Annotated in this window: 110 protein-coding genes, 4 tRNA genes and 1 other RNA gene (1 of these 115 cut by a window edge); 71 read left to right on the top strand and 44 right to left on the bottom strand. The window is 65.2% G+C overall.

Annotation, left to right across the window (positions count from 1 at the left end; translation table 11 throughout):
- Positions 1–484, top strand: partial view of a T6SS immunity protein Tdi1 domain-containing protein gene (locus LRX77_RS10450; RefSeq protein WP_231830903.1) — the 3' portion only. 53 nt of this gene lie to the left of the window's left edge; the window shows 484 of its 537 coding nt (coding positions 54–537); the start codon falls outside the window, past its left edge; the stop codon is at positions 482–484.
- Positions 478–1,077: a DUF4241 domain-containing protein gene (locus LRX77_RS00565; protein ID WP_231830902.1), complete on the top strand. Its 600-nt coding sequence runs from the start codon at positions 478–480 to the stop codon at positions 1,075–1,077. The genes LRX77_RS10450 and LRX77_RS00565 overlap by 7 nt, the downstream gene beginning before the upstream one ends.
- A 58-nt stretch (positions 1,078–1,135) precedes the next feature.
- Here LRX77_RS00565 and LRX77_RS00560 read toward each other — a convergent pair whose 3' ends face one another.
- The 8 genes from LRX77_RS00560 to LRX77_RS00525 all read right to left on the bottom strand — a co-directional run bounded on the left by LRX77_RS00560 (position 1,136) and on the right by LRX77_RS00525 (position 11,541).
- Positions 1,136–1,684 (bottom strand): PadR family transcriptional regulator, encoded by a 549-nt coding sequence (locus LRX77_RS00560; RefSeq protein WP_231830901.1) that lies wholly within the window; start codon positions 1,682–1,684, stop codon positions 1,136–1,138.
- 123 nt (positions 1,685–1,807) lie between these two features.
- Positions 1,808–3,049 (bottom strand): beta-ketoacyl-[acyl-carrier-protein] synthase family protein, encoded by a 1,242-nt coding sequence (locus LRX77_RS00555; RefSeq protein ID WP_231830900.1) that lies wholly within the window; start codon positions 3,047–3,049, stop codon positions 1,808–1,810.
- A gap of 135 nt (positions 3,050–3,184) precedes the next feature.
- Entirely contained in the window at positions 3,185–3,433 is a 249-nt protein-coding gene (locus LRX77_RS00550) for an acyl carrier protein (protein ID WP_231830899.1), read from the bottom strand.
- A gap of 68 nt (positions 3,434–3,501) precedes the next feature.
- Positions 3,502–4,539 carry a beta-ketoacyl-ACP synthase III gene (locus LRX77_RS00545; RefSeq protein WP_231830898.1) on the bottom strand — a complete coding sequence of 346 codons (1,038 nt, stop codon included), beginning with the start codon at positions 4,537–4,539 and terminating at the stop codon, positions 3,502–3,504.
- A 50-nt stretch (positions 4,540–4,589) separates the two neighbouring features.
- The gene (locus tag LRX77_RS00540; protein ID WP_231831492.1) at positions 4,590–5,528 is read right to left on the bottom strand and encodes an ACP S-malonyltransferase; all 939 of its coding nucleotides are present in this window, start codon (positions 5,526–5,528) and stop codon (positions 4,590–4,592) included.
- 96 nt (positions 5,529–5,624) lie between these two features.
- On the bottom strand, positions 5,625–6,890 hold the full coding sequence (locus LRX77_RS00535; protein WP_231830897.1) for a PucR family transcriptional regulator: 1,266 nt from the start codon (positions 6,888–6,890) through the stop codon (positions 5,625–5,627).
- Entirely contained in the window at positions 6,883–9,609 is a 2,727-nt protein-coding gene (gene aceE / locus LRX77_RS00530) for a pyruvate dehydrogenase (acetyl-transferring), homodimeric type (RefSeq protein ID WP_231830896.1), read from the bottom strand. The genes LRX77_RS00535 and aceE overlap by 8 nt, the downstream gene beginning before the upstream one ends.
- A 324-nt stretch (positions 9,610–9,933) precedes the next feature.
- Entirely contained in the window at positions 9,934–11,541 is a 1,608-nt protein-coding gene (locus tag LRX77_RS00525) for an APC family permease (RefSeq protein WP_442961571.1), read from the bottom strand.
- A gap of 142 nt (positions 11,542–11,683) precedes the next feature.
- On the opposite strand from LRX77_RS00525, the gene LRX77_RS00520 reads away from it, so the two are divergent.
- The 5 genes from LRX77_RS00520 to LRX77_RS00500 all read left to right on the top strand — a co-directional run bounded on the left by LRX77_RS00520 (position 11,684) and on the right by LRX77_RS00500 (position 14,589).
- Positions 11,684–12,532 (top strand): siderophore-interacting protein, encoded by an 849-nt coding sequence (locus tag LRX77_RS00520; RefSeq protein ID WP_231830894.1) that lies wholly within the window; start codon positions 11,684–11,686, stop codon positions 12,530–12,532.
- On the top strand, positions 12,532–13,071 hold the full coding sequence (locus LRX77_RS00515; RefSeq protein ID WP_231830893.1) for an ECF transporter S component: 540 nt from the start codon (positions 12,532–12,534) through the stop codon (positions 13,069–13,071). The genes LRX77_RS00520 and LRX77_RS00515 overlap by 1 nt, the downstream gene beginning before the upstream one ends.
- Before the next feature lie 10 nt (positions 13,072–13,081).
- Complete coding sequence (locus LRX77_RS00510; protein ID WP_231830892.1) at positions 13,082–13,555, top strand: redoxin domain-containing protein; 474 nt, start codon at positions 13,082–13,084, stop codon at positions 13,553–13,555.
- Positions 13,556–13,717: 162 nt separating this feature from the next.
- A tRNA-Val gene (locus LRX77_RS00505) sits at positions 13,718–13,794 on the top strand.
- 168 nt (positions 13,795–13,962) lie between these two features.
- Positions 13,963–14,589, top strand: coding sequence for a GyrI-like domain-containing protein (locus tag LRX77_RS00500; protein WP_231830891.1), 627 nt, complete (start codon positions 13,963–13,965; stop codon positions 14,587–14,589).
- A 359-nt stretch (positions 14,590–14,948) separates the two neighbouring features.
- Here the strand turns inward: LRX77_RS00500 and LRX77_RS00495 are convergent, their stop codons facing one another.
- A complete protein-coding gene (locus tag LRX77_RS00495) occupies positions 14,949–15,971 on the bottom strand; it encodes a zinc-binding alcohol dehydrogenase family protein (protein ID WP_231830890.1) in 1,023 nt (340 codons plus the stop codon).
- Positions 15,972–16,041: 70 nt separating this feature from the next.
- On the opposite strand from LRX77_RS00495, the gene LRX77_RS00490 reads away from it, so the two are divergent.
- Positions 16,042–16,380, top strand: coding sequence for a winged helix-turn-helix transcriptional regulator (locus tag LRX77_RS00490; RefSeq protein ID WP_231830889.1), 339 nt, complete (start codon positions 16,042–16,044; stop codon positions 16,378–16,380).
- Positions 16,381–16,409: 29 nt separating this feature from the next.
- Here LRX77_RS00490 and LRX77_RS00485 read toward each other — a convergent pair whose 3' ends face one another.
- From LRX77_RS00485 to LRX77_RS00465, 5 genes are all read right to left on the bottom strand, one after another.
- Positions 16,410–18,149 carry a PH domain-containing protein gene (locus tag LRX77_RS00485; protein WP_231830888.1) on the bottom strand — a complete coding sequence of 580 codons (1,740 nt, stop codon included), beginning with the start codon at positions 18,147–18,149 and terminating at the stop codon, positions 16,410–16,412.
- A complete protein-coding gene (locus tag LRX77_RS00480; protein WP_231830887.1) occupies positions 18,146–18,664 on the bottom strand; it encodes a PH domain-containing protein in 519 nt (172 codons plus the stop codon). The genes LRX77_RS00485 and LRX77_RS00480 overlap by 4 nt, the downstream gene beginning before the upstream one ends.
- Positions 18,665–18,794: 130 nt before the next feature.
- Positions 18,795–20,336 carry a polysaccharide deacetylase family protein gene (locus LRX77_RS00475; RefSeq protein WP_231830886.1) on the bottom strand — a complete coding sequence of 514 codons (1,542 nt, stop codon included), beginning with the start codon at positions 20,334–20,336 and terminating at the stop codon, positions 18,795–18,797.
- Positions 20,333–21,394 (bottom strand): GDP-mannose 4,6-dehydratase, encoded by a 1,062-nt coding sequence (locus LRX77_RS00470; RefSeq protein WP_231830885.1) that lies wholly within the window; start codon positions 21,392–21,394, stop codon positions 20,333–20,335. Before LRX77_RS00470 ends, LRX77_RS00475 begins: the two co-directional genes overlap by 4 nt.
- Before the next feature lie 117 nt (positions 21,395–21,511).
- Complete coding sequence (locus tag LRX77_RS00465) at positions 21,512–22,885, bottom strand: nucleotide sugar dehydrogenase (RefSeq protein ID WP_231830884.1); 1,374 nt, start codon at positions 22,883–22,885, stop codon at positions 21,512–21,514.
- Between the two features lie 381 nt (positions 22,886–23,266).
- On the opposite strand from LRX77_RS00465, the gene LRX77_RS00460 reads away from it, so the two are divergent.
- The gene (locus LRX77_RS00460; protein WP_231830883.1) at positions 23,267–24,583 is read left to right on the top strand and encodes a glycosyltransferase; all 1,317 of its coding nucleotides are present in this window, start codon (positions 23,267–23,269) and stop codon (positions 24,581–24,583) included.
- Here the strand turns inward: LRX77_RS00460 and LRX77_RS10445 are convergent.
- From LRX77_RS10445 to LRX77_RS00425, 7 genes are all read right to left on the bottom strand, one after another.
- Entirely contained in the window at positions 24,558–27,533 is a 2,976-nt protein-coding gene (locus LRX77_RS10445) for a LuxR C-terminal-related transcriptional regulator (RefSeq protein WP_231830882.1), read from the bottom strand. The two genes, LRX77_RS00460 and LRX77_RS10445, sit on opposite strands and share 26 nt — an antisense overlap.
- Before the next feature lie 214 nt (positions 27,534–27,747).
- Positions 27,748–28,203: an acyl-CoA thioesterase gene (locus LRX77_RS00450; RefSeq protein WP_231830881.1), complete on the bottom strand. Its 456-nt coding sequence runs from the start codon at positions 28,201–28,203 to the stop codon at positions 27,748–27,750.
- Positions 28,200–28,958 (bottom strand): amino acid ABC transporter ATP-binding protein, encoded by a 759-nt coding sequence (locus LRX77_RS00445; RefSeq protein ID WP_231830880.1) that lies wholly within the window; start codon positions 28,956–28,958, stop codon positions 28,200–28,202. The genes LRX77_RS00450 and LRX77_RS00445 overlap by 4 nt, the downstream gene beginning before the upstream one ends.
- Entirely contained in the window at positions 28,955–29,758 is an 804-nt protein-coding gene (locus tag LRX77_RS00440) for an amino acid ABC transporter permease (RefSeq protein ID WP_231830879.1), read from the bottom strand. Before LRX77_RS00440 ends, LRX77_RS00445 begins: the two co-directional genes overlap by 4 nt.
- Positions 29,759–29,862: 104 nt before the next feature.
- The gene (locus LRX77_RS00435) at positions 29,863–30,642 is read right to left on the bottom strand and encodes an ABC transporter substrate-binding protein (protein WP_231830878.1); all 780 of its coding nucleotides are present in this window, start codon (positions 30,640–30,642) and stop codon (positions 29,863–29,865) included.
- A 155-nt stretch (positions 30,643–30,797) separates the two neighbouring features.
- Complete coding sequence (locus tag LRX77_RS00430; protein ID WP_231830877.1) at positions 30,798–31,541, bottom strand: ParA family protein; 744 nt, start codon at positions 31,539–31,541, stop codon at positions 30,798–30,800.
- Between the two features lie 40 nt (positions 31,542–31,581).
- Entirely contained in the window at positions 31,582–33,264 is a 1,683-nt protein-coding gene (locus tag LRX77_RS00425; RefSeq protein ID WP_231830876.1) for a glycosyltransferase, read from the bottom strand.
- Between the two features lie 207 nt (positions 33,265–33,471).
- Between LRX77_RS00425 and LRX77_RS00420 the strand changes: the two genes are divergently transcribed.
- The 5 genes from LRX77_RS00420 to rnpB all read left to right on the top strand — a co-directional run bounded on the left by LRX77_RS00420 (position 33,472) and on the right by rnpB (position 37,340).
- Positions 33,472–34,008, top strand: coding sequence for an ECF transporter S component (locus LRX77_RS00420; protein ID WP_231830875.1), 537 nt, complete (start codon positions 33,472–33,474; stop codon positions 34,006–34,008).
- A 123-nt stretch (positions 34,009–34,131) separates the two neighbouring features.
- Positions 34,132–35,043: an FKBP-type peptidyl-prolyl cis-trans isomerase gene (locus LRX77_RS00415; protein ID WP_231830874.1), complete on the top strand. Its 912-nt coding sequence runs from the start codon at positions 34,132–34,134 to the stop codon at positions 35,041–35,043.
- A gap of 56 nt (positions 35,044–35,099) precedes the next feature.
- A complete protein-coding gene (locus tag LRX77_RS00410; protein WP_231830873.1) occupies positions 35,100–36,041 on the top strand; it encodes a hypothetical protein in 942 nt (313 codons plus the stop codon).
- 46 nt (positions 36,042–36,087) lie between these two features.
- A complete protein-coding gene (locus LRX77_RS00405) occupies positions 36,088–36,897 on the top strand; it encodes a Nif3-like dinuclear metal center hexameric protein (RefSeq protein ID WP_231830872.1) in 810 nt (269 codons plus the stop codon).
- Between the two features lie 59 nt (positions 36,898–36,956).
- Positions 36,957–37,340, top strand: an RNA gene (gene rnpB / locus LRX77_RS00400) — RNase P RNA component class A.
- A gap of 56 nt (positions 37,341–37,396) precedes the next feature.
- Here the strand turns inward: rnpB and LRX77_RS00395 are convergent.
- Positions 37,397–38,218: an ROK family protein gene (locus tag LRX77_RS00395; protein ID WP_231830871.1), complete on the bottom strand. Its 822-nt coding sequence runs from the start codon at positions 38,216–38,218 to the stop codon at positions 37,397–37,399.
- Between the two features lie 2 nt (positions 38,219–38,220).
- On the bottom strand, positions 38,221–39,102 hold the full coding sequence (map, locus tag LRX77_RS00390) for a type I methionyl aminopeptidase (RefSeq protein ID WP_231830870.1): 882 nt from the start codon (positions 39,100–39,102) through the stop codon (positions 38,221–38,223).
- Between the two features lie 53 nt (positions 39,103–39,155).
- Between map and LRX77_RS00385 the strand changes: the two genes are divergently transcribed.
- The 3 genes from LRX77_RS00385 (at position 39,156) to LRX77_RS00375 (ending at position 43,805) form a co-directional block, all read left to right on the top strand.
- Positions 39,156–39,341, top strand: a complete 186-nt coding sequence (locus LRX77_RS00385; protein ID WP_231830869.1) for an SPOR domain-containing protein — start codon at positions 39,156–39,158, stop codon at positions 39,339–39,341.
- Between the two features lie 137 nt (positions 39,342–39,478).
- Positions 39,479–40,816 (top strand): type I glutamate--ammonia ligase, encoded by a 1,338-nt coding sequence (gene glnA / locus LRX77_RS00380; protein ID WP_231830868.1) that lies wholly within the window; start codon positions 39,479–39,481, stop codon positions 40,814–40,816.
- A 16-nt stretch (positions 40,817–40,832) separates the two neighbouring features.
- The gene (locus LRX77_RS00375; RefSeq protein ID WP_231830867.1) at positions 40,833–43,805 is read left to right on the top strand and encodes a bifunctional [glutamine synthetase] adenylyltransferase/[glutamine synthetase]-adenylyl-L-tyrosine phosphorylase; all 2,973 of its coding nucleotides are present in this window, start codon (positions 40,833–40,835) and stop codon (positions 43,803–43,805) included.
- Positions 43,806–43,957: 152 nt separating this feature from the next.
- Here LRX77_RS00375 and glnA (LRX77_RS00370) read toward each other — a convergent pair whose 3' ends face one another.
- Complete coding sequence (gene glnA, locus LRX77_RS00370; protein WP_231830866.1) at positions 43,958–45,382, bottom strand: type I glutamate--ammonia ligase; 1,425 nt, start codon at positions 45,380–45,382, stop codon at positions 43,958–43,960.
- Positions 45,383–45,524: 142 nt separating this feature from the next.
- Between glnA (LRX77_RS00370) and LRX77_RS00365 the strand changes: the two genes are divergently transcribed.
- The gene (locus tag LRX77_RS00365) at positions 45,525–45,944 is read left to right on the top strand and encodes an RDD family protein (RefSeq protein WP_231830865.1); all 420 of its coding nucleotides are present in this window, start codon (positions 45,525–45,527) and stop codon (positions 45,942–45,944) included.
- Here the strand turns inward: LRX77_RS00365 and LRX77_RS00360 are convergent.
- On the bottom strand, positions 45,935–46,642 hold the full coding sequence (locus LRX77_RS00360) for a DUF4191 domain-containing protein (RefSeq protein ID WP_231830864.1): 708 nt from the start codon (positions 46,640–46,642) through the stop codon (positions 45,935–45,937). The two genes, LRX77_RS00365 and LRX77_RS00360, sit on opposite strands and share 10 nt — an antisense overlap.
- Before the next feature lie 243 nt (positions 46,643–46,885).
- Between LRX77_RS00360 and LRX77_RS00355 the strand changes: the two genes are divergently transcribed.
- Positions 46,886–47,905, top strand: coding sequence for a hypothetical protein (locus tag LRX77_RS00355; RefSeq protein WP_231830863.1), 1,020 nt, complete (start codon positions 46,886–46,888; stop codon positions 47,903–47,905).
- Between the two features lie 42 nt (positions 47,906–47,947).
- Here LRX77_RS00355 and sucB read toward each other — a convergent pair whose 3' ends face one another.
- Together sucB and lpdA are read right to left on the bottom strand one after the other, a co-directional pair.
- Positions 47,948–49,723, bottom strand: a complete 1,776-nt coding sequence (sucB, locus tag LRX77_RS00350) for a 2-oxoglutarate dehydrogenase, E2 component, dihydrolipoamide succinyltransferase (RefSeq protein ID WP_231830862.1) — start codon at positions 49,721–49,723, stop codon at positions 47,948–47,950.
- 35 nt (positions 49,724–49,758) lie between these two features.
- Positions 49,759–51,132 (bottom strand): dihydrolipoyl dehydrogenase, encoded by a 1,374-nt coding sequence (gene lpdA, locus LRX77_RS00345; protein ID WP_231830861.1) that lies wholly within the window; start codon positions 51,130–51,132, stop codon positions 49,759–49,761.
- Positions 51,133–51,360: 228 nt separating this feature from the next.
- Here lpdA and LRX77_RS00340 point away from each other — a divergent pair, with 228 nt between their 5' ends.
- Positions 51,361–52,308: a proteasome assembly chaperone family protein gene (locus LRX77_RS00340; RefSeq protein WP_231830860.1), complete on the top strand. Its 948-nt coding sequence runs from the start codon at positions 51,361–51,363 to the stop codon at positions 52,306–52,308.
- Between the two features lie 55 nt (positions 52,309–52,363).
- Here LRX77_RS00340 and LRX77_RS00335 read toward each other — a convergent pair whose 3' ends face one another.
- Positions 52,364–53,233 (bottom strand): SDR family NAD(P)-dependent oxidoreductase, encoded by an 870-nt coding sequence (locus LRX77_RS00335; RefSeq protein ID WP_231830859.1) that lies wholly within the window; start codon positions 53,231–53,233, stop codon positions 52,364–52,366.
- 221 nt (positions 53,234–53,454) lie between these two features.
- Here LRX77_RS00335 and LRX77_RS00330 point away from each other — a divergent pair, with 221 nt between their 5' ends.
- Positions 53,455–54,828, top strand: coding sequence for an RNA polymerase sigma factor (locus LRX77_RS00330; protein WP_231830858.1), 1,374 nt, complete (start codon positions 53,455–53,457; stop codon positions 54,826–54,828).
- A gap of 4 nt (positions 54,829–54,832) precedes the next feature.
- Complete coding sequence (locus tag LRX77_RS00325) at positions 54,833–56,923, top strand: DNA gyrase/topoisomerase IV subunit B (protein ID WP_231830857.1); 2,091 nt, start codon at positions 54,833–54,835, stop codon at positions 56,921–56,923.
- A gap of 11 nt (positions 56,924–56,934) precedes the next feature.
- On the opposite strand, the gene LRX77_RS00320 is transcribed toward LRX77_RS00325, so the two are convergent.
- A complete protein-coding gene (locus LRX77_RS00320) occupies positions 56,935–59,436 on the bottom strand; it encodes a DNA gyrase/topoisomerase IV subunit A (protein WP_231830856.1) in 2,502 nt (833 codons plus the stop codon).
- Between the two features lie 68 nt (positions 59,437–59,504).
- Here LRX77_RS00320 and LRX77_RS00315 point away from each other — a divergent pair, with 68 nt between their 5' ends.
- The gene (locus LRX77_RS00315) at positions 59,505–60,653 is read left to right on the top strand and encodes an alkaline phosphatase family protein (RefSeq protein ID WP_231830855.1); all 1,149 of its coding nucleotides are present in this window, start codon (positions 59,505–59,507) and stop codon (positions 60,651–60,653) included.
- Positions 60,654–60,657: 4 nt separating this feature from the next.
- Here the strand turns inward: LRX77_RS00315 and sepH are convergent, their stop codons facing one another.
- Positions 60,658–61,860, bottom strand: coding sequence for a septation protein SepH (gene sepH / locus LRX77_RS00310; RefSeq protein WP_231830854.1), 1,203 nt, complete (start codon positions 61,858–61,860; stop codon positions 60,658–60,660).
- A gap of 146 nt (positions 61,861–62,006) precedes the next feature.
- Between sepH and LRX77_RS00305 the strand changes: the two genes are divergently transcribed.
- The gene (locus LRX77_RS00305) at positions 62,007–62,297 is read left to right on the top strand and encodes a DUF4193 family protein (protein WP_231830853.1); all 291 of its coding nucleotides are present in this window, start codon (positions 62,007–62,009) and stop codon (positions 62,295–62,297) included.
- Here LRX77_RS00305 and LRX77_RS00300 read toward each other — a convergent pair.
- Entirely contained in the window at positions 62,252–62,725 is a 474-nt protein-coding gene (locus LRX77_RS00300; RefSeq protein WP_231830852.1) for a DUF3093 domain-containing protein, read from the bottom strand. The two genes, LRX77_RS00305 and LRX77_RS00300, sit on opposite strands and share 46 nt — an antisense overlap.
- A 58-nt stretch (positions 62,726–62,783) precedes the next feature.
- Here LRX77_RS00300 and dut point away from each other — a divergent pair, with 58 nt between their 5' ends.
- From dut to dxs, 5 genes are all read left to right on the top strand, one after another.
- Entirely contained in the window at positions 62,784–63,212 is a 429-nt protein-coding gene (gene dut / locus LRX77_RS00295) for a dUTP diphosphatase (protein ID WP_231830851.1), read from the top strand.
- Positions 63,213–63,265: 53 nt separating this feature from the next.
- Positions 63,266–63,997, top strand: coding sequence for a DUF3710 domain-containing protein (locus tag LRX77_RS00290; protein ID WP_231830850.1), 732 nt, complete (start codon positions 63,266–63,268; stop codon positions 63,995–63,997).
- Positions 63,990–64,709 carry a DUF3159 domain-containing protein gene (locus tag LRX77_RS00285; protein ID WP_231830849.1) on the top strand — a complete coding sequence of 240 codons (720 nt, stop codon included), beginning with the start codon at positions 63,990–63,992 and terminating at the stop codon, positions 64,707–64,709. Before LRX77_RS00290 ends, LRX77_RS00285 begins: the two co-directional genes overlap by 8 nt.
- Before the next feature lie 90 nt (positions 64,710–64,799).
- A complete protein-coding gene (gene acnA / locus LRX77_RS00280) occupies positions 64,800–67,484 on the top strand; it encodes an aconitate hydratase AcnA (protein ID WP_231830848.1) in 2,685 nt (894 codons plus the stop codon).
- Positions 67,485–67,648: 164 nt separating this feature from the next.
- On the top strand, positions 67,649–69,691 hold the full coding sequence (dxs, locus tag LRX77_RS00275) for a 1-deoxy-D-xylulose-5-phosphate synthase (protein ID WP_231830847.1): 2,043 nt from the start codon (positions 67,649–67,651) through the stop codon (positions 69,689–69,691).
- A gap of 25 nt (positions 69,692–69,716) precedes the next feature.
- Here the strand turns inward: dxs and LRX77_RS00270 are convergent, their stop codons facing one another.
- Together LRX77_RS00270 and LRX77_RS00265 are read right to left on the bottom strand one after the other, a co-directional pair.
- On the bottom strand, positions 69,717–70,937 hold the full coding sequence (locus tag LRX77_RS00270) for an HRDC domain-containing protein (RefSeq protein WP_231830846.1): 1,221 nt from the start codon (positions 70,935–70,937) through the stop codon (positions 69,717–69,719).
- Positions 70,934–71,557 carry a DUF3000 family protein gene (locus tag LRX77_RS00265; RefSeq protein ID WP_231830845.1) on the bottom strand — a complete coding sequence of 208 codons (624 nt, stop codon included), beginning with the start codon at positions 71,555–71,557 and terminating at the stop codon, positions 70,934–70,936. The genes LRX77_RS00270 and LRX77_RS00265 overlap by 4 nt, the downstream gene beginning before the upstream one ends.
- A gap of 63 nt (positions 71,558–71,620) precedes the next feature.
- Here LRX77_RS00265 and LRX77_RS00260 point away from each other — a divergent pair, with 63 nt between their 5' ends.
- Positions 71,621–72,985: an alpha/beta hydrolase family protein gene (locus LRX77_RS00260; protein ID WP_231830844.1), complete on the top strand. Its 1,365-nt coding sequence runs from the start codon at positions 71,621–71,623 to the stop codon at positions 72,983–72,985.
- A gap of 12 nt (positions 72,986–72,997) precedes the next feature.
- On the opposite strand, the gene LRX77_RS00255 is transcribed toward LRX77_RS00260, so the two are convergent.
- Complete coding sequence (locus tag LRX77_RS00255; protein ID WP_231830843.1) at positions 72,998–73,495, bottom strand: SufE family protein; 498 nt, start codon at positions 73,493–73,495, stop codon at positions 72,998–73,000.
- Between the two features lie 87 nt (positions 73,496–73,582).
- Positions 73,583–74,491 carry a sulfurtransferase gene (locus LRX77_RS00250; RefSeq protein ID WP_231830842.1) on the bottom strand — a complete coding sequence of 303 codons (909 nt, stop codon included), beginning with the start codon at positions 74,489–74,491 and terminating at the stop codon, positions 73,583–73,585.
- Positions 74,492–74,737: 246 nt separating this feature from the next.
- Here LRX77_RS00250 and zapE point away from each other — a divergent pair, with 246 nt between their 5' ends.
- From zapE to LRX77_RS00225, 5 genes are all read left to right on the top strand, one after another.
- Positions 74,738–75,778, top strand: coding sequence for a cell division protein ZapE (gene zapE / locus LRX77_RS00245; RefSeq protein WP_231830841.1), 1,041 nt, complete (start codon positions 74,738–74,740; stop codon positions 75,776–75,778).
- A gap of 174 nt (positions 75,779–75,952) precedes the next feature.
- Positions 75,953–77,170: an ammonium transporter gene (locus tag LRX77_RS00240; protein WP_231830840.1), complete on the top strand. Its 1,218-nt coding sequence runs from the start codon at positions 75,953–75,955 to the stop codon at positions 77,168–77,170.
- A gap of 350 nt (positions 77,171–77,520) precedes the next feature.
- Positions 77,521–77,593 (top strand) — tRNA-Gly (locus tag LRX77_RS00235).
- Positions 77,594–77,692: 99 nt separating this feature from the next.
- A tRNA-Cys gene (locus LRX77_RS00230) sits at positions 77,693–77,766 on the top strand.
- Between the two features lie 56 nt (positions 77,767–77,822).
- Positions 77,823–77,899: transfer RNA gene (locus LRX77_RS00225), tRNA-Val, on the top strand.
- 129 nt (positions 77,900–78,028) lie between these two features.
- Here LRX77_RS00225 and LRX77_RS00220 read toward each other — a convergent pair.
- The 5 genes from LRX77_RS00220 to LRX77_RS00200 all read right to left on the bottom strand — a co-directional run bounded on the left by LRX77_RS00220 (position 78,029) and on the right by LRX77_RS00200 (position 81,834).
- Positions 78,029–79,018 (bottom strand): tyrosine-type recombinase/integrase, encoded by a 990-nt coding sequence (locus LRX77_RS00220; protein ID WP_231830839.1) that lies wholly within the window; start codon positions 79,016–79,018, stop codon positions 78,029–78,031.
- A gap of 428 nt (positions 79,019–79,446) precedes the next feature.
- Positions 79,447–80,403 (bottom strand): hypothetical protein, encoded by a 957-nt coding sequence (locus LRX77_RS00215; protein ID WP_231830838.1) that lies wholly within the window; start codon positions 80,401–80,403, stop codon positions 79,447–79,449.
- Entirely contained in the window at positions 80,396–81,052 is a 657-nt protein-coding gene (locus LRX77_RS00210) for a DUF6932 family protein (protein WP_442961570.1), read from the bottom strand. Before LRX77_RS00210 ends, LRX77_RS00215 begins: the two co-directional genes overlap by 8 nt.
- 13 nt (positions 81,053–81,065) lie before the next feature.
- A complete protein-coding gene (locus tag LRX77_RS00205; RefSeq protein ID WP_231830836.1) occupies positions 81,066–81,437 on the bottom strand; it encodes an ImmA/IrrE family metallo-endopeptidase in 372 nt (123 codons plus the stop codon).
- A gap of 13 nt (positions 81,438–81,450) precedes the next feature.
- On the bottom strand, positions 81,451–81,834 hold the full coding sequence (locus tag LRX77_RS00200; RefSeq protein ID WP_231830835.1) for a helix-turn-helix domain-containing protein: 384 nt from the start codon (positions 81,832–81,834) through the stop codon (positions 81,451–81,453).
- A gap of 94 nt (positions 81,835–81,928) precedes the next feature.
- Here LRX77_RS00200 and LRX77_RS10560 point away from each other — a divergent pair, with 94 nt between their 5' ends.
- A complete protein-coding gene (locus LRX77_RS10560; RefSeq protein ID WP_442961569.1) occupies positions 81,929–82,249 on the top strand; it encodes a helix-turn-helix domain-containing protein in 321 nt (106 codons plus the stop codon).
- Between the two features lie 60 nt (positions 82,250–82,309).
- Here the strand turns inward: LRX77_RS10560 and LRX77_RS00195 are convergent, their stop codons facing one another.
- Positions 82,310–82,834, bottom strand: a complete 525-nt coding sequence (locus LRX77_RS00195) for a hypothetical protein (protein ID WP_231830834.1) — start codon at positions 82,832–82,834, stop codon at positions 82,310–82,312.
- Between the two features lie 577 nt (positions 82,835–83,411).
- Here LRX77_RS00195 and LRX77_RS00190 point away from each other — a divergent pair.
- The 35 genes from LRX77_RS00190 (at position 83,412) to LRX77_RS00020 (ending at position 111,008) form a co-directional block, all read left to right on the top strand.
- Complete coding sequence (locus LRX77_RS00190) at positions 83,412–84,131, top strand: hypothetical protein (RefSeq protein WP_231830833.1); 720 nt, start codon at positions 83,412–83,414, stop codon at positions 84,129–84,131.
- Positions 84,132–84,151: 20 nt separating this feature from the next.
- The gene (locus tag LRX77_RS00185; protein ID WP_231830832.1) at positions 84,152–84,367 is read left to right on the top strand and encodes a helix-turn-helix domain-containing protein; all 216 of its coding nucleotides are present in this window, start codon (positions 84,152–84,154) and stop codon (positions 84,365–84,367) included.
- Between the two features lie 29 nt (positions 84,368–84,396).
- A complete protein-coding gene (locus LRX77_RS00180; RefSeq protein WP_231830831.1) occupies positions 84,397–84,699 on the top strand; it encodes a hypothetical protein in 303 nt (100 codons plus the stop codon).
- Entirely contained in the window at positions 84,696–85,019 is a 324-nt protein-coding gene (locus LRX77_RS00175) for a hypothetical protein (RefSeq protein WP_231830830.1), read from the top strand. The genes LRX77_RS00180 and LRX77_RS00175 overlap by 4 nt, the downstream gene beginning before the upstream one ends.
- A 171-nt stretch (positions 85,020–85,190) precedes the next feature.
- Positions 85,191–86,549 carry a ParB/RepB/Spo0J family partition protein gene (locus LRX77_RS00170; RefSeq protein WP_231830829.1) on the top strand — a complete coding sequence of 453 codons (1,359 nt, stop codon included), beginning with the start codon at positions 85,191–85,193 and terminating at the stop codon, positions 86,547–86,549.
- A 214-nt stretch (positions 86,550–86,763) separates the two neighbouring features.
- Positions 86,764–87,045 (top strand): hypothetical protein, encoded by a 282-nt coding sequence (locus LRX77_RS00165; protein ID WP_231830828.1) that lies wholly within the window; start codon positions 86,764–86,766, stop codon positions 87,043–87,045.
- Complete coding sequence (locus LRX77_RS00160; protein ID WP_231830827.1) at positions 87,038–87,439, top strand: hypothetical protein; 402 nt, start codon at positions 87,038–87,040, stop codon at positions 87,437–87,439. The genes LRX77_RS00165 and LRX77_RS00160 overlap by 8 nt, the downstream gene beginning before the upstream one ends.
- 289 nt (positions 87,440–87,728) lie before the next feature.
- On the top strand, positions 87,729–88,094 hold the full coding sequence (locus tag LRX77_RS00155; RefSeq protein WP_231830826.1) for a hypothetical protein: 366 nt from the start codon (positions 87,729–87,731) through the stop codon (positions 88,092–88,094).
- A 348-nt stretch (positions 88,095–88,442) separates the two neighbouring features.
- Positions 88,443–89,195, top strand: a complete 753-nt coding sequence (locus tag LRX77_RS00150) for a hypothetical protein (RefSeq protein WP_231830825.1) — start codon at positions 88,443–88,445, stop codon at positions 89,193–89,195.
- 310 nt (positions 89,196–89,505) lie between these two features.
- Entirely contained in the window at positions 89,506–89,763 is a 258-nt protein-coding gene (locus LRX77_RS00145) for a hypothetical protein (protein WP_231830824.1), read from the top strand.
- Positions 89,764–89,873: 110 nt separating this feature from the next.
- Positions 89,874–90,338, top strand: coding sequence for a hypothetical protein (locus LRX77_RS00140; protein WP_231830823.1), 465 nt, complete (start codon positions 89,874–89,876; stop codon positions 90,336–90,338).
- 179 nt (positions 90,339–90,517) lie between these two features.
- Positions 90,518–91,234 (top strand): DUF7340 domain-containing protein, encoded by a 717-nt coding sequence (locus LRX77_RS00135; protein WP_231830822.1) that lies wholly within the window; start codon positions 90,518–90,520, stop codon positions 91,232–91,234.
- 514 nt (positions 91,235–91,748) lie between these two features.
- The gene (locus LRX77_RS00130; protein WP_331716118.1) at positions 91,749–92,219 is read left to right on the top strand and encodes an AAA family ATPase; all 471 of its coding nucleotides are present in this window, start codon (positions 91,749–91,751) and stop codon (positions 92,217–92,219) included.
- A 111-nt stretch (positions 92,220–92,330) separates the two neighbouring features.
- Positions 92,331–92,753, top strand: a complete 423-nt coding sequence (locus LRX77_RS00125) for a phage terminase small subunit (protein WP_231830820.1) — start codon at positions 92,331–92,333, stop codon at positions 92,751–92,753.
- The gene (locus LRX77_RS00120; RefSeq protein ID WP_231830819.1) at positions 92,732–94,447 is read left to right on the top strand and encodes a hypothetical protein; all 1,716 of its coding nucleotides are present in this window, start codon (positions 92,732–92,734) and stop codon (positions 94,445–94,447) included. Before LRX77_RS00125 ends, LRX77_RS00120 begins: the two co-directional genes overlap by 22 nt.
- Before the next feature lie 15 nt (positions 94,448–94,462).
- On the top strand, positions 94,463–95,740 hold the full coding sequence (locus tag LRX77_RS00115; protein ID WP_231830818.1) for a phage portal protein: 1,278 nt from the start codon (positions 94,463–94,465) through the stop codon (positions 95,738–95,740).
- The gene (locus tag LRX77_RS00110; RefSeq protein WP_231830817.1) at positions 95,740–96,669 is read left to right on the top strand and encodes a VG15 protein; all 930 of its coding nucleotides are present in this window, start codon (positions 95,740–95,742) and stop codon (positions 96,667–96,669) included. The genes LRX77_RS00115 and LRX77_RS00110 overlap by 1 nt, the downstream gene beginning before the upstream one ends.
- Positions 96,670–96,691: 22 nt before the next feature.
- Positions 96,692–97,210 carry a hypothetical protein gene (locus tag LRX77_RS00105; RefSeq protein WP_231830816.1) on the top strand — a complete coding sequence of 173 codons (519 nt, stop codon included), beginning with the start codon at positions 96,692–96,694 and terminating at the stop codon, positions 97,208–97,210.
- A 12-nt stretch (positions 97,211–97,222) separates the two neighbouring features.
- Positions 97,223–98,146 (top strand): phage major capsid protein, encoded by a 924-nt coding sequence (locus tag LRX77_RS00100; protein WP_231830815.1) that lies wholly within the window; start codon positions 97,223–97,225, stop codon positions 98,144–98,146.
- A gap of 93 nt (positions 98,147–98,239) precedes the next feature.
- A complete protein-coding gene (locus LRX77_RS00095; RefSeq protein WP_231830814.1) occupies positions 98,240–98,719 on the top strand; it encodes a Gp19/Gp15/Gp42 family protein in 480 nt (159 codons plus the stop codon).
- The gene (locus tag LRX77_RS00090) at positions 98,716–99,051 is read left to right on the top strand and encodes a hypothetical protein (protein ID WP_231830813.1); all 336 of its coding nucleotides are present in this window, start codon (positions 98,716–98,718) and stop codon (positions 99,049–99,051) included. The genes LRX77_RS00095 and LRX77_RS00090 overlap by 4 nt, the downstream gene beginning before the upstream one ends.
- Before the next feature lie 2 nt (positions 99,052–99,053).
- Positions 99,054–99,362: a DUF5403 family protein gene (locus LRX77_RS00085; protein ID WP_231830812.1), complete on the top strand. Its 309-nt coding sequence runs from the start codon at positions 99,054–99,056 to the stop codon at positions 99,360–99,362.
- Entirely contained in the window at positions 99,359–99,763 is a 405-nt protein-coding gene (locus LRX77_RS00080; RefSeq protein WP_231830811.1) for a hypothetical protein, read from the top strand. The genes LRX77_RS00085 and LRX77_RS00080 overlap by 4 nt, the downstream gene beginning before the upstream one ends.
- Positions 99,764–99,806: 43 nt before the next feature.
- A complete protein-coding gene (locus LRX77_RS00075) occupies positions 99,807–100,646 on the top strand; it encodes an Ig-like domain-containing protein (protein ID WP_231830810.1) in 840 nt (279 codons plus the stop codon).
- Positions 100,647–100,762: 116 nt separating this feature from the next.
- Entirely contained in the window at positions 100,763–101,137 is a 375-nt protein-coding gene (locus LRX77_RS00070) for a hypothetical protein (RefSeq protein ID WP_231830809.1), read from the top strand.
- A 38-nt stretch (positions 101,138–101,175) separates the two neighbouring features.
- The gene (locus LRX77_RS00065; RefSeq protein WP_231830808.1) at positions 101,176–101,529 is read left to right on the top strand and encodes a hypothetical protein; all 354 of its coding nucleotides are present in this window, start codon (positions 101,176–101,178) and stop codon (positions 101,527–101,529) included.
- A gap of 25 nt (positions 101,530–101,554) precedes the next feature.
- Positions 101,555–104,245, top strand: coding sequence for a phage tail protein (locus LRX77_RS00060; RefSeq protein WP_231830807.1), 2,691 nt, complete (start codon positions 101,555–101,557; stop codon positions 104,243–104,245).
- Positions 104,245–105,015, top strand: coding sequence for a hypothetical protein (locus LRX77_RS00055; RefSeq protein ID WP_231830806.1), 771 nt, complete (start codon positions 104,245–104,247; stop codon positions 105,013–105,015). The genes LRX77_RS00060 and LRX77_RS00055 overlap by 1 nt, the downstream gene beginning before the upstream one ends.
- A 9-nt stretch (positions 105,016–105,024) precedes the next feature.
- Entirely contained in the window at positions 105,025–106,152 is a 1,128-nt protein-coding gene (locus LRX77_RS00050; protein ID WP_231830805.1) for a hypothetical protein, read from the top strand.
- A gap of 53 nt (positions 106,153–106,205) precedes the next feature.
- A complete protein-coding gene (locus LRX77_RS00045; protein WP_231830804.1) occupies positions 106,206–106,727 on the top strand; it encodes a hypothetical protein in 522 nt (173 codons plus the stop codon).
- A 5-nt stretch (positions 106,728–106,732) separates the two neighbouring features.
- Positions 106,733–107,164, top strand: coding sequence for a DUF2746 domain-containing protein (locus LRX77_RS00040; protein WP_231830803.1), 432 nt, complete (start codon positions 106,733–106,735; stop codon positions 107,162–107,164).
- A 61-nt stretch (positions 107,165–107,225) separates the two neighbouring features.
- The gene (locus LRX77_RS00035) at positions 107,226–108,575 is read left to right on the top strand and encodes a LysM peptidoglycan-binding domain-containing protein (protein ID WP_231830802.1); all 1,350 of its coding nucleotides are present in this window, start codon (positions 107,226–107,228) and stop codon (positions 108,573–108,575) included.
- A 109-nt stretch (positions 108,576–108,684) separates the two neighbouring features.
- Entirely contained in the window at positions 108,685–109,104 is a 420-nt protein-coding gene (locus LRX77_RS00030) for a hypothetical protein (protein WP_231830801.1), read from the top strand.
- Entirely contained in the window at positions 109,104–109,454 is a 351-nt protein-coding gene (locus LRX77_RS00025; RefSeq protein ID WP_231830800.1) for a hypothetical protein, read from the top strand. Before LRX77_RS00030 ends, LRX77_RS00025 begins: the two co-directional genes overlap by 1 nt.
- Before the next feature lie 3 nt (positions 109,455–109,457).
- A complete protein-coding gene (locus LRX77_RS00020) occupies positions 109,458–111,008 on the top strand; it encodes a hypothetical protein (protein ID WP_231830799.1) in 1,551 nt (516 codons plus the stop codon).
- On the opposite strand, the gene LRX77_RS00015 is transcribed toward LRX77_RS00020, so the two are convergent.
- The 3 genes from LRX77_RS00015 to LRX77_RS00005 form a co-directional block, all read right to left on the bottom strand.
- Entirely contained in the window at positions 111,005–112,219 is a 1,215-nt protein-coding gene (locus tag LRX77_RS00015) for a glycosyltransferase family 2 protein (protein ID WP_231830798.1), read from the bottom strand. The two genes, LRX77_RS00020 and LRX77_RS00015, sit on opposite strands and share 4 nt — an antisense overlap.
- A gap of 190 nt (positions 112,220–112,409) precedes the next feature.
- Positions 112,410–112,745: a hypothetical protein gene (locus LRX77_RS00010; protein ID WP_231830797.1), complete on the bottom strand. Its 336-nt coding sequence runs from the start codon at positions 112,743–112,745 to the stop codon at positions 112,410–112,412.
- A 29-nt stretch (positions 112,746–112,774) separates the two neighbouring features.
- Positions 112,775–113,452 (bottom strand): SOS response-associated peptidase, encoded by a 678-nt coding sequence (locus tag LRX77_RS00005; RefSeq protein ID WP_231830796.1) that lies wholly within the window; start codon positions 113,450–113,452, stop codon positions 112,775–112,777.
- Positions 113,453–113,635 lie beyond the last annotated feature (183 nt).

The raw sequence follows: 113,635 nt of genomic DNA, 5'->3' as shown, positions 1-113,635 counted from the left end.
GCAGTGGTGGGAAGGCTATGGGCAAGGTGTCGCCTTTGACGGGTTTCTGCGACTGATCGACCCGTTGGACGGGTGGGGCGAGCTGGTCGCCCAGACCGCGCAGACCCTGGGAGATGTGATCCCTGTCGCAACCACTGGCATGGGCGACGTCCTCGCCTGGCAACTCGAGGCCGATGGGCGCGGGCATCTGTTGGTCATTGACTACAGGCATGGTGAGATCCGCACCCTGACCGCTAAGGATGTTGACTACTTTACAAAGGGACTTCGTGACGAGCCTTCTTGGGCAGTTTCGGAAGAGCAGTTGGGGTGGTCGCCGTTTCCTGAGGCGGCGGAGCGGTTGGGTGTTCCGGGGGTTGACGAGTGCTTCGGGTATGTGCCGATTCTCGCGGCCGGCGGGCCTGAAGACGTCTCGCATCTGGAGCGCCTCGATATGCGCACGCATCTGCTGATCATCGCCCAGTTCGCGGGGCCTGCGAAATGGTGAGAAGCCCTGCTGCTGTGGTGACACGTGTGCTCGGTGAGGGGTTCGCCGGTGACGGCCGGCTGGCTGCCGGGCACGGCACTCGCATGGTCGCGGGCCGGTTCGCTGTGCCTGCCGGGCAGGGGCTGTGTGTCTGTGACGTGCTTGCAGATGTGCATGCGCCCGAGGTCGAGGCAGATCTCGCTGCGGGCGACTATGTCGTGCACGTGGTCGGCGGCAGCGTGCCAGCCGTGGCCGTGGCCGTGCATGAGAACGCCACCATCGACGAGTTGGTCTGGGAAGACGCGTTGACCAGTGAGAAGGTGCCGGTTGGTGTATCAGTGGATGCTGGCGTGATCGGGTTCGGCACTGTAGCCGCGGTTCGTGCGCTGCAGGCCGATACCGACCTGGTGGAGGCCGTGATCGATTCTTCGACCACGGATGACTTCGGCACGCTCGTGACGACCACGCCGCACGGCCATGTCGTCAGCCTCACCGCTGGATATGGTGACGGCGTGTACCCGCTGTTCGTCGGCCGAGACTCCACAGGTACAGCCACAGCCGTGGCCGTCGACTTCGGCACCGCACGCACCATCGGCAACATCCTCTACCGCTGAGCACCAGAACCCGCCACCACCGGCGACCCCACAGCAGAACGCACCACACAGCGTGCGCTCAGACGCGCTTGGGCGGCCGACCGCGCCGCGGGCGCTCCTGATCGATCGGGAACGCCGTGGGCGTGCGTGCCGCCTGCTGAATGACCTGACGCAGCCAGTTCGTCTCAGCATTGAGCATGCTGTGATACCCCAACCAGACCATGCTGGTGATCGGCTCTGGCAGGCCATCAAGCGGTGCGGTCGAACGCTGCAGGCAGGCCGCGAGATGACGTTCTGCGACGGCCCGGCCGTCGACCGAGGGCAGCGAGAGGGCGAGCGACACTTTGCGAATGGTGTCGATCGCCGAGGCCCCGTCATCCACCGATTCGAGCCATCGGGCGAAGGCCTCACGACCGGCATCGGTGGGCTCGTAGAGCACCCGGCCGTTCTGAGGCGCACCGAACTGCTGCACGAGGTGGTCTCGGCCGAGACGGTCGAGAGTCGAGTAGATCTGCCCGGCGTTGACATCCATCAGGCCCGCCGTGCGCCGCAGCAGCTCACTGCGCAGCTGCGTGCCGTAACAGGGCGACTCAGCAAGGATGCCGAGGATGCCGAAGCGTACGACCATGTCTCCTCCTCATCCAGCAGTCAATGATACCGGGTGAGTGCGGCGTTCCTGCTGTGACACAGGCTGTCAGTACACAGACCGGCGACGGCGCACGGCCGCCCGGTGCTCACTCCATGTGGGCGATCAGACGCTGCGCACGCCGACGACGGCATTGTGCCCGCCGAATCCGAACGAGTTCGAGATCGCGAACAGCTGGCCTTCGTCGGGGAGCTGATGAGGTGCGCCCGTCGGTGCGAAGAACGGCGTCTCGGGATCCTGCTCGTCGAGGTTGATGAGCGGGGGAGTGACCCGATCCTGCACCGCCTTGATGGTGAACACCGTCTCGAGTGCTCCGGTGCCGCCGAGCAGGTGCCCGGTGTTGCCCTTCGTCGCGGCAACGGGAATGCTGTCGAGCGCATCGCCCAGCACGGCGTGCAGAGCCTTGTACTCGGCAGGATCGCCGACCGGTGTCGAGGTCGCGTGCAGGTTGATGTGGCTGACGCCCTCGGGAGTCTCGCCCGAGTGCTCGAGAGTCGCCCGAACGGCGCGAGCCGCGCCCAGCCCCTCGGGGTCGGGCGAAGTGATGTGGTACGAATCGGCGGTGACGGCACCACCGGTGATCTCGGCGTAGATATGCGCACCTCGAGCCAGGGCATGCTCTTCGCTCTCGAGAACGAGCACCGCGGCACCCTCGCCCATGACGAAGCCGTTGCGGTTCACGTCGAGCGGCCGCGAGGCATGCTGCGGGTCGTCGTTGCTCTTGCTCAGCGCGCGCATCGATGCGAACGCGGCGAGCGGCAGGGGATGGATCGTCGACTCGGTGCCACCGGCGATGACCACGTCTGCGTAGCCCTGCTGCAGGTGGTCATAGGCGTTGACGATCGACTCGACCGACGATGCGCACGCCGAGAGCACGGTGCGGGCGAAGGCCTGAGCCTGGAACTCCAGCGAGATGGCCGCGGCTGAGGCGTTGGCCATCAGCATCGGCACGGTCAGCGGCATCACGCGGCGAGGGCCGCGCTCCCGCAGCGCGTCATAGGAATCGAACAGCGTCCACACGCCGCCGATGCCGGTGGCGAAGTCGACGCCCAAGCGGGTCGGATCGACCTCGGGTGCGCCGGCGTCCTGCCAGGCCTCCCGCGCTGCGACGATCGCGAGCTGCGTCGACGGATCGTTGCGCTTGACCTCGACAGGGGTGAGCACCTCTGAAGGGCGCACCTTGGCCTGACCGGCGAAGCGCACCGGCAGGTCGAACTTCTCGACCCAGGGCTGGTCGATGGTCGAGACTCCGGATTCACCGTTGAGCAGCGCCTGCCAGGTCGAGGCGACGTCTCCGCCGAGCGGATTGGTCGTGCCCATGCCTGTGACGACGATCTTCTTGTTCATGGTCTCTCCGTGTCTCAGATGTCTGTGGGGAATGCTGGCGGCGGGCGCGGCGACGCGTCTGGGTGCGGATGCGCGTCGCCGGCGCCGCGAGTGGGCGGCCGTTGCACCTGTGGTGACGGCCGGCGTCAGCCGAGCCTACTTGCTGGCGTTGACGATGAAGGTGACGGCGTCGCCGACGGTCTTCAGGTTCTCGATCTCTTCGTCCGGAATCTTCACGTCGAACTTGTCTTCGGCGTTCACGACGATGGTGGTCAGCGAGATCGAGTCGATGTCGAGGTCGTCGGTGAACGACTTGCCCATCTCGACGTTCTCAGCGGGAACGCCGGTCTCCTCGTTGATCAGCTCGGCCAGGCCCTTGAGAACCTCATCCTGAGTGTGTGCCATTTTCTTCTCCTTCTGTGTGTGACGGCCGCCCGGTCGGGCGGCCTGTCTGCGAATGTCGCCTGTTGAAGCTAGGGGAGTGCCACGACCTGTGCGCCGTAGACGAGCCCCGCACCGAAGCCGATCTCAAGGGCGAGGTCGCCGCTCTTCACCTCACCGGCGTCGATCAGCGCACGTGTCGCGATCGGGATCGACGCCGCCGAGGTGTTGCCGCTGTGGGCGATGTCGCGCGCGATGACCACACGCTCGGGCAGCTTCAGCTGTTTGGCGAACTCATCGATGATACGCATGTTCGCCTGGTGCGGAATGAACACGTCGATGTCGTCGGGGGTGAGCCCGGCGGCCTCGATCGCCTGGCGGGCGATCTTCGCCATGTCCCAGACCGCCCAGCGAAAGACTGTGCGCCCCTCTTGGCGCAGGGTCGGCCAGCGGTTGATCTGATCGCCGTCGTGCTCGCCGAAGCCGGTCGCCTCGCCGTATGCGGCACCGTCGCGGTACTCGAGCAGCGAGTTGGTCATGTGGATGGTCTTCCAGTGCGAGCCGTCTGAGCCCCACACCGTCGGCGAGATGCCCGGAGTCTCGCTGGGACCGACCACCGCAGCGCCGGCGCCGTCGCCGAGCAGGAAAGAGATTGAGCGGTCGGTCGGATCGATGATGTCGCTGAGCTTCTCAGCACCGACCACCAGCACGTTGTGCGCGAGGCCGCTGCGAACCAGCGCGTCGGCCTGCCCGATGCCGTAGCAGTAGCCGGCGCAGGCGGCCGAGATGTCATAGGCGGCTGCCGGGGTCGAGCCGATCTGCTCGGCGAGCCAGGCGGCCAGTGACGGTGTCTGATACGGATGCGTCACGGTGGCGACGATGACCGCATCGATGTCGGTCGGGTCGATGCCGGCATGCTCGATGGCCTGCTTCGAGGCGGCGAGCGTGAGATCGCTCAGGCTGATCTCATCAGAGGCGCGGCGACGGTCGATGATGCCAGTGCGCTGGCGGATCCACTCGTCCGACGACTCGATGGCCTCGACGAGATCGTCGTTCGTGACGACCTGGTCGCCGCGAGCTGCTCCGATGCCGCGGATGCGAGCGTACTTGGCCCCTTCAGCGGTGCGCATGACTGTGCTCAATGCCGTGTTCCTCACTTCGTGTTCTGCAGTTGCGGTGATCAGTCGTCGAGGTGGTCGGCGATGAGGTCGGCTGCTGGAGCCAGATCGTCGGGAGTCACGATCGCCTTGGTCGGCAGACCGCGCAGCTCGCGCTTCGCCAGCCCCACGAGGGTGCCCCCGGGCAGCAGCTCGACCATCGCCGTCACGCCGTTCTCGACGAAAGAGGCCTGATCGGCGTCCCAGTGCACGGGCGAGGCGACCTGGCTGATCAGCAGGTCGAGGTAGCGCTGCCCGTCGGGCACGATGGTGCCGTCGGCGTTGGTCCAGAGCGGCCCGGCGGGGTCGCTGGTGCCGAAGGTGTCGCGCACGCTCAGCAGGTGCTCACGCGCTGACTGCATGTAGGCGGTGTGGAAGGCTCCGGCGACCGAGAGCGGAATCACCCGGGTGCGGGCCGGCGGCTCTTCGACGAGCTGCGCCACGGCATCCACCGACCCAGCGGCCACCAGCTGAGCCGCGCTGTTGAAGTTCGCGGCGGTCAGCCCGAGCGCATCGAGGCGAGCGAGCACCTCGGTGCGATCGCCGCCGATCACGGCCGCCATCGTGGTCGGGGTCGCGGCTGCAGCCTGCGCCATCGCCTGGCTGCGCTCTCGCACGAGACGAGCGGCGGTCTCTGCTGTGAACACTCCAGCCAGCGCCGCAGCGGTGATCTCGCCGACGGAGTGCCCGGCGTAGCCGAACGGTGCGGAATCGACCCCGCGCGCGGCGAGTTCGGCGGTGAGCGCCTGCGCGCTGATCAGACCGGCCGCCACGATGAGCGGCTGTGCGATCGCGGTGTCGCGAATGGCATCGGCGTCAGAGACGGTTCCAGCTTCGATGAGATCGATGCCGGTCGCCGACGAGAGCTGTTCGGCCAGTTCGCGAAGTTCGGGACGTTCGAGCCACGGCGTCAGAAAGCCGGGCTTCTGTGAGCCCTGTCCAGGGCAGGCGAGAAGAATCATCATTTCCATCATCGTCGACGCATACCCCAGTGCCGTGTGGAGACTCCGCACGAAAAGGTTTGAATCACTTTAGTGGAACTGCATAAAGGGCGGCACTCACTCATGCGCATCGTTAATCGCACCGAGAATCAATGCGGTCTGCAGAATGAGCGCATCGCGCGGTTCGGTCGGATCCCACCCCACGACCTCGGCGATGCGGCGCAGTCGATAGCGCACGGTGTTCGGATGCACGTAGAGTGCCCGAGCCGTGCCTTCGAGCGACCGGCCGTTCTCGAGGTAGGCGCGCAGCGTGCCGAGCAGATCGGTGGTCTGCTGTGCCAGCGGCACATAGGCACGCTGAATCAGCGTGACGCGCGCCAGAGGGTCTCCGGCCAACGCGCGTTCGGGCAGCACGTCGTCGGCGAGCGTCGGTCGTGGAGCTGACTGCCAGCCGGCAACGGCGGTGAAACCGGCCTGAGCCGCCTGCGCCGAGGTACTCGCCTCGAGAACTGTCGGCACCGGGGGGCCGATCATGATCGGGCCTTCGCCGAAGTGCGGCATCAGGCCGCTGACGACCCGTTGCACCGAGAACGCCGCCAGACGTTCTGCACTGTCTTCATGCTCGGATTCGGCAAGCACCAGCACCAGTCGATCGGCCTGCACGCCCACGAGCAGTTCGGCGCCCAGCTGACGGGCTTGACGTCGCAGCTGGTCGAGATCGGGAACCCCGTGCGCCGAGGCGATCACGGCGCTCACCTCGCCGACGGCCTGCCAGCCGAGTGCGGCCACGCGGCTCGGCAGCTCGTCGGCCGACTCGCCGTTCAGCACCGAGTCGACCACCAGCGCCTCAAGGCGGTCGTCCCACTGACCGCGCGCCTCTGCCGCCTTGGCATAGACGTCGGCAGCCGCGAAAGCGACGTCTCGCGAGTAGGTGAGAAAGGCGAGCCGCAGCTCGGGGTCGTCAGAGGTGAACTGCTCTTGCACGACCGAGATCACGACCTGCACCAGTTGCAGCGTCTGTTGCAGTGAGACTGACCGAATCAGCTCTCTCGGGGCGTTGCCGAAGATGTCGGCTGCAACCCACGCATCCGCATGAGGATGCGAAGACGGGTCGACCGTCGCCGAGGCGCTCTCGGCGGCCCCGGTGTCGCTCGGGCGGCCTCGACCGGCGAACCAGTTGATGAACGACTGGATGCCCGACTGGGCGACCAGACCGATCGCCGAGCGCCGGGCGGGCGGCAGAGCGGCGTACCACGGCAGGGTCTCGTCGAGGCGCTGCAGAGTGGCCGTCGCCATCTCGCCGCTCACCGAGCGCAGTCGGGCCAGGGTCTGTGCACGATCACCGGCCCGACTGCCACCGCCTGAGACGGTGTGATCATTCATGCGCTGATTCAGCCTCGATCTCAGGTGACGGGATGCTCAGCAGATCGTAGCGCGTGATCGCCTCCGCGGCCACCTGCCGGCTGACGACGCCCTGCTCGGAGAGCTGCTGGAGCATGCGCACCACGATCGACTCCGCGTCGATCTTGAAGTAGCGGCGCGCTGCGGCGCGGGTGTCGCTGAAGCCGAAGTCGTCAGCGCCCAGCGTGGCGAAGGGCTGGTCGACGAATTGGCGGATCTGATCAGGCACGGCCTTGGTGAAGTCGGTGACCGCGACGATCGGTCCGGCGACGTCATGCAGCTTCTGCGTGAGGTAGGGCGTCTGCTTCGGCTGCTCGGGGTGCAGGAAGTTGTGCTCTTCGGCGGCGACACCGTCACGACGCAGCTCGTTCCAGCTGGTCACCGACCACACGTCGACGTTGATGTTCCAGTCGTCGGCGAGCATCCGCTGTGCCTGCAGCGCCCACGGCACAGCGACTCCGGAGGCCAGGATCTGCCCTTGAGCCGCACCGCGCGATGCCGGAGAGACGCGATGGATGCCCTTGATGATGCCCTCGACGTCGACGTCGTCCGGTTCTGCCGGCTGATGAATCGGCTCGTTGTACACCGTCAGGTAGTAGATGACGTCCGGGTTCGGGTGTGTGCCGCCGTACATGCGCTCGAGTCCGCTCTCGACGATGTGCGCGATCTCGTACGAGTACGCCGGGTCGTATGCGACAACCGCCGGGTTGGTCGACGCCAGCAGCGGCGAATGCCCGTCGGCGTGCTGCAGCCCCTCGCCGGTCAGCGTGGTGCGCCCGGCCGTCGCGCCGAGCAGGAAGCCGCGGGCGCGCTGATCCGCTGCGGCCCAGAGCACGTCGCCCGTGCGCTGGAAGCCGAACATCGAGTAGAAGAGGTAGACCGGCACCATGATCTCGCCATGCGTCGAGTACGAGCTGCCGAGCGCGGTGAACGCCGAAGCGGCGCCGTCCTCGTTGATGCCCACGTGGTAGATGAGTCCCTGCGGGCTCTCTTTGTAGGCCAGCAGCAGCTCACGGTCGACCGAGATGTAGTGCTGGCCGTGCGGGTTGTAGATCTTCTTCGACGGGAAGAACGAGTCGAGTCCGAAGGTGCGCGCCTCGTCGGGGACGATCGGCACGAACCGCTTCTCCCAGCCCTTCTGCGCGAGCAGATCTTTGAGCAGGCGCACGAAGGCCATCGTGGTGGCGACCTTCTGCTTGCCCGACCCCTTCTTCACCGACGCGTAGGCCTTCTGCGGGGGCAGGTCGATGTAGGTGGGGGCGTTCTGGCGATCGGGGATGTAGCCGCCCAGCTCGGCGCGACGCTCACGCATGTACTGAATCTCGGGCGCGTCGTTGCCGGGGTGGTAGTACGGCGGTGCCCAGTGGTTCTGTGCCTCGATCTGCTCGTCGCTGATCGGAATGCGCATGTGATCGCGGAAGGTCTTCAGATCGTCGACGGTGAGCTTCTTCATCTGGTGGGTGGCGTTGCGCCCCTCGAACGAGGGGCCGAGCCCGTAGCCCTTGATGGTGTGCGCGAGGATCACCGTGGGCGATCCCTTGTGCTCCATCGCTGCCTTGTAGGCGGCGTAGACCTTGCGGTAGTCGTGGCCGCCGCGCTGCAGCGCCCAGATCTGGTCGTCGGTGTAGTCCTTGACCAGTTCGAGGGCACGGGGATCTCTGGCGAAGAAGTTCTCGCGGACGTAGGCGCCGTCTTCGGTCTTGTACGTCTGGAAGTCGCCGTCGGGGGTGTCGTTCATCAGGCGGACGAGCGCGCCCTCGGAGTCGCGGGAGAGAAGCTCGTCCCACTCGCGGCTCCAGACGACCTTGATGACGTTCCAGCCGGCACCGCGGAAGAACGACTCCAGCTCCTGGATGATCTTCGTGTTGCCGCGAACCGGGCCGTCGAGACGCTGCAGGTTGCAGTTGATCACGAAGGTGAGATTGTCGAGCTGGTCGTTGGCCGCCACCTGCAGCAAGCCGCGAGCCTGCGGCTCGTCCATCTCGCCGTCACCCAGGAATGCCCAGACATGCTGCTGAGAGGTGTCTTTGATGCCGTGGTTGTGCAGGTATCGGTTGACCTGCGCCTGGTAGATGGCGTTCATCGGCCCGATGCCCATCGACACGGTGGGGAACTGCCAGTAGTTGTCCAAGTGGCGGGGGTGCGGGTAGGAGGGGAGTCCACCGGGCACGGAGTGCTCCTGGCGGAAGCCGTCCAGCTCCTCACCGCTCAGACGCCCCTCGAGGAACGAACGAGCGTAGATGCCCGGGGAGGCATGCCCCTGGAAGTAGACCTGGTCGCCGCCACCCGGGTGGTTGGGGCCGCGGAAGAAGTGGTTGAACCCGACCTCGTAGAGCGCCGCGGAGGACGCATAGGTCGAGATGTGCCCGCCGACCTCGATACCGGGGCGCTGCGCGCGGTGCACGAGCACGGCAGCATTCCAGCGGATCCAGCGACGGTACTTGCGCTCCAGCTCTTCGTCACCGGGGAAGGACGGCTCGTTCTCCGGAGCAATCGTGTTGATGTAGTCGGTGGTGGGGATCATCGGCACGTTCAGCTGAAGATCTTTCGAACGCTTGATCAGACTCATCATGATCTCGCGCGCGCGGCCACGACCACGAGCCACCACCAGTTCGTCCAGTGACTGCTGCCATTCGCTCGTCTCTCCTGCGTCGCTGTCGACGTAGTCGGGCTCGTACGGATCCTGGCTGTTGACCGCCATCAGTTCCTCACCTTCGTTTGGTTGTTGACCACAGATCAGTGTAAGGGAAGCAACAAGCAACCCAGTGGATTTACCGAGCGACCGAATACGATCTGGATCGCTTCGGGAGTGCACGGCTCGCGCCGACGGGAACGCCACAGCAGGTGCCGGAGCGTGTCGAACAGCGCGCCACCACTCCACTGTGGAAAGACCCTCTCAGTGTACGGGGTGAAGGTGGCTTCCCTGACACGGTGTACGATGCCGTGTTCATGCACCTGCTCGCTGTGGGCGTGCCGTGCCAGTGCTTGCCGTCGCGTCAACGCCTACCGGCACGAACCGATCAGGTCAGCGACGCGGTGCGCCTTCCGGAGCAGACGCTCTGGCGAGGCGCACCGTCCGTGTGACCTCAGAGAACCCGTTCTCCAACAGCTGCTCGGCAGTGAGCCCGTCATGGTTCACACGCCGATGACCTCGTGCGATCAGGTATCCGATGGTGTGTGCGGCCAGCAGGACACCCAGCGTTCCGAGCGTGAGTGATTCCACAGCGAGACGGGAGACGCCCCACTGCTCGCCAAAGTCGTACGGCAGCCCCAACATCTGTTCGAGCACCCCGGGTGCCAGCGCCACGAACGAGCCGATGATGATCCAGAAGAGCGTGATGACGGTTGCTCCCACGGCACCCCACCGACCGCCGGGTACGACGTAGGGGCGTTCGATATCTGGGAACCGACGACGCAGCCGCAACACCGACGGCAGAATGAGTAGGTAGCTCAGAAGCAGTGTGGTGGTCGCGACTGAGAGCACGACGGAGAACGCAGAGTTTGACGAGCTGGTCGCCACCCACGTCGCCACCAGAGTGAACGCCGTCGAGATGACGCCTGAGAGCATGTTCACTCTCAACGGTGTGCCCAGCGCCGTGTTGAAACGCCCGAAATACTGGGGAAAGGCACCGTCCGCCCCAGAGACGGCCTGCACACGGTCGGAGGCGATCATCCACGCGCTGCCCTGCGTGAGCACGATGTACAGCAGGGCGACGGCCGAGCCCCAGAGCAGCACCGGCTGAGCTGGTCCGTACACGGTGAAGGCCTCGCCCAGTGCGTCGAGAATGCCTGAATCGCCACTCAGCGTTTCAGCCGGCAGCACCGCCAGAAGAGCCAGAATCGGCAGCAGGTGGCACACGGCCGAGGTCAGGCCAGCCGCACCGATGGCCCTCGGCACATCGCGTTTCGGGTTGCGCATCTCTTCGGCTGCGCCGTTGGCGGCCTCGAAACCCAACAGAGCGAACAACAGCACCGGGGCGATGGTCAAGAAGCCGCCAGCCGTCGGTCGCAGAAGTGACGCATCCATCGGCTGCACGCCGTGCTGCAGCGCATAGAGCGCAGCAGTGACGACCAGCACAGCCAGCAGACCGACCTTCACGATGGCGCCGATGTTGATCAGGATCTTGCCGAATCGAATGCTGATGATCGCGATGCCGATCGCCAGCCAGACGAACGAGAGTTTGAACAGGATGTCGGGCAGGCTGCCGGCTGGCAGCGGCGCTATGTGTGCGTTCCACGTGGCAGCCGCGATGAATGCGAGCGAACCGCCGAGCCAGATCGGGTTCGTGACCCAGTAGAGCAGAGAGGCGAGCCCACCGGCATAGCGTCCGAAGGCCAAGCGCACCCACACGTAGGGCCCACCCTCTTGACGGAAGGTGCTGCCGGCCTCGCTGATGAGGAGGCCGTAGGGAAACAGAAATGTGACCGCAAGAATGACCACCCACGTGAGTGATTCAAGCCCACCGCCGGTAGCGATCTCGGCAATGGTGTCGATGCCGAGGGTTGCGGCGATCGTGAGCAGCACCATGTCGAGGCGCCCCAAGTGACGACGCAGCCCGTGTGACGGCCCGGTACCGAGTTTCGAATCAACCGTGCTGAGCCTGCCAGTATCGAGTTGAGGCGACGAAATCACGCAGGGCCTTTCGACAGGAGAGTGGGGATTGCCCTGCGACGACGCCGAGCCGCTACATTGTATCGCCGGGCGCGGACGACCTCCGGGGTTCCGCTTTGCTCAGCAATGTCAGATGATTGCTGCCATGGCCAGATACAGCACGATGAGAAAACCCACTCGGCAGCAGCTGCTGCGTCTCGAAGTCGTTCGCACCGAGCAGATCTCGGCACACTGGATGCGTGTGACGCTCGGCGGCGGGCAGAGCGCGCTCTTCGAGCCGATGAGATTCGACCAATGGTTCCGTCTGTTCATACCGGCCGCTGCGACCGACGATGCGCGTGAGGCGCTCGACCGAGTGCCAGCCAACGCCAACAAGACCATGGGGTATCTCAAGTTCTTCGCGACGATTCCGCAGAGTGTGCGGCCCATCATGCGCAATTACTCCGTGCGTGCGTTCCGCCCCGCAGATTCGCGGACCGGCCGCACCGCAGAGATCGATGTCGACTTCGTACTGCACGGCTCAGCCGAAGACGGCACCGCAGGCCCCGCCAGCACGTGGGCGCAGACCTGCCAGCCCGGCGACCCCGTCGCACTGATCGACGAGGGCATCGTCTTCACCCCCGAGCAGGGCACCGACCGTGTGCTGCTCGTCAGCGACGAGACCGGACTGCCAGCGGTATCGAGCATCTGCGAGTCACTGCCGGACGATGCCGTCGGCACACTCATCGCCGAAGTCCCCACCGCAGATGACGCTCTCGAATTCGCACACCCGGCCGGCCTGACCGTGCACTGGGTCGTGCGTGAGACATCCGACGACCCACACGCCAAACCAGGCACACTGGCGCTCGCCGCTCTGCGCGAGATCGAGGTGCCAGCACCACCCGTACACGCGTTCATCGTGGGGGAGCAGGCGCTGCCCACCTCCGCACGCCGTCACCTCGTCGAAGCGGGAGTGCCCAAAGAGCACATCAGCTTCGTCGGCTATTGGCGCATGCCCGCGAAGCAGAAGTGATGAAGCGCGTCTCGACGACCTACCTGCTCATCTGTGCGGCGATCGGCGTGGCCGGGGCATTGATCCTGCTTCCGGCGAACTGGGTCTCAACCGTTTTGTTCGCCGCGGCCCCGGTGACTGGTATGGCTTTGGCCGGCGTCTGGCTGCTGCCTTCGGTCATCGCGCTGCGTCTGATGCGGCGGCCCGCGGCAGGAGTGCTCACCGGGCTCGTCTCCGGAATCGCACTCATTCCGACCTCTGGCTACGGGTTCGCCAGTGTCGCGACCAACGTCTGGTGGGCGTTCTTCGCCGAGATCGGCTTTCTCATCTTGGCCTACCGCCGTTGGCACACGTGGCAGCACTATGTGGGAGCTGCCCTCGTCGGCGTGCTCTACCCGGTACTCGCGGCCGAGGTCTATCACCTGTGGACTCTACCGGTGAGTCTGCAGATCGTGTTCTTCGCGCTCTGTCTTGCGAGCAGCCTCGCCGGCACCTGGCTCGGCATCAGCGTCGCAGACCGGCTGGCCCGTGCCGGTGTTGCCCGAGCGGTGCGGCGCTAGGCTTGGGCGCGTGACTGACGACTGCGCCCCTGAGACACCCGATGCCCCGCACCTCGCGGCGCTGCCGGATTTCGACCTGCTGAATCAGCATGGGGAGTCTGTGCGTCGGTCTGATCTGCTCGGTGCGCCTGCGTTCGTGGTGTTCTACCCGCATGCGTTCACGCCAGTGTGCGCTGGAGAGCTCGATCAGCTCACGGGAGCGTCGCTGGCCTTGGGCATCCGCATCGTGGCCGTCAGCACTGACCCGCAGCCGACCCTTGCCGCCTGGCAGGCCCAACGGCCGCGACCCTTCGACCTTTTGGCTGACTATTGGCCGCACGGAGAGTTCGCACAGGCTTGCGAAGCCTTCGACGATCTCTCAGGCGCGGCGCGGCGCGCGGCGCTTGCGGTGGATGCTGAAGGCGCTGTTCGCGCGCGCATCGAGACCGCCTCGGGGCAAGCGCGGCCGCTGACGTGGTACGAGGAGTGGGCGCGGCAGCTATGAACCGGGTGTGGGGTGGATAACCACGGATCGCTCGACACCCCCGCGGATCGCTTAAGAACGGCTGACTTTGAGCGAACAGCGTCTATTTCGAGCAATCGGTGGTGGCCACCGGTGCGAATCCAGCCCTCATGCGGGGCGACTTCGGCTACAGTTGGGTGTCGCGGGCCTATAGCTCAGTTGGTTAGAGCACCTCGTTTACACCGAGGGGGTCGGGGGTTCGAGTCCCTCTGGGCCCACCATTTCAGACGTAGTCTGAACCCCTATCATGGGTGTTCTCCCCGCACGTTGGGCGAGCGCGGCGACTCGAAGCGATGGCGATTCTGCGAGGTGGAAGCTTGTTTTCTCGTCTTCGCTGCTTCTGCTGCAGACTGAGAGAGCATGGATTGCGGCGCGAGTAGGGGAGCAGCATGACTGAGAAGATCGACTTCAAGAAGACCCTCGACAGCTACCAGGCCAAGCGCGGCCAGTTCAGAGTCATCCAGATACCCGTGATGCGGTATCTCATGATCGACGGGCACGGCGACCCCAACACCTCGCGGGCATACGCACAGGCCTTGCGGGCGCTGTACCCTGTAGCCTACAAGCTGAAGTTCGCCAGCAAACGCGAACTCAGCCGCGACTACGTGGTGCCGCCGTTGGAGGGCTTGTGGTGGGCGGAGGACATGGATGCGTTCACCACGGCCAGAGACAAATCGCAGTGGGACTGGACGCTGATGCTCATGGTTCCCGACTGGATCGACGAGGCGATGTTCGCCGCGGCCGTTGAGACCGTCAAAGCCAAAGGGCCGGTCGATCGTCTGGAAGAGGTACGGATCGAGACGCTCGCCGAGGGGCTGTGCGTCCAGACGCTGCACGTCGGTTCTTTCGATGATGAAGCAGCCGTGCTGGAAGAGCTCCATCATGAGTTCGTTCCCAGTCAGGGGCTCAGCCTGAGCGGAAAGCACCACGAGATTTACCTCAGCGACTTCCGCAAGGTCGCCCCTGACAGACTCCGCACCATCCTCCGCCAACCCGTCACCCGAGCCTCGGTGTAGAACGCGAAAGAGCTGCCACGCGTCTTGCAGTCGAGGTTTAACGAGCTGAGCGAATCGATTTATGCCTTTCACGCAGACACTCGACGACGCCGGGCGCGGCCCACACGGCCAAGGCCACTTCGCCTCGCGGTAAGCCGACCACATGACGCCCACAGTTCGTACGGTGCTGGCGGGTCTGCGCTTGCTCGCAGAGCACTCACCCGGGCCGCTGTCCCACCGGACTCCTGGTATCGCGAGTACTCGCTGTGACGATACGCGAGATCTAGGCAGAGGTGTCCAGCAAGTCCGTCTCGGACTGATTCGTCTGGCCCCATACACGCTGAGTTTGCCTGTCCAATAACGTACTCAGTCAGTGCCCCTCAACCCTCGACTTCGTCGCCCCACCCGCTGACGACCACCTTGCCCATCACATGACCGGCCTCGACGATCTCGTGCGCCTCGCGCAGCGTGGATGCTGAGATGGGGGAGAGCCTGACGGCCGCAGTTGACTTGATGAGGCCGCGATCGACCAGATCGGCGACCCGCTCGAGGATGCGATGCTGGCGAATCATGTCTGGCGCACGGCGCATGGCGCGGGTGAACATGAACTCCCAGTGCCAGGCGATGCTCCTGCTCTTGAGTGGCGACACCTCTCGAGGCCCGTCGTCGACCGCCACGATGTGTCCGAAGGAGCGGACGAGCTTCGCGTAGGTCTCCATCTGCCCCTGCGAATGTGCGGTGAACAGCCAGTGGACACCTTCAGGAGCGATGGCAGTGACCTGGTCGATCAGGTTCTGATGATGGTTCACGATGTGCTCGGCGCCGAGCTCGCGCACCCACTCGGCACGCTCGTCGTCTGAAGCCGTCGCGATCACCTGAACGTCGGGCAGCAGCGCCTCGGCCAGCTGCACCATGATCGATCCGACACCGCCCGTCGCACCGACGATCAGCAACGAGCCCGCCGACTGCGCCGTCAGACCGAAGTGGTCGAAGAGCGTCTCCCATGCCGTGAGTGCCGTGAGCGGGAGGGCTGCGGCGTCTTCGGGTGACAGCCTCTTCGGGGCGTGCCCGACGATGCGCTCGTCGACCACCTGCAGACGCTGGTTGCTGCCGGGACGATCGATGCTTCCGGCATAGAAGACGTGGTCACCCGTTGAGAAGAGCGTCGTTTCCGCCCCCACTGCGCGAACGGTGCCGACGGCGTCGAACCCGAGCACTCTGAAAACCTCTGCAGGGGCGCCCGCACGCAGCTTCACATCGACCGGGTTCACCGATACGGCATCCACCGCGATCAGCAGATCATGCGGGCCGGGCTCGGGCACGCCGACCTCACGTTCGGTCAGCGCCTCTGGGTCGGTGACGGGCAGGTTTTTCTCGTAGCCGATGGCTGTCGTCGTAATCATGGGATCATACTGACGCAAACGCAGTGGTTACCGTCAAGGTCATCAGGTATCTTTGAGATACCATGGATTCATGACCGTCACTGAGCTCCAATGCGCACGCAACGACGTCTATGCAACGATGTGCCCCTGTCGAGACATGCTCGATCTGCTCGCGAACAAGTGGAGCGCGTTGGCGATCGGCGCCCTCGAAGACGGCGCGCTGCGCAACGGCGAGCTCAAACGTCGCCTTGAGGGCATCAGCCCGAAGGTGCTGTCGCAGACACTCAAGCGACTCGAAGCGCACGGCCTGGTCACACGCACGGTCTACGCTGAGGTTCCCTCCCGCGTCGAGTACGCGCTGACCGAGCTCGGGCAGAGCGCGGCGGTACCTTTGAAACACCTGCGCGACTGGGTGGAAGGCAACGCCTGATCGGTCTGCTCGTCGTGCTGCTCACCGAGTCAGCGGCTCAGCGCTTCGTCGCCGGCGGCTGCACGCAGGATCTCGGCAGCCTGACGTTCACTGCAGTCGCGCACACGGTAGGCGTGCTCGCCGGCCGCGGTGCTGAAGGTGACCGTGGCAACTCCGGCACGTCGCTGCAGCCAGGACTGATCGACGGCGACGCCGCAGACACCTCGCAGCTGCAGCAGGTGCACCTTGCGCAGCACGAAGCCGTGCCGCACACAGATCGTCGGTCTCTCGAGGGTTCTTCCAGATGCTCCGCGAGCGTCAACGACGATCAGCCGGTGTCCGAGCTGGCGGTAGTCACCGATCGCAACGCCGATGTGCAGCACCGCGAGAGCCGCAGGCGCCCAGAGCAGACTGGCCGACCACCCCAGACCGAAGACGAACACTGCACAGACCGCCGCGAGAACGAGGTCCCAGATCCAGAGCCGAATCAGCCGCCGCCGCAGCGCAACGAGGGGGTGCCGATGCAGCCATCCTCCGCGAAACAGCTGATCATCGGTCGGCATGCGGTTCCCCGGCAGATCCGTGACAAGGTCGCCGTCGCGTCCGCCATCGCAGTCACCCAGCAGAATCTCGGCGAGGGTGTGCGCCTCGGCACGACCGACCGTCGGCAGCAGCCGCGCGTCGTTCGAGGCTGGCCCGCCGCCTGTGCCGCTCGACGTGCCGAGCCCGCCGAGACCGGTCGTGATGGGCACCAGCTGTACGCCCCGCACCAGCCGCATCACGATCGAATCGCTCATTGTGATGCCCCGGATCCGTCGTGCGTCGACGGCCGAGGTCTTCGTCGTCAGCAGACCGCGACGCGAGACGAACCGGTGACCGCTGCGCACCAGGGTGAAGCCCCACCAGTTCACGAAGAAGAGTGTGATCGCGCCAAGACTCATCAGCACGAGCACGGTGACCACGAGCGGCGCCGCGAGCGCGAGCCCGACGAACGCACGCTGCGCAGACGTGTACAGACCCTCGATCTGCTCACCGCTCAGCAGGTTGAAGTTCTCGACGAGCTGCCAGAAGGCACCGAACAGAATCAGCGGGATCGTCAGCGTGCGCACCGTGAAGATCTCGTAGAACGCCCAGCGCCCGTGCAGCGCGACGATCGGGGTCTCAACGTCGTCGCGCGCCGTGTTCGAGACACCACGCTCGTCCACGCTACGCTGCAGTGTCGATGGATGCCCCGGCTCTGAGCGAGACGTCTCCGCACCCCCGGCTGCGTTCGGCCGCCCGCCGGCGGGCACGATCTGCCGATCCTGCGGAGCACGCTGGCGCAGCAGCAGGCCTCGGAGCGTCTCGGCATGATTCTGGTCGACGGCGTCGAGCTTGATCCGCTGATCGGCCTTGGCCTCACCCGTCGCGATGTTCACCACCGAGACCCGAAGCAGCCGGTGCAGCAGCCGCGACTCGATCTCGACCGTGCGGATGCGCTCGAGCGGCACCCGATGTCGCGTTCGCGAGAGCAGCCCCGACGTGACCTCGAATTCACGCTCGGTGAAGCGATACCGGAACGTCGCATACCGAACGAGATAGCTCACCGGCTGCAGCAGCAGGCCGACCATCAGCGCCACGAATGCGAAGGGAAAGCCGTCACCTGCGTTCTTCAGCACGATCGCCGCGATCGCGACCGGTACGCCGCGCAGCAGCAGATTGACGACCCCGACCAGAGCCGTGCGGGGGTTCAGCCGATGCCACTCCGGTTCGACGCGTCCTGTCGTCGGATGCTCGCTCTCGCCCCTCATGTCGCGTCGCCGAGGGTCGACTGGGTGGCTTCGGTCAGCGACTGCACCAAGTTGTCGGCATCCTGCTCATCGAGCCCCACGATGGTCACGTCGGCACTCGCACTGGCCGTCGTCACCTTGACCGACGCGAGACGGAACATGCGCTGCACCGGTCCGCGTTTGGCCTCGACCGTCTGAATCCGGGAGAACGGAGCGACCTGCCAGTGCTGTGTGATCCAGCCGGATCGGGCATAGACGGCTTGATCGGTCAGATCCCAGCGGTGCACCCGATAGCGGATGCTCGGCGCGAGAAAGATCTCGACGAGTGCTGAGACGATCGTAACGGCGGCCAGGATCAGCGACCAGATGCGCACGGGCTCCCAGAGCAGCGTCGCCATGACGAGCACAGCGAGGATGACGATGTTCGTGATGAGTGCGTTGAGCCGCCACATGGACTTGGCTCGTGGGCACACCGGATGACTCAGCGCGCGAGGGTGCAGCCCGAGCACCGGCGACGCCGAGTCAAAGACAGTCAACTGGGCCGCTGCGTCGCCAGGCCCCGAAGAGTGCCGGTCGCCTCCGTCTGACGGGGAATCGGAACGGGGCGCTTCGGGGGAGGTCATTCGACAACAGTCTCAGCTGAGCCGGCCTTCTGGCAAATCACCGTCATTCCACGGCGATCTGACGCACCTCGTTCCAGCCGCTCTGCTGCAGGGCGAGTCCCACTGCGAGCGCTGTCGTGCCTGCGGGCAGGTCGGGGGTCTTCCAAGTGTGCTCAGACCATTCCTCGCCCAGTGGAGTGAATCGGCCGGCGCTGAAGTACGTCCACCTGCCAGATTCATCCCGAACGAAGGCCACCGGCTGACTCTGCGCCCCACCGCCTCGTGCGGTGTACGTGACCTCTCTGCTCTGCCCGCCTTCGGCTTTGAGCGCGCATTCTCCGAGATCCATGACGGGCAGCCACTTCGCCTCGCCGGCACCGTTCGCCGTCAGGTCGAGACGGAGTGCAGTCTCATCATCCTTCCCCTTCTTCTCAGTGATGGTGAAGTCCGCGGTGTTGGCCCCATACGTGAATCCGTTCCAGCAGATCGGCGACCCCTGGGCGTTCCGATGGGTGAAGTCGCTGACTCGGCGTCCTGGTTCAGCGCTCTGACCTGGAGTGAACGCCGCGTGAGCCTCGTTCGGATCGGCTGCCGCCCCGGTCGAGAGATGCTCCCGAGGCACCGGCACCGCCGAATCACCGTTGACGACTTCGGCGACGGTCTTGACTGAGATGCGCCCCGCACTGACCTGCACGGCGAGCCAGTCGGCGAACTGCTCGAGCTCTTGTTCATAGATCGAGATGTCCTGGCACTCCGGCGCATCTCGCTCGCAGATGCCGTGGAACGTGAGCTGCGTCCAGCCGGCGCCCAGGCGTGCGGCGGCCTCGACGTCTTTCTGATAGACCGCCGTGCCGGTTTGCCGTTCGAACATCTTGAGCGCAAGCGTCACAGCCGGGTTCTCCGGTCGCACAGACTCGACCACCGGCAGGTCTGACAGGTCGGTCTGACCCGCCAGTCGCATTGCCTCTCCCGAGCCGATGGCCCCGCCGAGACCGCGCCCTGAAGCGTATCCGCAGTCGCGCACTGCGCGCTGAACGGCCTCGTCGTGCGCAGCATACGGGTATGCGAAGCTCTGCGCCGGCAGCCCCCAGCGGCGCAGATTCTCGCGATCCTGGCAGATCTGCCTGCGCGCCTCGTTCTCGGTCACTGTCGGCAGGTTCAAGTGGTGCACGGTGTGCCCGCCGATCTCGTTGCCGAGGTCGACGAGGCCGTGCAGCTGATCGCGGGTGAGAAACCCGGGCGCCTCGGTCTGCCCGGTCGTGACGTAGTAGGTCGCGACCAGGCCGCGCTTGGCCAGGATGTTCGCCGCCAGCACCTGATCCTGCGTGCCATCGTCGAAGGTCAGACTCACGACCGCCGGCGCGGCGTTCTGCAGTCGCGGCACCCGTGCTTCTTGGGGGCCGAGCAGCGGCACATCGGTTGCATGCGGGCTGAGGCCGTCTTCGGCGATCGCCGCGACTGCGTCGCTCGTCGCGCTGAGGCCGTTCGGCTCAGGCAGCGCCACGACGCCGACCCCCAATGCCGCGCTGCCGAAGAGGGTGACGGCTGCCGTCAGGGCCAGACGACGGCGCGGGTGCGGGTGGTTTCGCACCCCCGGCTGGCTCACGTCGCCGACCCCTCGGCGGCCAGAGAGCGGTGCGTGACTTCAGCAGTCGACGGAACGCCTCCGCGCGTGGTTCTCAGCGCACCGGCTCGATCGGTCTGATCACGCAGCATCGCCTGAGCCACCAGCTCGATGATGCGACGCACCCCGGTCTTGGGGACGAAGCCGACCAGCTCGTTGGCGGCAGTGTTGTCTGGCACACGGCGTCTCATGTCTTCATAGCCCTCCGCGTAGGCCTGATCGTACGGGATGTACTCGATGATGCTCCGGCTGCCAGTCACATCGATGATCTGTTGAGCGAGCGCCTTGATCGATATCTCTTGGGCACCGCCGAGGTTGAAGGCCCTGCCCGCTGACCGAGGGTGCTCCTCGACCGCCACGAGTGCGGGCACCACATCGCCGACGTATGAGAAGCACCTCGTCTGCTCACCGTCGCCATAGACCGTGAGCGGCTCATCGTTCAGCGCCTGACGCACGAGTCGAGGCACCACCATGCCGTATCGGCCCGTCTGTCGCGGGCCCACCGTGTTGAACAGCCTGACGATCGACACCTGCAGATCGTTCTTGCGCCAGTAGGCGTGTGCAAAAGCCTCGTCGATGCCCTTCGCAGCGGCATATGTCCAGCGACTCAGCAGGGGAGACCCCAGGATGCGATCCGAGGTCTCGTGCAGCCGGTCGGCGGTGTTCTTGCCGTAGATCTCACTCGTCGATGCCAGCAGCACCCGGGTCTCATGCCGGTCGGCCGCAGCAAGCACGTTCTCGGTTCCGTGCAGATTCGTGCGCAGGCTGCCCAACGGATCGTCCAGAATGATGTGCACCCCGACGGCGGCCGCCAGATGGAAGACTCGGTCTGACTGTGCGACCAGGCTGTCGACGAGTTCGGCGTCACGAACGTCGCCTTCGACGAAGCCGAGCCTGGGGTCGCGGCTGAGCTGACCGAGGTTGGCGAGCCGGCCCGTGCTGAGGTTGTCGAGCACGGTGACGTCGTCGCCCTGACCGATCAGGTGCTCAGCCAAGTGGCTCCCGATGAAACCGGCTCCGCCGGTGATGAGAGTGTGCATGTGCATTCCTTCGTGTTCGTGTTCGTGTTCGTGTTCGGTGTCACAGCGCCTGCGCCGCAGGCGCCGGCTCAGGGTCATCGGGGGATGCTTCGGTGCGCCGCGTTGCCCGGAGCAGGCTCAGAGCACGCTGCGGTGGGCGATGTCGGTGGCGGCATAGGTCGCGTCGAGTACCAGTGTCTTCGGCCCGATCCATGAGAGGTCGACGTTGCGATGCAGGGTGTGCAGCACGACGATGTCTGGCTCGTGGGCGCCGGGATTCGCCACCGACGTGAGGGTGTGCCCGTCTGGCAGGGTCACTGACGGGAACAGCGGATCGTAGTAACGTGACAGCGCGCCTGCACTCCAGAACCGCTGCAAGATCTCGATGGCCGGCGATTCCCGGGCATCTGCCACATTCGGTTTGTAGGCGACTCCGACGATCAGTACGCGTGCGCCGTTGAGCGGAATACCGTTCTCGGCGAGCAGGTCTTTGGCACGATCGACGACGCGGCCGGGGCGGTGGCTGATCTCGTGCATTGCCTGCGTGATCATCGGAGCAGCGACACGTTGGCGACGCAGCTGCCAGAGCAGGTAATGCGGGTCGCAGGGAATGCAGTGCCCACCGACCCCGGGCCCCGGCGTGAACTTCATGAAGCCGTAGGGCTTGGTGGCAGCTGCGTCGATCACGGCGCTGACGTCGAGTTCGAGTTCACGGCAGATGTCGGCGAACTCGTTCGCCAGCGCGATGTTCACGGCGCGAAAGGTGTTCTCGAGCAGCTTGGTCATCTCGGCGTGGCCAGGCGACGAGACCACGTGGATCTGCTCGACCGCCGATCCGAGCAGGTCGACGGCACGCGCTGCACAGGCAGGGCTGACTCCGCCGATGACGCGCGGCACGGCCTCATGGCCGAACTGCACGTTGCCCGGGTCGATGCGCTCGGGGCTGAACACCACGTGAACGTCCTCACCAGGCTTCAGCCCACGGTCGCGCAGCGGCTGCACGACCAGCTCCTCGGTGCAGCCGACGTAGGTCGTCGAGGTCAGCACGATGAGCTGCCCCGTCACCGCGTTGGTCACGACGGTCAGACAGGCGTTGCGCAGAATGTCCAGCTGTGGGCTGAGATCCTCGCTCACCGGTGTCGGCACGCAGATGATCACCGCTGCCGCACGCTGCAGCTGCGACGGATCGGTCGTGAGCAGCAGCCCGTCACTGTCTCGATGCGATTCCAACAGCACGCGGTCACTGGGGATCAGGTCGACATCGCCGCGTCGAATCGCGTCGACGCGCTGCGCAGAGACATCGATTCCAGCGATGCGATGCCCTGCGGCACGGTATGCGAGCGCTGTGGGCAGGCCCACGTAGCCAAGGCCCAAGATGGCGACGTCGTAGTCAAAGGCATGGCCGGAGGCTGCGGTGGCTTCACCGGCGCGGCCGGCGGCGGCTTCGAGTGCGCTGAGCGACAGCCGAGCGCGCTGTTCACTGAGTTGCTGTCTTGTCGTTGTGAGTTCCACGGTGGTCCACTCTCCGTCTGGGGGCGTTCCGCCGGAGAGATGTTCCCCGCCCTTCACGCACCGTTGCGTCTTGCTGTCCCGATGGTGCGACTCGGAGTGGCCGGCATGCAACCGGTGAGGCGCTCTTCTTCGGCCACACTGCGGAGACCGCCGGCAGCCCCTGCGGAGCGGCCATGCGCCGGTTGCGGAGGGGATGCGTGTGCTCTGCGGATGCGCTGTGACTGACCCGCTCGATATGCGCGCGCCCGCACGACGGTGCGGTGAGCGTGCGGAGAAGGCGGTTCTCGTGCCTCGTCGATGCCCGTAACGTGACAAGCATCGCACTGACGACGACGCAGTCTGATGCCGAGCGGGCGGTGCGCGAGAGGGGAGAGTTCACTCATGACTTGGGGACTGGTCGTGTTCATGCTGGCGATCGTGGGGGTGACCACGATGATCTGGGGCGCTATCGGTCTCATACGCTGGCTGACCGAGCGTGACCAGCGGCGAAGGCCGACCGTGCCGAAGTGGTCGAGCAGCGACATCGCCGTGCTCATGGCAGCGCACAACGAGGAGGCTGTGCTCGAGGCATCGCTTCGACGCGCTCTGAGCCAGTTCTCGCCAGAGCAGATCCATGTGGTCTCAGACGGATCAGCCGACCGCACGGCAGACATCGCGCGTCGACTCGGCGTGCGGGTGCTTGAGCTGAATCCGAATCGTGGAAAGGCCGGTGCGCTGAGCGCCGGCATCACGCACTTTCGTCTCACCGACCGCTACGAGTTCGTGCTGCTGCTCGATGCCGACACGCACCTGGCCGACGATTACTCGATCACCGCGCTTCGCCTCGCCGATGACGACGACGTTGCAGCGGTCGCCGGGCGCGCGCGCACTCTGCATCCCGAGGCAGCCGGGTCACTGCTGGGGCGTCTGCTGGTCTGGTACCGCGAGCGCGTCTACACAGTGGTTCAGTACCTGCACAAATACGGCCAGGCGGCGTCTTGGATCAACGCGGTGTACATCGTGCCCGGTTTCGCCAGTCTCTATCGTTCGCGGGCCATTCGGCAGATCGACATCGACGCTCCCGGTCTGGTCATCGAAGACTACAACATGACTTTCGAGGTGCATGCTCGTCGGCTCGGCCGTGTGGCATTCCATCCGCATGCCGCGATCGCCTACACACAGGATCCAGACACGCTCGTCGACTACACGCGACAGCTCAGCCGGTGGACGCTCGGATTCTGGCAGACTCTGCTGCGACACAGACCGCGGCCGAGCCTGTTCTGGGCAACTGTGCTGGTGCACGCCCTCGAGCTGGTGCTCAGCTCGCTGATCACCCTGCTCTGGCTGCCGCTGTTCATGGTCTCGGCCATCTGCACTGCCGCCGTCTGGCTGCATCTCGACGGCAACAGCTGGGGGGCAGTGGTCGCCAGTCAGTTTCCGCCGGTGCTGCTGCTCGCCGGGCTCTGGCTCCCAGACCTGTTGGTCACGCTCATCAGCAGTGTGCTGGGGCGCCGCTGGGGCATGCTGCTGTTCGCGCCCTTCTACCCGTTCATGCGCATCTACGACGCGAGTCGCTGTCTGCGTTCTCTTGCTCGAGCGCTCACTCGCAGACGTTCCAGCGGCAGCTGGATCAGTCCGGATCGCCGCCCTGAGACCGTCGAGGCCTCGTCGAGCACGAAGAGCCGCCGTGAGCCTACTGCTGTTCAGACAGAAGGGTGAGCAGCTCTCGGCGCGAACGCACGCCGAGCAACCGGTAGATCGCGGTAAGCCGAAGCTCGACGCTGCGCACCGACAGAAAGAGACGCTGGGCGATGTCTTTCGTGCGCAGCCCGGCACGCACGTACTCCAGGACTCGGCGCTGCTCGTCATCGAGTCTGGAGAGCCCGTGCGAGGCTGTCTCGCGCTGTCTGATCAGAAATCCCTCGGCCTCTGGTTCGGCCTCGCGGATCAGCCGAGCGCTGGCGAGCACGTCCTGTTCCAGAGAGCTCTCATCGGTGACGATCCCGCCCTGTTCGAACGCTGTGACTGCGTACTCGATCGCGTGCCGGCCGGCGTTCTCGTCACCGGTCACGAAGAGCCAGCGCGCATAGCCCACGGCAGTGATCGCAAGCTGCACGGGCCCGGCGGCGTTGTGCCGCGGACCCAATGCAATCTGCCACTGCTCACCCACAGTCGGGGCGACGGGGCAGATGCCGCTGATGTCGATGCCGACCATCTGCAGATCTGCCACGACATGATCGATCACCTGAGACGTCCACTGCTGCGGCGAGCGCGCCTCTGCGATGACGAGCTCGGCCAAGGCATCCTGAGCAGCCGCGAATCGGCCGCATTGCAGGGCTGCCTCGATCACGTCGCCGTGCAGACGCATGACGCCGGGCAAGGCGATATCGGCTGTCGCCGCACGAGCGCTCTGCAGCAGGCGCAGGGCCCTGCGTGGATCATGAGCGAGCAGAAGCCTGCCCAGCAGAGCCTGTGAGCGCGCCAGCTGCACCGCGCTGCCAGGGTCGGTGGCCGGGTCGATGATCTCATCAAGCAGCCGTCGGGCACGGGCGGAATCCCCCAGAGAGGCGGCCTCCCATGCTGCCCCCCATGTGTGCTGCCAGTGGCGCAGCCGCGAGGTCGGGTGCTGCTCGAGCCTCTGGAGTGTCGATCGCATCGCTGAGAAGTTGCCGGCTGCGACTTCGATCTCGATCAGCAGATAGAGCGTCGACTCGACGTGCAGGCGCAGTCCGTCAGCGGTTTCGAAGGCCAGAGCACAGGTCTGCCGTGCTTGCTGCCAGCGCTCGGCCAGGCGATGCTCCTGTGCCTGGAGCAGCAGTTCCAAGACGCTGAGCGTTCGTCGCCGGCTGAGGATGCGCGGGGCACGGCCGGCAGCTGACCGTGCGGTCGTCGGCGCCGTGGTCGCCTTCGTCGGCTGCGCAGACGCCGCTGGTGAGACAGCCGCGGCAGACAGGGTCTTCGGTGTCGTGCGGCGCAACTGAACGGGCGCTGCCGGGGATGCCGCGGGCGTTGCCGGGGATGCCGCGGGCGTTGCCGGTTCATCTGCGGCGATCGTCTCTTGCAGTGTGAGCTGCTCGATCAGAGCCCGCGAGCGCTGCAGGATACGCGCCGCGACCGTGTCAGTCTGGGGGAGCTGATCGGCAAGGTGCACGAGCTGGCGGGCATCGCTGACATGACAGAGCAGCAGTGACCGTGCGCTGAGCTCGGCAAGCATGCGCAAGGTTGGCGCTGGCGCCAGTTCACCGTACAGATGCACGGTGGCATAGACGTTCGACAGATCGATGCGGCCTTCTTCCAGCAGTTCGAGTTTGAGCTCGAGGTGGGCTCTCGCGACCGACGTCTGGGGATCAGACAGTGTCGTCGGCAGCATGTGCAGGTACCTCCGTGAGATCGCGAAGTATCCACGCGCGCACAAGAGACGGAGCGTCTCCAGCCAGTCGTGCACGAGCGACTCGTCAGCATTCACGAGATCGGCGACATGTTCAGCGACTTCAAGCACCTGAATCAGCTTGACATCGGCAGCCGGGCCATCGGCTGCCGCCGCCAGCGCACCGGGCAGGCTCGCGATCAGCCGATGCGAGAGTGAGATGGATTCAGCGGCCTCTTCGGAGCCGCGCAGCCGAAACCAGAGATGCAGGAGTTCCTGGCCGTCGGCCGTCGCGTCTGCCAGACGTTGCAGGGTCTCCTGTCGCTCAACCGCAGTGAGTCCCCAATAGGTCTCGGCTCGCAGCCGCTGACTCACCAGAGCGACGAGGCCGCCGGAGGATGAGACGATCCGTTTTGCGATGAGTTCCTGGACCGCGGGCCATCCTCCCGGCTGCAGATCGCTGATCAGTGCGACCGGCAGATAGCGCGAGCAGGCGAGCAGACGAACGACGTCGCAGGTCACGATGCCGCCCTCGAGAGCATGCTCTGATGCAGCGCAGGTCGAAGCTGCCTCGCACTCCGGTCGTCCGACGTGGTTCGCAGACAAGACACGCTCAATTCGCGCCAGCGACCGGGTGCCCTGCAGTTGCGAGGCATCGACGCGATCGAAGAGTCGGAGCATGCAGTCTCCATCGCCGTCGCTGAGATATCCGACGATCTGAACGACGGCCGGGTCTGCCCGTACACCGTGCCGGTGCGCCAGACTCAGTTGCTCCCGCGGAGTCAGAGGGCTCAGCCGCATCCGCTGCAGCCCGGCCAACGCGGGCGGGGAGTCTCCGTTCGTCGAGACCGCCAGCAGACGCACCGACCCGTCGCCGGCCCGAGCCGTCTCGGCAAGCAGGGCAACGACGTCGGCATTCAACGAGTTCAGATCGTCGACGGCAAGAACCGTGGTGCGTCCGTCGGCAGTGCTCTGCAGCGCATCGGCGACGCTCCGGCCGAGTTCAACGACAGTCGAACCGGTCACAGACGTGGCGGGAGCGATTCGAGCGGCAACCTCGGCAGGCGACTCCTCGGCATCGGCCCGGCGCACTTGCACCACACACTGGTCGTCTGGCAGGGCCTCGATCACCATGGACAGAATCAGCCGCCCTCGCGCACAGTCGCCGTCTGCATCAAGCAGCAGTCCATGCACGCCGAGGACGTTGGCCCCGGCGGCAGACCGTGGAATCGACGTCGCCCGCAACGATGCCAGCACGGCATCGACGTCGCTTGATGTGAAGAGAGTATTCGGCGTTCTCACGCAGCCCCCAGTCGCTGTCGGGACGCACAGCGTGTCTGCGACTCTGCAGGCACTGCTGCACGTCTGGTTACAGCCCCTTGATGACTATCTTGCGCGATGCCCGCGATTATGTCCATTCCGCGCGTCTGAAAGCTGCGCCCCTGCACAGGCGAGACTCGGGTGCTGTGCCTGCCCGGCCACACTGCTGCAGGCGCGCCCGGCTGCCGCAAGACAGTCAGTGACGCAGCCGCACCTGTTCGCCGAACAGACTGTCGAGCACCTGTCGCTGGCCTGCAGAGAGACGCCTCGGACGACCGGTCTCGGGATTCATGAACACAAGACCGTTCAGACCGGTCGCCGCGACGGGGGAGGAGGGCTGCTGCCTGATCTCATAGCTCAGCTCGCAGTCCGCCCCACCGATATGGCTCACCCACATGTCGATGCTGACCGGTTCGATCTCAAGACGCAGCGGCATCAGGTACTCGACCCGCTGACCGGTCAGGAAGATCGGGCTGCGGCCGAGATTCTCGCCGTCGAGACGGGGCAGCGTTTCGCCGTCGCACTCCGCCTGGGCGAAGAAGAGCACTCGTGCCTGTTCGACCAGAGCGAGCACTGCCACGTTGTTGATGTGCCCGTAGGCGTCCGCGTCGCTCCAGCGCAGCGGCACGCTCAGGTGCAGACGACGGCTCATGACGGGTCGAGACTCACCTCGGTGGGGTGCAGGACTCGCTCGAGGAACTGCCGTGTGCGCGGATGCTGCGGCGCGGTGATGACCTGCTCGGCCGGTCCGTGCTCGACGATGACCCCATCGTCCATGAATGCGACGACGTCGGCCACGTCGCGTGCGAAGGCCATCTCATGGGTCACGACGAGCATCGTCATGCCGGCGCCGGCGAGCTCACGCATGACGGCGAGCACATCGCCGACGAGCTCGGGGTCGAGCGCGCTGGTGGGCTCGTCGAAGAGCATCAGCTTCGGGTTCATGCTCAGGGCTCGGGCGATGGCCACACGCTGCTGCTGACCGCCGGAGAGCTGAGCGGGCAGCGCGTCGCCGCGATCGGCCAGTCCGACCTTCGCCAGATTCTCGAGCGCGATGCGCTCTGCCTCGGCCTTCGGCCGACCGAGCACTTTCACCTGCGAGATCATGCAGTTCTTCAGCACGGTGAGGTGTGGAAAGAGGTTGAACTGCTGGAACACCAGACCGATGCCCTGACGCACCCGATCGATGTCGACGTCGGGATCGGTGATCGTGTCGCCATCGACCTCGATGACACCCTCATCAGGAGTCTCGAGCATGTTGACGCAGCGCAGCACAGTCGATTTGCCCGATCCCGAGGGGCCGATCAGACAGACGACCTGGCCCGGCTCGACAGTCAGATCGATGCCTTTGAGCACCTGGTTGTCGCCGAACGACTTCGTGATGCCGTGAATGCTGATCGCGCTCATTTCGCCGCCTTCGTCTTGAAGCTCTTTCGCGTCGTCTGCAACTCGAACCTTCTGGCCAGCCAGCTCAGCGGCAGTGTGATGATCAGGTAGCAGGCACCGGCGATGACCAGCGGAGTCAGTCCGGCATCGGGAGCCGTCAGCGCCTGACGCCCGAACTTGCTGAGCTCGTACTGGCCGAGCGAGAGGCCGAGCAGGTAGACCAGCGAGGTGTCTTTGGTGAGCAGGATCAGCTCGTTGGTCAGCGGCGGCAGCACCATGCGGAAGGCCTGAGGAAAGACGATCGAGATCATCGCACGCGACTGCGACATGCCCAGCGAGCGAGCCGCCTCGAGCTGTCCCGGTGGAACCGCCTGCAGGCCGGCGCGGAACGTCTCGGCGATGTACGCCGCCGACACCATGCCGAGCGACAGCATGACGGTCACGTAGATGTTCAGATTGATCGAGAACGCACTCGGAATGCCGTACCCGAACGCGATGAAGACCAGCAGGGCGGGCAGGCCGCGGAACAGTTCGATGTAGACCGAGGCGAACCAGCGATAGGGGGCGACGGATGACATCCGCATCAGCGCGAGCACTGCACCGCCCAGCAGACCGAACCAGAACGAGATCAGCGTGTAGATCAGCGTGTTCAGCAGTGCGACGCTGATGACCTGCGGAAACTGTGCCGCCGCCACGGCTGGGTTGAAGAACGTGCTGAGAAACTTCGGCCAGTCGGTGACGACGGCCAGCATGACCACGACCACCACCAGCACGGCGTACTGAATGCCACGCGAGACGCGTGCTCGTTTTGCGGGAGACATACCTTGTTTATCGCTCTCTCTCAGCGTCTGATCACGCTGATATCTTTACACGGTCGAACCGGTGCGCGACACGCCATCGTGCCGCACACCCCGTCGAACACGGGTCAGGCCGTCGCCTTCACACCGTACTTGTCGAAGATCGACTGCAGTGTGCCGTCGCTCTGAATGCGCGTGAGCGTCTTGTTCACCGAGTCGAGCAGCTCGCTGTTGCCCTTGCGCACCGCGATGCCGTATGACTCGCCTGTCGCAATGGTGTCGACCATCCGCAGGTTGGCGAAGTTCTTCAGGTGTTCGCTGGCGGGCGCGACCTGATCGATCAGCACGTCGAGCGAGCCGTTGCTGACCTGAGTCGCGGCGAGCGTGGCATCTTCGAACCCCTGCGGCTGCAGGCCCTTGTCTGTGACGTACTCCTGACCCGTGGTGGCGTCCTGCACGGCGATGGTGTGCGTGCCGTCCAGAGCCTGATCGGCCGAGGTCACCGTGCTGCCCTCTTTCACGACCACGGCGAGATCGTCGTGGAAGTAGGGCTCTGAGAAGTCCATCTTGGTCTTGCGCTCGTCGTTGATCGTGATGGCGCTGATCGCGATGTCACACTTCTTGTTGTCGAGATCCTGCCCCGACTGCAGACCCTCGAATGCGGTGTTGACCTGTTTGAGGTCGACACCGAGGTCTTTGGCGATCTCAGCCGAGATGTCGGCGTCGATGCCGACGATCTTGTCGCCTTCCGGCCGCTCGAACGGCGGGTACTGCGCTTCGGAGCAGGCGGTGAGCGACGCGCTGTCGTTGAGTTTGGCGTCGCCTGCGGTGCTGGTGCATCCGCTGAGGGCGAGCCCGCCCACGGCGGCGAGGGCGACTGCGGCGACGAGCTTCGAACGTGTTCTCATGGGCGTGTGCCTCATCTCTTCGACTGCACGCGGCGTTGCGCGCACAGAATCATGGACAGAATCCGGCAAGTGTTCGCACAGACTCTGTAAAACTGACTCCTCATCGTAACCAACCGGATGTTTCGATCAAGTATCATCCGCGGAGTGCCCCGAGGTCAGCTCCGAGAGGCGGTGCCCTCCACGACCGCCCAGAGGTCGTCGTAGGCGGATGCTGCGGGGGAGTGCGGCGCGAAGGTCGCGACCGGTGCACGGCGCAGCCCCATCTGCTCCACGATCGACGCCGACGGCACCACGACCGGCACGATACGCGGGTCGAGACCAGGAAGCTCATCGATTGCGGTGGCCTGCGCCTTGCGCCGACGATCAGCCATCGAGAAGAAGCCGATGACCGGGGTCTTGGCGTCCTGGGTCTGCACCAGGTCGGTGACCTGATCGAACGCACGCAGTGACAGAGCCGCAGGAATCAGGGGAACGACGATCGCATCCGCCGCATCGATCACGTTGCGGGCGACCAGCGAGGCACCGGGCGGGGAGTCCAGGATGACCGTGTCATAGCTTTCGCTGAGTCGTTTCAGCACTCGGTGCACGCGGCTGGTCGACTTCTTCGTGTCTTCGAGATGCAGATCGAGATCGCGATACGACTCATCAGCCGGCAGCACGTCGAGCGTTGGATACTCGGTCTGGCGAATGCTCCGCGCGACGTCTGCGTCTCCGCGGATGAGCCGATCGACGCCGCCTTTGACCTTGGGCTTGACGGAGAGCAGATACGTCGTGGCGCCCTGGGGATCGAGGTCCCAGAGCAGCACGCGCCCCTGCTGGCTGGCCAGCCATGCGAGGTTGACCGCCGTGGTCGTCTTGCCGACGCCGCCTTTGGTGCTGTACACCGCAATCGTCTTCATGCGGCACATCTTAGTGTCGTGAAGTGAACGGCGGTCGTGGTCAGGCGGCGCGCGCGGTGATCTTCGAGATGTCGATCGACTGCGTCGGCGGTGCCGGATGAGTCGCCATGGACGCGTGAGTCGCCTTCTCGGTGACATCGAACGATTCGCGGTAGTGCCCCAGGAGCAGCTGTGTCTGCGAGGTGAGAGCCGAGAGCGAGTTGAAGACGATGCCGGTCACCGGCATCAGCACCCACTGCAGGATCATGCCGAAGGAGCGCATGCGTCCGTACCGAGCGGGGCGCTTCGGCAGCATGTTGAAGCCCAGCCACATCATCAGCAGGATGCCCAGCAGCGCGACCTGCTGCACGGTTCCAACGATGAAGGGAAGCTTGAGCACCAAGGTGTCCATGAAGTCGGCACGCATGCTCATGACGAAGGGGATCCACGCGCCGAACGCGATCAGGGGCGCGATGCAGGCGAGGCTGACGTGGCTGTCGAGCAGCTGCAGAAAGCGCACCATGTCTTTGAGCAGTGGAGTGCCCGCGGTGCGGCCGAAGATGCGCACGCCGACGTAGGGAACGTCTGAGGCGCCGTACGACCAGCGCTTCAGCTGCTTGAACTGCGCCTTGATGGTGCGGCCGTACGACTCGGTCAGCACGGCGTCCTGGTAGATCGGCACGTGGATGCTGATCACCTTGTAGTCGCCGTTGAAATGGAAGTAGCTGCGCCAGTACTGGTGGCCGTCTTCGACGATCGTGCGCGTGCTCCAGAAGTCCATCTCGACGAGGGCGTCAAGAGGCTGAGAGTGCGACGCGAAGTTGCGCAGAGAGAGCGGGCGCATCGAGCTGATCAGGTTCCAGAAGGTGTTGCCGTTCGCGATGACGCGGCTCGGCGCCGGAGCATCCCAGATGTTGCCCAAGAACAGCGAGATCGGCTGGAACGACATGCGCTTGCGTTCGGGGTGCACGATGTACTCGTAGCTCACGTAGTCGAAGTAGGACGGGAACGGCACGTTGTCGCAGTCGAGTGTCGTCACGACGACGTCAGAGTACTCGAACTCGCTCTCGTCGACGATCTGCTGCAGTCGGCGACCCGCGAACGTGATGTTCGCACCTTTGCCCGCCATCTCGCCGGCAAGCAGCTCGGCCGGATGACGTACCAGTTCAAAGTGACCGAAGCGGTCGCCGAACTCGCGCTGCACTCGCTTCGCGGTGAGCTCCATGCCCTGACCGCCACGCTCTTCGTAGGCGAAGAGCACTATGAGACGATCGTTGTCATAGGTGGTGTCGGCCAGTGCCTGGAAGGTCGGCGCGATGACCTCGTACGGCTCGTTGTATGCCGCCACGATGACGGCGTTGCGCAGCTGAGAAGGCTTCGGAAAGAGACGCGGGTCGGCGGCGACCGCTGCGAGGTTGCGACGGTGGCGACGCACCTGGAACGCACTGCGGGGTTCATCGATGACAGCGGTCTCGGCCGACTCGAGCTGAGCCAGTCGATGCGCCCAGTCGACGTCTTCGGCAGACTCCATGCGGGCGTTGCCGATCATCATCTCAGCGCCCGAGCGCACTGCCTTGAAGAGCATCATCAGCACGATGACGAGCAGGCCGCAGGCGGCGACCACGGGGTTGAAGAACGAGATGGCCACCAGCCCGAGCAGGGTGCCATAGCTCAACAGGGCGGGAAGCATCTCGAGAAAGCGGTACCCGCGGGTGCGCCCTCCGACTGGAAGCTCGTTGTCCATCAGCAGTCATCCTCTCGACACGGCCTGGTGATGAGGCCAGTAACCATACTGGTGCGACTCTTGACGCGGCTCAACGCGGTTTGGTAACGAAACCGCATCGATCGTGACCTTCGGGTCGCCGGTACGGCCTTGAGCCGATCGGACCGGGCGGGCCTGGGCGAAGGACTTCCGGGTCAGATCGGCTTCGCAGAGACTAGAATCGCTCCTATGCCACGCCTCACCACCAGAATCCTGCTCAGCTGCGCGGCCATCGGTGTCGTCACCGGTCTGCTCTTCATGCTGACGGGAGGGCTGCACATCGTGCTCATCACGATCGCCCCCTGGGCATACGGCGCTCTCATCGGTCTCTATTTTCTGCCGGGAGCGATCGCGCAGGGAACATATCGGCTGCCGCTCGTGGGTCTCATCACCATCGTTCTGGCCGGGCTTCTCACCGCGATCTCTCCCATCCAGTCTCTGGGCTGGGCCGTCTTCGCCTACCTCGTGCTGATCGGCGTGCTTCAGGAGCTGCCGTGGGCGGTGACCGGTTACAGGCGACGCACGCGCACTGCGGCGATCATCGGCGCGATCGTCTCCGGAGCGCTGTTCGGCCTGCTCTTCGCGCTCGTGTTTCACGGGAAGACCAGTTCGGTCTGGCTCGACGTCACCCAAGCTGCTCTGACCGTCGTCTCAGTACTGTTCTTCACCCTGCTCGGCTGGGTCGTCGCCGGGGCTCTGCACCGCGCCGGCGTCGGGCGCGGCTGAGACCTGCTCTCGGCGATCGAGTCGCCTGGGATCGATTCCCGAGGGCGCACTCGGCGCCGTATGTCAGGGCGCTGTCATACTGTTGGGATGCAGTCGAGTCAGGCTGCGAGAAAGGATCACTCCGTGAAGAAGCTGTTGGCCGCATTCGCTGCGGCCGCTCTCATGATCGGCCTCGCGGGCTGCTCCGCCCAAGGCGACGGCGTGGCCAGATCGGTGAAGGTGAGCGGCGACTTCGGTTCGACGCCAGATGTCACGTTCGACACGCCGCTGAAGGCCGACGACGTTCAGAAGAATGTCGTGATCACCGGCGACGCAGACAAGATCTCGAAAGACGACACCGTCTCTGTGCGCTTCGCACTCTACAACGGCACCGACGGCTCAGCGTACACCGACGACTCCGGCTGGCAGCAGACCATGTCGCTCGACTTCTCGCAGTACGATCCCGCGCTGGGCGCCGCACTCGACGGTGTTCCGCTGCACTCGCGCGTCGTGGTCACCTCGAGTGCGGCGAAGCTCTTCGGCAGCGATGCCCTGAACGGCAGCAGCATGGATCCGACACAGCCCCTGGTCGCGGTGTTCGACTTGGTCGACCAGGCGGTCACCGATGATCAGCCGACCCGCGACGACTTCACCGACGCCGACTTTCCGGCGGTGACGTTCGATGCCCAGGGGGTGCCCACGATCGCTGCGGCACAGGGCAACCCGCCGTCAGAGACGAAGGTCAAAGTGCTGACGCCTGGCTCAGGCGCTCAGGTGACCGCCGCCGACTCCGTCACCGTGCACTACGAAGGCGTGAAGTGGCGCGACGGTCAGCACTTCGACGGCAACTTCGGGTCAGACCCGACGTCGTTCGCCCTCACCGGCGTGATTACGGGCTTTCAGAAGGCACTCGTCGGGCAGCAGGTCGGATCGACCGTGCTGGCCGTGATGCCCCCGTCAGACGCCTACGGCAGCGCCTCGGGCAGTGCGCTGCAGCATGAGGCGCTGATCTTCGTGGTCAAGATCGAGTCCACGGCCCCAGCCACAGCCCAGTGATGCACGCGCGCATGTCGTCTCGGCGAGCTTCACCCAGCGCCGCGATGCGCCCGTCTGTGACGAACCGCCCCGTGCCGGGCACCGACGCGCGCCTGATCGCCGTGCTCTGCGTTCTGCTCTGCATCGTGCTGGCGCTCAGCGGATGCTCCAATGCGGTCGCTGACGGCTCGGCGTCACGTGCAGTGCAGGTCTCCTCCGGCTTCGGCCTCGAACCAGACGTGCACTTCGACGCACCGCTGGCCGTCGACCGCCTGCAACGCACGGTCGTCACCAGCGGTGACGGCCCGAAGATCACCGACGACACGACCGTCGCAGTGAAGGCCAAAGTGATCAGCGCTGATGACGACGCTGCGATCAGCGCCCCAGGTTCATGGCCTCGTGCGTTCACGATGACCGTCAGAGACGCCGAGCCCGGAGTGGCCAAGGCGGTCGCCGGTCTGCAGGGCGGCAGCCGCGTGGTGGTCACAGGGAGCGCTCAGAGCTTCTACGGCGACGAGCGTCTCGGCGCCACCGGTCTCGCGCCCGACCATGGGGTGGTCACGGTGCTCGACGTCGCCGTCCCGCCGACCGACGATCGTCCCACGCAGCAGAGCCTCGCCGACGACGATTTTCCCCAGGCCACGTTCCAGGCGGGGCGTCCCGTCGAGGTGACGCCGGGCAGCGGCCGGCCGCCTCAGACGACTCAGGTCAAAGTGCTCACGCCCGGCACCGGCCCGCGGGTCGGCGAGGGCGGCGACTTGGTCTTTCGCGCGTACACGACCACGTGGGGGCTCGGCGACGTGGTCGGCGACGACTTCTCGACCGGCGCCTCTTCACGGGCGCTCTCTGCGCTGCCCGAGGGACTCCGCAGTGCGATGAGCGGGCAGGCGGTCGGCACGACTCTCATGGCGGTGGTCCCTCCCGCGGAGGGCATCCGAGACCAGCTGCCCGAAGCGCTGAAGCATGAGACGCTGGTCTTCGTCGTCACGATCGACGGCACCTCGCTGGCCACCGGATAGCCCACTCGAAGCCGAAACGTCCGCCGCACGTCGTCAGGAGAGACACATGCCCACATCTCTGCAGCAGATCATCGACGCCGCCGAGGCGCTCTGGCCGACCGCGCTGGCCGAGGAATGGGACAACCCCGGCCTTGCCGTGGGCGATCGCGCCGCCGACGTCACCCACGTCCATCTCGCGCTCGACGTCACCGCAGAGACGCTGGCCGAGGCCCGAACGGCGGGCGCGCAGATGCTCTTCACCCATCACCCCTCGCTCTTTCGCCCGGTGCGCACACTCGACGCGGCATCCGCCGGCGGGCTGCTCTTCGCCGCCGCCCGCGACGGCATCGCCCTCTTCAGCGCGCACACCAACGCCGACAGCGCACCGGGCGGCGTCAACGCCGTGCTCGCCGATCTCATCGGCCTGCGAGATCAGCGCCCACTGATTGCCGCCGACGAGGAGCATGCGGATGCCGGACTCGGGCGACTGGGCCGGCTGCCGGCTGACACGACCCTGGGGGAGTTCGCCTCGAACATCGCGCGTGTGCTGCCCTCGACGGCGTCGCAGGTGCGCGTTTCGGGCGACTTCGACCGCACGGTGAGCACTGTGTCGCTGTGCAGCGGCGCCGGAGACTCCCTGCTGCAGCTTCCGCAGGTTCAGGCAACCGACGTGTACGTGACCGCCGATCTGCGTCATCACGTGACCCTTGACGCGCGCGCAGCCGGTCTGCCTGCAGTCGTGAACCTCTCGCACTGGGCGAGCGAATGGGTGTGGCTGCCGGTCGCCGCAAGGCAGCTCGCGGAGCGCCTGCCCCAGGTGCGCTTCACGGTCAGCCACCTGCGCACCGATCCCTGGGACTTCGCGATCGCCCAGTGACCTGTTTTCGACCTCGATGCTGGATTCGGCTCAGCGGGGGAGTAGACTCTCTGGCTGGACGGGATGCTCATGCGATCGCGTGCCAGAGAGATCTGGTCCGAGGAACGTCCGGGCTCCACAGGGCACGATGGTGGGTAACGCCCACCCGGGGCAACCCGAGAGCAAGTGCAGCAGAGAGCAGACCGCCAGCGTCGACCCCGGTCGTCGCTGGTAAGGGTGAAACGGTGGTGTAAGAGACCACCAGTGGGCATGGTGACATGCCCAGCTGGGTAAACCTCATCGGGAGCAAGACCAAGCATGGAGGTGGGCTGCCCGCCTGTACCTCCGGGTAGGTTGCTGGAGCGTGTCAGCAATGGCACGCCGAGAGAGATGATCGCACCCGGTCACGGCGCCTCGTGCGCCGCGGCCGGCGACAGAACCCGGCGTATCGAGCATCCCGTCCACACTCCGGCCATCGTCGGTCGCCGCCGGCCCTCAGAGGTCGACGGCGCGTCTGCGGTCAGCCGATCGTGACCACGGCGAACTCGGCGGCGCCGATGATGCCCGCGTTCTGGTCGTAGCGGGCGATGCGCACCGGCGTCCTGACATCGAGATGCGGCAGAAAGAGCTCCGGCGCACTCGAGATGCCGCCGCCGATCACGAACAGTCGCGGCGAGAACAGACGCTCCAACACCTGGTAGAAGCGGCTGAGGCGCGCGCCCCAGTCGGCGAAGCTGACGCCGTCGCGCTCGCGTGCCACGGGCGAGGCGACGCGTTCGTAGTCGGGTTCACCGTCGATCTCAAGGTGCCCCAGCTCCGTGTTCGGAATCAGCAGGCCGTCCTGGATCAGCGCCGAGCCGATGCCGGTGCCGAGAGTGGTCACGATGGTGAGACCGCGCTGTCCGCGAGCGACGCCGCTGTGCGCCTCGGCCCACCCGGCGGCGTCCGCGTCGTTGACGATCGCGACCGGCACGCCGAAGGCTCGGCTGAAGTGCGCCGCAGCGTCGTGACCGATCCACTGGGCCGAGACGTTGGCCGCCGAGAGCGTGATGCCGTCGACGACGACGGAGGGCAGCGCGACGCCGATGGGCATCTCGATGTTCCATCCGCCGGCGGCCGCATCTCGTGCGGCGACGCCTTCGAGGCCGAATGCGCCGAGCACCGCCGGCTGCTCCAGCAGCGCGCCGACCAAGTGCTGGGCGGCGCTCACCACTTGTTCCGGCGTGGCCTGCTGCGGCGTCTCGACGGTCAGCCGATCACTCAGCAGGTCTCCTGTGGTCGTGTCGACGATGGCAGCCTTGATGCCGGTGCCGCCGACGTCGATTCCGATCGCCTGCGCCACGATCAGCTGTTCTCGACCAGCGAGCCGGTCAGGATCTCGGCGCCGTCCGCATGGATGACGATGGTGTGCTCGAACTGCGCGGTCAGCGATCTGTCGGCAGTGGTCACCGTCCAGCCGTCCTGCCATGTCGTCCAGCGGGGGCTGCCGATGGTGAGCATCGGTTCGACGGTGAAGACCATGTTCTCTTCGATCACATCGGTGAAGCGCTCTGGGTCGTCGTAGTGGGGGATGATCAGCCCCGAGTGGAACTGCCGCCCGACCCCGTGACCGGTGTACTCGCGCACGCTGCTGTAGCCGAAGCGCTTCGCGTATTTCTCAATGGTACGGCCGATGACCGAGACCTGACGGCCTGGCTTCGCCGCCCGAATGCCGCGCAGTGTGGCCTCCAGCGTGCGATCGACCAGATCGCGGGCCTCCTGACTCACCTCGCCGACGAAGAACGTTCGGTTGGTGTCGCCGTGCATGCCATTCTTGAATGCGGTCACGTCGACGTTCACGATGTCGCCTTCTTCAAGCACGGTGTCGTCGGGGATGCCATGACAGATGACCTCGTTGACCGACGTGCACAGGCTCTTCTGAAAGCCGCTGTAGCCGAGCGTCGAAGGGTAGGCGCCGTGCGACACCATGTAGTCGTGGCCGACCCGGTCGATGTGGTCGGTGGTGATTCCAGGACGGATCTCGGCGGCGATCGCGTCGAGAGCCCCGGCGGCGATGCGGCTCGACTCGCGGATGCGCTCGATCTCTTCGTCGTCGTAGGTGTCTCCGAAGCCCGTCTCGTCGAAGTCTTTGACATCGACGTAGAACGGCCGTTCGATGGCGGCGGGTACGGTGAGACGGGGACTGTGGAGACCAGGAATCATATGGCCTTGTGCATCTTTCGGCATGAGACGATTGTACGCTGAGCAGTGACAGCCCCGCAGAAATCACGGAGGAACCCATGAGCGAGCAGAAGAACTTCTGGTACAGCACACGCACTGGCGAGGTCGAAGAAGGCCCGCAGTCGCTGGGCACAGACCGCATCGGACCGTTCGCCACGCGAGACGAAGCCGCCCGCGCACTCGAGATCGTCGCGGCTCGTGCCAAGCAGTGGAACGACGAAGACGAGGCCGACGACCAGAACTGACGCGGCATCCGACGGCGGATGCCGCGGTCCGGTTGGCGTGTCGCGTGGCGGCCGATCTCGTCGGGCTCGATGGCCTAGAGTTATCGTGTCACTGTTGCCGCTGCGCGCACCCGGTGTCGTCGTGTGAAAGGGACCCCATGAACAAGCAGATCGACTTCGTGCTCCGCACCATCGAAGATCGCGGAGTGCGTTTCGTCCGGCTCTGGTTCACCGACGTCGTGGGCTCGCTCAAATCGGTCGCGGTCTCGCCGGCCGAGATCGAGGGTGCGTTCGAAGAGGGCATCGGCTTCGACGGGTCGGCCATTCAGGGGTTCTCGCGTGTCTCTGAGTCAGACATGCTGGCGTTCCCCGATCCGACCACGTTCCAGCTGCTGCCGTGGCGCGGTCAGATCGATCCGACTGCGCGCATGTTCTGCGACATCACGACGCCAGACGGGCAGCCCGCCGCATCAGACTCGCGCAATGTGCTGCGCCGCACTCTGGCGCACGCCGCCGAGAAGGGGTTCTCGTTCTACGTGCACCCCGAGATCGAGTTCTACCTGCTCGAGCGCGACTCGGTCGACAGCTGGCCGCTGCGCCCCGCCGATCATGCCGGCTACTTCGACAACGAACCCGGAGGCACCGCGAACGACTTCCGCCGTCAGGCGGTGAGCGTGCTCGAAGAACTCGGCATCTCGGTCGAGTACTCGCACCATGAGGTCGGCCCGGGCCAGAACGAGATCGACCTGCGCTACGCCGACGCGCTCACGATGGCCGACAACATCCAGACCTTCCGCACCGTCGTCAAAGAGGTCGGCATCGAGCAGGGGGTGCACGCCACCTTCATGCCGAAGCCGTTCCCAGATCAGCCCGGTTCAGGCATGCACACGCACTTCTCGCTCTTCGAGGGCGACAACAACGCCTTCTACGATCCGAGCGGGCAGTACGAGCTCTCGCACACCGCCCGCCAGTTCATGGCCGGTATTCTGCGACACGCAGCCGAGATCACCGCGGTGACGAACCAGTTCGTGAACTCCTACAAGCGACTCTGGGGTGAGGACGAAGCGCCGAGCTCCATCGCCTGGGGCCACAACAACCGCTCGGCACTGCTGCGCGTGCCGCTCTACAAGCCCGGCAAGGGGCAGAGCACGCGCATCGAGTATCGTGCCATCGACTCTGCGGCAAACCCGTACCTGGCATACTCGCTGCTGCTGGCCGCAGGTCTCAAAGGCATCGAAGAAGACTACGAGCTGCCCGCCGAGGCAGAAGACAACGTGTGGGAGCTCACCCGCACCGAACGTCGGGCACTGGGCATCAAAGATCTGCCCGGCAGCCTGGAGCAGGCGCTTTCCCTCATGGAAGACAGCGAGCTCGTCGCCGAGACACTGGGCGAACAGGTGTTCAACTACGTACTGCTCAACAAGCGTCAGGAGTGGCGCGACTATCGGGCGCAGGTCACCGACTACGAGCTGGCGCACAACCTGAACCGGCTCTGATCGCAGGCGATCGCCGATGACTCACGCCCGAACGCTGACCCGCCTCGAGCTCGCCCGCGTCGGCTTCGCCGAGCCGAGCACGGCGTTCGACCTGCTGCACAGCCAGGACACGGCCCTGACCGACCTCGTGCGCCGGCGTCTGACGGTGTTCTCAGTGGCGGCCGATCCAGATGCGGCCCTCTCCGAGTTCGTCGACATCGCTGAGAGGCACCCCGCCGTGCTCGAGGTCGACGAAGCCGCCTTCACCCGTCTGCTGCGCCTGATCGGCGGATCGCTCGGGCTCAGCGCGTTCCTGCTGCGCGACCCCGCCGAGCTGCGCTGGTTCCTCACCCACGACGAGACTCCGCTGACCCGTGACCAGTACCGCACGAGTCTCATCGAGGCCGTCGACGCCGCCCGGCGCGGGGCAGCGACCGATGCCGTCGACGCGCCCCGGGCATCCGCCGCACACGGCGTCTCGGCCGCGGCGCTCGCCCTGCGCACCCGGTACCGGCGCCACCTCGGACAGCTGGCGCATTGGGACTTCGCGACTCCCGATCCACGAGACGTCGTCGAACGGGTGAGCGCGGCGTTGGCCGATCTCGCCGACGCCGCGATGGACGCGGCCCTGCAGCTGGCCCGTGCCGAGTGCCGCTCGCAACAGGGCGACCGCGTCGACCAGGTGCGCATCGCGGTGATCGCGATGGGCAAGACCGGCGCACGCGAACTCAACTATCTCAGCGACGTCGACGTCATCTACGTCGCCGAGCCCGTGGGCGACGCCGACCCGACAATGGCCATGGTGACCGCTACGCGCATCGTGCAGTCGATGACCCGCATCATCTCGTCCGGCGGTATCGAGCCCGGCCTGTGGGAGGTCGACGCGAACCTGCGACCCGAAGGCAGAGACGGCGCGCTCGTGCGCACGGTCGCCTCCCATCGCGCCTACTATGAACGCTGGGCCAAGGGCTGGGAGTTCCAGGCGCTGCTCAAGGCCCGGGCCATGGCAGGTGACGTCGAGCTCGGCCGCGAGTACATCGACGCGATGCGGCCCATGGTCTGGCGCTCGGCGCAGCAGGAGAACTTCGTCGAGTCTGTGCAGGCGATGCGTGAACGGGTGAGCGACAACATCCCGTCTGAGCAGGTGGCCCAACAGATCAAGCTCGGCCCCGGAGGGCTGCGCGACGTCGAGTTCACCGTGCAGCTGCTGCAGCTCGTGCACGGGCAGTACGATGAGCGCGTGCGTGCGCGCGGCACGCTGCAGGCGCTGCGTCAGCTCGCAGACAACGGATACATCGGTCGACGTGAGGCAGACGACTTCGCTCAGGACTACCGCACTCTGCGGGTGCTCGAGCACCGGCTGCAGGTGCGGCGCATGCGGCGCACCCATCTGATGCCGACCGATGCCGACGAGCTGCGGGTGCTTGCCCGCGCCAGCGGGCTCGCCGCCGACGCCGACGCGCTGCTGACCGTCTGGAGTGAAGTCAAGCGCTCCGTGCGCGACCTGCACACCCGCATCTTCTACAGCCCGCTGCTCGCGGCGGTCGCCCGCATACCGGGTGCCGACTTCCAGCTGACCGAGCAGCACGCCCGCGAACGGCTCGGTGCGATCGGCTATCGCGATCCCGGCGGCGCGCTCGATCGCATCACGGCGCTGACGACGGGGGTCAGCCGGCGTGCCGAGATCCAGCGGCATCTGCTGCCACTGATGCTCGAGCTGTTCGCCGAGGGCACCGATCCAGACTTCGGCCTGTTGGCCTTTGCCCGCGTCAGCGAGTCGATCGGCGAGGCCTATTGGTATCTGCGGATGCTGCGCGACTCACCGGTCGCCGCCCGCCGACTCGCCGTGGCGCTGTCGCGTTCGCGCTTCATCGGCGACGCGCTGGCAAGTCAGCCCGAGGCCGCCAAATGGTTCGACGACGACGACGGCGTGCAGCCGCGCACCTTCGCGGTGCTGCGACACGAGATGCTCGCGATCGTCGCTCGACATCCGAAGGCCGACGCCAGAGTGGTCGCACTGCTGCAGCAGGTGCGACGCCGCGAGGTTCTGCGACTGGCCATCTGGAGCGTCGTGCACGAAGTCCCGGCCGAGACCGTCTCACCGGCGCTCTCCGACATCTACCGTGCACTGCTCACCGCACTGCTGCAGTGGCTCGACGCCGAAGAGCGATTCGGCGTGCGCTTGGCGATCATCGGTCTCGGGCGTTTCGGCGGGGCCGAGATCGGGTTCTCCTCCGATCTCGACGTCATGTACGTGTATGAGCCCGTCGCCGAGCCCGCCAACATCCGTGCTGCAGTGCAGGCCCTCGGCAGGGCCGTGCAGGATTTTCGCATGCCGGTCGACCTCGATCTCGATCTGCGGCCAGAAGGGCGCAAGGGCGCAATCGCCCGCACGCCTGAAGGGCTGGGTGCCTACTACGAGCGCTGGGCCGAACCCTGGGAACGGCACGCGCTGCTGCGGGCGGCGCCCGTCGCCGGCGACCCGGAGCTGCTCGACAAGAGCTTCGCTCTCATCGACGCCGTGCGCTGGGAGCGGCCGCTCACACTCGAGGACGAACGCCAGATCAAACGGATCAAAGCGCGCATGGAATCCGAGCGACTGCCCCGAGGCGTCGACTCGTCACGCCATGTGAAGCTCGGCCGAGGATCGCTCACCGACGTCGAATGGATCGTGCAGCTGGACCAGCTTCGCCGCGCCGAGCACGATGTGACCGTGCGCACGCCGCAGACACTCGCCGCGCTCTCGGCCCTCGAGACGGCCGAGGTCATCTCGCCGAGCGACGCCGAGACCCTGCGCCACGCGTGGCTGCTCGCCTCCCGAGTACGCGACGCCAACATCCTCGCAACAGGAACGGCCAGCGACGTGCTCGCCGAACCGGGCAACGCTCTGGAGCCCACAGCACGAGTGCTCGGCTATCCGAGCGGGCAGAGCGCACGCCTCGACAACGACTATCTGCGCGCCACCCGTCGGTCTCGGCGCGTCTTCGAGCGGCTGTTCTACGGCGAGTGACGCACGAGGCGTCGCTCGGTGCTGAGCGGTCTCTGTTCAGCGGTCTCTGCAGACGCAGAACGCCGCCGCTGACCCGTGAGAAAGGTCAACGGCGGCGTCCGTGACTCCGCTGTGCGAGGAACCCGTTCAGCGGTTCGTCTCAGGCCGCGAGGTCAGCAGCCGTAGTAGAGCTGGAACTCGAAGGGATGCGGACGCTGGGCGAGCGGCTTGAGCTCGCCCTCGCGCTTCATCTCGATCCACGAGCTCAGCACGTCGTCGGTGAACACGTCACCGGCACGCAGGAACTCGTTGTCGGCCTCGAGCGCCTCGAGCACGCGGTCAAGCGAACCGGGAACCTGAGGAATGTTCTTCGCCTCCTCGGGCGGCAGCTCATACAGATCTTTGTCGACCGGCTCGTGCGGCTCGATCTTGTTCTTGATGCCGTCGAGACCGGCCATCAGCTGCGCTGCGAACGCGAAGTACGGGTTGCCCGAGGCGTCAGGAGCGCGGAACTCGAGGCGCTTGGCCTTCGGATTCGTGCCGGTGATCGGAATGCGAATGGCAGCGGAGCGGTTTCCAGCCGAGTAGACCAGGTTCACGGGAGCCTCGAACCCGGGCACCAGACGGTGGTACGAGTTGACCGTCGGGTTGGTGAACGCGAGCAGCGCCGGAGCATGCTTCAGAATGCCGCCGATGTACCAGCGAGCGACGTCTGACAGACCTGCGTAGCCGGCCTCATCGTAGAAGAGCGGCTTGCCGGCATTCCAGAGTGACTGATGGGTGTGCATGCCCGACCCGTTGTCGTTGAACAGCGGCTTCGGCATGAACGTCGCCGTCTTGCCATTGCGGTGGGCCACGTTCTTGACGATGTACTTGAACTTCAGCAGGTCGTCTGCGGCGTTGGTGAGCGTGCTGAACTTGTAGTTGATCTCGCACTGGCCGGCCGTGCCGACCTCGTGATGGCTGCGCTCGACTTCGAGACCGGCAGCGATCAGCTCGGTGACGATCTCGTCACGAATGTCGACCAGCTGGTCGACGGGGGTGACGGGGAAGTATCCGCCCTTGTACGGAGTCTTGTTGCCGAGGTTGCCGCCTTCTTCTTCGCGACCGCTGTTCCATGCGGCCTCGTTCGAGTCGACTTCATAGAAGCTGCGCCCTGACGAGACTTCGTAGCGCACCGAGTCGAAGATGAAGAACTCGGCCTCTGAAGCGAAGAACGCCGTGTCTGCGAGCCCGGTCGAGGCGAGGTACTCCTCGGCCTTCTTCGCGGTCTGGCGCGGATCCTTCGCGTAGATCTCGCCATTGCGCGGGTTGAAGATGTCGTGATTGAAGATCAGCGTCTTCTCTTTGCGGAAGGGATCGAGGTATGCCGTCGTGACATCCGGGATCAGCTGCATGTCAGACTCGTCGATGCTCGCGAAGCCACGAATCGAGCTGCCGTCGAAGAGCTGACCGTCGACGAAGTAGTCCTCGTCGACGAACTCGGCAGGCAGGTTGAAATGCTGCTGCACTCCGGGCAGATCAGTGAACCGGACGTCGATGAACTTCACGTCTTCGTCTCTGATGTATTTGAGAGCTTCTGAAGAATCTTTGAACATACCTGCGACTCCATGTGCTTTAAGGAAACCCCGGGTGTTCTCCGGAGCAGTGAGCTTCAGCGTACGAAACACTCATTACTCAACGGTATCCCGAATATTTCACGCATGTTACGAGGCGCGCGTGGGCGGTTAGAATCAGGGGATGCAGAAATACGCCCCGAACCCGACACCTGAACCGGTCGATCCCTCGTCTGCGGTGCCCGGCGACGCATTGGCCGGCCTGCCTCGGCGGCTGCTCGGGCTGGTGCTCGACTGGGGGATCGCCACCCTCATCTCTTGGGCGTTCGCCCATGGCAGCGGAATGGTCACAATGGGCATCTGGATCGTGATGCAGCTGACTCTCGTGTCGACGCTGGGTATGGGCTTCGGCCACCTCGTCTTCGGCATGCGCGTCGTGAACGTCGCGAATGCCGGCCGCCCCGGCATCGTTCAGGTGATCATTCGCACCGTTCTGCTCGCGCTGTTCGTACCTGGACTCGTCTGGGGCAAAGACGGCCGCCCGGCGCACGATCGTGCAGCCGGAACGGCCGTCGTCTTAGCTGGAAGATCGGCTCAGCGCTGACCTTTGTGGCTGGGACGCACCTTGTTGGGATCCATGCCCTTCGGCACCCCGTAGCCGTGCTCGAGCGAAGCGAGTCGATTGGCCACCGCAGCGACCTCGGCACGGGTCAGCTTCGGCTTGAACTTGGCGAGGCGACGGTTGATCTGACGCAGGCGGACGGTGCCCTCTGAGCCGTCTCCGACGACGATGCGGTTCACCTCGATGTTCGGGACGACTCGACGGATCTTGACCTGCTCGTCGTTCAGCAGACGCTGCACACGCGTGGCGTCTCCTTCGCCGATGAGCACGACGCCCGGGCGGCCGATCGCACGATAGACCGCGTCCTGCGTGCGCGGGTTGACAGCCACGGGCAGCTCGGAACCCTGCCAGGAGCGCTTCAGCGTCGAGCGCAGCACAGCGCCGACAGCACCGGGCTTGCCCTCGATCTGGTTGTAGGCGACGGCTTCGGCCCGACGCCCGAGCACGATGAGTGCGACGAGGATGCCGGTGAGTAGCCCCAGCAGCATCCAGGCGATCAGTCCGAAGATGTTGTCCCGGCTGATCAGCAGGGCGACGACGATGCCCACGGCGAGCGGGCCGAGGAACGCCAGCAGCAGCCAGCCGATCGTGCTTTTATCGGCTTTCACCGTCATGGTGAGCACCTGCCAGAGCTGTTTCAGGCGCCCTGGAGATTTCGTGGAGGACTTGGTCTTGGACATGCTTTCTAGGATACCGAGAATCGGGGGATGCCGTGGGCACCGAGCGGGCGGGCCGTCTCGGAAGACGTCGATTGCGTTCTCTGCACAGCCGGAAGACCTCCCCGTTCGCGTTCACATGACTCCACAGCAGGTGGTCTCGACACCGCTTTCGAGATGAAGTGGAGGCATGCGATTGGCCACCGTGCGTGCAATCTGGGCATGCTCTGCCACAAGACTCTCTGCGCCGGAGAGATGGGAGGAACGATGATCGTGGTGACCGAGCGGGTGATCGCCGTCGTGCCCGGGTCAGCGCAGCACCAGGTGTATGCGTTTCTGCGTCACCCGCACCTGCGCAGCGCCGAGGCCCTGAACTTCGATGGCGCACCGGTGCCGCAGAACGAGCACGTCGAGATGCAGCCCGATCGCACCGGCAGGGTTCGACTGCTGCTCTCGACAGGCAGGCAGACGTTGAGAGAGACCCTGGAGCAGCGACCGCTGCGGTCGGCACAGCTCTTCCACGTCGCTCTCGCGGTGCTCAGCGCGCTGCACTATCTGGCTCAGAACGGCTGGAGGTGCACCGCTCTCGATGCCGATCGCCTGGTGATCGACGCAGCCGGACGCATCCAGCTCGACGCCCGAGAGGCGCTCAGGCCGGCGGGCTTCCGACAGTTCGATGAGTCCGACCTCGCGCTGGTGCGAGGGTTGCTCGCAACTCTCGCCGCAGACTGTGACGAGCGAGCAGATGCGCCAGAGGCCGATGCTGAGCTTCAGGCGCTGTTCGACACGGTCGAACGCGGAGTCCCGCTTCGCGAGGCGTTTCTGCGCAGCCGCTGCCTGCCGCAGGCTCGTGTGCTGCCGATCGGTGACCACCGCAGCACGCAGGCCGGCCGAACGACGACTCTGTCGGCTCGCAGTCAGTCACATTCTCTCAAACCCGGGCGAAGTCGCCGATCCCGTCGTCGCCAAAGAGAAGCGGGCCAGATCGCCGAGCTGTCGGGCGAATCGACGTCGAAAGCGAGGAGGCAGATCCAGACCGACCGTGCACGCCGCCGTGGGGCGGCTGCCCGTCTGGTCGGCCTGGCCACGCTGCTGGGCAGGTTGCAGACGATGCTCGGCCATTGTGACGAGCAGCTGCAGCGTGGCGTCGACTGGTGCGAACGACGCGCTCGTGCGGTCAGCGAAGACCTCGCCGACCAGCCGCTCCTGCTACGACTCGTGACGCCGAAAGCAATGGCCACGGCTGTGGTAGCCGTGGCCATGCTTTTCGCTCTCTTCGCACCCTGAATGCTCAGGGCGCCTCAACCGGCGACCGGTTCTGAATCAGGGTCAGATGCCGAGCGCCGACGAGAAGTCGGCCTGCTCGACGATGGCCTTGACCTCGCCCAAGAACCGAGCCGCGTCTGCTCCGTCGATGATGCGGTGATCGTATGAGAGGCTCAGGTACGCCACCGATCGAATGGCGATGACGTCCTGACCGTCGACGGTCAGCACGCGCGGCTGCTTGGTGACGGCGCCGGTTCCGAGAATCGCCGACTGCGGCAGCGAGAAGATCGGGGTGTCGAGCAGCGAACCGCGAGACCCGGTGTTCGTGATGGTGAACGTGCCGCCGCTGACGTCATCAGGCTTCAGCGAGCCGACGCGCGAGCGCTCGGCCACCTCGGCAATGCTCTTCGCCAAGTCGGCGAGGCTCTGCGTGCCGGCATCGTGCACGACCGGCGCGTAGAGACCCTTGTCGGTGTCGACGGCGAAGGCGATGTTCTCACGATCGTGATACACGACCTCGTCACCGTCGATCGACGCGTTCACCGCAGGATGCGCCGGCAGCGCCTGTGCGACGGCGTAGGCGAAGAACGGCAGGTACGACAGCTTCTGCCCGGTTTTCTGCTGGAACTCGGCCTTGTGCTGCTGCCGGAATGCGGCGACAGCGGTCAGGTCGACCTCGACCACCGAGGTGAGCTGTGCTGCGGTCTGCATCGAATGCACCAGGTTGCGCGCGAGCACCTGACGCAGACGCGACAGCGGAACGCGCTGCCCACGGAGCTCTGAGGGCTTTGGAAGCTCATAGCCGCTCCGGTTCTGCGGCGTGGACGACGCGCCATCGGCCGCAACGGGTGCGGGCCTGGTGGCCTGTGCCTCCTGTGCGTTGAGCACGTCTTCTTTGCGGATGCGACCGCCGACACCGGTTCCGGTGACCTGGTCGAGGTCGATGCCCAGGCGTGAAGCGAGCTTGCGCACGATCGGCGTGACGTAGGCGTGACCGCTGAGTGCGGCGACCTGTCCGCTGCGACGCTCGGCCGAACTCGGCTCTTCGAACGGAGTCGATGGCTCGGTCGCTGCCGCAGGCGCCGGGGCCGGCTGCGCAGCGGCGGTCTGCGGGGTGGGTGCTGCAGGCCGGGGAGCAGCAGCAGCAGCCGGCTCTGGCTGCGCGGCCGGTGCTGCAGCGGCCGGTGCGGCAGTGGCAGGAGCTGCAGGGGCGGCAGCCGGGGCTGATCCGTCGCCGACGACCGCGAGCACGGCGCCGACATCGACGGTCTCGTCTTCTTGAACCAGGATCTGCTGGAGCGTGCCTGAGATGGGGGAGGGAACCTCGGTGTCGACCTTGTCAGTCGACACCTCCAGCAGCGGCTCGTCCACCTCGACGTGATCGCCGACCTGCTTCAGCCAGCGGGTGACGGTGCCCTCGGTGACCGACTCGCCCAGAGCCGGAAGCACGATCTGCTCACCGGCGGCGGGCGCTGCAGCGGCTGGCTGAGGCTGTGCGGCTGCGGCGGCAGGAGCCGGCGCGGCCTGCGCAGCAGGTGCGGCTTCGGCCTGCGCAGGTGCAGCTGCGGCTGCAGGCTGCGCTGGAGCCTCTGCCGCGGCAGGGCCGTCGCCGACGACCGCGAGCACGGCGCCGACATCGACGGTCTCGTCTTCTTGAACCAGGATCTGCTGGAGCGTGCCTGAGATGGGGGAGGGAACCTCGGTGTCGACCTTGTCAGTCGACACCTCCAGCAGCGGCTCGTCCACCTCGACGTGATCGCCGACCTGCTTCAGCCAGCGGGTGACGGTGCCCTCGGTGACCGACTCGCCCAGAGCCGGAAGTACGATCTGCTCACTCATATGTGGTGTCTCCTTGTTGGTTCTGGTCGATCAGTCTAGATGGCGTGCAGTGGTTTGCCGGCCAGGTACAGGGCCGCCTCACCGATGGTCTCGGTCTGCGTGGGGTGCGCGTGGATGAGTTGCGCGACGTCTTCAGGGTAGGCCTCCCAGTTTACGATCAGCTGCGCCTCGCCGACCAGCTCGCCGAGGCGCCCGCCGATGCCGTGCACACCCACGATCGGGCCGTCGACACGACGAACGAGCTTGACGAAGCCGCCGGTTCCGAGGATCGAGCTCTTGGCGTTGCCCGCGAGGTTGTACTCATAGGCGCTGACCTGGTCTTCGCCGAACTCGGCCTTGGCCTTCGCCTCGGTCAGTCCGACCGAGAAGACCTGAGGCTCGCAGTAGGTGACCTTGGGCACATTGACATCGGCGATCGGAATCGGGTTGAGACCCGCGATCTGCTCGGCGACGAAGATGCCCTGCTGATAGGCGCGATGTGCGAGTTGGAGTCCGGGGACGATGTCGCCGACGGCATAGACCCCCGCGACGCTGGTCTGCAGCGTCGCGTCGACTGGGACGAATCCGCGATCGAGGGTGACCCCGACCTCTTCGAAGCCCATGCCCTGGGTGACCGGACCGCGGCCGACCGCCACGAGCAGGTAGTCAGCGTCGAGCGAGGTGCCGTCTTCGAGCGCCACGGTGACTCCGGTGGCGGTCTGCGTGGCCTGCTTGAAGCGCACGCCGAGGTGCTGCTTGATGCCGCGCTGCTTGTAGATGCGCTCGAGGTACTTGCTGATCGAGAGCTCTTCGTTGGGCACTAAGTGGTCGAACCCCTCGACGATCGTGACGTCGGCACCCCAGGAGTTCCACACGCTCGCGAACTCGACCCCGATCACGCCACCGCCGAGCACGATCACGCGCTTGGGAATCTCGGTGAGCGCCAGGGCCTGCTCCGAGGTGATGATGCGTCCGCCGATCTCGAGACCGGGAAGCGACTTCGAGTACGAGCCGGTGGCGAGAACGACGTTCTTGCCCCGATAGGTCTCAGAGCCGACCGCGACTGTGTTCTCGCTGGTCAGACGACCCTCACCGGCGACGACTTCGACGCCTCGAGCCCGGACCAGCCCCTGCAGCCCCTTGAACTTGGAAGAGATGATGCCCTCGCGGAATGAGTTGACACCCTGGATGTCGACACCCTGCAGTGCGGCCTCGATGCCGTACTTGCCCGCGGTGCGCACCTCGTCGGCGATCTCAGCGGTGTGCAGCAGCGCCTTCGTCGGCACACAGCCGCGATGCAGACAGGTTCCGCCGAGCTTGTCCTTCTCGATGAGGGCAACTGTGCTGCCCAGTTCACGTGCCCGCAGGGCTGCGGCGTAACCGCCACTGCCACCGCCGAGAACCACGAGGTCAAATTCATGCTCAGACAAGTTTCGCTCCTTGCGTTCCACCGTGTTGAAGGGGGAGGCGCTGTACGCATCCTGGATCGAGCCTACTACGAGCGTTGCGCCTCGCAGAACACGACGCAGCCCGGCGACCAGTCGTATTCGATGCCGAGTCGAACCGAGACTGATGCGACCTCGCATCATCGGGTGTCGTGCGCTGCTGGCGAACATCTGAGCGGCCGTTCGGAGCCCGTCAGCCGGTAGAATCGCCACATGCCTTTCCGCCACCCTCTCTATACGCTGCGCGCCCAGTTGCAGGATCTGCCCCGTGGCATCCCGCTCGTCGCAGCACTCAAGGGGTATGCCGACGCGGGCTCAGTCGTCGAGGTGTTCGCCGAGAACCTGATGTCGCGACTGCACCCAGAGACGGTCGTCGAGTTCGATCCCGACGATCTGCTCGACTACCGGTCACGACGCCCCGTCGCCCAGCTGGTGGTCGACCACATCACCGAGATCACGGTGCCGTCGCTCACCCTGGAGCTTATGCACGACCAGACGGGCGCTCCGTTCTATCTGCTGCGCGGCTTCGAGCCCGACTTCCGCTGGCTGGCGTTCCTCGACGACTTGGTGGCGCTGCTCGACGACCTCGAGGTCTCAGAGGTCACTTGGGTGCACTCGATTCCCATGCCTGTACCGCACACACGACCGATCGGCACCGCCGTGTCTGGCACCCGACGCGACATGATCGATCAGTTCGGCGTCTGGCAGCCCACCACGACGATGCCCGCGAGCGCGCTGCACATGCTTGAGCATCGCCTCAGCGAAGCAGGCTACGACGTGACCGGCTTCGTCATGCTTACGCCGCACTACCTGGCCGAGACCGAATGCCCGCCGGCCGCCGTTGCCGCGACCGAGCGCGTCGCCGTGGCCACAGGTCTCGCATTGCCGACCGACGAGCTGCGCGACCACTCCAAAGAGTTCCTCACAAAGCTCGACGAGCAGGTGAGCGAAAGCGACGAGCTGCAGACCATGGTGCAGAACCTCGAAGAACGGCACGACGAGTATCTCGCCTCGCGCGCGCCGACGCTCGATCAGACCGACGTGCCCAGCGCAGACGAGATCGGCGCCGAGTTCGAGAGCTTCCTCGCGAGACACCAGGACGGCGGCAAGCGCCCGAACGACGGCGACGGCTCTGACAACGGCTTGCCGCCGATGGTCTGATCGCCGATCGCCGAGTCATCGCGCGCTCAGCCGGCAGTGGCTGCGCCTTGCGCGATCACCAGGTCACGCGGGTCAGCTGATCAGAGATGCGCCAGAGGCGTTTGGCCTCGGTCTGCTCTTCGGGCAGCTGCAGACCGGTCACCCGCACCGGGTAGCCGGAGTGATCGGCTGCGACTGCCGGAGCGAACAGCTCGCCGCCGGCTCCGTGATCGTCGACGATCAGCTGCGCGGCGGCTTGGCCCGCGATCGCGTCGAGCGAAGGGCCGAAACGGCGCAGCGGATGCGTCAGCCGATTCACGAGCAGCGGCTCACGCTGCAGAGCGACCGAGCGCACGCCATGCGGATACTGTCGTGCGCGGGTGCTGCGACAGCGCCGATCGAGCTCGCGGGCGAAGAGCAGGTGGGCGCGCTTGCTCTGAGCGAAGGCTCGCACGCCGGTATAGCCGTGGTCGAATCGCAGGTCGTGAAAGCGGATGCTCGACGAGCGATAGTGCGCAGACGTCAGCGAGACGACCTTGGCTTGCTTGGCGGCTCCGGGTAGGAGCAGTCCGGTCAGCGCGAAGTGGCCCAGGTAGTTCACGCCGAAGTTCCATTCGAAGCCGTCTTCGGTGAGCACACGCCTGCTGATGCCAGAGACCTCGGCCAGGTTCAGCAGGGCGCTCCACGGATCGTGTCTGACCAAGTACTCGGCTGCGGCCTCTTTGATCTCGCTGATCGAGGCCAGATCGAACTCGAGCACATCGATCTCAGCATTCGGCGTCTGCTCGCGAATCTCGTCTGCGGCACGGTCGAGTCGAGTCTTGGACCGGCCCGCGAGCGTCACGGAGAATCCGGCCCCGACGAGCGCTGCAGCCGCGCTGCGCCCCACCCCGGCGTCGGCGCCGGTGATGAGTGCTGTGGCAGGCTGAGTGGTCTTCGAGGTCACGACGTCGATTGTACCCAAGACCCGTGACGCGACGCCGTGCGCAGGCCCCGGTGTCGAGTCACGAAAGCATCACGATTCTCGCTTTCCGCCTGGGGCCAGCGCCGGGGAATACCGGTGGTCGGCATGATGTTGTACACAATCGGCGGGGATACATGCCTGCTGACGAACCCGTGCGATAATGGGTTGTTCGATTGCGCGTTGATCAGGAAGGTTCGAAGCCAGTGGCTGAGAAGAAGAGTGCGTCCACGGCCCCAGCGGCCGACGAGAAACAGACGACGGGCAAGAAAGCCGCTGCCAGAAAGACGAGCACTGCTTCAGCGTCGGCCGCCACCGGTGCGAAACGTTCCACGGCGAAGAAGACGACGAGCGCCAAGGCGTCGTCCACGAAGTCTGCGACGGCGAAGAAGGCCACGACGAAGAAGGCCGCGCACAAGACGGCGACCAAGAAGAAGGCCTCGACGCGAGCCAAGGCCGATACGGCCAAGACGACCACGGCCTCCGCCGATGCCGCGACGACGACCGCGCAGCCGAGCGCTGGCACGAAGCCGGCCGTCGGGCACGAGCCTGATGCCGCGAAGACGAAGTCCGCAGGCCTGCCGAGCGGTGGCTACGTGCTCTCGATGAAAGAAGAAGAAGAGGTTCCGTCGATCTCGACGGCGATCACCGGCGCGACCGTCGACCCGGTGAAGGACTACCTCAAGCAGATCGGCAAGGTCGCGCTGCTCAACGCAGTGCAGGAGGTACAGCTGGCGAAGCGCATCGAGGCCGGCCTCTTCGCTCAGGAACTGCTGCGTCGAGACGAGGCGGGCGAGCTCAAGAAGCACTACAGCCCGGCCGAGCGCCGCGAGTTGAAGTGGGTTTCACGCGACGGCACCAAGGCGAAGAATCACCTGTTGGGCGCGAACCTGCGTCTGGTCGTCAGCCTGGCCAAGCGCTACACCGGTCGCGGCATGCAGTTCCTCGATCTCATCCAAGAGGGCAACCTGGGCCTGATCCGTGCCGTCGAGAAGTTCGACTTCACCAAGGGCTTCAAGTTCTCGACCTACGCCACGTGGTGGATTCGCCAGGCGATCACCCGCGCCATGGCCGATCAGGCGCGCACCATCCGCATTCCGGTGCACATGGTCGAGGTCATCAACAAGCTGGCCCGGGTGCAGCGCCAGATGCTGCAGGATCTCGGCCGGGAGCCCACGCCGGAGGAGCTCGCCGAAGAGCTCGACATGACGCCCGAGAAGGTGGTCGAGGTGCAGAAGTACGGCCGTGAGCCCATCTCGCTGCACACCCCGCTGGGCGAAGACGGCGACTCCGAGTTCGGCGACCTGATCGAAGACACCGACGCGGTCGTGCCGGCCGACGCAGTGGGCTTCACGATGCTGCAGCAGCAGCTCGAGAGTCTGCTCGACTCGCTGAGCGAGCGCGAGGCGGGCGTCATCCGCATGCGCTTCGGTCTGGGCGACGGCATGCCGAAGACTCTCGACCAGATCGGCGACACCTTCGGCGTGACGCGCGAGCGCATCCGCCAGATCGAGTCGAAGACCATGGCCAAGCTGCGCCATCCGTCGCGTTCGCAGGCCCTGCGCGACTACCTGGAGTAGATCGGTGGCGACGGCAGCCTACTCGGCCAGTCAGCTCTCAGTTCTCGAAGGTCTCGAGGCCGTTCGCAAGCGGCCCGGCATGTACATCGGCTCGACCGACTCACGCGGTCTCATGCACTGCCTCTGGGAGATCATCGACAACTCGGTCGACGAGGCGCTCGGCGGGTTCGGCGAATCGATCGAGATCGTCGTGCACGACGACGAGAGCATCGAGGTGCGCGACCACGGCCGCGGCATCCCGGTCGACATCGAGCCCAAGACCGGCCTGAGCGGCGTCGAGGTCGTGCTCACCAAGCTGCATGCCGGCGGCAAGTTCGGCGGCGGATCGTACGCCAGCTCTGGAGGCCTGCACGGCGTGGGCGCCTCAGTGGTCAACGCGCTGAGCGAACGCCTCGACGTCCAGGTCGACCGAGACGGCAAGACTTGGCAGCTCTCGTTTCATCGGGGTGCTCCCGGCTTCTTCGACGACGCTCGGGGCGTCGGCCCGAAGTCGCCGTTCACCCCGTTGGCGGATGCTGCCTCGGCAGACCGCCTGCGTGTCGTCGGCAAGGTGCGCAAGGGAGTCACCGGCACGCGCATTCGGTATTGGGCGGATCCGCAGATCTTCACCAGAGGATCGCGATTCAGTCTCGCCGACCTCGAGGCACGCGCGCGGCAGACCGCGTTCCTGGTGCCCGGACTCGAACTCGCGCTGAACGACGAGCGCAGCGAGGAGGTGGCCGAGGAGCGCTTCCGCTTCGACGGCGGCATCAGCGAGTTCGTCGAGTACCTCGGTGCTGACACCGCGGTGACCGACACCTGGCGCATCGAGGGCGACGGCGACTTCACCGAGACTGTTCCTGTGCTCGGCGACGGCGGCGAGATGGTCGACACTGAGGTCGAGCGCACCTGCCACGTCGACGTGGCACTGCGGTGGGGCACCGGCTACGACACCACGGTCAAGTCGTTCGTGAACATCATCGCGACGCCCAAGGGCGGCACCCATCAGACCGGCTTCGAGCAGGCGCTGCTGAAGACGCTGCGCGCACAGGTCACCACGAACTCTCGCCGCCTCAAAGCAGGCTCAGACAAGGTCGAGAAAGACGACGTGCTCGCCGGGCTCACCGCTGTGGTGACGGTGCGCGTGCCCGAGCCGCAGTTCGAGGGTCAGACCAAAGAGGTGCTCGGCACACCGGCCGTGCGCCAGATCGTCAGCCGCATCGTCTCGAAGGGGCTGACCGAGCGTTTCACGTCGAAGAAGCGCGACGACAAGGCGCAGTCGTACCTGCTGCTCGAGAAGGTCGTCGCCGAGATGAAGTCGCGCATCTCGGCACGCACCCACAAAGAGACGCTGCGCCGCAAGAACGCACTGGAGTCGTCGAGCCTGCCGGCCAAGCTGGTCGACTGCCGGTCGAACGAGTCCGATCAGACCGAGCTCTTCATCGTCGAGGGCGACTCGGCGCTGGGCACCGCGAAGATGGCGCGCAACAGCGAGTTCCAGGCGCTGCTGCCGATCAGAGGTAAGATCCTCAACGTGCAGAAGGCCAGCGTCGCCGAGATGCTGAACAATGCCGAGTGCGCCAACATCATCCAGGTGGTCGGCGCCGGCTCTGGGCGCACCTTCGACCCCGATCAGGCACGCTACGAACGCATCATCATGATGAGCGACGCCGACGTCGACGGCGCGCACATCCGCACTCTGCTCCTCACGCTCTTCTTTCGCTATATGCGTCCGATGGTCGAGGCGGGACGCGTCTTCGCCGCGGTGCCGCCGCTGCACCGCCTCGTCGTGCCGCGCAAGGGCAAGCGCCCCGGCGAGACGATCTACACGTACTCTGAAGACGAGCTGCACGAGAAGATCGCGATGCTGCGCAAGCAGGGCCGCACCTACAAAGAGCCCATCCAGCGGTACAAGGGCCTGGGCGAGATGGACTCCGACCAGCTCGCCGAGACGACGATGGATCCTCAGCACCGCCTGCTGCGCCGAGTCAACCTGAGCGACCTGCACGCCGCCGAAGGCGTCTTCAACGTGCTGATGGGCTCAGAGGTGACCCCTCGTCGCGAGTTCATCATGGAGGCCAGCGGCGAGATCGACCGCGACCGCATCGATGCCTGAGCCTGCACTCGTCAGCAGCGACCGCCCACAGTGAGCACGGGAGCGGCCAGAACTTCGCCCGACGCGTCTCGCCGAACGAGGGTGCTGGGCAGTTCGACTGCGATTCCCTTCACGCCAGAGGCCAGCGGAGCGCCGGCGCCCACCCACGCGCGCGCGAGCTGGTCTTCGCCTTTCAGCATCCGCTGTGCACGCACACCACCGGTGCCGCGCCCCTTGGCCGGAAACTCGCTGAACGGAGAGATCTTGGCCGACCCCGGCACGATGTCGGCGAAGGCGGTCGAGTCGTTGGCGATGGTCAGCACGGCGACCTGCCCGGCCGACAGCGCCGCCTTCGGAACGACGCCGAACCACACGATCTCGTCGTCGGCGCCCAGCCGCATGCCGGCCATGCCCTGCGCGCTGCGTCCCTGGGGGCGCACGCTGCTCGCCGGATAGTGCAACAGCTGAGCCTGACGCGAGACGAAGACGAGTTCATCGTCGTCAGCCGCTGGTGCCGCACCGACGATGCGGTCGCCCTTCTTGAGCGCGATGACCTCCCAGTCGGGTTTGTCGGGCACGTCATGCTGCACGCGCTTGACCACGCCGGATGACGTGCCGACGGCCAGCGGACGTGGATCGTCGAGAGACACCACTGTCACGACCCGCTCTCCGTCGTCGAGCGAGACCAGGGTCTCAGGGTGCACGCCTCCGGAGAACTGCACGAGGCCGGGAGCACCGGCGGGGATGCCCAGCACCGACGCCCGCAGCATGCGACCGTGGTCGGTGACGACGCCGAGCTCGGCCCGCGTGGTCGTCTGGATGCTTGCGGCGAGCCCGTCTGACCTGCGCCGTCGACCGGTATCGAGTTGATCGCCGACCTGCAGCGCCGGCGGGGCCTCGACGCGGGTCGGCTGCCCGTCAGCTGGTGCACGTTCGGCCGTCTGCGCCTCGTCGATCGACTGACGCACCAGTCTGCCGTTGGCGCCCAAGAGCACCGCGCAGGGCTCATCTGGAATCTCGAGAGGCACATCGGCAGCGACGGTGCGGGCGTCTTCGGTCAGCAGCACGGTGCGGCGAGGCTGGCTCAGCGCCTCGGCGACCTCGTCGAGTTCGCGGGCCACCTGGTCGCGCAGGCGACGTTCGCTGCCCAACAGCTCGGTGAGCGTCTTGATGCGCCTGCGCAGGTCGTCGCGCTCGCTCTCGAGCTCGATCTGGCTGAACTTCGTCAGGCGACGCAGCCGCAGCTCGAGGATGTAGTCTGCCTGCGGCTGGCTGAGGTCGAAGACGCTCATCAGACGACCGCGCGCTGTCTCGGTGTCGTCGCTCGAGCGGATCAACGCGATGACCTCGTCGATGTCGACGATCGCGATCAGCAGCCCCTCGACCAGATGCAGGCGTTCCTGCGCCCGGTCGAGACGATGCTGGCTGCGGCGACGAACGACCTCGATGCGGTGCGCATTGTAGACGCTCAGCAGTTCGACGAGCCCGACCGTGCGCGGCCGACCGTCGACCAGCACGACGTTGTTGATGCCGAAGTTCGTCTCGAGCGGCGTGTGCCGGTAGAGCGATGAGAGCACGGCCTCGGGAGAGAATCCGTTTTTGACGTCGATGATCAGACGCAGCCCGTTGTTGCGATCGGTGAGGTCGTGCACGTTCGAGATGCCCTGCAGCTTCTTCGCCGTGACACCGTCTTTGATCTTCTGGATGACCGACTCGGGGCCGACCATGTACGGCAGCTCGGTGATGACGATGCCCTGGCGCCGTGGGCTGACCCGCTCGATCGAGGCTTTGGCGCGCATCGTGAAGATGCCGCGGCCGCGTTCGTAGGCGTCGTGCACGCCGTCGAGACCGACGATGCTGCCGCCGCTGGGCAGGTCTGGGCCGGGCAGCAGGCGCATCAGGTCGTCGACAGTGGCGTGCGGATGCCGGAGCAGGTGCACGGCGGCAGCGATCGCCTCGCGAGGGTTGTGCGGCGCCATGTTCGTCGCCATGCCGACCGCGATGCCGCTCGTGCCGTTGATCAGCAGGTTCGGAAAGGGCGAGGGCAGCACACTGGGCTGCTGCAGCTGATTGTCATAGTTGGGCACGAAGTCGACGACGTTCTCGTCGAGGCTGTCGGTCATCAGCATGGCCGCAGCGGTCAGTCGGGCCTCAGTGTATCGTGATGCCGCCGGGCCGTCGTCCAGCGAACCGAAGTTCCCGTGGCCGTCGACCAGCGGCACCTCCATCGCGAAGTCGCGCGAGAGACGCACCAGTGCGTCGTAGATCGCGGAGTCGCCGTGCGGGTGCAGTTTGCCCATGACCTCACCGACCACGCGGGCCGACTTCACGTGCCCCTTGTCGGGGGAGAGGCCCATCTCACGCATCATGTAGAGGATGCGCCGCTGCACGGGCTTCAACCCGTCGCGGGCGTCGGGGAGCGCGCGCGAGTGAATCACCGACATCGCGTACTCGACGTAGCTGCGCTGCATCTCGGTCGTGACGTCGATGTCTTCGATGCGCTGCTTCGGCTGATCGGTCGCGGTGCTGCTCATGGTCTCCAGTCTGCCTGCTCGGTCTGCACCGGCCTGGGGTCATCCGCCTGCTGTGCGAGACTGTACCGGTGACTCGGATTCTACCCGCCCCCACCGACAACACCGCGTTCATCGAGGACGTGGCGCGAGAAGGCCTCGAAGCCGTGGTGGGCCAACGCACCCGCTCGTCGCTCGAGCTGCCTGCCTGCGATCACTTCGCCATCGTGCTCGTCGACGGGTTGGGCCGGCACAATCTCCAGGCCCGCTCCGGGTACGCGCGGCATCTGCTGCAGGCCGACCGCCGGCATCCGCATCGCACCCTCAGCGCCCGCCTGCCCACCACGACCGCAGCGTCGCTCACCTCGCTGGCGACCGGCCTCGCCCCGGCGGCGCACGGCATCGTCGGCTACAGCGTCTACGATCGCGATGCCGCGACCGTGCGCAACCAGCTGAGCGGCTGGGGGCCAGAGATGTCACCGGCGACCTGGCAGCCGCACCCCACCCTGTTCGAACGCGCGAGCAGCCTCGGCGTCGAGGCCTTCGCCGTCGGTCCGGCCGACTACGAGCACAGCGGGTTCAGCGAGGCGACTCTGCGTGGGGCGCGCTACGTCGCGGCCGACGCTCTCGACGACCGCTTCGCCGCACTCGCAGACATCCGCCGCCACGCCACGCGTTCGCTCGTCCAGGTGTATGTGCCGGAGCTCGACAAGATCGGCCACCGGCGGGGCTGGGAGTCGCCTCGATGGTCGGCGATGCTCGAGCAGATCGACGCGGCGATGGCAGGCGCCCGGCTCGACCGCGGCGGCTGCAGCACGGTGCTGACCGGCGACCACGGCATGCTCGACATCGCCGAGGGCGATCACGTGCTGCTCTCCGAATGGTCGGGCGCCGAGGCCATTCTGGCGACCGCTGGGGAGCCGCGCTGTGTGCAGCTGGTGCTCGACGGCGCGGCCGATCACGACGCGGTGGCGGCCGATCTGCAGCGCCATCTCGACGAAGCTGCAGGCGTCGACGAGTTCGTGACGTGCACGCGCGGCGAGCTGTGCGACAGCGGGCTGCTCGGCTCTCCGGTGGATGCGATGGCTCGGCACCGTCTCGGAGACATCGCCGTGGTTGCTGTGGGCAAACGCGCCGCCCTCTATCGCGGGCTGCAGGCAGACGAGGCCTCGCGCCGCATGATCGGCCAGCACGGCGGCTTCAGCAGCTGGGAGCGCGAGGTGCCGCTGATCCGCTGGTGAGAGGCTACTTCTCGTCGTGCGGTTTGGTGCCGAACACGATCTCGTCCCAGCTCGGCAGGCTCGGCCGCCCCTTGCGCGGAGCCGCGGCGTCAGAAGCCGAAGCGCTCTGACCGGGATGGTCGGCCGCCGGCTCGGCCGCCTCGGGCAGTTGCTCGGGAACGACGTGCAGTCGCGCTGGGGATGCCGGACGCAGGCCCGCCTGCTCATCGGACTCTGGCTTCTTCTCGGCGTCATGCCGACGACGCAGGGCCTGGAGCAGGTCTTCGGTCTCGCTGTGCACCTTCGGCCGCTCACCGCGGAGTCCGTCGGGAGCAGTGCGCACGACGTGGTCGGTCGGTGTCACACGGCCTGGTCGTGCCGACGTGTCGGGAGTCGTGTCGCGGGCAGGCGAGGAGGCGTCTGCCTCGGAGCGATCATCATGCTGGCCATGGCGGGCGCGCAGCGCGTTCTCCCACAGTCGGGCACCGTCGGCGCGGGCAGTGGCCGGGTCTGGGATCTGAGTCGAAGACGGTGCTGCGGCGGCGTCCTCTTCTTCACTGCTCTCCAGCGGGAAGGTGTCGACGGTCGTCGCCGCGTCGACCAGGCGCAGCCGCACCGGCTTCACCGGCTCGAGGTCCTGTGCGCTCGAGAGCTGATCTGCCTCTTCGTTCGCCGGCGTCAGCTGGCGACGCCGCGGGTCGAAGAACCAGCGTGCGGCCCGATCGGCGTCATCTGCAGTGTATGCCACCTGCACGGTCCAGCGTCCGTCGTCTTCGCGCCAGCTGGACCACATCGTGTGCTCGGCGCCGCGGTTGACCAGTCGATGCGCGATGATGTGCCCGAAGGTCGACGTCTCTGCGCCCTCTTCGTTGAAGTGCAGGGGAACCTCTTGGGCCATGTCGACCATATGCTCGAGCTCAGCGATCACCGGCGCCTCGAACTTGGCGATGTACTCGGCTTCGACGCCGAAGTGATCGGCGACCTGTTCGCTGGTGAGCCCGGATCGCAGGAGCTGCTGCACCTCACGCGGTGCCGGCAGTGCACTGCGAGGTGCGGCAGACGGCAGGGGGCGCCGCACTCGAATGGCCTGTCTCAGCTCGGGCGTCACCGGCACGGCGAACTGCTCGCCCTGGGGATCGACCAGCAGCAGCCGATCGTCCTCGGTTCCGACGAATTTCAGCTCGCGCACCATGGCCTCCTCGCGATCTCTCATCACTGTCTCTGACATCTTGCCACCTGCACCGGCCCGAGATCTGCAGGCTTGCCGTGTTTTCTCGCGAGCAGTGCGGAACCCCGAATAAAATCGCACGGTTTGCGAAACGTCAGACAATGATGCATGCTATCTGCGCCACAGCAAGCAGAACGGACACAGACATGGCCACAGACTATGACGCGCCTCGGCGACAAGAGGACGAATCCGATTCGCTCGACGCACTGAAGCAGAGCATCCCCTCGAAGCCGAAGGCGACCGCCGACGACGAGAACGACACGAGCGAGTACGCTCTGGCCGACGGACCAGATCTGTCAGACGCCGAACTCGACGTCGTCGTGCTGCCTCCGCAGGAGAACGAGTTCACCTGCGTGGAGTGCTTTCTGGTGAAGCACCGCACACAGTTCGATCACGAGAGCTCGCTCGGACCGGTCTGCAAGGACTGCGCCGCCTGAGCCAGCCGGATCTCGGCGGCCAGCTCGTCTGCATGCCGAGATCCGATCAGCCAGTAGGGCGTCGGGTCTTCGGGATCGATCACCGGGATGCGGATGAGATCGACTCCGCCCCGGAAGGCCACGAAGGCACGCAGGTCGAGCTGCCCGCGTATCTGTTCGAGCGCCTCGTCGCCTCTGCGATAGACCACGGGATCTCCCAGCGCCGCGAGCGGAATGCTCGCACGGCCGACCCGCAGCCGGTCGGAGGCGAGCGTGATCAGGGGAGAGGCCAGCCAGCTGATGGACGCGAAGAGCACGAAGAGCACGGGACCGACGATGAAGCCGGTGACGGGGCTCACTTTGTAGAAGACCGTCGCGAAGGCGGGAATGATCAACAGCAATGCGATATAGGCCCCACCATGAGGTCGCAGACGTTCTCGATAGATCATCAGTCACCGGTTCTTCGTACGCTGATCCACACGCACTCGGGCATGTAGGCTGGACACCGTGAATTCTAACGTCCAAGTGCTCTTCACCGGAGCAGCCGCGCCCGTCTATGCACGCCCCGGCGACGCCGGAGCAGATCTCTGCGCCAACGAATCGACGACCGTGCCCGCCGGTCAGCGGGCGATCGTCGGCACCGGCCTGTCAATCGCCCTGCCTGACGGATTCGTCGGGCTCGTGCACCCGCGCAGCGGTCTTGCACTCCACAGCGGAATCACAGTGCTCAACACGCCCGGCACCATCGATGCGGGCTACCGTGGCGAGATCAAAGTCATTCTGTTCAACACCTCAGACCAGGACTTCACCATCAGACCGGGTGATCGCATCGCGCAACTCGTCGTGCAGCGCTTCGAGCGGGCAGAGTTCGTCGAGGTCGAACGACTGCCAGGCAGTGCACGAGCGTCGCAGGGCTTCGGCTCGACCGGCGTCTGAACGCGAATCTCCGCGAGCTCACCCTCAGCCACCTGAATTGAAAGGATCCGAACGTGTTCGGAAGAAAGTCACGCGCCGATCGGCACGACGACCAGCAGACCGCAGACGCAGCCGATGCGCAAGAGGCCGTCGACGAGTCGGCTGACCAGCACGACGCAGACACCGCGGCCGCTGCAGCCGCGCCGTCCGACGGCGACGCCGACGAGACCGTCGAGCCCAAAGAGCTGCTCGAGGGCCGCGACGAGCAGGGGCCGTTCGACTTCGGGGAGTTCACCGCTTCGCAGCCGCTGATCGACTTCGGGTCGATCCTGCTGCCGCCCAAACCCGGACTCACCATCCGCGTCGAGGTCGAAGAGCCCTCGAAGCGCCCGGTTGCCGTCACGTTCGAAGACGAGGGCACCCAGCTGCAGGTCCAGGCGTTCGCCGCTCCGCGCAGCGAAGGTCTCTGGCACGAGGTGCGCGAGCAGATCACTCAGCAGCTGGGTGTGCAGAAGGCCGCCCACCGCGAGTTCCAGGGCGAGCTCGGTCTCGAGGTGCACGCAGCCGTGCAGACGCCGAACGGCACCCAGGTCGTGCGCTTCCTCGGCGTTGACGGTCCGCGCTGGTTCCTGCGCGGCGTCGTCTCAGGCGCGGGTCTCGACAATGAAGAGACCGCCGAGCGGATGAATGCGCTCTTCCGCTCTATCGTGGTGCGCCGCGGTGCCGAACCTCGTGCCCCACGCGAGCTGCTGCCGCTGAGCCTGCCCCAGCAGAACGCCGCAGACTCCGTGCCGGCAGATGCGTGACCTGCTCGACCAGGACAGCCTCGATGCCAAGACCGTCTGGGCCTCGCTCGGCGGAGTGCGAGGCCTGGCAGAATCCGCGCTGCCCGGCTTCGTCTTCATTCTGATCCAGACCGTCACCCGGCAGCTGCCCTGGTCGGTGGGCGCCAGCCTGGTGCTGGTCGCGGTCTTCGTCGTCTGGCGTCTGGTCCGGCACGAATCGCTGCAGTCTGCGTTCGCAGGGCTCTTCGGCGTGGCTCTCGGCGCGGTGCTCGCCCTGGTCACCGGCCGTGCCTCCGAGAACTATCTTCCCGGGCTGATCGTCAATGCGGTCAGCGCGACCGTGCTGCTGGTCTCGCTGCTGGTGCGCTGGCCGCTGGTCGGGGTGGCCGTCGGCGCGATGCGCGGGGATGCGACGCTCGCGCATGAGAATCGACTGCTGCTTCGAGCGGGTGCGCTGGCGACCGGCGTCTGGGCCGCGATCGCACTGGTGCGTCTCGCCGTGCAGGTGCCGCTCTATCTGCAGTCCCGCGCTGACGACGACATCGTCGCGCTCGGCGTCGTGAAACTGGCGATGGGGCTGCCGCTGCTCGCCGTCGGGGTGCTGCTGACGTGGCTGCTGCTGCGGCCCGTCATCGTCGCCCTGGACGAGATCACGCGTCGTGAGGCAGAGAGCACCCACCCCGATGCCGATGCCGATGCCGATGCCGATGCCGATGCCGATGCGCAAGCGTGATCATCGACAAGAAGTGAGGACATCCTTACTGGAATTCACACTGCGAATCGGACCATTCTAAAGAAGAATTTCAATGATGAGAGGGGCAGCATGTCCGTAAACAGTTTCGGTGCTCGCGACACACTGACCGTCGGCGGCCAGGACTACGAGATCTACCGGTTGGACAAAGTCCCCGGCCATGAGGTGCTGCCATACAGCCTGAAGGTACTGCTCGAGAATCTGCTGCGCACCGAAGATGGTGCCAACATCACTGCCGAGCACATCAAGGCACTCGGCAGTTGGGATCCCGACGCTCAGCCCGACACCGAGATCCAGTTCACTCCGGCTCGCGTGGTCATGCAGGACTTCACCGGCGTTCCCTGCATCGTCGATCTGACGACGATGCGTGAGGCGATGAAGAACCTGGGCGGCGACCCCGCCAAAATCAACCCGCTCGCCCCTGCCGAGCTCGTGATCGACCACTCCGTCATCGTCGACGTCTTCGGTCAGTCCGACGCCGTGCAGCGCAACGTTGAGATCGAGTACGAGCGCAACGGCGAACGCTATCAGTTCCTGCGTTGGGGCCAGCAGGCCTTCGACAACTTCAAGGTGGTTCCGCCGGGCACCGGCATCATCCACCAGGTGAACATCGAGTACCTCGCCCGCGTGGTCTTCGACAAGCAGCTCGAAGACGGCACGGTGCAGGCATACCCCGACACCTGCGTCGGCACCGACTCGCACACCACGATGGTGAACGGCATCGGCGTGCTCGGCTGGGGCGTCGGCGGCATCGAAGCCGAGGCGGCCATGCTGGGCCAGCCGGTCTCCATGCTCATCCCGCGCGTGGTCGGCTTCAAGCTGAGCGGCGAGATCCCCGCCGGCGTGACCGCGACCGACGTCGTGCTCACCATCACCGAAATGCTCCGCGATCACGGCGTGGTCGGCAAGTTCGTCGAGTTCTACGGCAAGGGTGTTGCCAGCGTGCCACTGGCGAACCGTGCCACCATCGGCAACATGAGCCCCGAGTTCGGCTCGACCGCCGCGATCTTCCCGATCGACGACGTGACCCTCGACTACCTGCGTCTGACCGGTCGCAGCGACGAGCGGGTGGCACTGGTCGAGGCCTACGCCAAAGAGCAGGGCCTCTGGCACGATCCCGAGCACGAGCCGCACTTCTCGGAGTACATGGAGCTCGACCTCTCGACCGTCGTGCCGTCGATCGCCGGCCCGAAGCGCCCCCAAGACCGCATCAAGCTCAGTGAGTCGAAGCAGTCGTTCGAGAAGACGCTGCCGACCTACGCCGGTGAGACGAGCGAGGTCCCGGTCGAGTACGCAGGCCAGAGCTTCGATCTGAAGAACGGCGCCGTCGCGGTTGCCGCGATCACCTCGTGCACCAACACCTCGAATCCGTCGGTCATGATCGCCGCCGGCCTCGTGGCCAAGAAGGCTGTCGAGAAGGGGCTCAAGCAGAAGCCCTGGGTGAAGACCTCGCTGGCTCCCGGGTCGAAGGTCGTCACCGACTACTACGACAAGTCGGGGCTCACCCCATACCTTGAAGGCGTCGGCTTCTACACCACCGGCTATGGCTGCACCGTGTGCATCGGCAACACCGGTCCGCTGCCCGAACCGATCAGCGAGGCGATCAACGAGAATGATCTCGCCGTCACCGCCGTGCTCTCAGGCAACCGCAACTTCGAGGGTCGCATCAGCCCCGACGTGAAGATGAACTACCTCGCCAGCCCGCCGCTGGTGATCGCCTACGCGTTGGCCGGCACGATGGACTTCGACTTCGAGACTCAGCCGCTCGGCCAGGACGGAGACGGCGCAGACGTCTATCTGAAAGACATCTGGCCGACTGCAGAAGAGGTTCAGCAGACCATCGATTCGTCGATCGACCGTGACATGTTCACGTCGAAGTACGCATCAGTGTTCGAAGGCGACGAGAAGTGGCGCGGCCTGCCGACGCCCGAGGGCAAGCTCTTCGAGTGGGACGACAACTCGACCTACGTGCGCAACCCTCCGTACTTCGACGGCATGTCGAAGGAGCCGACACCGGTCAGCGACATCAGCGGCGCACGTGTGCTGGCCAAGCTGGGCGACTCGGTGACCACCGACCACATCTCGCCGGCCGGTTCGATCAAGGCAGACACTCCGGCTGGCAAGTACCTGTTGAGCAAGGGCGTCGAGCGCCGCAGCTTCAACTCGCTGGGTTCTCGACGTGGCAACCACGAGGTCATGATCCGCGGCACGTTCGCGAACATCCGCCTCAAGAACCTGCTGCTCGACGGCGTCGAGGGCGGTTACACCCGCGACTTCACGCAGGAGGACGGCCCGCAGTCGTTCATCTACGACGCCGCTGAGAACTACCAGAAGAGCCAGACTCCGCTGGTCGTGCTCGCCGGCAAAGAGTACGGCACAGGCTCCAGTCGCGACTGGGCTGCGAAGGGCACGCGTCTGCTGGGCGTCAAGGCGGTCATCGCCGAGAGCTTCGAGCGCATCCACCGCTCGAACCTGATCGGCATGGGCGTCATCCCGCTGCAGTTCCCGGCCGGCGAGTCGTACGAGTCGCTGGGCATCGACGGCACCGAGATCTTCTCGTTCTCTGGCATCGAACGACTGAACGACGGCGAGACCCCGGCCACGGTCACTGTCACGGCGACTCCGAGCGAGTTCTCGGCCGAGGGCAAGCAGCCGGTGACCTTCGAGGCCGTGGTGCGCATCGACACCCCCGGCGAGGCGAACTACTACCGCAACGGCGGAATCCTGCAGTATGTGCTGCGTCAGCTCGCTGCGTAGCCTGTCGGCCTGAGACACCGCTGAGACGTCACTCGTCGAAGCATCAGCAGTCTGAGGCAGATTCCGATGAAAGGGCTCGCGCCCACTCGAACCGAGTGGCGCGGGCCCTTTCGCACAGTCGGAGCACGTAGCATGAGTCCAAGCACTGAGAGGTCAGCATACGCATGGCAGAGCACAGAGACATTGAACGAGCATCCTCGGCCTCGATTCACGAGGCGCAGGCAGACGCTCCGGGCGGTCTGCTCTCCGGCGTCCACGGCCCACGTGATCTCGACCAGCTCTCGACCGCACAGCTGCGCGAGCTCGCCGACGAGATCCGCGAGTTTCTGATCACCTCCGTGGCACGCACCGGAGGGCATCTCGGGCCGAACCTGGGCGTCGTCGAGATCACCATCGCGCTGCATCGGGTGTTCGACTCGCCGCATGACCCGATCGTCTTCGACACGGGGCACCAGACGTATGTGCACAAACTGCTGACCGGCCGCCAGGACTTCTCGCATCTGCGCCAGCGCGGCGGCCTCGCCGGCTACCCGCAGCGTTCCGAGAGCCCGCACGACATCGTCGAGAGCTCGCATGCGTCCTCCTCGCTCTCGTGGGCCGACGGCATCTCGCGTGCGCTCACGCTGCGCGGCGAGACAGATCGAACCGTCGTGGCGGTGATCGGCGACGGCGCTCTGACCGGTGGCATGGTCTGGGAGGCCATCAACAACATCTCTGACCAGAACGACCGTCATCTGGTGATCGTGGTCAACGACAACGGACGCTCCTACGCGCCCACGATCGGCGGCATGGCCCGCTACATGAACGAGCTGCGCACGCACGTCGGCTACGATCGCGCCTACAAGGCCAGCCGTCGTTTCTTCTACCGGCTCGGGCGCCCCGGCAGGTTTCTGTTCAACAGCGTGCGCGGCGGCCTCTACGGCCTGCTGCGGGCGCAGACCGGCGAGGACTACGCCCTCTTCTCGAACCTCGACATCAAGTACATCGGCCCGGTCGACGGCCACGACATCGAGGCCATGGAGGTCGCCCTGCGTCAGGCCAAGCGCTTCGGGCACCCGGTGATCGTGCACGCGGTGACGCACAAGGGGCACGGCTACGAACCAGCGCGTGCCGACACTGCCGACCAGTTCCATGCCATCGGCCGCATCGACCCCGACACCGGCCAGCCCATCTCGACGGTGAAGTCGATCACCTGGACTGCGGTCTTCTCAGACGAAATGCTCGATCAGGCCCGTCGGCGGCCCGAGGTCGTGGGCATCACCGCAGCCATGCGGCTGCCAGTCGGGCTCGACGCGATGTCGCAGGCCTTTCCCGATCGGGTCATCGACGTGGGCATCGCCGAAGAGCACGCCGTGGCCTCAGCTGCCGGCCTGGCCTTCGGCGGCGCACACCCGGTTGTCGCGCTCTATGCGACCTTCCTCAACCGTGCCTTCGACCAGGTGCTCATGGACGTCGCCCTGCACCGCGCCGGCGTCACCTTCGTCCTCGATCGAGCCGGAGTGACCGGCCCCGACGGCGCCAGCCACAACGGACAATGCGATCTCTCCACGCTGCAGCTGGTGCCCGGCATCCGCATCGCCGCACCCCGCGACGCCGCGACGCTGCGCGAAGAGCTCAGCGAGGCCCTCGACGTCTCAGACGGCCCGACCGTGCTGCGCTACCCGAAGGGCGCGGTGAACGAACCGCTGCCCGCGCTCAGCCGGTCGACCGACGGCGTCGATGTGCTCTTTCGGTCGACCAGCCGCGACGTGCTGATCGTCGCGATCGGCGCGATGGCCCCGACCGCCCTCGAGGTCGCACGTCGACTGCACGAGCAGGGCATCGGTGCGACCGTGATCGATCCGCGGTGGGTCGTGCCGGTGCCGCACTCCGTGCTCACCCGAGCGGCCAGGCATCGACTGATCGTCACCATCGAAGACGGCCTGCGCGTCGGCGGCATCGGCACGCGCATCAGGCAGGACATGCGCGACGCCGGCATCGACACCGGGCTCACCGAGTTCGGCCTGCCCGACGAGTTCTTCCCGCATGCCACCCGCGACCAGCTGCTGCACGACTCGGGGCTCGACGCGGCTGCGATCAGCGACCAGGTCATCCAGATGGTGCTCGGCACACGCGTGCCCAACGCTCGCGGGGCGCGCCCCGAGCATGCTCCAGAGTCGAGCCACTTCGATGTGCCAGATCGCCGCGCGTCATCCGACGGTCGCTGAGCCGATCACGGCGGCCTGCGGAGGTCTACGCCGAGGCGGCCTCGCGGAAGGCCTCGTCGATCGGAGCGGCGGTGAGTTCAATCTGCCACGGTCGAGCCCCGAGCTGCGCAAGGCGTTCGGCGGTCTCGGCGACGCCGACCGGCTCAGTGGTCTCCCAGGCCAGCTCACGCAGCACTCGCGGCTGCAGCAGGTTCTCGACCGGCAGATCGTGCTCGTCGGCGATCGCGATCAGCGTCGACCTGGCCGTACGCAGGCGCCGATCTGCCTCGGGATGCTGGCGCCCCCACGAGCGGTGATGCGGGATGCCCTCGTGCGGTACGCGCACATCGACCGGCTCCCGGCTGGCTCGGGCGCGCTGCACGGCCGCCCACCAGTGCCGCAGATCGGAATGCGCGCCGCGCCCGTTGAACTCGCGCAGCGCCAGCAGCTCGTGCTCGTTGCGCACCGGGTTGGTGGCCGCGGCCATGATGGCGCGATCCGGGATGAGCCGGTGCGGCGAGAGATCGCGCTGCTGTGCCAGCGCGTCGCGCTGATTCCAGAGCTCGCGCACGATGCGCAGCTGCCGGGGCGTGCGAGCGGCGGTGATTCCGCTGGTGCGGCGCCAGGGCTCGCCGGGCTTCTGCCGCGGTTCGAAGTCCATCTCGGCGGCGAACTCCTGCCGAGCGATCTCGAGCTTGCCCTGATCGGCCAGGAGACGCTCGACCTCGTCTCGCAGCTCGACGAGATACTCCACGTCGAGTGCCGCATACGCGAGCCAGTCCTCGGGCAGCGGACGTCGTGACCAGTCAGCGGCCGAGTGCTCTTTCTTCAGGTGGATGCCGAAGAGATCGTCGAGCAGACCGCCGAGGCCGACGTGGGGCAGATTCAGCAGTCGTGCGCCCAGCTCGGTGTCGAAGAGGGCGGCAGGGGAGAGACCGAGCTCGTGGAGCGAGGGGAGGTCTTGGGTCGCCGCGTGCAGCACCCATTCCTGTCGGCCGATGACGCTCTGCAGCTCGGCCATGGCCTCGCCGTCGAAGGCGATCGGATCGAGCAGCACCGCCGGCTCGTCGCCGCGGCGCATCTGCACCAGATAGGCGTTGTCGTGATAGCGGAACCCGCTGGCCCGTTCAGTGTCGAGCGCCAGCGGCCCATCGGCTCCCTCCAGCCGACTCATCGCGTCTTCAAGCCCGCTCGGGGTCGCCACCACCGGTGGAATGCCGTCTGCCGGACGCACGACGAGATGTGAGGGATGGTCTTCGACGTTCACAGCGTGGATGAGCCTTTCGCATACGAGTGCGGGTCGGTGAGTGTGGGCAGCAGCACCGAGATCTCGCCCGGCACCGGGGGCAGACTCGCCGCCTCGCTGATGAGATCGATCCAGGCCAGCAGATGCGGGGTCACCGGCTGATCGCCCTCGGCCGACCACGAGGCCCGCAGCTCGATCTCAGTGCCGTCGGTCTCGGTGCTCAGCGCGCCGAAGCCGGAATTGATCGTCTTGGTGACTGTGCCCGAGATGCTGTGGTAGTGCGCGTGCTCCTGGTGAAGCCCGTCTTCGAGCCACGACCAGACCACTCCCGCCACGAAGGGGTCAAGACCGAGATCGGCCTCGAGCGGGGCTTTGAGATACGCGATCACGCGCAGCGTCGACCCCCAGCCGTCAGGCGGCTCGGGGTTGTGCAGCAGCACGAACCGTGCGCTGGCGCGCGAGTGCACAAAGGTCGACCGGGTGTCGACCTCGACGGCGAAGGCGACGGCCTCAGGTGCGATGTGCGACGGAGCGTCGATGCGCTCGAGCACGATGTCGGAGCGATGACGCACGGCAGAGAGCTCGCGCAGGAGGTTCGCGAACTCCGGGCTCATCTCTTCGTCTCTGCGCGCTTCGGTCACGCAAGCAGACTAAAATGACCGATGACAGACTGGCGTCAGACTCGCCGGGCTGGAGAGGATCACATGCCCGAGCACAGAGACAACCGTTCAGAGGCACCGCGGCGTTCCGGCAGGGGGCTCTCGTTGCTGGGCGTGGTCGCCGGAGTGACCGGTGCGGCCGCAGCCGTGGTCGCCGCCGGAGCGGCCGCGAGCGCACATGTCGCTCGCGAAGTGGTGACGCCGCCGAGGCGTCACTCCGAAGACGTCAGTGTGCAGGCGGTGTGGTCAGACGCGCAGGGCCTCTTGGTGACGCTCAAGTCGACTCGTGACTCCCGGCTCGCCGGCGTGCCGGGCGAATACAGCTTCTGGTTCGACGAGAGCCGAGGGCATGCCGTCATCGGCGAGATCGTCGATCAGACATGGGACAGCATCACCCGACGCGTGCTTCGCGTCGACTTCGGCGTGCTCGACGGTCGCGTTCGCCGGGGACGCGTCAACGGCTGGGTCTGGCTTACGCCGAAGTCGGCCGGCTTCGACGCCCAGAACGTCCTCATCGACGGTCCGCTCGGCCCGAATCCGGCCTGGCTGGTAGCGGCAGCCCCCAGTGGCCGTCCCACCTACGCCATCGATCGCCCTGACGCGACCGACGCGGGTGCACCGGAGCATTCGGCCGAAGCGATCGAGGCATCTCGCGAAGCGCCCGGGGCTCCGGCCGACCGGTCGCAGACATGGGTCATCCACGTGCACGGGCGAGCCTCGGCCCGACCAGAGGTCATCCGCGGTCTCGGAGCGGTGCAGCGGCTCGGGCTGACGTCGCTGGTCGTGACCTACCGCAACGACGGCGAGGCGACGCCCAGCGCTGACAATCGCTACGCGCTCGGCGAGACCGAATGGGAGGACGTCGAGGCGGCGATCGACTATGCGATCGCGCATGGCGCCAAGAAGGTCTTTCTCTTCGGCTGGTCGATGGGCGGAGCCATCGTGCTGCAGGCTCTGGCCCGAACGCGGCATGCCCGCCGCATCGGGGGAGTGCTGCTCGAATCGCCTGTGGTCGACTGGGGCGACGCTCTGGCGTATCAGGCGGATGCGTCGAGCGTGCCCGCCCCGGTGCGTGAATTCGCGCTGACGCTCTTGGGTCGACGGTGGGCCACGCCGGCGACGGGTTTGGAGAGCCCCATCGACCTCGATGCGTTGAACTGGGTCGCACGTGCGGGAGAGCTGCGCAAACCGGTGCTGCTCATGCACAGCGACGATGACGGTTTCGTGCCGAGCGGCCCATCACGCGAGCTGGCTGCGGCACGCCCAGATCTGGTGACCTTCGTGCCGTTCAAGACGGCACGCCACTGCAAACTGTGGAATCACGATCGGGAGCTGTGGGAGAGCAGCGTGAGCGACTGGCTGACCGAGCGCCTGGCGACGACCGCGACCTCACGGACCCAGCGGCGCTGAACCCGTGTCTGTTCAGGCGTCGCGTTCGACGATCTGACGGCGCACCTGCGCCTTGATGCGCTCGAGAATGCCGGTCATACCGCGCAGACGCAGCGGCGACACCGCGCGAGCGAGGCCGAGTTCGAACGGGTAGTCGCTGGGCACGTCGAGCACCTGCTGCACGCTCTCGCCGTCGAGTCCCTGGACCAGAATCGAGGCGAACCCGCGAGTGGTGGGCGCCTCACGCGGAGCGGTGACGTGCGGATGCACTCTGTCGCCGTCGACGTCGACTTTCAGAAAGACGGGGGATTGGCACTCTGGCACGGGCTCGAGCAGATCGGGGTCGTCGCGGTAGCGTTCCGGCAGCTCGGGCAGCGCGTCGGCGAACTCCAGCAGCAGCTGCAGCCGGTCTCGTTCGCCGAGGGCGTTGAAGTCTTCGGCCGTCTCGATGAGACGGGCCGGCAGGTGCAGCGCGTCGAGTTCGTGGGGCGCGCCGAACAGGTGCGACGAGTGAGAGTCAGAGGTGCTCATGAGCTACGAGTCTACGCTGCTGGGGCACCTCGCCCGAGGCCAGCGGACGACACCGCTCATGAACGCCTCTGATGCGCTTGAGGCGGTTCAGCGCGCCGGCGCGATGCCGGGTTGTGCACCGGTGACAACGGGCACCCGCACCGACGACCCCCATTCAGTCCACGAGCCGTCGTAGTTGCGCACGTTCTCGAAGCCGAGCAGATACTTCAGCACGAACCAGGTGTGGCTCGACCGCTCGCCGATGCGGCAGTAGGCGATCACGTCATCGCCCTCGCGCAGACCGGCACCGCCGGCCTCGTAGATGTCGCGCAGCTCGTCGGCGGTCTTGAAGGTGCCGTCGTCAGCGACGGCCCTGGCCCACGGCACGTTCTGCGCGGTGGGGATGTGACCGGCCCGCAGCGCCCCCTCTTCGGGGTAGTCGGGAGCCGTGGTGCGCTCACCGATGTATTCGGGCGCCGAGCGCACGTCGACGAGGTGCTCAGTGCCGATCGCCGCAAGCACGTCGTCACGGTAGGCGCGGATCGGCGCGTCATCGCGTGCGACCACCGGATAGCGGGTCGCGGCGCGGGTGGGAACCTCGCGCGTCAGATCGCGCCCCTCCGCGATCCACTTCGACCGGCTGCCGTTGAGCAGGCGCACGTCTTCGTGGCCGAAGAGCGTGAACACCCAGAGGGCATAGGCCGCCCACCAGTTGTTCTTGTCGCCGTAGATCACCACGGTGTCGTCACGGTCGATGCCCTTCTCACTGAGCAGCTTCGCGAAACCGGCTCCGTCGACGTAGTCGCGCACGACCGGGTCGTTGAGATCGGTGTGCCAGTCGATCTTGACCGCCCCGGGGATGTGCCCGGTCTCGTACAGCAGCACGTCTTCGTCGCTCTCGACGACGACGAGTCCCGGCTCGCCCAGGTGCTCGGCCAGCCACTCGGTGCTGACCAGGCGCTCGGGGTGCGCGTAGCCCGCGGTCTTCGGATCTGACGAGTCGACGGCGACAGTCATGACGTTCTCCTTCGTTGCACCGACTCGTTTGAGTCTGGCTGGTGTCGATCACGATACTGCACACGACTCGACTGCGGCAGTCGATCTGCAACAGCAGGTCATGTGCGGGTCTGCGAACCCGCTACAGTGAACAGGGTGCCGCGCTGGCTCTCGCGCCCGCGCATCCGCATCACGATGCTCGCCCCGGGACGCCGCGATTCGGCCACCGCAACCCACGCGTGCACTGACGCCGCCAGAGAGGAACGCATGATCTCGCATATCGTCGATGTGCACCCGAATCTCGATCCCGACGAGCTCGTCGCGAATCTCGTGCCGCCGCCGCTCTTTCAGAGCGTGTCGTTCGAGAGTTACGAGCCGAGCGCCGACTTCCCGTCGCAGCAGGAGGCAGTCGACGCCCTGTGCGAGTTCGCCGGTCGCTGGACTGCAGTGAAACGGCGCAGCCTCTTCGGACGCCACAAGAAGGCGGCGAAGCAAGCAAGCGGCATCTATCTCGACGGCGGCTTCGGCGTCGGCAAGTCCCACCTGCTGGCAGCACTGTGGAACACCGCTCCGCAGCCCAAGGCCTACGGCACTTTCCTGGAGTACACGTCGCTGGTCGGCGCACTCGGCTTCGAGAACGCCGTCGCCAAGCTGCGCGGCTACTCACTGCTGTGCATCGACGAGTTCGAGCTCGACGACCCCGGCGACACGATGATCATGACCCGTCTGCTCAAGGAGCTCGCGGCGACCGGCACCTCGATCGTGGCCACGTCGAACACTCCGCCGAACGCACTGGGCGAGGGGCGGTTCGCCGCCTCAGACTTCATGCGCGAGATTCAGTCGCTCGCCTCGATCTTCCAGGCGCTGCGCATCGACGGCCAGGACTACCGTCGACGCGACGTCGACAGTGAGGCGGTGCCCTGGGAGCACGACGAGATCGATCGGCTCGTCTCGCAGCACGAGTCGGACGACCTGCGCCTCTCGCAGGACGCCTTCGCCGATGTCATCGACCACATCTCGACGCTGCATCCGGTGCAGTACTTCGCCCTCGCACGCTCGGCCGACACCTTCGTCTGGTCAGGTGTCGGGCGCTTGACCAGACAGGACGACGCGCTGCGTCTCGTGGCGCTCATCGACCGTCTCTATGACGCGCAGAAGCCGATCGTCGCCGCGGGCCTACCGCTGACCGAGGTCTTCAGCCAGGAGATGATCGACGGAGGGTACCGCAAGAAGTATCTGCGCTGCGTCTCGCGACTCGACGCCCTCACCACTCTGGCACACGAGACCTACGACGCGGCCTCAGCCTGACCGACCACCTCGGAAACATTGCCGTAACAGCGGCCTCAGTTGTGTAACAGCGCTGTAACTGCGGCGCATATTGTGCGAAATCTCTGCACCCGAGACTGAACTCAGTTCGCGATCAGCGCAGCGCATCCTGATGCGCGATCGTGACCCCGTGATCAGTTCGAGAGAGGTTCCACCATGACAGAGACAGTCACGACCGGCACCATATGGCTGCTGGTGTCGACCGCGCTGGTGTTGTTCATGACCCCAGGCGTCGCCTTCTTCTATGGCGGCCTCGTGCGGGCGAAGTCCGTTGTGAGCATGCTGATGCTCAGCTTCGGCTCGATGGGGCTCGTGGGAGTCCTCTGGGTGCTCTACGGCGCGAACATGACGTCGATCAGCGAAGACGCCAGCCCGTGGTCGTTCGCCGGCAATCCGTTCTCGGCATTCGGGCTCAGCGGAGTCAGCGGCGAAGACCTCGTATCGACCGTCTACGGATCAACCTTCGCCATCATCACCGTCGCACTCATCTCAGGAGCCATCGCCGACCGTGCGAAGTTCGGCTCGTGGATGATCTTCGCCGGCCTCTGGGCCACCCTGTCGTACTTCCCCGTCGCAGCCTGGGTCTGGGGAGGCGGCTGGATCGGCACCGTGGTGCCTGAGTGGTTCGGCGTCGACGGTGTGCTCGACTTCGCCGGCGGCACAGTCGTGCACATCAACTCCGGTGCGGCGGCTCTGGCCCTCGCGATTGTTCTCGGCCGTCGTATCGGCCTGGACAAGGGCATCGCCAAGCCGCACAACGTGCCGCTGGTGCTGATCGGCGCCTCGGTGCTGTGGTTCGGCTGGTTCGGCTTCAACGGCGGAGCTGCCACCGATGACGCCACCGCCGGCCTCATCTACCTGAACACCATGGTGACCCCTGCTGCCGCGATTCTGGCCTGGCTCGTCGTCGAGAAGATCAAGACGGGCAAGGCGACCGCTGTCGGCGCCGGCACCGGCGCCGTGGCCGGCCTCGTGGGCATCACCCCGGCATGCGACCAGCTCACCCCTGGGGCGGCGATTCTCCTGGGCCTGATCGTCGGCGGCCTCTGCGCCCTTGCCGTCAACGCGAAGTGGGTGCTCGGCTACGATGACTCCCTCGACGTCGTCGGAGTGCACCTGGTCGGCGGCCTCATCGGCTGCATCTACCTCGGCTTCTTCGCCAATGACTCGGGGCTGTTCTACGGCTACGGCTGGGGACAGCTCGGCGCTCAGATCGTCGGCTCGGTTCCGGTCGCGGTCTACTCGTTCGTCATCGCATTCATCATCGGCAAGGTCATCGACAAGACCATCGGGTTCCGCGTCAAGAACGAGGACGAAGTGGCCGGCATCGACCTGCGCGTGCACGGTGAGTCGGGCTACGCCCTGCAGAACTGAGGCAGGTATCTGACTGCCGCTCCTGAGCGGCAGAGGTGAACAACGCAGCGCTTCGACACGTGGAGAGGGTGCGGCAGCCGTCACAGGCTCCGCACCCTCTCCACATCTGTGTCCCCACCGCATTCGCCTCCCCGGTCGTTGACTGAGGCATGCGTCGACGAGGGGGAGGCGCTTCTCAGTACCTTCTGACAGTCGGCTGAACCCGCGATATCGCTGGGATCGAGAGGCTCGACACGCCCGCGATGCAGGGTTCTGTTCACTCCGATTTTGCATTCGCGCGCAGGTACGGTACATTATTCAAGTCGCCGGAACACGGCGGCAACGTTGAACAGCGTCAAGCTGATCAACATGCGGATGTGGCTCAGTTGGTAGAGCACCACCTTGCCATGGTGGGGGTCGCGAGTTCGAATCTCGTCATCCGCTCGGAGGGTTCTTTCACTTGTGAAAGACCTGCCACAGGCCCCGCTTCACAGGGGCTGCTTCACCGGCAATGATGCACTCAGAATCGGCGAAGTCTGGCATGGTGGAGTGGCCGAGTGGCGAGGCAGCGGCCTGCAAAGCCGTATACGCGGGTTCGACTCCCGTCTCCACCTCCAACCGGCTTCGGCCGGAGTCGACGAAAGTCGACAGACGCACTCGACGGTTCGAGTACGGGCGATTGGCGCAGTCTGGTAGCGCGCTTCCCTGACACGGAAGAGGTCAGCAGTTCAAGTCTGCTATCGCCCACCACGGGATAGGCCCGGAATCACGCGGAAGACGCGGGATTCCGGGCCTTCTTCGTTTAAGTCGCGGATAGCAAACGGATAGCAGACTTGAGTCACGCGTCACTCGCCGTGACTCGTTCTCGGGTGTTTTGGGTCATCCTGCGGCGCCGCCCTCGAGCACGGTTAGTTCCGGCGCGAAGGGGTCTCTGAGCGCTTTGCTGAGGTTCTCGTCTTGCCCGGGCACGAGGTGCGCGTAGATCTGGGTGGTTTTCCAGCTGGCGTGGCCCAGGAGAGCGGAGATCTGTTCGAGCCTCACGCCGTCTTGGATGAGCCAGGATGCGTATGTGTGGCGCAGGTCATGCAAGGTGAAGCCGAGGTGAGCGAGCTCGGCTCGTTTGAGTGCGGGGTTGAGCTTCTGCCTGGTGAAGTTTCTGTCGTCGAGCGCGGCGCCGGTGGGCCCGGTGAACACGAGGCCGGTCTTCGGGCGTCGCATGCCGGTGCGGTAGGGAAGTGGCTGCGCTCCGTCATCTTCCCAGGTTATGAGTCGGCGTGCCCATCCAGGCAGGGGCACGACTCGTTGTTTCTTGCCTTTCGGGTAGGGCTTGATTTCTCCGGCGGAGACGACGTTCTTGACGGTGACGCTGGTCTCGGTGAGCTGTTCCCAGTGCAGGCCCGCTAGTTCACCCCAGCGCAGGCCTGTGGCGACGAGGAAGCTGATCACCGCCTGGGCGTGATAGTCGGGCTCGAATGGCTTCCTGCGCTTGCTGCGTGGCACTTTGTCGGTGCCGACGCTCTCGATGAGTGCCTTGAACTGTTCACGGGTGAGGAAGACGTGCTCTGGGTCTTCGAGGGTGATGGAGACGCCGGCTGCTGGGTTTGCTTCGAGGATGCCCTCGGCGACGGATGGGGTCAGTGATGAGACGAAGACGTTGAGCACTCGTCTCACGCTCGACGCTTTGAGCGTGCCGTCGCTGACGAGCTTGTTCACCCAGCCTTGCACGTGGCCGCGTCGGATCTGCCCGAGCTGCACGTCGATCCACTGTGGGCTGATGTGCTTCTGCACCATGGCTTCTTCGTTGGCTGCTGTGCTGGCTTCTATTCGCCGTGTCGGCCACCATCGTTCGCACCAGTCGCCCCAGGTCATCTTGGCGATCGAGGGGTCTGTCCAGTCTGGCCGCAGTACTTTCGACTCGGCTTTGACTGCCGCTCGGCGTGCCTCGGATTTCAGAGCGAATGTGCCGACTGAGTGCACCTTGCCGTCGGGGGTTCTGTACGCCCCTTGATAGCGTCCGGATGGGCGTCTGATCGTGTAGCCATGCCGGCCTCCTTTCCATTGTGGGATGGGTCACCGACGCGCTGCGTGCCGGTCAGACGGCGATCTTCGCCGTCTGGTGGTCAGGAATCAGTGCTTCGACCAGCTCATGCGTGATCGAGAGCGCATCCGAGATGCGATCCCAGTCATCGGTGGCCGAGAGCACCGTCTGGATCAGTGTGCCTCAGCGCCGCCTCGAGCTCGTCTCCACTGTGGTGGCCCTCCGGGGTCACCGTGCCGAGCATCGGGAGCAGAGGCGTTTAGCTCGAGGCGGGGTGTATTGAGTCAGCGGGAGTGTCGCGTTCGAGGAGCCTGACGACCGAGTATTTTGGCTGCACGCCGGAGGTATGTGATCGCACCGCGTCATTGTTCTTGACGATTCGGAGGATTACGTGAATGGGGTCGCCCAGCCTAAGCCCGGGGATCAGCTTGGGGTCGATACTCGCGACTCGACGAGAGTTCCTCTTCCCTGAAGCGATGGTCACGGACCCTTCCAAGTCGAGTGCCTGGATCTTCCCGCTGAATGGGCGTTCTTCAGATTGCTCGCTCTCGTGGAAAAGCGTCTGAGCGTAGGCTCTGCCTCGTTCGGAGATCATGCCTAACGTGCGTCTGCCTCCTGGACCCCGCCATCGTGAGGTGAAGTCAAGGCTGTGGGAGTCCAACGCTTCGACGAGTTTGCCCGCCGCGTGAAGCAGTTGACGTTCTCGAGTCGAGTGGAAGCGCGCCTGGATCTCGTTGGCGCTGGCTTCGTTCTCGATGAGCCCATGCAACGTATTGATTCGTTCGATGGCGTTGTCGATGATTGAAATACGCTGTTCGAATTGGTCTTCTGAGGTCGATGAGTACGCGGCATCATCGTCCAGTGGCTTGAAGTACAGGACGATGCTGCCTTGCCCAATTCCCGCGAGACCGAACTTGACGTTCGCATTGTCGATTTCAGCGGATGCGGCGATCTCTCGTGTAATCCGGGGTACCACTTCATCGTTGATGGAGTCTGGTAGAACTCCGGCTTCAACGTCAGGGCCTGAGAGTCGGACGATGTACTCGTGTGCATGCCGAGAGATGGAGGCATCGAAACGCTCAGCGGCCTGCAGCTGCGCCTCGAAGAGAACCTCATCGAGCGGAAGCGCCGTGACGGGGAGACTATCTAGCCACTTGCTCGCTTCAGAGCATGCTCGGGAGTCATGGCGGAGTCTCTCGTAGTAGGGATCAATCACGCACCATCACCTCCAAATACCCGCGTCGCGCCGCGATGCCGTCGAGCGTCGGTGGCTCGTCCTTGCCTCCTGGCCGTGTGCGTTGCCACCAATCGTCGAGTCCGCCTCGGTTGGCCAAGTATGAACGCTCTGGTTCAGTAAGTCTAGAGGGCAAGAGTGTTGAAATCACCGGGCGCCACGGAACTGCGAACGGCTCTACTTTGAACTCTTCGACAACACGCGATCGTTGCTCGAATAGGTTCTTGAGCTGTCCCACACCTGGTTTCCCCTTGACTTGCTCGATGAGCGAGCTGTCATAGAACGGGCTGATATCGATATCGTTGGGGTCAATCTCGGACGACGTGAAACTTCCGGCGATCCAGATCGCCTTCAGGAAGTCGACACCTAAGTTGTGCTCTGCTGCGGCCCATGCTGCCAGGTAGTTAGAGAAACCGTCCCATACGTCGGCTCGAGTGGTGGAAGCGGCGAAGCGGCGGTGATCGACGAACTCCTGCTTGATCTCGTCCAAGGTCGTTCGGTATCTACCTGGTGGCAAATGCCCATCGCTGTTCAGAGCCGGTATCAAAATGTTCTCCCCACTGGACACAGAACTCTCACCGCATCCGCCCAAAGGCGAGCATAGCGCAGCGAAAGCGGACAAGCGGCGCATGGAAGTCTGTACCTCATGATGCCACTTGTTCCTGAAGTGCTGCGGTGAGAATCTCGCGTGTGACGCCGAGCTCGTGACAGAGACGGTCGTCGACGTGCCCGTAGAGACGGCCGAGCGCTCGCAGTTCGCGTTGGTCGATGAGTCGGTGTGCTGCGATGCGGTGTGCTCGTCGTTCGGCTTTGCCGTCGTGCCCGGCGGGGTCGTTGTATTCGGCGTGGACGAGTTCGTGTGCCAGTACGCAGATCTCTTCGAACATTCGCAAGTCTGGGCGCATGAGGATGGCGCGCTGGTCTGGCACCCACATGCCTGGTGCGGTCTTCAGCGGATACCGGTAGACGGGGATGCCGAGTTGCTCGGCGTGCTCCCAAGGATCGTATGCCCCCACGTGATGCTCTCTTCTACGGTTCTTCGGGATCGCTGACTTCACCGTCAGCCTGGTCGTACGCGGCACCACGTTCCTCATGGACCTCGAAAGGCGGAGCATCATGGCGACGGGACGACAAGTCCGTCACAGTGGCCGGACTGCGTCGCTGAGACTCATCCAGGAAGTAGCGTTCTGAGGCTCGTTCAACTATGACCTCGGGTGGCAAAGCCCACAGTGAACTGATGCGATAGACACTGCTCACTGGGATGTGTCGCTCGCCGTCTAGATACTTGACCAGACTGCTGCGGGAGATGCCTGTCTTCTCGCTGACACCTTTCACCGTGTCACCGTGGGCCGCGATCTCGGCGCGAATCTGCGCACCTACTGCCCGATTGAATCGCTCGGCTGCTGTGTCCATGTAGATCACTATAGATGCAATATCAACACAATGTGTAGCCATATCAACACACATTACGCTTGCGTGTACGCGAACGAGTCGTTAGTGTGTTCATATGAGCACACGCGAGCAGGTTATTGAGACAGTCGCCTCGGCGGTCTTACGGGCACTTGATGCGAGTGGAATGCCGAAAAAGACGCTGTCTGACAGAACAGGAATTCCACGGGCGACCCTCTATCGCAAGCTTGGAGGGTTCGGAGAATTTAATTTCAGTGAGCTTTTCGTCATCGCAGCTGTGCTGGGAGTGGAACCTGCAGTGTTCACGCCCCCGGTTTTCCGAGACTCTGCAGACGCGCACGATCGGCATACGCGGGAATCCGTTGAGAAGGTCGATGTGGCGTCTCCTGCGCTCGCAGTGGATCGGAGGTCAGCATGATGACCTGGGAGAGTGGAGCTGTCATCTTGAGTGCTGCAGCCATGATCTACACGGTGTACGTCAATGTGATGATTGAGATTCGCGAAGCGCGTGGATCTGCTTCTTCACGTCGGTCAGCGAAACGTTCGCGTAGTGAATCGCGTCGATTCGCCTCTGCTGCACAGTCAAGTACCGAATCCGGCGCAGCGCGCGACTGGATTTCGTCGTCTGATACGTCCACTCGATCGTCACGTGGTCGGGGAGCGCTATGACGTCATCGAGGGTGTCGAGCCAGAGCGCGATGTTTTCACCGTCCAAGAGGTGGAACGCTTGGTGTGCTGCGATAATGTGCGGACGATTGAGTGGTGAGATCATCCGCTCGATAACGAACCAAGCTTCCTCAATTACACGCGGCCCGCGACACCAAAACAAAAGTTCAGCGTATCCAGCGTCGTCTCCGGTGGTCAATTCCACGGACCACTCGGTCTCAGTCTCAAGAGCCACTTTCTCTTTTGCTCGTCGATCAGCGCGCAGTGCGAACAAGAATGCCGCAATCGAAAAGAAATACGGCAAAGCGACTGTGATAGCTCCCCACCCGTCAATCACATGCATCCTCACGTCCCGAGAACGCCGATTCAACCTAGCGCACCATACGGCCCGCAATAGTTTCGGCGACACCTCGCCAACGATACCAGCCCGTCTGATTCGCGGGAATCGCTCATGCGCCCGTGCAGAAGGGCGATGCAGCATGAGTGTTCGAAGGAACTTACGTGTGGGCCTGGCTGAGACTGCCCGGTTAGTTGACGGGGTGGTCGCGGAGGGTGATGAGTTCCTCCGTGGGCGCGATGAGCATTCGTTGATGGGCGGTGAAGCATGATCGCCTTAGTCGTCGCCGTTGTGACCGTGGCTTTGACCGCGGGAGTTGCTACGGCTGTTGTCTGTAACGGCGCTCCGTATGGCGTAGGACGTAGGACTAAGCGTGCGCTGCAGGTCTTTGCGTGGATCGCGAGGGGGCGGAGTCAGCAGGGAGTGTTGTGTGCGGACTTGATCGCCTATGCGGTGTCGCGGGGAGTCTCTGAGTATCGAGCGGTTGAGATTGTGACTCGCCAGGGTGGGCTCGATGTTGCCCGTGCGGTTTCCGAGATTGAGAGTGCCCCAGCGTTTACGGGATCGGAGTGGTACCGTGCGCGCTGATTATGAGCTGGAGAGCCAGTGGTATGAGTCCGCTGACTATGCCGGCGAGAAATCCCCACAGACCACCGATGCGGGCAGCTTTGTTGGACGCTGCGAGTGCGAGCCTTGCCGCGCTTTCGTCGTGCGCGTGGATCGGCTCAATCAAGGGAGCCCTGCGCCGAGCGTGGGGCATCTCTTCGCAGTTATCATCGACAGCTCCAGGGAACAGGGAGCAGAGACTATCCGGACCGCCACTAATGGCGGTAGTGGCTTTGCCTCCCCTGCGGGCATTCTCGAAGACCACTTGCGCTTGGCCGTCCTGAGTCTCGATAACGACTTGGATGCTGTCACGAGCAGGTTTCGACTGTCGCGCTACGGCTTCCGCAATTTCGTCTGCGGTTGTGCCCTCGAAATCCTGACCGAATCTGTTGACCCGAACCGCGTCGATGTCATCACGACTTTGCAATCCGCGTATGAGATTTGCCAGAGCATCCTGATCCGGGAAAAACACGGGCCGTGCCCGCACCAAGCGATACATCCTGTCGTTCGCGCCAGGATCCTTCCAAACTGCCGGATCCATGCGCTGAGCCGCATGGCTCAACCACCCAAACGCCCGAGTTCGCACAGATATTCTCATCGGCCGAATTCCCCATTCCTCAAGACCAGCAGGAAACGCTGCATCGCACAGCAGCACATCAGAAAGGCATACGAATGCCATCTCAAAGACTAACAGCGTCACTCCAGGTGCCCGTGCCAGACGCCGACCCATGGCTCTCCGCACGCGCAGCCGCTGACTACACCGGCTATCACATCGTCACCGTCCGCCGCGCCATCGCGGCCGGCGATCTCACCGCGTCACGCCACGGCGCTCGCGGCCACTACCGCATGCGCAGATCTGCAGTCGACGCCTGGGTGGCCGGGGATACTCCCGTGCAGCCCGGACGCCGGCTCCACCTCGTTCGATAACCATCACCGATCACTACAGGGAGACCACCATGATCACATTCCGCAGGGCACTGGCTCTGATCTTCAATTGCTGGACTACGTCAGTGCTCTGGCTTCTGGCCGTGCTTGCTGCGCTGGTTGCTGCTCCTCTGGGGGCGCCGTTGCCGGCCTGGACGTGGAAGGCTCTGGCTGTCACTGCGTTCGTTGTGGGTGCGGTGGTGCTGGCTCGTTTCACTTTCTCGGTGTTCCGGGAGCTGCTGCTGATGCCTGACCCGGACGCGCTGCCGGCGGTCGAGTCGTCGCGTGAGGTGCGGGTCGTGGCGTCCGGTCATGGGCGGAGGGCTGCAGCATGAGCCCCGCACCTCAGTCGCTGGTCGCTCGCCCTGGCGATGTCGTCGTGCATGCGGGGCACCGCTGCACGGTGCATCGTGTGACTGTGCATGTGGATCTTGGGCTCACTGCTGTGCTGCACAGCCTGGATGACCCGGCCCTGATCCTCGTCGCTCCGCTGGCTTCGCTGGAGGTGTTGGAGCGTTCGGCCGCACCCGTTGACTCTCCTGCACTGCTGTCGTGGGCGCATGGGTTCCTGACTCGTGGCCCTCGTTCTTCTCCGCTGGTGCATGGTGACGCGGCTCTCGCCCGTGCCCTGGTCGAGGGGAGCCCCAGCGTTTGACCTGCGTGGCACCTGCGGGTGCTGCGTCACGGGGCTGCTGTGCGGATGCCAGCGCCGATCACCATCTCACCGTTTGATCCCCCTTTCGTCTGATTGTGATCGCTGGCCGCGGGTTCGACTCCCGCCAGCCCTACTCATCACCAATTCATTGCCATCACGAAGGAGACCACCATGGCTGAGGAAACTGCGGTTCGTCCGGAGCTGAGAGATGTTGCGCCGGAGTCACTGTTGTTTGAGAAGAATGTGCGCCGGGACGCGGTGCTTGACCCATCGTTCGTGTCGTCGATCCGTGAGAACGGGGTGCTGCAGCCGCCCACGGTCGTGGAACGCGCGGACGGCCTGCATGTCATCACGGGGCAGCGCCGCACGCTCGCATCGATCGAGGCCGGCGCCACAGAGATCCCGGTGCTCGTCGTCCCGGAGCGCGCGGCCGACCAGCTGCTGGTCGACCAGATCGTGGAGAACGACGCCCGCACGCCGCTGTCGGACGGTGACCGGGTGGCTGCGTTCAAGCAGTTGTCGCTGCTCGGTGTCGGAGCTGACCGGATTGCGAAGCGCACGGGGGCGAAGCGGGCGAGCACTCGGGCTGCGTTGAAGATCGCGGAGCACACTGATGCGCAGGCTGGGCTTGAGGCGGGTGAGCTGACGTTTGATGATGCGTTGGCGTTGGCTGAGCTGGAGGAGGTCGAGCCGGAGGCGGTGGAGCTCGCGAAGGCGGGCATCTCCCAGGGCACACCCGCTGCGCATGCGGTTGAGCAGGCTCGACAGGATCTGACAGCTCGGCGTGAGCGTGCTGAGTGGGAGGCCGCTCAGCGTGCTGCGGGGTGGGAGCCGCTTGATGATGCGCCGTCGCATAGTGATGACGCGATCAGGGCGCTCTCACGCTTGTTCGTGGATGAGGCGATGAATGAACCGTTGACGGTGGAGGCCGCGGTGCGTTTCGAGGGTCGTGTCGTGTGGCGCCGTCGCGCATGGGATTACAAGACGGGGAAGTACGTGTCCGGTGATGTGCACGGGATTCGTGGGTGGGCCGACCAAGGCCTCTTTTCCTGGGGTGTTGCGTCAGCGTCGACGCCGGACCCGGTGCGTGAGGAGCGGGAGAAAGCGGAGAAGGCCCGCCGGCGGAATCTGCGCAAGCAGTGGCGTGCGGCGACGGTGGTGCGCCGCGAGTTCATCGGTGAGCTGCTTCAGCAGAAACGCCTGCCGTCGGGGTGGATCGATGCCGTGGTGGATCTGATCGGGGAGAACTCGTTGAGCCCACGTCAGACGGTGCTTGTCGGCTGGTGGGTCGGCGCGAAGTCGGTCAAGGAGGGCGAGCCGTCGGCGTGGGCGAATATCCGTGCGCTCAAGGAGTGGGCGACGACTCCGCACCGGCAGCAGTGCCTGCTGCTTGCGTCCGCCCTGGCGCACGTGGAGGCCGATCAGGCGTTCGAGCAGGACGGGTATGAGACGGAGTCATGCAAGGCGCAGATCGAGCGTCTGACGGCATGGGGCTATCAGGCGTCGACGATCGAGCAGGAAGGCAAGTGATGACCGCTGTGCAGGAGCTGGGCGGTGAGCGGCCAGGGTCGCCTGCTGATGCTCGGATGCGTGCTGAGCACGCGGAGCGTGCGCGCCGGTTCTGGCGGTCGTATGTGCCGGCGTTCGCTCGGGACCGTGAACGTGAGGCTCTGGAAGCGCGATATCTGACCAGGGTGCGTTTTGACACGAATGCGCTCAGGCTGCGGGATGACGGGAGCGAAGCATGACGGCTCTGACCTGGAAACCGGTGACGGCTCCTGACTGGCATGTGGTCGGGTGGATCGCCCGTGATTTCTCGGCACCAGGGATGTGGCGCCGGAAGGACCACAACGGGCGGCATCTCGGCCCGATCGTGCGCGGAGGTCGGCCGACCGCAGCGCGCACGCTGCTCGAGCGGGTGCGCGCCGAGTATGAGCGTCTGACGGCGCCGGTCGACGACAACCGTCTGCGCGCCGCGCTCGCCGCCCTCGCGGGCCATGAAGAGAAGGGGAAGGCCGATGACTGATCATGACCTCGAGGGCGCCGCGGAGCACGCGCCGTATCGGTCCATGCTGCTGCAGGTGCTGGATCGTCTGCAGCCGGGCTGGTGGGAGTGGAAAGCCCAGGGCGGTGCGACGCACATCGTCTGGGTCGGGGAGAACTCGGTCGACCTGGTCGCAATGCGCACAACCCTCGTGGATCTGCACCAGGCGGTGCTCGCTGGTCGTGTGCGCCGCCTGATCACCCCGAGCGAGCTGCTCTTCCCCGACCTGCCGCTGGTGGAGCGTCTCGGCCGCACGTTGCGTGCCGCTGACCTGCTCGCTGCCGGCGGTGAGCCGCGCGACTATGTTGCCACCGCAGCGGCCCTGCTCCGCGACGTGGTCGACGCCTGCGCCGGGCGGAAAGAGATCGACAAGTGAGTCTCCCGACCGCATGGCCAATCGAGCAATGCATGCCTACGAAGACACAAGCGACACTCACCGTTCACGTCGACCGCCCGGTCGAGCTGCGGACGTGGATGCATCACCTGCGTGTCGCTGTGATCAAGCACGCTGTGTGGCGTTGGGGCCAGCTCACACGATACGAGCGTCTGCACCCGAAACTCCACGCGAACGGGGTGATCCGATGAGTTCCGGTCAGCGCCCGAGGACACGTGAGTTCTTCCCCCGGATGAAGGTGCGTGGTCGCGCTCGCCGTCTGCGGCGCGCGATGCGCGATGCTCGCGCTCTGCCAGCACTGGTCTCTGAAGTCGTCGCGGGCATCAATGGTGCGTTCAATCAGCTCGCTGCAGCGTTCGCGGCGCCAGTACGCGCGCTTGAGAGGGCTCTCGAACGAACCCGCCGCATCGATGCTGACGCAGCAGACCTGCGCTCGCTCGGTTTCGACCAGGGGCATGCTGCTGCGCTCGCGGTGGCGTGGAACGTGCAGGAGGGCACGCGTCGTCGGCCGACGATCATGGCGCCGACGTTACAGGCCTGGGCGATCGTGTTCTTCGCTCGAGGCGGCTCGGTCGATGACCCTCTGGAGTTCGCTGATTTCCTTGGGCTCAGCGTCGATGGGGAGGCGTGGTCGTGATCAGGGGGAAGATGCCGCAGGTCGCGCTGGTGTATGCGGTGCTGTGGCCGGAGTCGGGCGTGGTGAAGGTCGGCCGGTGTTTCTCTCTGGGGCGTCTGAGGGCGCTGGTTGAGCGTGGTGCGCAGCTGATCGAACGGATGGACTTTGTGCCGTCGCAGTGGGAGCAGGCCGCGTTGAAGAACATTCGCGGCAGGTGGCGGCGGGCGTTCACGTCTGAGGACGAGGGCCGCGCGTTGCTGCCTGGTGGCCGTGGGTTCTCTGAGTGCTTTCTGCTGGATGGCCGGCCGGTGCAGGCGTTTCTGCAGGATCTGATTGATGGGGTGTGCGCGTATGGCGTCCAGGACTGGGATGAGCCGGTCGAAGATCATTCCTCCGAGTGTGTGGAAGGACGATCTGTTGCGGCGTCAGCCGTTGCCGGTGCGGTACACGGCGATGGGTCTGATGCAGCTGGTGGATCGGGATGGTCGCACTGTGGTGTCTCTGACGTTGTTGCACAGGGAGATTTGGGGCGACGATCCGACAGCGTCGCCGGCGGATGTGGAGGTGCACCTGCTGACGTTGGACGAGATCGGGTTCCTGACGCTGTACGCAGACCCGGCGGACCCGCACACCACTCTGCTGCAGCTGAGCCGGCCTGCTCGGGAGGAGCACGGGAAGCCGTCGCCTTTGCCCGCCCCGCCGACTGCGGCCCGGTCCGCTCCGACTCCGACTCCGACGGATGCCCTGGTCGACGAGGAGTGGTGTCATGCGTGGGATCCAGAGCCCTCGGTGGCGGATCGGTGGCAGGCGGGCTCATGCTGCAGCCCTCCGCGCTTCGAGGAGCCTCCGACCGATGTTCCGGCCTCGGCTCCGAAAGTTCTGGCATGGAGAGAGCGAGAGGGTGCGGGCGAGCGAGAGCGCGAGAGCGTGCGCGACGCCGAGGAGGTGCCGCAGCCTGGCGATCGCCCGCCCTACGACCCGCCGCCGATGGGCTGCCCACGGCATCCGAACAACACGGTCACGGAGGAGTGCGGGCCGTGCGGTACGGCGGCTCGTCAGCGGAAGCTCTACCGGGTCGAGTACGTGCGTCGGTGGGGGAATCACTGGGATACAGCGGTCTAGGGAGGGTCAGACATGGATGTGAGTCACACGTATGGGGTGCCGGGTCAGCGTCGAGTGGCGATGTTGTATGCGGCTCCTGGTATCACCCCGCCTCAGTCGATGGTCGTGGAGGTAGACGGTCTACGGCAGGAGCTCCTGTTGATCGATCGTGCGTCGCTGGAGTGCCGCGACGTTCACGGTGTGCCTGGTCATTGCACGGACCCGGATTGTCACCGCAGGTCTCTAGGGGAGTGTCAGTGCAAGCGGCACGACCTGGTGCGTGGTGTGAGAGTCGCCCGGCCGGGCGCAGGAGTCGAACAGGAGCAGCAGCATGAGTGAGTACTACGTTCTGCAGGATGTCGACAATCGTGGCGATGATGGCGCGCCGTGCGAGATGCGCTCATGGACGCTCGCCGGGTTCGTCGGCTACGTCGATGGGCCGCTACGAGGCGACGTGGCTGGTATCGCCGCGTACAAGGTCGATCGAGCGATCGAGGCCCTGAACAGTGAGAACTTCCCGACGGCCGAGTCTCTGCTGCGTGAGCTTGGCGTCTATCTGCGCCTGGAGGTCGGTGACATCGATGAGTGAGCAAGAGCACACGACTGTGACGGTGATCCCGACGACGCACGCTCTGCTGGGCCAGCCGGGCGCGGTGTTCTGCTGTTCGCCTGATGACGGCGCCCAGGTGGGTGAGTGCGATGACTGATCACGTGCGCATGACGGTGTCTGGTCGTGACGACGAGCGCTGCGCTCTGACCCGACTCTACTGCGGCCCGCAGACGCAGCACTCGTATCATCACCGCGTGCTGCGCTCGCAGGGCGGCGTCGACAACCCGGAGACGCTGGTGCTGCTGCAGGGCACGGGCACGACTGGTGTGCACGGGTGGGTGCACGCGCATCCTGCGAGCGCTCGTCTGCTCGGCTATCTCGTGCCGTCGTGGGGTGATCCTGCGGTGTGGCCGGTGTGGCGGTATGACGGGCTGGGTCGTCGGGGATGGTGTCGTCAGTTGCCGGATGGGTATCTCGAGCGGGTGCCGGTCGATGCGGTGGTGCGCTTCCACTCGACCGGTGCTGATGCGACGAAGGCCGGGGATGCTCTGGTGGGCGCGATTGGTGAGGCGCGTGCTCTGGTGGCGCGTCTGGGTGGTGATTTCGTTGATTGATCGTGATGATGTGCACGTGTCGTGGGATGACGTGATCGCAGCTCAGCTGCAGTACCGGTACTCGCCGGATTGTCGGGTGGGGAAGCACCGGGCGTGTGATGGTGCGGCGTGGGATGACGACGCTGACGGGCTGACTGTGTGTGAGTGCTGGTGCCATCGAGACAACGAAGAGGAGCGTCATGTCTGACTTCTGGGAGCTGGTCGACAAACTCTCGGCCGAGCACGTCGAGGTGTTGCCGGCAGGTCACGAACCGATCCGACTCGACACGGGGCAGCGCTCGCGGTTCGTGCGTGTGCCTGGTCTGCTTGAGCAGCTGGAATCGTCGGTGCTGCCTGGGCGGGGGATGTCAGGTGGGGCTGCGCAGTTCTCACCTCTGCCCGTGAACGCGCTGGCGATGGAACTGTTTGAGCGGTTGAACCACGAGATCTCGCAGGCATGGCGGTATGCGCAGGTTCGGCCGGATGCTGTTGTGCCGTTCGGTGATCCTGGGCCGCGCCTGCGCGAGTGGGCTGCTGCTGTGTTCTCTGATTCTGATCTGGTTGTGGTGGGGGATGAGCATGCGGGGGTCCAGTACACGGCGCTCGGTTTCGTCGAGCACCTCGTTGAGCAGATCGAGTCATGTCTCAACCCGGTGCGCACGGAGGAGATCACTGGTGTGCGTTGTCCGGCGTGTGGCCAGACGCACGTCGTCACGACGTCGGCTGCTGGTGAAGAGGTGAGGTCGTGGGTGCTGCAGGTGGTGAAGACGCTCGACGGCAGGCCGACCGGCATCCAGTGTCGGAATCCTGATTGTGGTGCCTCGTGGCGGCGCGACCAGTTCGTGTTGCTAGCCGCTGCACTGGGGTGTGGGCCGTTGTCAGGTCTTGTTGCGCAGCGAGCGGTTGAAGGTCCATAATGGAACCACTCACCACAAGTGTGCCTAGCGGGCCTCGCATCATTGATGCGGGGCCCGCTCTGGTTAGCCGTGATGGTGCGTGTCGCGGTGAGGTGGTCTCCCGCAGCACGCGGCCCGTCGAGCGCAACCGCCGGGCCAGCCGAGGGGCGCGACTCGACAACGCGCGATTCGTCTAGTCAAGTTCACGGCGCGAGGTGAGTACCATGTGGTCGTCATCGGATCGGCGGGCTCGTCTACCACGTGACTGGGGTACACGGGTGCGTCCGAGGATCCTTCGGCGTGACCAGTGCATGTGCCAGTGGCCGGTCGGCGGCGGCATCTGTGGTGCACGTGCGAACCAGGTTGATCATGTCGACCCGAACGGCGGCGACGACGATCAGAACCTTCGCGCGTTGTGCGAGCGGCATCACCGTGCGAAGTCCTCCTCTGAGGGTGGTCGTTCGGTGAGGCGCGGGCATCGGCGTGCCAAGGCTCGCAACGTTCGGCCGCCCGAGACTCATCCGGGGCTGTGCTGATGCGGCAGGTGATCCTGGTCTACGGCCCGCCGCTCGCAGGGAAAAGCACATGGGTTCGTCAGCATGCTCGCCCTGGTGACATGGTGATCGACTTCGACGCTCTGGCTGTCGAGGCCGGCTCGCCTCGCACGCACGACCATGAGCGGCGCTTTCGCACCGCGGCATCCTCTCGACGCATGGAGCTCGAGCGCCACGTCGAGCGGATGAAGCACGGCCGCGCGTTCGTCATCCGAACACTCGGCGATCCTGCGGAGCGAGACGCCGCAGCTGATCGGCTGGGTGCCGAACTGCATCTGTGCGATCCGGGTGGAGCGGTCTGCATCGAGCGTGCGCACGCCGCCGGCCGGCCACCAGAGGTCGATGAGGTCATCGTTCGCTGGTACGCGCAGCACTGGGGTGCACGTGCACTCTCTCGTCGTGCTCGCGGCGGCAGAATCAGTCGTGTCCACGATCATCCGGGGCTGAGCTGACCAGATGCGCCCAGGGGAGAGACCCCCAAGAGGCCGCCCTCACCGCTTCGCGTATAGCGCCTCCGAATCTGTACGGGTTTTCAAGTCGTTTGGCAGGAAGGACGGTCGCTCATGGGAACTCGTGGACCGGTGCCGAAGCGCACCGAAGACCGGCAGCGTCGCAACGAGCCAGAGATCGCGGTCCGCAAGGCCAAGGGCGCTCGCGGTGTGCGGCCGCCGATTGCGAACAAGGCGTGGCATCCATTGGCGAAGCGTCTGTGGACTGCGATGAAGGTCTCTGGCCAGGCGAAGTTCTATGAGCCGTCTGACTGGGCCTTCGCTTACTCGCTGATGGACGATCTGACCTACTACAAGACGGCGTCGAAGCGGTCAGGGCAGATGCTGACTGCGATCTATCAGGCGATGTCTGCACTGTTGCTCACCGAGGCGGATCGTCGGCGAGTGGCTATCGAGCTTGAGCGGCCTGAAGAAGCGACGGCTGAGGACTCGGAGAAGGTCGCACGCATGAGCGAATGGCGCAACAGATTCTCCTAGCCGCTCCTCGTGAGCGTCTGGTGACTCTCGGCACCGAGGTGCTCCCGCCGCACCTCGTTGACGAGCACGGCCTGCCTCGTCTGACGCTCGGGTTCGAGGCCATCGACTGGATGGAGACGAACCTTATTCAGCCGAACGGGCCACGATCTGGCCGGCCAGTGACGTTGATGCCGTCGCAGGCGAAGTTCTTGCTCTGGTTCTACGCTGTCGACGATGACGGGCATTGGCTGTTCAATCGTGCGTCTCGACGTCTGGCAAAGGGGTCTGGAAAGTCGCCGTTCGCGGCGATGCTGGCGTTGCATGAGCTGCTCGGCCCGTCGCGCCTGTTCGACTTCGATGAGAAGATCCCCGGCGGCTGTCGAGGTGTGCCAGTGCAGATGCCGCTCGTGAATGTCGCGGCGACATCACTTGACCAGACAGCGAACACGATGCGCATGGTGCGTGCCATGTCTAACAAGCGCTCGAAGCTTGCGCGGCGGTACGACCTCGAGGTCGGAAAGACCTACCTTGAGACCCCGGAGGGGGGACGGCTGCAGCAGATCACCTCGTCTGCGACCTCGGCCGAGGGAGCAGAGCTGTCATTTGCTGTCGCTGATGAGACTGAGCACTGGACGGCCGGCAACGGTGGCCCGGATCTCGCTGAGACGCTCGACCAGAATCTCGCGAAGACCGGCGGTCGGCTGATGGAGACCTGCAATGCGTGGATCCCAGGTATCGGGTCGGTCGCGGAGACGGTGTTCGATTCGTGGGCCGAGCAGCAGGAATGGTTGCACGACCCGGAGCACCCGGAGCGGCTGAACATGGCCAGACAGCAGATTCTCTACGACGCGCGTGTTGCGCCTCATGACACGAATCTATCGGATCAGGATTCACTCCAGACGGCCCTAGAGTTCGTGTACGAAGGCCTGCCATGGGTGAAGATCCGCGACATCATGCAGCGAATCTGGAACCCGACGTTCCCCGCCTCGCGCTCGCGCAGGTTCTTCCTGAACCAGCCGAACGCGGCCGAGGATGCCATGTTCACGCTCGAAGACTGGGCGGCGCTCGGCCCGACGGCCACGGATGACGAGATGTTCCCGCACGTCGCCGACGGTGACGAGGTCGTGCTGTTCTTCGACGGGTCGAAGAGCCGTGACGCAACGGCGCTCGTCGGATGCCGCATGTCAGACGGGCACCTGTTCACAGTCAAGGTCTGGGAGCCGTCGCCTGAGCACCCGGTCAACGTCGCTGACGTGAACGTGACCGTGCACCAGACGTTCGACCGGTTCAAGGTCGTGGCGTTCTTCGCTGATGTTCGTGAATGGGAGTCGTTCACGAAGGTGCACTGGCCGGAGGACTTCGCAGACGACCTGGTGCTGTGGGCTGTGCCGAAAGGCAAGGACCGGCAGCCGATTGCTTGGGACATGCGCTCACACAAGTACGAGTTCGCCGAGGCGACCGAGATGTTCCTCACCGAGGTGCAAGAGGGCGCCTTCACGCACGACGGGAACTGGGATCTTAGCCGGCACATCGGCAACATTCGCCGCGGCGAAGTTCGCGGGCACCTGTACCCGAAGAAAGATTCGGACTCGTCATCGTCGAAGATCGACGCCGGCGTGTGCGCGATCGGCGCCCGCATGGTGCGCCGCATCGTGCTCGCCTCGGACGCTTGGGAAGACCGTAACTCAGACAGCGGATTCGTCGTCTGGAACTGAGGAAAGGAGTGGCACGTGTCATTCGACGCTCTCATGAAGAAACCGTCACTACCACGGCATTTCCAACGCCTCGAGGCATACTTCGAGGGGTCCCACCGCCTGGATGCGATCGGCGTCAGCCTGCCGCCGGAGGTGCGCATACTCGAGCTGGTGCTCGATTGGCCGCGCATCACAGTGGAGTCGCTCGAAGAGCGCCTCACGGTCGAGGGCTTCGCGCTCGCGGGTGAGGAAGCCTCGGACGATCACTACTGGTCTCGGTGGCAGGCGAATCGGCTCGACATGCTGGCTCCGCTTGTGCACACGGAGGCGTTCGTGCAGGGCGTCGGATACTCGGTGGTTGGCCCGCCGACATCGGGCGAATGGGCGAAAGTGACTGTTCATTCGGCGCTCGGCTTCGCGACGGTGGTTGACCCGTGGACTGGGCGGATCACGGAGGCTGTACAGAGGTTCAAAGAGGCTGACGGCTCGCTGTGGGCGATGCACTACGCGCCCGGGGTGAACACGCGCTATGGCAAGGTGCACGGCGTGTGGAAGCAGGACGCTGCTGTGGCATCTGGAACATCGAGGGTGCCAGTAGTGCCGTTCTTGAACCGGTCGCGAATCAGGGATCACCTTGGCCGGTCGGAGATGCTGGACGTGATGCGCTACACAGATGCGGCGTCGCGGTCGGTGACGCAGCTGCAGGTGGCTGGGGAGATCCTCGCGCTGCCGCAGCGCTACTTGTTCTCGGACAAGGCGAAAGAGATGATGACCGGCTCCGACGGTAAAGCCGTGACCCAGTGGGAGGCGTACATCGGGCGTCTGCTCACTGGGCCGGGGGATGCGAAGGCTGGCCAGTTCGATGGCGCGGATCTCGCACAGCTGATCTCAACGGTGCGCTTGTACGCCGGGCTGACGTCGGCGTCGACGGGCCTGTCGATGGACACGCTCGGGTTCGCCAGCGAGGCGAACCCGACGAGTGCGGAGGCTCTGAACGCGATCGACAACCGTCATGTGCGCAAGGCGGAGAAGAAGCAGGTCTTCTTCGGTGAGGCTTGGGAAGATGTGATGCGCATTGCCGACGAGATCGAGGGGCGCGATACCCCGGAGAACGCTCGGTTGGAGACTCGTTGGCGTGACGCTGCAACGCCGACGATCGCGGCGAAGGCGGATGCTGCGGCCAAGCTTGTCGGAGCGGGCATCATCCCACCTGCGGTGGGTCGCGATATGGTCGGGCTCACCCCGGAGCAGAAGCGCATGGCCACTGAGTACGACGCGTCATTCGAGGGCCTCGCCCGAGCGGTCGGAGCCTGATGGAAAGGCTCACGGTTGCAGCCTATCGTCGTCTGCTCGATGGCGTCTCTCAGATCGTTGTCGCGAAGACGCTGCGAATTGTGCTCTCGGTGTGGCGTCGGCCTGACCCTGAAGATGACGGGGCGGAAGCGCAGAAGGCCGCGCAGCTCGATCAGATCGTCTCGCGTCTTGCCTCGGTGGTCAGGGATGCACGCGTGCAGGCGCATGATGCGGCCCTGCGCTTTCTCGGTGACCAGGCGAAAGCCCAGGGCGTCGGCGGGAGTATCTATGAGCCGCCGCTCGACGGGTACGCGGATCAGGGGCTGAGGTCGGCTCTGGCTGAGCTGGATGGGCGGACGAATCTGCTGTCGCTCAAACCTCGTGATGTGGCGATGAGAGTCGCGAACGTCACTGTGCGGCACACGGAGGCGGCCGCGCGTGACACGGTACGCCGTGCTGCGGAAGACGCCCCGGAGGGGTGGAAGGCAGAAGACTTCCGGCCGGCTGCACTTGCCGGGCTGCGTGAGCTCGACGGTGACGAACTCGTCGACGCTGTGCCGACGAAGAGCACCCCGGTGCGGTATGCGCTCGGGTATGCGCGCATGCTCACCGGCACGGACAACTGCCCGTTCTGCGTCATGCTCGCCAGCCGCGGCCCCGTCTACCGGCAGACCACGGCGGTCGCTACCAATGACTCTGCAGATGACGAGCGCCGCTACCACGACTCCTGTGACTGCATCGCGGTGCCCGTCTATAACGCGAAGACGTGGCCTGGCGCGGACACGCACGAGAAGCTCGCGTCGGTTTACTACGCCGCGCAAGAAGCGGTCGGCGATGACGAACTCATTCCGAACAGCAACACCCCGCCGCAGCTGCAGAAGCTGCGGAAATACCTCGCATCGAACACGGACGCGCTCGCCTTCCTCGAGCAGATCCGCTCGCTGCCGTGACCAATCGATCAAGGAGAAACGAATGAAGTACTACAAAGCACGCGCTCGCTATGGGCGTCTGCGCCATGTCGTTGAGCCCGAGGCGCAGGCTGCAGTATCAGGCACTGACCCCGCGGAGGATGTGTCGGCTCTGCCCGAGTGGGCGCAGGCACGTCTGTCAGCGCTGCAGGAGAAGGCCGCAGCTGGTGAGGCAGCAGTCACGACGCTACAGGGTCAGGTGACCGCGCTGACTGCCGAGAAGGAGCAGCTCGAGGGCACGGTCGCCACTTCGGCGCAGCAGCTGCAGGCTGAAACACTCGGTCGCACTCGTGACCGTCTGGCGCTCGAGCGAGGCATCCCGCTCGAGGTCGCGGCCCTCGTGAACGGTGATGACGAGGCCGCACTGACCGCAGCCTTCGACGCTGTCGCCGCTCTGCGCACGCCGGCGGATTCAACGGATGACAAGTCGCCGCTTGTCCCGAACGCGGCGCAGCAGGGGCTTCCTGCTGTGGACGAGCGTCAGGCAGCCGCCGACGCGTTCTTCTCAACCATCGACAACTAAGGAGACACATCCATGTCAACCACTATTGCAGGGCTCGACGCCGCCGGCCTCGTGCCCAAGCCTGTCGCTCAGGAGATCCTCACGAAGGCTGCCGAGCAGTCTGTCGTGCAGACCCTGTCCGGCACGACAGCCATCGCACTCGAAGGCAATGCCATCGCGGTGCAGACTGGTCACGTCGAAGCTGGCGTCGTCGGTGAAGGCGAAGCGAAGCCCGTCGGCCAGACGTCGTACGCGGTGAAGACGATCAAGCCGATCAAGATCGCCGCGATCACCGTGCAGTCGAAAGAGGTACGTCTGCGCAACCCGCTGAACGTGCTCGACAACATTCAGTCTGACCTCACCGGCGCAATCCAGCGGGCCTTCGACCTCGCGGTGCTCTACGGGCGCAACGCCAAGACCGGCGCTGCGATTCCGGGTGTGGAGTCGGTGAACTCAACCACGAATCGCGTCCAGCTGGGCAGTGCGACTGTCGCGAATGGTGGCATCAACGCTGACCTGCTCGCCGGCTACGACCTGGTGGTCAACGGCAACCAGCTCAACGATGACTTCACTGGTTTCGCGGCAGACCCCCGATTCCGTTCGAAGCTGCTCGGAGCGGTCGACGCGCAGGGCCGGCCGATCTACCAGAACCCGACGGATCTGTCGTCGCCGATCGCCACGACTCTGGGTCTGCCGACCGCCTACGGCAAGGCAGTCTCCGGGCGCATCGGGGCATCGGCTGAGAGCACGGTGCGTGCGTTCGGCGGTGACTGGGGCGCGCTGCGCTACGGCTTCGCGGAGAACCTGACTCTGAAGGTCAGTGACCAGGCGACCGTCGTCGACGGCGAGACCACCTACCACCTGTGGCAGCAGAACCTCGAAGCCTACCTGGTGGAGGCGATCATCGGCTGGGTCATTACCGACCCGAAGTCGTTCGTCGCGTACGAGGAGGCCTGATGCCATACCTGAGACGCAAGAAGGGCGCCCCGATCGTGCACGTCGCCGCTGATCACCCGTTCGCGCAGGACAAGGCCTGGAAGGAAGTCGACTATGACCGAGAGTCTGGAACCGTCCGCACTGGCAACCACGGACGACGTGCAGGTGAGCCTGCTGAGGGAGCTGACGGAAGCGGAAACGACGGTGACGCCGAAACTGCTGGAGTGGGCGCAGAACAGGCTGCAGGCGCGGATCAAGGATCTGCGGACCAGAGCTGAGACTGACACTTCGTTCAGAGCGAACGTGGTCACGGTGGAGGCTGAAATGGTCGCCCGTGTTCTGAGGAACCCGGAGGGCATGGTTTCCGAGGCCGACGGTGTGGTGTCGTACCGCATCGATCTTGATGTGGCGACTGGGCGGCTCCGGGTCCTTGACGAGGACTGGGAGCTGCTCGGCGTCGGCGGTGCATTCGGTACCTCTGCGGGCGTGCTCGACGGATACGCACGGGCGAGGTTCGGGAGCATTCCTCCCGACCAGCAATTCCAGTACGGGTGGCCCGGCTGTGGTGGCATGTCACAGGAGCTCATGCTGTGAAGTACCTCGACCGCCCGCAGCATGTCGCGGCCGTCCAGCCTCGCACAGCGACACCGTCCGATTACGGAACGTTGTACGCGGATGACGGCACCCCGCTGTCGGTGCCGTGCACGATCCGTGCGCTCAGCGCCGAGGAATCCGAGGCGCTGGGCGTCACGGCCACCACCGTGTACCGACTCATCTGCCGGTCGTGGCCGGGCGACATCAACAGCCTGATCACCTGGAACGGCGCCCTGTACGAGCCCATCGGGGACCCGCTCAGGTTTGACGGGTCTGCCCGCACCGCGCACTTCGAGGTGCGTCTGAAGCGCACCCAGCAGGGAAGGGGATAGTCATGGTCGTCATCAACAAGTCAGCTGCCCTGCAAGCGGCACGAGCAGCGGCCGTGCAGAAGGCGCTTCAAGCCAAGGCTGACCAGATCGCTGGCGCTGCTCGGACCCGCGCTGCAGGGCACGGTTCTCTCGCGTCACGCATCGGTGTCGCGAAGGCGCCTGGAAAGAAGGGCGTCATTGACCGGCTCGTCACACTCGATCACGTGGAGGCGGGCAACATTGAGTTCGGGCACTTCCACAACCGCAACCCGGAGACATGGGTGGCCGGGCTGCACGTGATGCGAAACGCCGCGCAGGACGTGACTGGATGATCCCTGACACGGTCATGCCTGAACCGGCTGGGATGGTCGGGGAGCGGCTACGAGCCCTGCTGCCGGGAGTGTTCGTCGCGCCGGAGCGCACCGCGAACATGCCGATCCCAGCCGTTCTCTACGACTGCTCCTCAAGCGGGCAGGTGCTCAACGCCCCGACCGGTTGGACTGTTGACCTCGGGGTGACGGTCCTCGCACCAGCCGAGCAGGTCGAGGACCTGGTGAAGACGGTCTATGCAGGCGTGCGCTCTTGGAAGGGCACTTCGTCACCGCACGGGCACGTCGTCACCGTCACAGACACGCAGCTCCCTGAACTGCAAGACCAGAGCAGCACGGCCGGTAAACCGGTTGTCGCCTACCGCGGCAGCTGGCGGCTGCTGTGCCGAACCATCACCAACTGACCACCGCGCTCGCGGTGGTTTTCTTTGAGGAGAGAGACAAATCATGCGACTCATCATTCCGGGCGACGGCAAGTTCTTCTGCGCCCCGCCTTCGACCCCGATGCCCGCGGCTGGCCCGGCGGCGTTCACGCTGAACGGCCCGGTGCCTGACGGCTGGGATCAGCTCGCGGAGACCTCGTACGAGAACACCATGTCGTTCAACAAGGACGGTGGTGACAAGACGGTCAAGCGCACGTGGGAGCACCGCAATGTGCGTGTCCAGTACGCCGATCAGACGATCTCGATCACGGCGAACGCTGTGGAGATCTCCCGCCGCACGCTGCAGCGCATCCAGTCCGCGTGGCAGGGGTCGAAGGGCGGCATGGTGATCCCTGCAGCTGTCACTGCGACAGAGATGAGTGTCTTCGTGCTCGCCTGTGATGGTGCGGATTCGACTGGCTGGTACTCCCCGAACTGGAGCCTCGGGCCGGGGGATGGCACGGAGATCGACACGGAGAACTTCCTTGAGATGCCTTTCGAAGGCGTGTTCATGGACGCTGACCCCGAGATCATCGAGCCTGACCCGGCGACCGGTCTGTCCGGGCTCTACATCTGGTTCACGCCAGAGGATTTCCTGCCGGCACCGACCGCGCTGACTGTGTCGCCTGCGGGCGCAACGTCGGTGAAGGTCGGCTCCACTGTGCAGCTGTCTGTGGCGGCGACACCGTCGAAGGCGAGCAATGAGGTGGTCTGGTCCTCGGCGGATCCGTCGAAGGCCACGGTCTCTGCCACGGGTCTGGTCACGGGTGTCGCAGCAGGGTCGGCGACGATCACCGCGACGTCGGCCGTGTCCGGTGCCAGCAGTGTGAAGGCTGACAAGGCCATCACGGTCACTGCTCCCTGATCTTGTACGGCCGCATCGGCCGCACTTCCTGACTCCGCGTGGGGTGATGTTTCGCCGCCCCGCCCCACGCGGACCCATTCGATACAGGGCGGCACCATCAGAAATGAGGACGGCACATGGCAGCAACACGAAAGACGAAACCCGCAGCGGAGCCCCAGCCCGAGGAGGTGCGTGAGCAGGCTGCACAGATCGGCTTCGACGACTCCCTGCTCGAGGGTATCCCCTCACTGAAGCCACCTGCAGCGCTCTGGGGCACCCAGCGTGCGAAACCGAAGGCGCTCGCCGCGCGGGCTGCTGACATGTCCGACGCGCACGGGGAGATTTCGGCAGAGGACGCGCTGCTGCTCGGCGGTGAGATTGTCGACTTCTTCTACACGCTCGCGCTCGACAAGCAGGCGTACATCAAGTGGGCGACGGCCCTGTCTGGCACAGACGAGTACATGATCCCGTTCGCCCTCGTCTCGCACTATGTGAGGGCCGAGGGGGAATAATCCGGGTCTGCGAACTGCTCGCGGCACACCGGGTGCCGGTGATCGCTGATCTGCAGCAGTTCTTCGGCGTGAACATCGAGGACGTATGGCGTGGGCTGGTCAGCCCCGCCCACGTCCTCGATCTCATCCAGGGGCTGTACGCGGTGCCGCAGTCTCGGTGGCGGGCGGCTGTGCTCACAGACGAACCGCCGGCACGACCACAGCCGGGCACACCGCCATCATGGCTGGGGTGGACGCCAGAGGTCGCCCGGCTGACAGCAATCGCAGACCTCATCACCGCAGCGCTCGCCGGGAAGAAGGCGAAGCCGCTGCCGACGCCTCTTGACCGGTCACCGGTCGTGACGACGTCGAGTATTCGCGAGTTCACGCAGATGTTCCAACTCCTGCGATGAACCAAAGCTCCCAGGAGGCGCTCTGATGGCTGGTCCAGGCGGTGCCTCAGCGGGCCGTGTCTCGATTCGTGTCCTGCCGGACACCACGAAGTTCCGTGATGATCTGAAGAAGGCTCTGCAGCGCATCGAACGGAGCGTCCGGGCGACGATCGACGTCGAGGCGAACGACCGGCCGGCGCGTGTGCAGATCAACCGTCTCGTGAAGGACGCGTCGAAACTCGCCGCGACGGTCGACGTCGACGCTGACACCAAGGATGCGTCGAAGCGGATCAAGGACGCGTCCCAGTCACGTGACGCGACGATCAACGCTGACGCAGACACTGGCAAGGCGCGAGTGTCGCTGGCTGTGCTGGCCCGCTCACGTACGGTGGACATCTTTCCGCAGGTGAACAAGACTGCGGCGGCGAATGCGGCGACGATGCTCGCAGCCTTGTCCGGTGCGCGCGTGCTCGGTGATGCTCTCAGTGGGCTGAGCTCTGGGCTGTCGAACCTTGACCGGTCGATCCCTCGTCTGGCTGCAGTGACGGCAGGTGTGGGGTCTCTTGCCAGCGTCGGGCTGACGGCTGTCCAGTCGCTGGCCAACGTTGGTGCCGGCTTGCTGGCCATTGCCCCGGCCGCGGCTGTGCTGCCTGCCGTGTTCGCGTCTGCGGCTATCGGCATGACGGCACTGGTTGTCGCGTGGAAGGATGCCGGCACGCAGCTGGCGTCGCTGAAGCCGGCGATGCAGTCGCTGCAGACGACGATCAGCAGCGGGTACTGGGATGCGGCCCGCAAGCCGATCACTGACATGGTGACGTCGCTGCTGCCTCAGCTGAAGCTCGGTTTCACTGGTGTGTCTCAGGCGCTCGGCGGGCTCACCGGGGACCTGGCGAACGGCCTGTCAAAGTCGCTCGGCGACGGCGCGATGCTCGGCATGTTCGAGAACATGCGCACCGCGATTCAGAACACCCGTGCAGCCGCAGAACCGTTCGCGCAGACCATTGCAACGCTCGGCACAGTCGGATCTTCCTACCTGCCCGCCATGGGCACGGGACTGGCGAACCTCGCGACGCGCTTCAACGACTTCATCGGTGCTGCTGCCGCATCGGGGCAGCTCACACAGTGGATCGACGGGGCTCTCACACAGCTCGGGTATCTGGGTGACGCGTTCGGGTCGCTCGGGTCGATCATCGGCTCCGTGTTCGGCACTCTCTCCGCGTCCGGCTCCGGCCTCGGTGGACTCGCGGCAATGCTGCAGCAGATCGCCACGATCGTCGCCGGCCCCGTGTTCCAGACCGGGCTGATGACCATCTTCCAGGGCGCCACCCAGGGCGCACAGGGGCTGGGCACAGCGCTCGGCCCGATCGGGTCGATGATCTCAGCACTGGCACCGGCGATCTCAACGAGCCTCGCGACGATCGGTCAAACGGTCGGCGCAGTGCTCGGTGGCATCGCTGACGCACTGGCACAGCCCATGGTCTCCGCAGGGCTGACAGACATGATCACCGGGCTCGGCGCGGGTCTGCAGGCACTCATTCCGGCGCTCGGACCGCTCGGGCAGCTGCTCGGCTCAGTCATGAGCGTCGTCGGCCCGCTCGCAGCACAGCTCGGTGGGGTCCTCGGCCCGGTACTCACCCTCGTCGCGCAGGCACTCACCCCGATCATGCAGCTGCTCGTGCCCGTCGTGAACCTCCTCGGCACAGTCCTCACAACCGCGCTCGCAGCACTCATGCCGGCGCTGCAGCCTGTGCTCGATGCGCTGAACCTGCTCGTGCCGGTGTTCATGAATCTCGTGTCGGCTCTGCTGCCTCCGCTGGTGTCGCTGATCACACAACTGTCGCCAGTGCTCATGATGATCGGCCAGATCATCGGGGAGATTATGGTCGCGCTCATGCCGATCGTGGAGGCGATCATCCCACCACTACTGGCTTTGGTCGGTGCGCTGGTGCCGCTCATTATGACGGTGGTGTCAGCTGTGATGCCGATCGTGCAAGCGGTGCTGCCGGTCATCCTGAGTCTGATGACGTCGCTGATGCCCGTCATCGTCCAGGCGATCTCGTTGGTCACGTCGGTCATTCAGGCGATCACTCCGTTGATCGCGGCGGTGCTGCCGATCCTGATGCAGATGATCGGTGCGCTGCTGCCGATCATCTCGGCCGTGTTCGGGGCTTTCGCGTCGATCGTGTCGGGTGCGATGCGCGCGGTGCAGGGCATCATCCAGGTGGTGACCGGCATCATCACCGGCAATTGGTCCCAAGTGTGGGAGGGCGTTAAGAACACGTTCGGTGGCATCTGGGACACGATCGTCGGTATCTTCCGTGGCATCGGGTCTGTGCTGTCGTCGATCTTCAAGGGCATCGTGAATGTCGTGATCGCCCCGATCAACGGGGTCATCGATGGCATCAACGGGCTCACCGGTGCCGCGTCGGCGATCGGTGTGAGCATTCCGAAGATTCCGCACGTGCCGTCTCTGGCGCTCGGTGCGACGATCCTCCCGACTGCGGGCGGAACGCTCATCCGTGCAGGTGAGGCTGGTCGTGCCGAGTCTGTGGTCGACACAGGTCTGGTGAATGCACAGATGGCGGCGACGCTGCAGCTGGTGCGTCAGCAGCAGGCTGCACAGCAGGCACCTACTGCCGGTGATGATCAGCCGCGTGTGTACGCGCCGATCAGCGTGGAGACCTCGGACCCGGATGCGGCTGCGGCCGCCGTCGCTGAACGAGTGAGGAGGCTGTGATGCGGGTGACGATCACCTCGAGCACGGACACGATCGTGCTGGGGGAGTCCTGGTGGGACGGGTCTGACGGCTGGTTCCTGAACGCTGATGACGGGCTCGACACGGACTGGTTCGGATCGGTTGCTCCGAAGGCGCTACCGGACACATCGGTGCCGAACGCCGACGGCGCCTTCTGGCCGTCGTCGATCAACCTCAAGCACCGTGTCTTCCCGATCCGAGGGTTCTTCCTCGCCGACTCGTCGACGTTGCAGGCGCACGTGGCACGCGACCGGGTCAACGCGCTCGCCGCGCAGGCGTTGGAGATCTGCATCGAAGACGGTGCCGGGCCGCGGTGGGTGACCGGGTACCTCACCGACCCGACGGGCACGGTGACTCGGTTCACGGAGGATCAGATCGACTTCACTCTGCTGGTCACCTGCCCTGACCCGCTGAAGTACGGAGAATGGGTGAGATTCCCAGTCACGGGTGGAGCCGCGACGGTGGAGATGAACGGGTCGTCGACGGCTGCCACGCAGCCCCTGGTCATCACGACCGGTGTCACACGCACGCTGGTGGTTGCCGACTATCGCGGTCGTACTTTCGAGTGGGCAGGCATGGCGAACGGCCTGTCGATCGACATGTCTGAGGGCATTCCCCTCGATGGCACAGGGCAGCAGGTGGGGCGCCTGCTCGATGCCGGCCGCATCGAGGTTCCGCCGGGGCGCAGTGTCCTGACTGTGCAGACAGATGCGGCCGCCGCGACTGTGCAGGCTCGGCCGGGCTGGAAGTAGGAGACGGACATGAGAACACTTGCATCAGCACCTGATCGGCAGGTACGCATCTACCGGATGCTCGACGGGCAGCCACCCGTCGGCCTCAACGTGCTTCCCGTCACCTCGGGGAACTGGGTGGCGCCGTACTCGGCCGAGGGCTCCATGCGATTCACGCTGCCTTGGTCGGATCTCGCCGAGAAGCTCGGCCTGCGGGACAAGACCCGAGTAGTGAAGTACGCACTCGCTGTCGTCGAGGACGGATCCGTGCTGGCGTGGGGCATGCTGAAGTCAACGGCGTGGAACCCTGCCGAGCAGCAGCTGCAGCTGTCAGCCGGTGACGGCTGGTCATTCTGGAAGAAGCGGCTCGTTCTGAATCGTGCGCTCAAGAACTCATGGGTCGACGGTGAGGTGCTCATCGATGAGGATAACCCGCGCCCTGACTGGGCGCTGACCATCAACTCGACTCTGGCAGGCATCGGCGCAGGTGTGATCGCGGAGTCGCTCGAGTGGGGACCCGTGCTGTACGACACACCGACGGTGCCACAGGGGTCGAACACCCGCACCTACAAGTGCTGGGAGCTGCCCAGGGTTTTCGATGCGTTGCGGGACCTTACGGAGGTGCGAAACGGCCCCAACATCACCTGGCCGGCACGACTGGTCGACGGTGTGCTCCACGCACAGTACGTCGCGAACCCGACACCGCGGGAGTTCATAGTGAACACATCTATCGCTGGCCATCACGCGGCTGTCACCTCAGTTGACGAAGACGGCGATTCAATCGCGTCCCAGGTGTTCGGCATCGGCGGGCGCGCCGACGACCTGCTGCTCGTCGCAATGGACCGGCAGACCGCCCTCGAAGAGGCCGGCTGGCCACTGACGCAGGCGGCGAACAAGGATCACACGTCCGTCACGGATCTCTCCACGCTGCGCGGCTACGTTCAGCAGGACACCACTGACGGCAGCACACTGCCCGAGAACGAGGTGATGACGCTGCCGGCTACACTGCGCCCGAGCCCGGGGGACATCATCCACCGGCAGACCGAAGACCCCTACCTCGGCGGCGAAGTCGAGGACCGCGTCATCTCGCAGGTCACCGCGGACCTCACCTCAGACACAGTCACCTGCGACCTCTTCCCAGCCACGCAAGGAGCCTGATGCTCAGACCAACAGCAAACCCGATCAAAGCGCTCGCGGACACACTCGACAGCGTGCAGCGCAAGGCGGACACGGCGCTCACTGCGGCGGGCACCCAAGTGGCGCAGGCCGTGCGCAAATTGACGGCCCTGGTGCAGCAAGTGCTCGATCTGATCGCCCGCATGCCGCAGGTGCAGGTACGCAAGGACGTGAAGACCAATTTCGGGCTGTCGTCCTCGGCCTGGTCGACGGTGGTGTCGGTGACGCTGCCGAAGATCGACGACCTGCCAGCGGTGGCGATTTCCGCATCGGCGCAGGCCAACGTCGAGGGTTTGACGACGACATATGAGCCGAATCTGAACGGGCGCATCCTGATCAACGGTGTCCCGTCGACGTCGATGGTCGCAGCATACGGGGACGGTGGCGCCGGGTCACAGACGCTGGTACTGCAAGTAGCGGACGTCGCCGAGATCTCCCCCCAAGTCGGCCCCGTGACGGTCGCCTTGCAGATGAACACGACCGTACCGGGGGCTTTCCCAGCGTCGGAGATCAACCGTGCCGTGCTCACCATCTACGCCGGCTACTCGAGGGTGTGAGACCGATGACTGAGAGCATCCTGATCGCCATTGTCCAGTACGTGGGGGCGCCGATTGTGGCAGCGCTGCTGGCCGCCGCTGGCGTTCTGCTCAAGGGGCGTGCACATCAGCGTGAGGTGTCTTCGAAGCTTGACCGGATAGGCCGGGATGCGGCGGTCGCGAAAGAGCAGACGACGAACACGCATCACACGAATCTCCGTGATGACCTTGACGGGATCCGCGCGGCGGTCGAGACGCTCGACCAGCGTGTGCAGCCCATGACAGGGCAGATCCGCATGATCGGCACGAACGTGCGGTCACTGCAGAAAGATGTCGGCGGTCTCAAGCAGGAGAACCGAGACGACCGCAAGGAAGCCCACGACCGCATCGACGGTCTCGCGGAGCGCATGCGCACCGTCGAGCGAGACACACGCCGCTGCCCGTCACACGACGAATAGAACAAGCCCAGCATCCAGCTCCGTCCTGCGCGGGGCTTTCGCATTTAAGGAGAAAACTCTCATGGCTCTAACAGGCATCGATACTTCGTCGTATCAGGCGACACTCAACGTGGCTGGAGCACAGCTCGACTTCGTGATCGTGAAAGCGACGGAGGGAGTCGGGTATGTGAACCCGTACTGCAACTCACATGTCTCGCAGGCACTGGGATCGGGCAAACTGCTCGGCCTCTACCACTTCGCCCGGAACCGACGTAACACGGCTACTGCCGAGGCCGACTTCTTCGTGAAGAACATCCGGGGCTACATCGGCCGTGCGCTTCTCGTGCTCGATTGGGAAGACGGCGTCGCCGACGTGGCATGGGCGCGGGCCTTCCTGGACCGCGTCTACGCGACCACAGGTGTGCGCCCCCTGATCTACATGTCAGCCTCACCCGCATCAACCTACGCCTGGGAAGCGGTGTCGAAAGACTATGGTCTGTGGATCGCCGGCTACCCGAACAACCGACCGAACAACCTGGCCACTCCTGCCTGTCCGTACAAGCCAGGCCACGGCTGGACCGTCGTCATGTGGCAGTACACCTCGACCGGCCGGATCGCTGGCTACGCGGGCAACCTCGACATGAACGTCTTCTACGGCGATCGCAACGCCTGGGCCGCATACGCCAACGCCTCGAAGCTGTTCAAGACGAAAGGCTGGGTGGCCTCGCTCGCGGCGCTCGCGGCAATCCTCGGCGTCTCCGCTGGCACGCTGGCCGGCCTGAACCCGTCGACGCTGCAGGATCAGCCGATCGCGCCGGGCACGGTGATCACGGCGCCGCCGGAGGCGAACGAGGACAACGACACGCGCGACGAGGTCGAGCCCTACAGCCCGCCGGCGCAGCCGTCGCAGGGCACCGGCCCGACCGGGCAGGGATCGTCGAACGGGGGAGCGTACGTCGTCAAGGCCGGCGACACCCTCTCCGCTATCGCTGCACGCTACGGCACCACTGTCGCGGTGCTCGCGGCGGCGAACGGCATCTCGAACCCGAATCGGATCTACCCGGGTCAGGTGTTGCGTGTGGACGGGCAGGCATCATCGTCGAGCAGCACGAGCACCGGGTCGACGGTCACTGTGGTGCGTGGCGATTCACTGTCGAAGATCGGCCAGCGTGTCGGAGTCTCCTGGCAGACACTCGCCTCACTGAACGGCATCCGTGCGCCGTACGTGATCTACCCAGGCCAGGTACTGAAGACCACGCGATCCGGTGCCGCCGGCACGTCGGCTGCCGGGAGCTACTACACGATCCGCGCTGGCGACACTCTCTCGGGCATCGCATCACGGTTCGGCACTCGGGTGCAGCAGCTGCAGCGCTGGAACGGAATCACCGACGTGAACCGTATCTACGCGGGCCGCACAATCCGGGTGCGGTGATGCGCGGCCCCGCCTCCTACTTGTGGCTGCTGGTCCTCGTCGCCCTTGTCGGCGGGATCCCAGCGGCCCTCGTCATCTTCTCCATCATCTTCTGAAAGGAACACATCTCATGTCTCAGATCGCTCTCATCGCACCTGTCCTGGGGTCGCTCGCCCCGATCGTGCAGGCGCTCCTGCAGCGCCCGGAATGGTCATCTCGGGCGAAAGTCATCCTCGCCGTGGTCTTCTCTGTCGTCCTCGGCACGGTCACGGCTATGACCTCCGGGCAGCTCGACGGCCTCGACTGGTCATCCGCCGGCACGTGGCTGGGTGCGGTCGCCTTGGTCTTCGCATCATCTCAGGCTGCCTTCGTCGCGTGGCAGAAGACCGGCGCTTTCACGGCGGCCGAGCAGGTCGGGGCGAAGACCATCGCACCGCAGGCCACCGACGTTGATGTGCCCGATGACAGTGAGGCTGCACGGCTCGCCGAGCTGGAGCAGCGCATCGTCGAGCTCGAATCGACTGCTGGCAAGCATGCGGAGGATGCCTGATGCCGGGCGTGCTCACGCAGGCCGTCGGACGTCAGGACGTGTTGATTCGGCGGGGTGTGTCTGCTCGATGGGGCGTGCTCTGGGAGCAGGACGACGGCAGCGGGTTCCAGCCGGTGGACCTGCTGACCTGGTCAGGCACACTCCGCGTCAGCTCCCCGCATGGCGACGTGTGGCTCGAGCAGCCCGTCGAGCTCACCTCCGACGGTCTCGCCATCGCCGACCTCGCCGCATCCACGACCAGCTCTGACGTGTGGGCAGGCCGCCCACGAGGCACATGGACCATCACTGCCACTAGCCCAGACGGGCACGTCGAGCGTCTCGGCGAAGGCACGATCAGAATCGAGGACTGACCCATGACCGACCAGATCCGCGACAAACGCACAATCGCAATCCCCGGCCCTAGAGGCGACGTCACCCCCGAAGCGCTCGCAGCGAAGGTTGCCGCGGCGGCATCGGCTGCTGCTGCTGCGAACTCTGCAACTGGCGCTGCCACGTCGAAGACTGCTGCAGCATCTTCTGCGACAGCCGCCGCGCAATCGGTGACGTCTGCTCAGCAGGTCCTTGCGCAGATGCAGGGCGATACCGGCCCTCTGCTGGCGTCGCATTTCTACAGCAAGGATGAGACGGCGAACTTTGCGTTCTCCACGGATGGCGCTCACTTTGCGCCGACTGGCATCCGCTTCGCGCCGTCCGACTCGACTGTGCGAGATCCGTCAATCGCGCAGTGGGCTGGCGGATGGGTGATGGTCTACACCCGTCCCACGACAGCGGGAGGCGGGGCGTGGGGGACGATCACCACGATCGGCGTCGCAACCTCCACGAATGGCCGTGATTGGACGCAGCGGTCAGCCATCGACTGCTCGACGATCAGTGGGGTGAAGCGCGTTTGGGCGCCCGACGTTCTCGTCGACGGCAGCATCCTGCGTGTGGTCTTCTCGGCCTCCACGACCACCTCTGGTACGTCGGATTTCAAGGCCTACCATGTGTCAACTGCGTCCACGAATCTCGCGTCTCTCTCGTGGAGCACCCGGACTGCACTGCCGTCATTCCCGACGGGCATCGACGCTCATATCGTCAAGCTCGCCACCAACGATTACCGGGCGTTCTACAGCGATCCCGACTTCACTGTGAAGCAGGCCAAAGCGACCTCGGTGCTCGGCACCTGGTCAGACATGGGAGCGGTCGATTCGACGTGGGCGCGTGGTGAGGGGCCTACGCACGCACCTCTCACGAACGGTGGGATCAGACTGTTCGTTGACTGTGGTGGCTTCCTGCAATACTCGGACTCGACACGCGCATACGAGACTGACGGCGGCATGTTCTACGCGGACTTCTCCGCCGACTTGACGGCGCACACCCCGCTGAAACCGATTGATCTCCCGATGCGGCACTGCTCGGTTGTGTCCCTCATCGGCAACGGGAATGCGGCGGCCTTCAACCGTGGACCACAACGGTGCGCGGGGGCATGGTGGGTCGTGACCGCGGATGTGCCGTGTGGATTGCAGAGCGCATGGGTGGAACTGACGAACTGGAATGCGTCCAAGGCCCGCGGCGGCATGCAGGCCGTCACAACGCGCGGCACCTCCAACACAGCCACGCGTGGCCTTCGAGTCCCGGCAGACGGCCTCTACGAACTCTCCTGGTCAGTGGGCATGGCCGGCATGACGACAGGGTGGTTCGAGCTGCAGCCCCTTGTCAACGGCGCGACCGTGGCTGGTGAAGACTGGATCTACGGGTCGTCGCCCGCGGGCGACACAACCGATGTACAAGGGAACACCGCGTCAGGAGTGCTCTTAGACCTGAAGGAAGGGGACGTAGTGTCGCTCCAAGTGCACGGGTCGGCGTCAGGCGCGTCCCCGAAGATGAGGTTCCAGCGTGCTTGGTGGACTCTCCGCTCGATCTAGCGGCCCCTGAAACGACGCCACCTGCGTCGTGCCCAGGCGACCAAACTGGCGTCAGAGATGGTCTGCTCGAGTCGAGCGATCTGCTCGGTCGTCTCTCGAAGATCCTCTTGGAGGCGGTCGACCTGGGCGTGCTGCTCGTCGAACCGCATATGCAGGTCGTGCGCGCGCTCATCAATGAACCGTGTCAGATAGACGAGACCACCAAGCCCAGATGGGTCTGAACGCAGCAGCTCGTCACGCTTCAGCGCGTCGAACCTGCGATGCTGATCCTGCTCAGCGATGGTGCTGTTACTGTCAGAGCCTGTAGCATCTGGCCTCTGCCTCCAGAAAGCCAGGGCATGATCCGTCTGCAGAACAGGGATCGACCCCCGTGCGGCAACACGCATGTGCCAATCCCAGTCCTCAACGACCGGCAAGTGCGAATCGAACACACCAAGCTGCTCATGCAAGGCCCGCCGGTATACAAACCCGATCGGCGTGAACCTGTTCACCCGCAACAGATCCAGCAACGTCACCTCCCGAAGGTGACCCTCGAACGGGAACTGCTCAAGAACCTCCACCGCTCCATCACCGAGAACGCGCTCGCGGATGATGTCGATCTTGGTCACAAGCGCGTCAGCGTCAGGGTGCTGCTCCAGCCAGTCTGCTGTCTGCTCAAGGAAGCCTGGATCCCAAGTGTCGTCATCATCGTGCAGGGTGACCAGGTCACTTTGCGCGGCCGTGATCCCGGCGTTGGCTGCTTCAGCTCGGCCGAGCTGCTGGCCGGCGTCGACGATGGTGACTGGAAGTGTCACGGTGGCCGCTGCAGCGTCGACGTCTGCTCGTGCCCCACCGTCGTTGACGATGATCACCTCGTCAGGCAGGCGCGTCTGCGCAGCAATGTCAGCGAGTGCTCGGCGTAAGAACGCAGGACGGTTGTACGTACGGATGATCACCGAGACAGTCATGAGATAACCATAGTCCGCGCACAGTTCCGCCTCGCATTCCTCTCCGGAGGGTGCGGGGCGGCTTTCCGCGTCTCCATAGCACATCAGGGGTGTGTGCCCCTCGGAGCACATCACCAGGAGCTGACCAGCAGCTGCACACTGCCTGTGTGCCATGATCCCGCCGTCAAGCAAAAGTGATCGAGAGGAATACCCTTTGAAAAAGATGATGGTTGGAGCAGCAGTCGGGATGATGGTAGGACGATTCCTGGCGAGTGCAGTACCCACGATTCTCGATGAGATACCGCTCGTCGGAGAAGTAGCCCGAGCACTCGCTGTGCCGCGCTGGCGATGATGATCGGCGGGGCGATCGCTGGTGCGTGGATCGCGGTTAGCCGATTCTGAGCAGAACGCACCCCCGGCCAGCTCCCGAGAGCCAGCCGGGGGTGCTCGCTGCATGCCTGGGCATGTCCCGGTGTCAGTGTATGTCGCTGACGTGCACGCCCATCATGGAGGCACGTTGGCTGCAGGCGACGAACTCGGGTGTCGTGTGAGGTGCGCTGGCGGTCAGGAGCTGTTCCCAGTGGACGCGGCACCATTCGACTGCTCGCCATTGAGCTGATCCCGCTCCGACGTCTGGGAATCGTTCGAGAATGTGCCGGTCTGCCGGGATGACGTCTGAGGTCCATACTTCCCAGTCGCCAATGCTGTTGGGCACGCGGCGTAGCCACGCGAGCCGGTGGGGCTGGTCGCCTGCTGTGAGCACTTCGACGACGGTGTAGGTGTCGTTCATGACCAAGAACAGATCGATCATGACCGCGAGCTTAGACGCTACCTGCGACGTCAGTCCGGGTCGATCAGCTCGGGGCTGTTCCCTCGAAGCGGTGCCACTTCGTGCCAGGTGAGTCCGGCCGTGTCTGCGATGCTGGCTTTGCGCACGTCGTCGGTGAGGTCGTTGCCGTCGACGTCCGGGTCAAGCCACGGGTCGAGGAAGCTCCGGTCGAGGGTGACGGGCATGCGGTCGTGCAGCCATTCGAGGGCGGGTGCTGCATCCTGGGTGAGGATGGTCGCGGTGAGTGTCCACCCGTCGTCGTTTCCGGCGGCCGGGTCGTGCCACCAGGAGTAGAGGCCTGCGAGGCCGATTGGTGTTGTTGAGTGCACGTAGTACGGAGTCTTGGTCTTCGTGACCGGGTCGGTCTGCCATTCGTAGTAGCCGTCGATGGGGAACACGCAGCGGCGTCGCTTCACTGATGCCCTGAACGTTGGTTTTTCGCCGGCGGTCTCGATCCGTGCGTTGAAGGTCGGGAACTTGAGCTTGAGTTCTTTCGACCAGGCTGGCACTAGCGACCATCGGGCGGGGCTGAGACGGCGCACGCCGTCTTTGTCTCCGTCGAGGACGATCAGAGCGTCTTGTGTGGGTTTGAGATTCCAGGACGGCTCGAACCCCGCGCTCAAGTCGTCGGCCACCCCGAAGAGGGCCACGTAGTCAGTCGTCTTCGCTTGAACGATGCGTCCGCACATGCCACGAGCCTACTGCCAGCAGCGTCACCTGGTGCGGCATCGTATAGAGGTGCTGACGGGTGTGCTGCAGCTTTGGTTGACTGTTTTCCTTATGCTGCTTGTGCAGTGGGTTGATAGGTTATCTCGTATTCGAGTGGGGTGAGTTTTCCGAGTGCTCGTTGTCTGCGTCGTCTGTTGTAGGTG

The sequence above is a fragment of the Pseudoclavibacter sp. 13-3 genome (assembly GCF_021168475.1).
In the GTDB taxonomy this organism is placed as follows: domain Bacteria; phylum Actinomycetota; class Actinomycetes; order Actinomycetales; family Microbacteriaceae; genus Pseudoclavibacter_A.
The sequence above is the reverse complement of the archived record's forward strand: the minus strand, read 5'-3'. Positions and strand labels throughout refer to the sequence as shown.

Excerpts from the sequence above, each read along its gene's own strand:
- LRX77_RS00565 (WP_231830902.1), top strand. The coding sequence starts at position 478 with ATGGTGAGAAGCCCTGCTGCTGTGGTGACACGTGTGCTCGGTGAGGGG.
- LRX77_RS00560 (WP_231830901.1), bottom strand. The coding sequence starts at position 1,684 with ATGGTCGTACGCTTCGGCATCCTCGGCATCCTTGCTGAGTCGCCCTGT.
- LRX77_RS00555 (WP_231830900.1), bottom strand. The coding sequence starts at position 3,049 with ATGAACAAGAAGATCGTCGTCACAGGCATGGGCACGACCAATCCGCTC.
- LRX77_RS00550 (WP_231830899.1), bottom strand. The coding sequence starts at position 3,433 with ATGGCACACACTCAGGATGAGGTTCTCAAGGGCCTGGCCGAGCTGATC.
- LRX77_RS00545 (WP_231830898.1), bottom strand. The coding sequence starts at position 4,539 with ATGCGCACCGCTGAAGGGGCCAAGTACGCTCGCATCCGCGGCATCGGA.
- LRX77_RS00540 (WP_231831492.1), bottom strand. The coding sequence starts at position 5,528 with ATGATTCTTCTCGCCTGCCCTGGACAGGGCTCACAGAAGCCCGGCTTT.
- LRX77_RS00535 (WP_231830897.1), bottom strand. The coding sequence starts at position 6,890 with ATGAATGATCACACCGTCTCAGGCGGTGGCAGTCGGGCCGGTGATCGT.
- aceE (WP_231830896.1), bottom strand. The coding sequence starts at position 9,609 with ATGGCGGTCAACAGCCAGGATCCGTACGAGCCCGACTACGTCGACAGC.
- LRX77_RS00520 (WP_231830894.1), top strand. The coding sequence starts at position 11,684 with ATGAGAAAACCCACTCGGCAGCAGCTGCTGCGTCTCGAAGTCGTTCGC.
- LRX77_RS00515 (WP_231830893.1), top strand. The coding sequence starts at position 12,532 with ATGAAGCGCGTCTCGACGACCTACCTGCTCATCTGTGCGGCGATCGGC.
- LRX77_RS00500 (WP_231830891.1), top strand. The coding sequence starts at position 13,963 with ATGACTGAGAAGATCGACTTCAAGAAGACCCTCGACAGCTACCAGGCC.
- LRX77_RS00495 (WP_231830890.1), bottom strand. The coding sequence starts at position 15,971 with ATGATTACGACGACAGCCATCGGCTACGAGAAAAACCTGCCCGTCACC.
- LRX77_RS00490 (WP_231830889.1), top strand. The coding sequence starts at position 16,042 with ATGACCGTCACTGAGCTCCAATGCGCACGCAACGACGTCTATGCAACG.
- LRX77_RS00485 (WP_231830888.1), bottom strand. The coding sequence starts at position 18,149 with ATGAGGGGCGAGAGCGAGCATCCGACGACAGGACGCGTCGAACCGGAG.
- LRX77_RS00470 (WP_231830885.1), bottom strand. The coding sequence starts at position 21,394 with ATGCACACTCTCATCACCGGCGGAGCCGGTTTCATCGGGAGCCACTTG.
- LRX77_RS00460 (WP_231830883.1), top strand. The coding sequence starts at position 23,267 with ATGACTTGGGGACTGGTCGTGTTCATGCTGGCGATCGTGGGGGTGACC.
- LRX77_RS00450 (WP_231830881.1), bottom strand. The coding sequence starts at position 28,203 with ATGAGCCGTCGTCTGCACCTGAGCGTGCCGCTGCGCTGGAGCGACGCG.
- LRX77_RS00445 (WP_231830880.1), bottom strand. The coding sequence starts at position 28,958 with ATGAGCGCGATCAGCATTCACGGCATCACGAAGTCGTTCGGCGACAAC.
- LRX77_RS00440 (WP_231830879.1), bottom strand. The coding sequence starts at position 29,758 with ATGTCTCCCGCAAAACGAGCACGCGTCTCGCGTGGCATTCAGTACGCC.
- LRX77_RS00435 (WP_231830878.1), bottom strand. The coding sequence starts at position 30,642 with ATGAGAACACGTTCGAAGCTCGTCGCCGCAGTCGCCCTCGCCGCCGTG.
- LRX77_RS00430 (WP_231830877.1), bottom strand. The coding sequence starts at position 31,541 with ATGAAGACGATTGCGGTGTACAGCACCAAAGGCGGCGTCGGCAAGACG.
- LRX77_RS00425 (WP_231830876.1), bottom strand. The coding sequence starts at position 33,264 with ATGGACAACGAGCTTCCAGTCGGAGGGCGCACCCGCGGGTACCGCTTT.
- LRX77_RS00420 (WP_231830875.1), top strand. The coding sequence starts at position 33,472 with ATGCCACGCCTCACCACCAGAATCCTGCTCAGCTGCGCGGCCATCGGT.
- LRX77_RS00405 (WP_231830872.1), top strand. The coding sequence starts at position 36,088 with ATGCCCACATCTCTGCAGCAGATCATCGACGCCGCCGAGGCGCTCTGG.
- map (WP_231830870.1), bottom strand. The coding sequence starts at position 39,102 with ATGCCGAAAGATGCACAAGGCCATATGATTCCTGGTCTCCACAGTCCC.
- LRX77_RS00385 (WP_231830869.1), top strand. The coding sequence starts at position 39,156 with ATGAGCGAGCAGAAGAACTTCTGGTACAGCACACGCACTGGCGAGGTC.
- glnA (WP_231830868.1), top strand. The coding sequence starts at position 39,479 with ATGAACAAGCAGATCGACTTCGTGCTCCGCACCATCGAAGATCGCGGA.
- LRX77_RS00375 (WP_231830867.1), top strand. The coding sequence starts at position 40,833 with ATGACTCACGCCCGAACGCTGACCCGCCTCGAGCTCGCCCGCGTCGGC.
- glnA (WP_231830866.1), bottom strand. The coding sequence starts at position 45,382 with ATGTTCAAAGATTCTTCAGAAGCTCTCAAATACATCAGAGACGAAGAC.
- LRX77_RS00365 (WP_231830865.1), top strand. The coding sequence starts at position 45,525 with ATGCAGAAATACGCCCCGAACCCGACACCTGAACCGGTCGATCCCTCG.
- LRX77_RS00360 (WP_231830864.1), bottom strand. The coding sequence starts at position 46,642 with ATGTCCAAGACCAAGTCCTCCACGAAATCTCCAGGGCGCCTGAAACAG.
- LRX77_RS00355 (WP_231830863.1), top strand. The coding sequence starts at position 46,886 with ATGATCGTGGTGACCGAGCGGGTGATCGCCGTCGTGCCCGGGTCAGCG.
- sucB (WP_231830862.1), bottom strand. The coding sequence starts at position 49,723 with ATGAGTGAGCAGATCGTACTTCCGGCTCTGGGCGAGTCGGTCACCGAG.
- LRX77_RS00340 (WP_231830860.1), top strand. The coding sequence starts at position 51,361 with ATGCCTTTCCGCCACCCTCTCTATACGCTGCGCGCCCAGTTGCAGGAT.
- LRX77_RS00320 (WP_231830856.1), bottom strand. The coding sequence starts at position 59,436 with ATGAGCAGCACCGCGACCGATCAGCCGAAGCAGCGCATCGAAGACATC.
- sepH (WP_231830854.1), bottom strand. The coding sequence starts at position 61,860 with ATGTCAGAGACAGTGATGAGAGATCGCGAGGAGGCCATGGTGCGCGAG.
- LRX77_RS00305 (WP_231830853.1), top strand. The coding sequence starts at position 62,007 with ATGGCCACAGACTATGACGCGCCTCGGCGACAAGAGGACGAATCCGAT.
- LRX77_RS00300 (WP_231830852.1), bottom strand. The coding sequence starts at position 62,725 with ATGATCTATCGAGAACGTCTGCGACCTCATGGTGGGGCCTATATCGCA.
- LRX77_RS00285 (WP_231830849.1), top strand. The coding sequence starts at position 63,990 with ATGCGTGACCTGCTCGACCAGGACAGCCTCGATGCCAAGACCGTCTGG.
- acnA (WP_231830848.1), top strand. The coding sequence starts at position 64,800 with ATGTCCGTAAACAGTTTCGGTGCTCGCGACACACTGACCGTCGGCGGC.
- dxs (WP_231830847.1), top strand. The coding sequence starts at position 67,649 with ATGGCAGAGCACAGAGACATTGAACGAGCATCCTCGGCCTCGATTCAC.
- LRX77_RS00260 (WP_231830844.1), top strand. The coding sequence starts at position 71,621 with ATGCCCGAGCACAGAGACAACCGTTCAGAGGCACCGCGGCGTTCCGGC.
- LRX77_RS00255 (WP_231830843.1), bottom strand. The coding sequence starts at position 73,495 with ATGAGCACCTCTGACTCTCACTCGTCGCACCTGTTCGGCGCGCCCCAC.
- LRX77_RS00250 (WP_231830842.1), bottom strand. The coding sequence starts at position 74,491 with ATGACTGTCGCCGTCGACTCGTCAGATCCGAAGACCGCGGGCTACGCG.
- zapE (WP_231830841.1), top strand. The coding sequence starts at position 74,738 with ATGATCTCGCATATCGTCGATGTGCACCCGAATCTCGATCCCGACGAG.
- LRX77_RS00240 (WP_231830840.1), top strand. The coding sequence starts at position 75,953 with ATGACAGAGACAGTCACGACCGGCACCATATGGCTGCTGGTGTCGACC.
- LRX77_RS00220 (WP_231830839.1), bottom strand. The coding sequence starts at position 79,018 with ATGACCTGGGGCGACTGGTGCGAACGATGGTGGCCGACACGGCGAATA.
- LRX77_RS00210 (WP_442961570.1), bottom strand. The coding sequence starts at position 81,052 with ATGCGCCGCTTGTCCGCTTTCGCTGCGCTATGCTCGCCTTTGGGCGGA.
- LRX77_RS00200 (WP_231830835.1), bottom strand. The coding sequence starts at position 81,834 with ATGGACACAGCAGCCGAGCGATTCAATCGGGCAGTAGGTGCGCAGATT.
- LRX77_RS10560 (WP_442961569.1), top strand. The coding sequence starts at position 81,929 with ATGAGCACACGCGAGCAGGTTATTGAGACAGTCGCCTCGGCGGTCTTA.
- LRX77_RS00180 (WP_231830831.1), top strand. The coding sequence starts at position 84,397 with ATGATCACATTCCGCAGGGCACTGGCTCTGATCTTCAATTGCTGGACT.
- LRX77_RS00175 (WP_231830830.1), top strand. The coding sequence starts at position 84,696 with ATGAGCCCCGCACCTCAGTCGCTGGTCGCTCGCCCTGGCGATGTCGTC.
- LRX77_RS00170 (WP_231830829.1), top strand. The coding sequence starts at position 85,191 with ATGGCTGAGGAAACTGCGGTTCGTCCGGAGCTGAGAGATGTTGCGCCG.
- LRX77_RS00165 (WP_231830828.1), top strand. The coding sequence starts at position 86,764 with ATGACGGCTCTGACCTGGAAACCGGTGACGGCTCCTGACTGGCATGTG.
- LRX77_RS00160 (WP_231830827.1), top strand. The coding sequence starts at position 87,038 with ATGACTGATCATGACCTCGAGGGCGCCGCGGAGCACGCGCCGTATCGG.
- LRX77_RS00155 (WP_231830826.1), top strand. The coding sequence starts at position 87,729 with ATGCGCGATGCTCGCGCTCTGCCAGCACTGGTCTCTGAAGTCGTCGCG.
- LRX77_RS00150 (WP_231830825.1), top strand. The coding sequence starts at position 88,443 with ATGAGCCGGTCGAAGATCATTCCTCCGAGTGTGTGGAAGGACGATCTG.
- LRX77_RS00145 (WP_231830824.1), top strand. The coding sequence starts at position 89,506 with ATGAGTGAGTACTACGTTCTGCAGGATGTCGACAATCGTGGCGATGAT.
- LRX77_RS00140 (WP_231830823.1), top strand. The coding sequence starts at position 89,874 with ATGACTGATCACGTGCGCATGACGGTGTCTGGTCGTGACGACGAGCGC.
- LRX77_RS00135 (WP_231830822.1), top strand. The coding sequence starts at position 90,518 with ATGTCTGACTTCTGGGAGCTGGTCGACAAACTCTCGGCCGAGCACGTC.
- LRX77_RS00130 (WP_331716118.1), top strand. The coding sequence starts at position 91,749 with ATGCGGCAGGTGATCCTGGTCTACGGCCCGCCGCTCGCAGGGAAAAGC.
- LRX77_RS00125 (WP_231830820.1), top strand. The coding sequence starts at position 92,331 with ATGGGAACTCGTGGACCGGTGCCGAAGCGCACCGAAGACCGGCAGCGT.
- LRX77_RS00120 (WP_231830819.1), top strand. The coding sequence starts at position 92,732 with ATGGCGCAACAGATTCTCCTAGCCGCTCCTCGTGAGCGTCTGGTGACT.
- LRX77_RS00110 (WP_231830817.1), top strand. The coding sequence starts at position 95,740 with ATGGAAAGGCTCACGGTTGCAGCCTATCGTCGTCTGCTCGATGGCGTC.
- LRX77_RS00105 (WP_231830816.1), top strand. The coding sequence starts at position 96,692 with ATGAAGTACTACAAAGCACGCGCTCGCTATGGGCGTCTGCGCCATGTC.
- LRX77_RS00100 (WP_231830815.1), top strand. The coding sequence starts at position 97,223 with ATGTCAACCACTATTGCAGGGCTCGACGCCGCCGGCCTCGTGCCCAAG.
- LRX77_RS00095 (WP_231830814.1), top strand. The coding sequence starts at position 98,240 with ATGACCGAGAGTCTGGAACCGTCCGCACTGGCAACCACGGACGACGTG.
- LRX77_RS00085 (WP_231830812.1), top strand. The coding sequence starts at position 99,054 with ATGGTCGTCATCAACAAGTCAGCTGCCCTGCAAGCGGCACGAGCAGCG.
- LRX77_RS00080 (WP_231830811.1), top strand. The coding sequence starts at position 99,359 with ATGATCCCTGACACGGTCATGCCTGAACCGGCTGGGATGGTCGGGGAG.
- LRX77_RS00075 (WP_231830810.1), top strand. The coding sequence starts at position 99,807 with ATGCGACTCATCATTCCGGGCGACGGCAAGTTCTTCTGCGCCCCGCCT.
- LRX77_RS00070 (WP_231830809.1), top strand. The coding sequence starts at position 100,763 with ATGGCAGCAACACGAAAGACGAAACCCGCAGCGGAGCCCCAGCCCGAG.
- LRX77_RS00060 (WP_231830807.1), top strand. The coding sequence starts at position 101,555 with ATGGCTGGTCCAGGCGGTGCCTCAGCGGGCCGTGTCTCGATTCGTGTC.
- LRX77_RS00055 (WP_231830806.1), top strand. The coding sequence starts at position 104,245 with ATGCGGGTGACGATCACCTCGAGCACGGACACGATCGTGCTGGGGGAG.
- LRX77_RS00050 (WP_231830805.1), top strand. The coding sequence starts at position 105,025 with ATGAGAACACTTGCATCAGCACCTGATCGGCAGGTACGCATCTACCGG.
- LRX77_RS00040 (WP_231830803.1), top strand. The coding sequence starts at position 106,733 with ATGACTGAGAGCATCCTGATCGCCATTGTCCAGTACGTGGGGGCGCCG.
- LRX77_RS00035 (WP_231830802.1), top strand. The coding sequence starts at position 107,226 with ATGGCTCTAACAGGCATCGATACTTCGTCGTATCAGGCGACACTCAAC.
- LRX77_RS00030 (WP_231830801.1), top strand. The coding sequence starts at position 108,685 with ATGTCTCAGATCGCTCTCATCGCACCTGTCCTGGGGTCGCTCGCCCCG.
- LRX77_RS00025 (WP_231830800.1), top strand. The coding sequence starts at position 109,104 with ATGCCGGGCGTGCTCACGCAGGCCGTCGGACGTCAGGACGTGTTGATT.
- LRX77_RS00020 (WP_231830799.1), top strand. The coding sequence starts at position 109,458 with ATGACCGACCAGATCCGCGACAAACGCACAATCGCAATCCCCGGCCCT.
- LRX77_RS00010 (WP_231830797.1), bottom strand. The coding sequence starts at position 112,745 with ATGATCGATCTGTTCTTGGTCATGAACGACACCTACACCGTCGTCGAA.
- LRX77_RS00005 (WP_231830796.1), bottom strand. The coding sequence starts at position 113,452 with ATGTGCGGACGCATCGTTCAAGCGAAGACGACTGACTACGTGGCCCTC.